121 protein-coding genes and 1 riboswitch (1 of these 122 cut by a window edge) are annotated in these 112,025 nt (G+C 41.7%); of the genes, 82 read left to right on the plus strand and 39 right to left on the minus strand.

Features of this window, described 5'->3' with window-relative positions:
- The 7 genes from J2Z37_RS07970 to J2Z37_RS08000 all read left to right on the plus strand — a co-directional run.
- Window positions 1-158: the final stretch of a Cof-type HAD-IIB family hydrolase gene (locus J2Z37_RS07970; protein WP_209809721.1), read on the plus strand. 616 nt of this gene lie to the left of the window's left edge; only the last 158 of its 774 coding nucleotides appear in the window; the start codon falls outside the window, past its left edge; its stop codon occupies window positions 156-158.
- Window positions 159-319: 161 nt separating this feature from the next.
- Entirely contained in the window at window positions 320-1,195 is an 876-nt protein-coding gene (locus tag J2Z37_RS07975) for an ATP-binding protein (RefSeq protein ID WP_209809832.1), read from the plus strand.
- Window positions 1,196-1,214: 19 nt separating this feature from the next.
- Window positions 1,215-3,128: a vWA domain-containing protein gene (locus tag J2Z37_RS07980; protein ID WP_209809722.1), complete on the plus strand. Its 1,914-nt coding sequence runs from the start codon at window positions 1,215-1,217 to the stop codon at window positions 3,126-3,128.
- 176 nt (window positions 3,129-3,304) lie between these two features.
- Window positions 3,305-4,039 carry a stalk domain-containing protein gene (locus tag J2Z37_RS07985; protein WP_209809723.1) on the plus strand — a complete coding sequence of 245 codons (735 nt, stop codon included), beginning with the start codon at window positions 3,305-3,307 and terminating at the stop codon, window positions 4,037-4,039.
- Window positions 4,040-4,099: 60 nt separating this feature from the next.
- A complete protein-coding gene (locus tag J2Z37_RS07990; protein WP_209809724.1) occupies window positions 4,100-4,849 on the plus strand; it encodes a glucose 1-dehydrogenase in 750 nt (249 codons plus the stop codon).
- A gap of 178 nt (window positions 4,850-5,027) precedes the next feature.
- On the plus strand, window positions 5,028-5,951 hold the full coding sequence (locus J2Z37_RS07995) for an MBL fold metallo-hydrolase (RefSeq protein ID WP_209809725.1): 924 nt from the start codon (window positions 5,028-5,030) through the stop codon (window positions 5,949-5,951).
- Between the two features lie 14 nt (window positions 5,952-5,965).
- Complete coding sequence (locus tag J2Z37_RS08000; protein WP_209809726.1) at window positions 5,966-7,402, plus strand: nicotinate phosphoribosyltransferase; 1,437 nt, start codon at window positions 5,966-5,968, stop codon at window positions 7,400-7,402.
- Between the two features lie 2 nt (window positions 7,403-7,404).
- Here the strand turns inward: J2Z37_RS08000 and ybaK are convergent, their stop codons facing one another.
- From ybaK to J2Z37_RS08025, 5 genes are all read right to left on the minus strand, one after another.
- Window positions 7,405-7,878, minus strand: a complete 474-nt coding sequence (gene ybaK / locus J2Z37_RS08005; RefSeq protein ID WP_209809727.1) for a Cys-tRNA(Pro) deacylase — start codon at window positions 7,876-7,878, stop codon at window positions 7,405-7,407.
- A 30-nt stretch (window positions 7,879-7,908) separates the two neighbouring features.
- Window positions 7,909-8,223, minus strand: a complete 315-nt coding sequence (locus J2Z37_RS08010) for a DUF3846 domain-containing protein (RefSeq protein ID WP_209809728.1) — start codon at window positions 8,221-8,223, stop codon at window positions 7,909-7,911.
- 146 nt (window positions 8,224-8,369) lie between these two features.
- Window positions 8,370-9,263, minus strand: coding sequence for an oxygen-dependent tRNA uridine(34) hydroxylase TrhO (gene trhO / locus J2Z37_RS08015; protein WP_209809729.1), 894 nt, complete (start codon window positions 9,261-9,263; stop codon window positions 8,370-8,372).
- A 49-nt stretch (window positions 9,264-9,312) separates the two neighbouring features.
- Window positions 9,313-9,537 carry a hypothetical protein gene (locus tag J2Z37_RS08020; RefSeq protein WP_209809730.1) on the minus strand — a complete coding sequence of 75 codons (225 nt, stop codon included), beginning with the start codon at window positions 9,535-9,537 and terminating at the stop codon, window positions 9,313-9,315.
- A gap of 105 nt (window positions 9,538-9,642) precedes the next feature.
- Window positions 9,643-10,020, minus strand: a complete 378-nt coding sequence (locus tag J2Z37_RS08025) for a two pore domain potassium channel family protein (protein WP_209809731.1) — start codon at window positions 10,018-10,020, stop codon at window positions 9,643-9,645.
- A gap of 145 nt (window positions 10,021-10,165) precedes the next feature.
- On the opposite strand from J2Z37_RS08025, the gene J2Z37_RS08030 reads away from it, so the two are divergent.
- Both J2Z37_RS08030 and J2Z37_RS08035 read left to right on the plus strand, forming a co-directional pair.
- Window positions 10,166-10,921 carry a YwaF family protein gene (locus J2Z37_RS08030; RefSeq protein ID WP_209809732.1) on the plus strand — a complete coding sequence of 252 codons (756 nt, stop codon included), beginning with the start codon at window positions 10,166-10,168 and terminating at the stop codon, window positions 10,919-10,921.
- Window positions 10,922-11,061: 140 nt separating this feature from the next.
- Window positions 11,062-11,364, plus strand: a complete 303-nt coding sequence (locus J2Z37_RS08035; RefSeq protein WP_209809733.1) for a HesB/IscA family protein — start codon at window positions 11,062-11,064, stop codon at window positions 11,362-11,364.
- 583 nt (window positions 11,365-11,947) lie between these two features.
- On the opposite strand, the gene J2Z37_RS08040 is transcribed toward J2Z37_RS08035, so the two are convergent.
- Window positions 11,948-12,289, minus strand: coding sequence for a hypothetical protein (locus tag J2Z37_RS08040; RefSeq protein ID WP_209809734.1), 342 nt, complete (start codon window positions 12,287-12,289; stop codon window positions 11,948-11,950).
- 233 nt (window positions 12,290-12,522) lie between these two features.
- Here J2Z37_RS08040 and J2Z37_RS08045 point away from each other — a divergent pair, with 233 nt between their 5' ends.
- Together J2Z37_RS08045 and J2Z37_RS08050 are read left to right on the plus strand one after the other, a co-directional pair.
- Window positions 12,523-13,005 carry a hypothetical protein gene (locus J2Z37_RS08045; protein ID WP_209809735.1) on the plus strand — a complete coding sequence of 161 codons (483 nt, stop codon included), beginning with the start codon at window positions 12,523-12,525 and terminating at the stop codon, window positions 13,003-13,005.
- A 152-nt stretch (window positions 13,006-13,157) separates the two neighbouring features.
- Entirely contained in the window at window positions 13,158-13,973 is an 816-nt protein-coding gene (locus tag J2Z37_RS08050; RefSeq protein WP_209809736.1) for a M15 family metallopeptidase, read from the plus strand.
- Window positions 13,974-14,008: 35 nt separating this feature from the next.
- Here J2Z37_RS08050 and yppF read toward each other — a convergent pair whose 3' ends face one another.
- The 4 genes from yppF to J2Z37_RS08070 form a co-directional block, all read right to left on the minus strand.
- Window positions 14,009-14,212 carry a YppF family protein gene (yppF, locus tag J2Z37_RS08055; protein ID WP_209809737.1) on the minus strand — a complete coding sequence of 68 codons (204 nt, stop codon included), beginning with the start codon at window positions 14,210-14,212 and terminating at the stop codon, window positions 14,009-14,011.
- A 175-nt stretch (window positions 14,213-14,387) separates the two neighbouring features.
- On the minus strand, window positions 14,388-16,058 hold the full coding sequence (locus tag J2Z37_RS08060; RefSeq protein ID WP_209809738.1) for a b(o/a)3-type cytochrome-c oxidase subunit 1: 1,671 nt from the start codon (window positions 16,056-16,058) through the stop codon (window positions 14,388-14,390).
- Between the two features lies 1 nt (window position 16,059).
- Window positions 16,060-16,527, minus strand: a complete 468-nt coding sequence (locus J2Z37_RS08065) for a cytochrome c oxidase subunit II (RefSeq protein ID WP_209809739.1) — start codon at window positions 16,525-16,527, stop codon at window positions 16,060-16,062.
- Between the two features lie 17 nt (window positions 16,528-16,544).
- The gene (locus tag J2Z37_RS08070) at window positions 16,545-16,712 is read right to left on the minus strand and encodes a cytochrome c oxidase subunit 2A (protein ID WP_245203654.1); all 168 of its coding nucleotides are present in this window, start codon (window positions 16,710-16,712) and stop codon (window positions 16,545-16,547) included.
- A 205-nt stretch (window positions 16,713-16,917) separates the two neighbouring features.
- On the opposite strand from J2Z37_RS08070, the gene J2Z37_RS08075 reads away from it, so the two are divergent.
- The 17 genes from J2Z37_RS08075 to J2Z37_RS08155 all read left to right on the plus strand — a co-directional run bounded on the left by J2Z37_RS08075 (window position 16,918) and on the right by J2Z37_RS08155 (window position 31,801).
- A complete protein-coding gene (locus J2Z37_RS08075; protein ID WP_209809740.1) occupies window positions 16,918-17,493 on the plus strand; it encodes a hypothetical protein in 576 nt (191 codons plus the stop codon).
- Window positions 17,494-17,530: 37 nt separating this feature from the next.
- The gene (gene panD, locus J2Z37_RS08080; RefSeq protein WP_209809834.1) at window positions 17,531-17,923 is read left to right on the plus strand and encodes an aspartate 1-decarboxylase; all 393 of its coding nucleotides are present in this window, start codon (window positions 17,531-17,533) and stop codon (window positions 17,921-17,923) included.
- The gene (locus J2Z37_RS08085; RefSeq protein WP_209809741.1) at window positions 17,916-18,620 is read left to right on the plus strand and encodes a YheC/YheD family protein; all 705 of its coding nucleotides are present in this window, start codon (window positions 17,916-17,918) and stop codon (window positions 18,618-18,620) included. The genes panD and J2Z37_RS08085 overlap by 8 nt, the downstream gene beginning before the upstream one ends.
- A gap of 187 nt (window positions 18,621-18,807) precedes the next feature.
- Window positions 18,808-20,169: an FAD-binding oxidoreductase gene (locus tag J2Z37_RS08090; RefSeq protein WP_209809742.1), complete on the plus strand. Its 1,362-nt coding sequence runs from the start codon at window positions 18,808-18,810 to the stop codon at window positions 20,167-20,169.
- A gap of 16 nt (window positions 20,170-20,185) precedes the next feature.
- On the plus strand, window positions 20,186-21,355 hold the full coding sequence (locus J2Z37_RS08095; RefSeq protein WP_209809743.1) for an iron-containing alcohol dehydrogenase: 1,170 nt from the start codon (window positions 20,186-20,188) through the stop codon (window positions 21,353-21,355).
- A 24-nt stretch (window positions 21,356-21,379) separates the two neighbouring features.
- Window positions 21,380-21,751 (plus strand): VOC family protein, encoded by a 372-nt coding sequence (locus tag J2Z37_RS08100; protein ID WP_245203655.1) that lies wholly within the window; start codon window positions 21,380-21,382, stop codon window positions 21,749-21,751.
- Window positions 21,751-22,524: a class I SAM-dependent methyltransferase gene (locus J2Z37_RS08105; protein WP_209809744.1), complete on the plus strand. Its 774-nt coding sequence runs from the start codon at window positions 21,751-21,753 to the stop codon at window positions 22,522-22,524. Before J2Z37_RS08100 ends, J2Z37_RS08105 begins: the two co-directional genes overlap by 1 nt.
- Window positions 22,525-22,537: 13 nt before the next feature.
- Window positions 22,538-23,695: a mandelate racemase/muconate lactonizing enzyme family protein gene (locus J2Z37_RS08110; protein ID WP_209809745.1), complete on the plus strand. Its 1,158-nt coding sequence runs from the start codon at window positions 22,538-22,540 to the stop codon at window positions 23,693-23,695.
- 533 nt (window positions 23,696-24,228) lie between these two features.
- A complete protein-coding gene (locus J2Z37_RS25460) occupies window positions 24,229-24,405 on the plus strand; it encodes an SDR family oxidoreductase (protein ID WP_245203656.1) in 177 nt (58 codons plus the stop codon).
- 90 nt (window positions 24,406-24,495) lie between these two features.
- On the plus strand, window positions 24,496-25,578 hold the full coding sequence (locus tag J2Z37_RS08120) for a TRAP transporter substrate-binding protein (RefSeq protein WP_209809746.1): 1,083 nt from the start codon (window positions 24,496-24,498) through the stop codon (window positions 25,576-25,578).
- Window positions 25,579-25,648: 70 nt separating this feature from the next.
- Window positions 25,649-26,149, plus strand: a complete 501-nt coding sequence (locus J2Z37_RS08125; RefSeq protein WP_209809747.1) for a TRAP transporter small permease — start codon at window positions 25,649-25,651, stop codon at window positions 26,147-26,149.
- Complete coding sequence (locus J2Z37_RS08130) at window positions 26,146-27,420, plus strand: TRAP transporter large permease (protein ID WP_209809748.1); 1,275 nt, start codon at window positions 26,146-26,148, stop codon at window positions 27,418-27,420. The genes J2Z37_RS08125 and J2Z37_RS08130 overlap by 4 nt, the downstream gene beginning before the upstream one ends.
- A 78-nt stretch (window positions 27,421-27,498) precedes the next feature.
- On the plus strand, window positions 27,499-28,698 hold the full coding sequence (locus tag J2Z37_RS08135) for a pyridoxal phosphate-dependent aminotransferase (RefSeq protein WP_209809749.1): 1,200 nt from the start codon (window positions 27,499-27,501) through the stop codon (window positions 28,696-28,698).
- 29 nt (window positions 28,699-28,727) lie between these two features.
- Window positions 28,728-28,838: riboswitch (TPP riboswitch) on the plus strand.
- A gap of 77 nt (window positions 28,839-28,915) precedes the next feature.
- Window positions 28,916-29,203, plus strand: coding sequence for a thiamine-binding protein (locus tag J2Z37_RS08140; protein ID WP_209809750.1), 288 nt, complete (start codon window positions 28,916-28,918; stop codon window positions 29,201-29,203).
- Window positions 29,204-29,291: 88 nt separating this feature from the next.
- Window positions 29,292-29,987 carry an ABC transporter permease gene (locus tag J2Z37_RS08145; RefSeq protein ID WP_245203675.1) on the plus strand — a complete coding sequence of 232 codons (696 nt, stop codon included), beginning with the start codon at window positions 29,292-29,294 and terminating at the stop codon, window positions 29,985-29,987.
- A 32-nt stretch (window positions 29,988-30,019) separates the two neighbouring features.
- Window positions 30,020-31,027, plus strand: a complete 1,008-nt coding sequence (locus J2Z37_RS08150) for an ABC transporter substrate-binding protein (RefSeq protein ID WP_209809836.1) — start codon at window positions 30,020-30,022, stop codon at window positions 31,025-31,027.
- 3 nt (window positions 31,028-31,030) lie between these two features.
- Complete coding sequence (locus tag J2Z37_RS08155; protein WP_209809752.1) at window positions 31,031-31,801, plus strand: ABC transporter ATP-binding protein; 771 nt, start codon at window positions 31,031-31,033, stop codon at window positions 31,799-31,801.
- A gap of 150 nt (window positions 31,802-31,951) precedes the next feature.
- Here the strand turns inward: J2Z37_RS08155 and J2Z37_RS08160 are convergent, their stop codons facing one another.
- Both J2Z37_RS08160 and J2Z37_RS08165 read right to left on the minus strand, forming a co-directional pair.
- Complete coding sequence (locus tag J2Z37_RS08160; RefSeq protein ID WP_209809753.1) at window positions 31,952-32,401, minus strand: OsmC family protein; 450 nt, start codon at window positions 32,399-32,401, stop codon at window positions 31,952-31,954.
- Between the two features lie 114 nt (window positions 32,402-32,515).
- Complete coding sequence (locus J2Z37_RS08165; protein ID WP_245203657.1) at window positions 32,516-33,226, minus strand: Crp/Fnr family transcriptional regulator; 711 nt, start codon at window positions 33,224-33,226, stop codon at window positions 32,516-32,518.
- A gap of 264 nt (window positions 33,227-33,490) precedes the next feature.
- Between J2Z37_RS08165 and uptA the strand changes: the two genes are divergently transcribed.
- Window positions 33,491-34,087 (plus strand): undecaprenyl phosphate transporter UptA, encoded by a 597-nt coding sequence (gene uptA, locus J2Z37_RS08170; RefSeq protein WP_209809754.1) that lies wholly within the window; start codon window positions 33,491-33,493, stop codon window positions 34,085-34,087.
- 233 nt (window positions 34,088-34,320) lie between these two features.
- Complete coding sequence (gene ilvA / locus J2Z37_RS08175) at window positions 34,321-35,568, plus strand: threonine ammonia-lyase IlvA (RefSeq protein ID WP_209809755.1); 1,248 nt, start codon at window positions 34,321-34,323, stop codon at window positions 35,566-35,568.
- Between the two features lie 35 nt (window positions 35,569-35,603).
- Here ilvA and J2Z37_RS08180 read toward each other — a convergent pair whose 3' ends face one another.
- Window positions 35,604-37,952: an FdhF/YdeP family oxidoreductase gene (locus tag J2Z37_RS08180; RefSeq protein WP_209809756.1), complete on the minus strand. Its 2,349-nt coding sequence runs from the start codon at window positions 37,950-37,952 to the stop codon at window positions 35,604-35,606.
- A 149-nt stretch (window positions 37,953-38,101) separates the two neighbouring features.
- Here J2Z37_RS08180 and J2Z37_RS08185 point away from each other — a divergent pair, with 149 nt between their 5' ends.
- A complete protein-coding gene (locus J2Z37_RS08185; protein WP_209809757.1) occupies window positions 38,102-39,904 on the plus strand; it encodes a putative bifunctional diguanylate cyclase/phosphodiesterase in 1,803 nt (600 codons plus the stop codon).
- 75 nt (window positions 39,905-39,979) lie between these two features.
- On the opposite strand, the gene J2Z37_RS08190 is transcribed toward J2Z37_RS08185, so the two are convergent.
- The gene (locus J2Z37_RS08190) at window positions 39,980-40,318 is read right to left on the minus strand and encodes a histidine triad nucleotide-binding protein (protein WP_209809758.1); all 339 of its coding nucleotides are present in this window, start codon (window positions 40,316-40,318) and stop codon (window positions 39,980-39,982) included.
- 94 nt (window positions 40,319-40,412) lie between these two features.
- On the opposite strand from J2Z37_RS08190, the gene J2Z37_RS08195 reads away from it, so the two are divergent.
- Entirely contained in the window at window positions 40,413-41,411 is a 999-nt protein-coding gene (locus J2Z37_RS08195; RefSeq protein WP_209809759.1) for an aromatic acid exporter family protein, read from the plus strand.
- 63 nt (window positions 41,412-41,474) lie between these two features.
- Window positions 41,475-42,887, plus strand: a complete 1,413-nt coding sequence (locus J2Z37_RS08200) for an amidase (protein ID WP_342453797.1) — start codon at window positions 41,475-41,477, stop codon at window positions 42,885-42,887.
- Between the two features lie 390 nt (window positions 42,888-43,277).
- On the opposite strand, the gene J2Z37_RS08205 is transcribed toward J2Z37_RS08200, so the two are convergent.
- Entirely contained in the window at window positions 43,278-43,817 is a 540-nt protein-coding gene (locus J2Z37_RS08205) for an anti-sigma factor (RefSeq protein ID WP_342453801.1), read from the minus strand.
- Between J2Z37_RS08205 and J2Z37_RS25785 the strand changes: the two genes are divergently transcribed.
- Window positions 43,763-43,897 carry a hypothetical protein gene (locus J2Z37_RS25785; RefSeq protein ID WP_280922185.1) on the plus strand — a complete coding sequence of 45 codons (135 nt, stop codon included), beginning with the start codon at window positions 43,763-43,765 and terminating at the stop codon, window positions 43,895-43,897. The genes J2Z37_RS08205 and J2Z37_RS25785 overlap by 55 nt on opposite strands.
- A 92-nt stretch (window positions 43,898-43,989) precedes the next feature.
- Here J2Z37_RS25785 and J2Z37_RS08210 read toward each other — a convergent pair whose 3' ends face one another.
- Window positions 43,990-44,586 carry an RNA polymerase sigma factor gene (locus J2Z37_RS08210; RefSeq protein ID WP_209809761.1) on the minus strand — a complete coding sequence of 199 codons (597 nt, stop codon included), beginning with the start codon at window positions 44,584-44,586 and terminating at the stop codon, window positions 43,990-43,992.
- Between the two features lie 165 nt (window positions 44,587-44,751).
- Between J2Z37_RS08210 and J2Z37_RS08215 the strand changes: the two genes are divergently transcribed.
- The 16 genes from J2Z37_RS08215 (at window position 44,752) to J2Z37_RS08295 (ending at window position 63,633) form a co-directional block, all read left to right on the plus strand.
- Entirely contained in the window at window positions 44,752-45,903 is a 1,152-nt protein-coding gene (locus J2Z37_RS08215; protein ID WP_209809762.1) for a COG1470 family protein, read from the plus strand.
- 3 nt (window positions 45,904-45,906) lie between these two features.
- Entirely contained in the window at window positions 45,907-46,851 is a 945-nt protein-coding gene (locus J2Z37_RS08220) for an ABC transporter ATP-binding protein (protein WP_209809763.1), read from the plus strand.
- Window positions 46,852-46,880: 29 nt separating this feature from the next.
- Window positions 46,881-47,807, plus strand: a complete 927-nt coding sequence (locus J2Z37_RS08225) for an ABC transporter permease (protein WP_209809839.1) — start codon at window positions 46,881-46,883, stop codon at window positions 47,805-47,807.
- 333 nt (window positions 47,808-48,140) lie between these two features.
- Window positions 48,141-49,370, plus strand: coding sequence for an MFS transporter (locus J2Z37_RS08230; protein ID WP_209809764.1), 1,230 nt, complete (start codon window positions 48,141-48,143; stop codon window positions 49,368-49,370).
- Between the two features lie 56 nt (window positions 49,371-49,426).
- Window positions 49,427-51,265, plus strand: coding sequence for a glutamine--fructose-6-phosphate transaminase (isomerizing) (gene glmS / locus J2Z37_RS08235; RefSeq protein ID WP_209809765.1), 1,839 nt, complete (start codon window positions 49,427-49,429; stop codon window positions 51,263-51,265).
- Window positions 51,266-51,364: 99 nt separating this feature from the next.
- Window positions 51,365-52,015, plus strand: a complete 651-nt coding sequence (gene sleB / locus J2Z37_RS08240; RefSeq protein WP_209809766.1) for a spore cortex-lytic enzyme — start codon at window positions 51,365-51,367, stop codon at window positions 52,013-52,015.
- Between the two features lie 189 nt (window positions 52,016-52,204).
- Window positions 52,205-52,864: a futalosine hydrolase gene (locus J2Z37_RS08245; protein ID WP_209809767.1), complete on the plus strand. Its 660-nt coding sequence runs from the start codon at window positions 52,205-52,207 to the stop codon at window positions 52,862-52,864.
- A 5-nt stretch (window positions 52,865-52,869) separates the two neighbouring features.
- A complete protein-coding gene (locus J2Z37_RS08250) occupies window positions 52,870-53,697 on the plus strand; it encodes a 1,4-dihydroxy-6-naphtoate synthase (protein WP_209809840.1) in 828 nt (275 codons plus the stop codon).
- Window positions 53,698-54,208: 511 nt separating this feature from the next.
- The gene (acsA, locus tag J2Z37_RS08255; RefSeq protein WP_425340313.1) at window positions 54,209-55,927 is read left to right on the plus strand and encodes an acetate--CoA ligase; all 1,719 of its coding nucleotides are present in this window, start codon (window positions 54,209-54,211) and stop codon (window positions 55,925-55,927) included.
- Between the two features lie 143 nt (window positions 55,928-56,070).
- A complete protein-coding gene (locus tag J2Z37_RS08260) occupies window positions 56,071-56,994 on the plus strand; it encodes a cation diffusion facilitator family transporter (protein ID WP_209809769.1) in 924 nt (307 codons plus the stop codon).
- Window positions 56,995-57,113: 119 nt separating this feature from the next.
- The gene (locus tag J2Z37_RS25465) at window positions 57,114-57,578 is read left to right on the plus strand and encodes a PCYCGC motif-containing (lipo)protein (RefSeq protein WP_342453799.1); all 465 of its coding nucleotides are present in this window, start codon (window positions 57,114-57,116) and stop codon (window positions 57,576-57,578) included.
- A gap of 213 nt (window positions 57,579-57,791) precedes the next feature.
- On the plus strand, window positions 57,792-58,928 hold the full coding sequence (locus J2Z37_RS08275) for a cation:proton antiporter (protein ID WP_209809771.1): 1,137 nt from the start codon (window positions 57,792-57,794) through the stop codon (window positions 58,926-58,928).
- Window positions 58,929-59,154: 226 nt separating this feature from the next.
- Window positions 59,155-59,835 carry a TerC family protein gene (locus J2Z37_RS08280; protein WP_209809772.1) on the plus strand — a complete coding sequence of 227 codons (681 nt, stop codon included), beginning with the start codon at window positions 59,155-59,157 and terminating at the stop codon, window positions 59,833-59,835.
- 379 nt (window positions 59,836-60,214) lie between these two features.
- Window positions 60,215-60,847, plus strand: coding sequence for a TetR/AcrR family transcriptional regulator (locus J2Z37_RS08285; protein WP_209809773.1), 633 nt, complete (start codon window positions 60,215-60,217; stop codon window positions 60,845-60,847).
- Between the two features lie 47 nt (window positions 60,848-60,894).
- Complete coding sequence (locus J2Z37_RS08290; protein WP_209809774.1) at window positions 60,895-62,640, plus strand: putative bifunctional diguanylate cyclase/phosphodiesterase; 1,746 nt, start codon at window positions 60,895-60,897, stop codon at window positions 62,638-62,640.
- A 153-nt stretch (window positions 62,641-62,793) separates the two neighbouring features.
- Window positions 62,794-63,633, plus strand: a complete 840-nt coding sequence (locus tag J2Z37_RS08295; protein ID WP_209809775.1) for a protein-glutamine gamma-glutamyltransferase — start codon at window positions 62,794-62,796, stop codon at window positions 63,631-63,633.
- 256 nt (window positions 63,634-63,889) lie between these two features.
- Here the strand turns inward: J2Z37_RS08295 and spoIIP are convergent, their stop codons facing one another.
- A complete protein-coding gene (spoIIP, locus tag J2Z37_RS08300) occupies window positions 63,890-65,050 on the minus strand; it encodes a stage II sporulation protein P (protein ID WP_209809776.1) in 1,161 nt (386 codons plus the stop codon).
- A gap of 36 nt (window positions 65,051-65,086) precedes the next feature.
- Between spoIIP and J2Z37_RS08305 the strand changes: the two genes are divergently transcribed.
- From J2Z37_RS08305 to J2Z37_RS08315, 3 genes are all read left to right on the plus strand, one after another.
- Window positions 65,087-65,233 carry a hypothetical protein gene (locus J2Z37_RS08305; RefSeq protein ID WP_209809777.1) on the plus strand — a complete coding sequence of 49 codons (147 nt, stop codon included), beginning with the start codon at window positions 65,087-65,089 and terminating at the stop codon, window positions 65,231-65,233.
- Window positions 65,234-65,244: 11 nt separating this feature from the next.
- Entirely contained in the window at window positions 65,245-65,736 is a 492-nt protein-coding gene (locus J2Z37_RS08310) for an acyl-CoA thioesterase (protein ID WP_209809778.1), read from the plus strand.
- Window positions 65,737-65,882: 146 nt separating this feature from the next.
- On the plus strand, window positions 65,883-66,545 hold the full coding sequence (locus tag J2Z37_RS08315) for a Crp/Fnr family transcriptional regulator (protein ID WP_209809779.1): 663 nt from the start codon (window positions 65,883-65,885) through the stop codon (window positions 66,543-66,545).
- Window positions 66,546-66,603: 58 nt separating this feature from the next.
- Here J2Z37_RS08315 and J2Z37_RS08320 read toward each other — a convergent pair whose 3' ends face one another.
- Complete coding sequence (locus J2Z37_RS08320; RefSeq protein WP_209809780.1) at window positions 66,604-66,753, minus strand: hypothetical protein; 150 nt, start codon at window positions 66,751-66,753, stop codon at window positions 66,604-66,606.
- 204 nt (window positions 66,754-66,957) lie between these two features.
- On the opposite strand from J2Z37_RS08320, the gene J2Z37_RS08325 reads away from it, so the two are divergent.
- Window positions 66,958-68,013: a M20/M25/M40 family metallo-hydrolase gene (locus tag J2Z37_RS08325; protein WP_209809781.1), complete on the plus strand. Its 1,056-nt coding sequence runs from the start codon at window positions 66,958-66,960 to the stop codon at window positions 68,011-68,013.
- A 30-nt stretch (window positions 68,014-68,043) separates the two neighbouring features.
- On the opposite strand, the gene J2Z37_RS08330 is transcribed toward J2Z37_RS08325, so the two are convergent.
- Window positions 68,044-68,811: a sulfite exporter TauE/SafE family protein gene (locus J2Z37_RS08330; protein ID WP_209809782.1), complete on the minus strand. Its 768-nt coding sequence runs from the start codon at window positions 68,809-68,811 to the stop codon at window positions 68,044-68,046.
- Between the two features lie 284 nt (window positions 68,812-69,095).
- On the opposite strand from J2Z37_RS08330, the gene J2Z37_RS08335 reads away from it, so the two are divergent.
- On the plus strand, window positions 69,096-69,353 hold the full coding sequence (locus tag J2Z37_RS08335) for a hypothetical protein (protein ID WP_209809783.1): 258 nt from the start codon (window positions 69,096-69,098) through the stop codon (window positions 69,351-69,353).
- A 17-nt stretch (window positions 69,354-69,370) separates the two neighbouring features.
- Here the strand turns inward: J2Z37_RS08335 and J2Z37_RS08340 are convergent, their stop codons facing one another.
- The gene (locus J2Z37_RS08340) at window positions 69,371-70,021 is read right to left on the minus strand and encodes a YczE/YyaS/YitT family protein (RefSeq protein ID WP_209809784.1); all 651 of its coding nucleotides are present in this window, start codon (window positions 70,019-70,021) and stop codon (window positions 69,371-69,373) included.
- A gap of 104 nt (window positions 70,022-70,125) precedes the next feature.
- On the minus strand, window positions 70,126-70,383 hold the full coding sequence (locus J2Z37_RS08345) for a DUF3889 domain-containing protein (protein WP_209809785.1): 258 nt from the start codon (window positions 70,381-70,383) through the stop codon (window positions 70,126-70,128).
- Between the two features lie 228 nt (window positions 70,384-70,611).
- On the opposite strand from J2Z37_RS08345, the gene J2Z37_RS08350 reads away from it, so the two are divergent.
- On the plus strand, window positions 70,612-71,121 hold the full coding sequence (locus tag J2Z37_RS08350; protein ID WP_209809786.1) for a hypothetical protein: 510 nt from the start codon (window positions 70,612-70,614) through the stop codon (window positions 71,119-71,121).
- A 76-nt stretch (window positions 71,122-71,197) separates the two neighbouring features.
- Here J2Z37_RS08350 and J2Z37_RS08355 read toward each other — a convergent pair whose 3' ends face one another.
- Window positions 71,198-72,649 carry a hypothetical protein gene (locus J2Z37_RS08355; protein ID WP_209809787.1) on the minus strand — a complete coding sequence of 484 codons (1,452 nt, stop codon included), beginning with the start codon at window positions 72,647-72,649 and terminating at the stop codon, window positions 71,198-71,200.
- Between the two features lie 316 nt (window positions 72,650-72,965).
- Here J2Z37_RS08355 and J2Z37_RS08360 point away from each other — a divergent pair, with 316 nt between their 5' ends.
- From J2Z37_RS08360 to J2Z37_RS25790, 5 genes are all read left to right on the plus strand, one after another.
- Window positions 72,966-73,544 carry a 5' nucleotidase, NT5C type gene (locus tag J2Z37_RS08360; RefSeq protein ID WP_209809788.1) on the plus strand — a complete coding sequence of 193 codons (579 nt, stop codon included), beginning with the start codon at window positions 72,966-72,968 and terminating at the stop codon, window positions 73,542-73,544.
- 54 nt (window positions 73,545-73,598) lie between these two features.
- Complete coding sequence (locus J2Z37_RS08365) at window positions 73,599-73,919, plus strand: YbjQ family protein (RefSeq protein ID WP_209809789.1); 321 nt, start codon at window positions 73,599-73,601, stop codon at window positions 73,917-73,919.
- A 425-nt stretch (window positions 73,920-74,344) separates the two neighbouring features.
- Entirely contained in the window at window positions 74,345-75,049 is a 705-nt protein-coding gene (deoD, locus tag J2Z37_RS08370) for a purine-nucleoside phosphorylase (RefSeq protein ID WP_209809790.1), read from the plus strand.
- Window positions 75,050-75,150: 101 nt separating this feature from the next.
- Entirely contained in the window at window positions 75,151-75,762 is a 612-nt protein-coding gene (locus J2Z37_RS08375) for an S-layer homology domain-containing protein (protein WP_209809791.1), read from the plus strand.
- 464 nt (window positions 75,763-76,226) lie between these two features.
- Window positions 76,227-76,361: a hypothetical protein gene (locus J2Z37_RS25790; protein WP_280922180.1), complete on the plus strand. Its 135-nt coding sequence runs from the start codon at window positions 76,227-76,229 to the stop codon at window positions 76,359-76,361.
- A gap of 62 nt (window positions 76,362-76,423) precedes the next feature.
- Here the strand turns inward: J2Z37_RS25790 and J2Z37_RS26105 are convergent, their stop codons facing one another.
- Window positions 76,424-76,495 carry a YjcZ family sporulation protein gene (locus J2Z37_RS26105; RefSeq protein ID WP_209809842.1) on the minus strand — a complete coding sequence of 24 codons (72 nt, stop codon included), beginning with the start codon at window positions 76,493-76,495 and terminating at the stop codon, window positions 76,424-76,426.
- Window positions 76,496-76,607: 112 nt separating this feature from the next.
- Window positions 76,608-77,054, minus strand: a complete 447-nt coding sequence (locus J2Z37_RS08385; RefSeq protein WP_209809792.1) for a GNAT family N-acetyltransferase — start codon at window positions 77,052-77,054, stop codon at window positions 76,608-76,610.
- A gap of 216 nt (window positions 77,055-77,270) precedes the next feature.
- Here J2Z37_RS08385 and J2Z37_RS08390 point away from each other — a divergent pair, with 216 nt between their 5' ends.
- Both J2Z37_RS08390 and J2Z37_RS08395 read left to right on the plus strand, forming a co-directional pair.
- Window positions 77,271-77,702, plus strand: a complete 432-nt coding sequence (locus J2Z37_RS08390) for a cell wall hydrolase (protein ID WP_209809793.1) — start codon at window positions 77,271-77,273, stop codon at window positions 77,700-77,702.
- A 76-nt stretch (window positions 77,703-77,778) separates the two neighbouring features.
- Window positions 77,779-77,982, plus strand: a complete 204-nt coding sequence (locus J2Z37_RS08395; protein ID WP_209809794.1) for a hypothetical protein — start codon at window positions 77,779-77,781, stop codon at window positions 77,980-77,982.
- Window positions 77,983-78,022: 40 nt separating this feature from the next.
- Here J2Z37_RS08395 and J2Z37_RS08400 read toward each other — a convergent pair whose 3' ends face one another.
- The 7 genes from J2Z37_RS08400 to J2Z37_RS08430 form a co-directional block, all read right to left on the minus strand.
- Window positions 78,023-78,604 (minus strand): SCO family protein, encoded by a 582-nt coding sequence (locus J2Z37_RS08400; protein ID WP_245203659.1) that lies wholly within the window; start codon window positions 78,602-78,604, stop codon window positions 78,023-78,025.
- 217 nt (window positions 78,605-78,821) lie between these two features.
- A complete protein-coding gene (locus J2Z37_RS08405) occupies window positions 78,822-80,261 on the minus strand; it encodes a sodium:solute symporter family protein (protein ID WP_209809795.1) in 1,440 nt (479 codons plus the stop codon).
- 20 nt (window positions 80,262-80,281) lie between these two features.
- Window positions 80,282-81,445, minus strand: coding sequence for an NAD(P)/FAD-dependent oxidoreductase (locus tag J2Z37_RS08410; RefSeq protein WP_209809796.1), 1,164 nt, complete (start codon window positions 81,443-81,445; stop codon window positions 80,282-80,284).
- 52 nt (window positions 81,446-81,497) lie between these two features.
- Window positions 81,498-82,715 (minus strand): NAD(P)/FAD-dependent oxidoreductase, encoded by a 1,218-nt coding sequence (locus tag J2Z37_RS08415; protein WP_209809797.1) that lies wholly within the window; start codon window positions 82,713-82,715, stop codon window positions 81,498-81,500.
- Window positions 82,705-83,013 carry a (2Fe-2S)-binding protein gene (locus tag J2Z37_RS08420; protein ID WP_209809798.1) on the minus strand — a complete coding sequence of 103 codons (309 nt, stop codon included), beginning with the start codon at window positions 83,011-83,013 and terminating at the stop codon, window positions 82,705-82,707. The genes J2Z37_RS08415 and J2Z37_RS08420 overlap by 11 nt, the downstream gene beginning before the upstream one ends.
- 13 nt (window positions 83,014-83,026) lie before the next feature.
- Window positions 83,027-83,284, minus strand: a complete 258-nt coding sequence (locus J2Z37_RS08425) for a (2Fe-2S)-binding protein (RefSeq protein WP_209809799.1) — start codon at window positions 83,282-83,284, stop codon at window positions 83,027-83,029.
- A gap of 39 nt (window positions 83,285-83,323) precedes the next feature.
- The gene (locus J2Z37_RS08430) at window positions 83,324-84,244 is read right to left on the minus strand and encodes an AEC family transporter (RefSeq protein WP_209809800.1); all 921 of its coding nucleotides are present in this window, start codon (window positions 84,242-84,244) and stop codon (window positions 83,324-83,326) included.
- Between the two features lie 165 nt (window positions 84,245-84,409).
- Here J2Z37_RS08430 and J2Z37_RS08435 point away from each other — a divergent pair, with 165 nt between their 5' ends.
- The 3 genes from J2Z37_RS08435 (at window position 84,410) to J2Z37_RS08445 (ending at window position 87,003) form a co-directional block, all read left to right on the plus strand.
- Window positions 84,410-84,838: an ATP-binding protein gene (locus J2Z37_RS08435; RefSeq protein WP_245203660.1), complete on the plus strand. Its 429-nt coding sequence runs from the start codon at window positions 84,410-84,412 to the stop codon at window positions 84,836-84,838.
- A 123-nt stretch (window positions 84,839-84,961) separates the two neighbouring features.
- Window positions 84,962-85,327 carry a DUF1516 family protein gene (locus J2Z37_RS08440; protein ID WP_209809801.1) on the plus strand — a complete coding sequence of 122 codons (366 nt, stop codon included), beginning with the start codon at window positions 84,962-84,964 and terminating at the stop codon, window positions 85,325-85,327.
- Window positions 85,328-85,506: 179 nt separating this feature from the next.
- Window positions 85,507-87,003, plus strand: coding sequence for a tagaturonate reductase (locus J2Z37_RS08445; RefSeq protein WP_245203661.1), 1,497 nt, complete (start codon window positions 85,507-85,509; stop codon window positions 87,001-87,003).
- On the opposite strand, the gene trhA is transcribed toward J2Z37_RS08445, so the two are convergent.
- The 3 genes from trhA to bacA all read right to left on the minus strand — a co-directional run bounded on the left by trhA (window position 87,000) and on the right by bacA (window position 89,551).
- Window positions 87,000-87,647, minus strand: coding sequence for a PAQR family membrane homeostasis protein TrhA (trhA, locus tag J2Z37_RS08450; RefSeq protein WP_209809803.1), 648 nt, complete (start codon window positions 87,645-87,647; stop codon window positions 87,000-87,002). The genes J2Z37_RS08445 and trhA overlap by 4 nt on opposite strands.
- A 126-nt stretch (window positions 87,648-87,773) precedes the next feature.
- Entirely contained in the window at window positions 87,774-88,721 is a 948-nt protein-coding gene (locus J2Z37_RS25985; RefSeq protein ID WP_209809804.1) for a 3'-5' exoribonuclease YhaM family protein, read from the minus strand.
- A 32-nt stretch (window positions 88,722-88,753) separates the two neighbouring features.
- The gene (gene bacA, locus J2Z37_RS08460; protein ID WP_209809805.1) at window positions 88,754-89,551 is read right to left on the minus strand and encodes an undecaprenyl-diphosphate phosphatase; all 798 of its coding nucleotides are present in this window, start codon (window positions 89,549-89,551) and stop codon (window positions 88,754-88,756) included.
- A gap of 143 nt (window positions 89,552-89,694) precedes the next feature.
- Between bacA and J2Z37_RS08465 the strand changes: the two genes are divergently transcribed.
- Window positions 89,695-90,783 (plus strand): S-layer homology domain-containing protein, encoded by a 1,089-nt coding sequence (locus J2Z37_RS08465; protein WP_209809806.1) that lies wholly within the window; start codon window positions 89,695-89,697, stop codon window positions 90,781-90,783.
- A gap of 89 nt (window positions 90,784-90,872) precedes the next feature.
- Here J2Z37_RS08465 and J2Z37_RS08470 read toward each other — a convergent pair whose 3' ends face one another.
- Complete coding sequence (locus J2Z37_RS08470; RefSeq protein WP_209809807.1) at window positions 90,873-91,061, minus strand: hypothetical protein; 189 nt, start codon at window positions 91,059-91,061, stop codon at window positions 90,873-90,875.
- A gap of 110 nt (window positions 91,062-91,171) precedes the next feature.
- Entirely contained in the window at window positions 91,172-91,669 is a 498-nt protein-coding gene (locus J2Z37_RS08475) for a hypothetical protein (protein ID WP_209809808.1), read from the minus strand.
- A 225-nt stretch (window positions 91,670-91,894) separates the two neighbouring features.
- Between J2Z37_RS08475 and J2Z37_RS08480 the strand changes: the two genes are divergently transcribed.
- The 8 genes from J2Z37_RS08480 (at window position 91,895) to J2Z37_RS08515 (ending at window position 100,936) form a co-directional block, all read left to right on the plus strand.
- Window positions 91,895-92,719: a squalene/phytoene synthase family protein gene (locus J2Z37_RS08480; protein ID WP_209809809.1), complete on the plus strand. Its 825-nt coding sequence runs from the start codon at window positions 91,895-91,897 to the stop codon at window positions 92,717-92,719.
- A gap of 598 nt (window positions 92,720-93,317) precedes the next feature.
- On the plus strand, window positions 93,318-94,010 hold the full coding sequence (locus J2Z37_RS08485; protein WP_209809810.1) for a response regulator transcription factor: 693 nt from the start codon (window positions 93,318-93,320) through the stop codon (window positions 94,008-94,010).
- Complete coding sequence (locus J2Z37_RS08490; protein WP_209809811.1) at window positions 93,988-96,165, plus strand: sensor histidine kinase; 2,178 nt, start codon at window positions 93,988-93,990, stop codon at window positions 96,163-96,165. The genes J2Z37_RS08485 and J2Z37_RS08490 overlap by 23 nt, the downstream gene beginning before the upstream one ends.
- Window positions 96,166-96,307: 142 nt before the next feature.
- Window positions 96,308-96,880, plus strand: a complete 573-nt coding sequence (locus tag J2Z37_RS08495) for an RNA polymerase sigma factor (protein WP_209809812.1) — start codon at window positions 96,308-96,310, stop codon at window positions 96,878-96,880.
- 136 nt (window positions 96,881-97,016) lie between these two features.
- Complete coding sequence (locus J2Z37_RS08500) at window positions 97,017-97,166, plus strand: hypothetical protein (RefSeq protein ID WP_209809813.1); 150 nt, start codon at window positions 97,017-97,019, stop codon at window positions 97,164-97,166.
- A gap of 142 nt (window positions 97,167-97,308) precedes the next feature.
- Complete coding sequence (locus J2Z37_RS08505) at window positions 97,309-98,205, plus strand: NAD(P)-dependent oxidoreductase (protein WP_209809814.1); 897 nt, start codon at window positions 97,309-97,311, stop codon at window positions 98,203-98,205.
- Window positions 98,206-98,474: 269 nt separating this feature from the next.
- Window positions 98,475-100,274, plus strand: coding sequence for a monovalent cation:proton antiporter family protein (locus J2Z37_RS08510; RefSeq protein WP_209809815.1), 1,800 nt, complete (start codon window positions 98,475-98,477; stop codon window positions 100,272-100,274).
- A gap of 230 nt (window positions 100,275-100,504) precedes the next feature.
- Window positions 100,505-100,936 carry a DUF2935 domain-containing protein gene (locus J2Z37_RS08515; protein ID WP_209809816.1) on the plus strand — a complete coding sequence of 144 codons (432 nt, stop codon included), beginning with the start codon at window positions 100,505-100,507 and terminating at the stop codon, window positions 100,934-100,936.
- Window positions 100,937-101,009: 73 nt separating this feature from the next.
- On the opposite strand, the gene lepB is transcribed toward J2Z37_RS08515, so the two are convergent.
- A complete protein-coding gene (gene lepB / locus J2Z37_RS08520; protein WP_209809817.1) occupies window positions 101,010-101,576 on the minus strand; it encodes a signal peptidase I in 567 nt (188 codons plus the stop codon).
- Between the two features lie 104 nt (window positions 101,577-101,680).
- Window positions 101,681-102,667, minus strand: a complete 987-nt coding sequence (locus J2Z37_RS08525) for an LLM class flavin-dependent oxidoreductase (protein ID WP_209809818.1) — start codon at window positions 102,665-102,667, stop codon at window positions 101,681-101,683.
- Between the two features lie 209 nt (window positions 102,668-102,876).
- Here J2Z37_RS08525 and J2Z37_RS08530 point away from each other — a divergent pair, with 209 nt between their 5' ends.
- The 6 genes from J2Z37_RS08530 to J2Z37_RS08555 all read left to right on the plus strand — a co-directional run bounded on the left by J2Z37_RS08530 (window position 102,877) and on the right by J2Z37_RS08555 (window position 109,657).
- Window positions 102,877-104,118, plus strand: coding sequence for an LOG family protein (locus J2Z37_RS08530; RefSeq protein ID WP_209809819.1), 1,242 nt, complete (start codon window positions 102,877-102,879; stop codon window positions 104,116-104,118).
- Between the two features lie 65 nt (window positions 104,119-104,183).
- Window positions 104,184-104,714 (plus strand): hypothetical protein, encoded by a 531-nt coding sequence (locus J2Z37_RS08535; RefSeq protein ID WP_209809820.1) that lies wholly within the window; start codon window positions 104,184-104,186, stop codon window positions 104,712-104,714.
- A 51-nt stretch (window positions 104,715-104,765) separates the two neighbouring features.
- Complete coding sequence (gene helD, locus J2Z37_RS08540) at window positions 104,766-106,952, plus strand: RNA polymerase recycling motor HelD (RefSeq protein ID WP_209809821.1); 2,187 nt, start codon at window positions 104,766-104,768, stop codon at window positions 106,950-106,952.
- A 135-nt stretch (window positions 106,953-107,087) separates the two neighbouring features.
- Complete coding sequence (locus J2Z37_RS08545) at window positions 107,088-107,765, plus strand: GntR family transcriptional regulator (protein ID WP_209809822.1); 678 nt, start codon at window positions 107,088-107,090, stop codon at window positions 107,763-107,765.
- 94 nt (window positions 107,766-107,859) lie between these two features.
- A complete protein-coding gene (locus J2Z37_RS08550; RefSeq protein ID WP_245203662.1) occupies window positions 107,860-108,879 on the plus strand; it encodes a zinc-dependent alcohol dehydrogenase in 1,020 nt (339 codons plus the stop codon).
- A gap of 16 nt (window positions 108,880-108,895) precedes the next feature.
- Window positions 108,896-109,657 carry a glucose 1-dehydrogenase gene (locus J2Z37_RS08555; protein WP_245203663.1) on the plus strand — a complete coding sequence of 254 codons (762 nt, stop codon included), beginning with the start codon at window positions 108,896-108,898 and terminating at the stop codon, window positions 109,655-109,657.
- Window positions 109,658-109,743: 86 nt separating this feature from the next.
- Here J2Z37_RS08555 and J2Z37_RS08560 read toward each other — a convergent pair whose 3' ends face one another.
- Entirely contained in the window at window positions 109,744-110,310 is a 567-nt protein-coding gene (locus J2Z37_RS08560) for an NAD(P)/FAD-dependent oxidoreductase (RefSeq protein ID WP_209809823.1), read from the minus strand.
- 164 nt (window positions 110,311-110,474) lie between these two features.
- Between J2Z37_RS08560 and J2Z37_RS08565 the strand changes: the two genes are divergently transcribed.
- Window positions 110,475-111,848: an MATE family efflux transporter gene (locus tag J2Z37_RS08565; RefSeq protein WP_209809824.1), complete on the plus strand. Its 1,374-nt coding sequence runs from the start codon at window positions 110,475-110,477 to the stop codon at window positions 111,846-111,848.
- Window positions 111,849-112,025 lie beyond the last annotated feature (177 nt).

Consider the following 112,025-nt stretch of genomic DNA (forward strand, 5'->3'; position numbering starts at 1 on the left):
GTCTTGGTATTGCCATGGGAAACGCCTGTCTAGAGCTGAAACAGATTGCCAATTGGGTTACCGCAGATTTTCGAAGGCACGGTGTTGCAAAAGCGGTTGAATTTTTATTGAACAATAAGAATGATGCCCCTCACAAAGATAACACCATATTCGAATGATGTAGTGTAACCAAGGAACCCACCACAATGCAATCTTTGTTTACGCCTAAGACTTCTCTTCCATTTCGGAAGGGGGTCTATTTTTTTTTGTGTGAGCAGAGAGGGGAATGATAAAATACCTTATAATGTGGATTAGAAGGGTGGTCGTGAGGTTTACTATGATGAATATCGATACGTTAATATCTGAGCAAACAAGAGAATTACTGAAAAAGAGCCAAGGATCTTCTCATTCGGGTAACGAGTATTTAATTGGTAAGGGAGGCTATATTCCACCAGATCCTGATTTGTTGACCGATGCAATCACAGCTCTTGCCATGGGAAAAAATATTTTGTTAAAAGGGCCGACTGGGGCAGGAAAAACAAAATTTGCTGAAACTCTGTCCTTTTTGTTTAAACGCCCACTTCATATGATTAACTGCTCGGTTGATTTGGACGCCGAGAGTTTGGTTGGTGCCAGGTATCTGGATTACAAGGATAACAAGCAGGTCATTGAGTTTGCTCCAGGACCCGTTATAAAGGCGATGAAGAACGGCCATTTCCTGTATATTGACGAAATTAATATGGCTAAACCGGAGACGCTCCCTTTAATTAATGGTGTCTTGGATTATCGGAAAATGATTACGAATCCTTTCACAGGGGAGGTCGTGATGGCTGCAGACGGGTTTGGTGTGATTGCAGCGATTAATGAAGGATATATTGGAACCGTACCGTTGAATGAAGCCTTGAAAAACCGCTTTATTGTCATTGATGTTCCGTATTTGCAGGGGGAGCAGTTAAATCACTTAATTCAAGATTCCACAAGTCTAAAAGATTCCGTATTGATCGAGCGATTTGTTAAGCTGTCGGGAGATTTGGTTCTTGCTGCGAACCAAGGAAGACTCTCGGAAGAAGCTGCCTCGATTCGTGCACTTCTTGATGCCTGTGATCTTAGCACAGCCCTGCCACCTTTAAGGGCAATTAAACGAGCCATCATTGACAAGATGGACGAAGAAAAAGAGCGTGATTTCATCAGAAATTTAGCAGAAACGCTTTTTTAGGAAAGGCCAGGATCCAATGATGAAATTCATTGTTTTTAACAATCAAAAGGTGGATACTAGTTTATTTTTACAGCTTCAAGATCTGGCCTGTGTCTTAACGAGAATATCTAATTTGAAATTTGAATTTCACTACGGCCATTCTTTTGATCTCAGGCGAAAGGTAATAACGGCTAGTCATTTCTGGGATAATTTCTCTCCCGAAATTCGCGAAGCAGGGTATAAGACAGATGTTTTTCTTCGCGCAATCGGAACATTACAATATACAGAGGAAGCAGTTCTGATGGACTATATGCAAAGACTTGAGGATATCCCTCTCAAGAAGTTTGCCTCACAGCTCTTTACTTTACTTGAAGATCTGAGGTTAGAGGAGTTATGTAAGAGAGAACGACCAGGTACAGCTCGGATTTTTCAAATTCGCCAGAGAGAATATCAGAAATATTTTACCAGCCAATTAAAAGTCAATGCAGACCGCGGGTATGAACTAGATGAATTGTTCTGTTTATGCTTTTTAACTTTATTGACTAATACGCCGGATCCATTTTTTACTGACGCCAATGAAAAACAATTACAGTCGTTGGAAAAATTAAAGCCTGTTTTGTATACAGCCTTCGAAGCGCAGCAGACAAAAGATGTAGTACAGATAGTGGTGCAGATCATCGCGCTTTTAGAGAATGTTCATCAAGAGGATAGTTTGAATGAATATTTTATTTTACCCGTGTTTTATACTTCTTCTTTCGAGAATGGATTAACTCTTGACGACCTGAGAAGAAAAAGCAAACTGAAAAATGAGGATAAGGACTCTTCTGTACATGAAAATGAAGAGGCTAAAGAGAAAAAAATGCCAACCTGGCATGGTGTTTCCAAAAGCGAGGAACAAAAAGCATTTTTACGCTTTGAACTGGAAAGTGGCACGAAAACAAAATTATTAGGGGATACTTCAAGAGAAACGGAAGACGGTGATCAGGCTTTAGGTTCGGTTCAGGGGAAATCAAGGTCCAGTAAAAATAAGGATTACGGTAAAACTGAAGAACTGGAAAATAAAACGGAGAATGCGAAAGCTGGACGTGGTTTTTACGGTGAAGAAAACCGGGATGCAGTTTTGTTGAATAAGCAGGCAGAACCTCCAGGTACTGATGATTTGATGTTGTATCAATCTTACGTTGTAGATGTGGAAAGCCATATCCGTAAGCTATCTCGAACGATTGAAAAAACATTAGAACATAAAAAAATTATGCCAAGGGTTGATTTGCACGCTGGAAGATTGTCAAAAAGACTGATTCCGCTCGTTTTAGAACCTTTTCCGCGAATTTTTTATAAGAAAAATAACCGTTCCAAAGAAATTGATGCTGTCTTTACTTTGTTAGTCGACTGTTCGGCCTCGATGGTAGATAAAATGGAAGAAACTAAAAAGGGAATCATTTTATTTCATGAGGTTCTCAAAAGATTAGTCATTCCCCATTCGATTATTGGTTTTTGGGAAGATGCAAATGCAGTAAAGGATGGATACCAGCCAAATTATTTTCATCGTATCAAAGACTTTTCCCATTCAGTCTATAGTAAAAGTGGGGCAGAGATCCTTCAGTTGCAGCCACAGGAAGATAATCGGGATGGTTTTAGTATTCGGATGGCTACGCAAGAATTAATGAGGCGAAATGAAAAAAATCGATTCCTACTTATCTTTTCAGACGGAGAACCAGCCGCAGCAAACTATGATCAAAACGGCATAATCGATACCAAGGAGGCAGTGGTTGAAGCGCGAAAAAAGGGAATTGAAGTGGTTGGGATGTTCCTATCCAATGGGACAATCGCTGAGGAAGACCAAAAGACCATGCAAAATATTTATGATAAAGAACATGTTCTAATTCCATCGATAACCGAGCTGCCAGAACAGTTTACCCCTTTGCTAAAGAAACTTCTTTTGAAGAGCTTGTGATATTTATTAACCTTAACCCAGTCTCAAGGACAATTCCCCTACTCTTTCGAGGTGAAATGTCCTTGAGACTCCCTCTAAAGGACATGCCCCCTATCCATAAACATAATTCCTTCCAAACGAGAATAGATTAAATAATAGTGAAAATTAATTCTGTGGAATTAGGAGGGGGCTTTCTTATGAGAATGAAATGGGTGCTACTCTTATCCCTTTTTTCTATTGTTTTTTCGAGCCAGACCAGTGCACTTGAATCCCCTGAACCCCATACAGCTTACTTAGATATAAACAGCAACCGAACATTTGTGCCACTGAGGTTTGTGAGTGAATCATTGGGCGCGGAAGTGATTTGGCAGGCGGAAACAAGACAAGCTATCGTGAAATCGAAAGATTTAACGATCCAAATACCCATTGGGTCGAGAACTGCCTGGGTTAATGAAAATCCGTTCACATTAGATGCTAATGCCTTTATTCAAGATCAACGCACTTACATTCCATTGAGATTCGTAAGCGAGGGAATAGGTGCAACTGTTAGCTGGAATGTGAGTGAAAAACGTGTAACTGTCTCGAGAGACCAAATACATGTGGACCTGGAAACTGTAATTAGAAATGAAGCCGAGGTGTTTGAAAATGAACGTTTCCGATTGGTTAAAGTGGAAAAGAATGCAGACACCTACACAGTATCGGGTGAAGCTCAGATCTTTGAAGCGGTATTTGGTTATGTCGTTGAAGATGGACATAACGAGCTTGTCAAAGGCCATGCTTCAACAGAGAAGGGTGCTCCGGAGTGGGGAGCATTTTCCTTTAAGTTTAATGTAAAGAAACAGGACGAAAATACATCCCTAACTTTAATTCTTTTTGAAGAAAGTTTAAAAGATGGGGGACGGGAATATGAACTGTTTATTCCACTTGACTGAATTTTTTTCCAAGGCAAGCTATAATATAATGACTAATAAACTTGTCTGGAGAGTGAAAAAATGAAGTTTACTGGGAAAACAGTGATAGTAACAGGCGCTGCTTCGGGGATTGGTAAGACTATTGCAGCTGAATATGCCAAAGTGGGGGCCAATGTTGTCCTTGCTGATATCCAGGAATTCCAATTAGAGGAAACCGTTGCAGAAATAAAGAAATATAGTCCACAAACCATTGGGCAGGTAACAGATGTTAGGAACCCGAATGACATTATTAGTATGATGAAAAGGGCGAACGAGGCTTTTGGCCGGATAGACATATTAATTAATAATGCCGGGGTTTCACGAAGAAAATCACCCTATGACTTAACTGTCGAGGAGTGGGATGATGTGATTCAGATTAACCTTCGTGGTTCCTTTTTATGTGCGCGGGAGGTTGCCAAAATCATGAAGCAGCAAAAAGAAGGTGGTGCGATTGTCAACATTGCCTCTACCCGCGCCTTCATGTCTGAGCCGAATACCGAAGCGTATGCAGCTTCGAAAGGGGGAATTATTGCCCTAACCCATGCATTGGCTATTTCCCTTGGGGAGGACAGGATTCGCGTCAATTCCATCAGCCCAGGCTGGATTGAGACAAGGGATTATGAGAGTCTACGGAATGTTGACCATGAGCAGCATCCTGTTGGTCGGGTAGGGTATCCTCGGGATATTGCAAAGGCCTGTTTTTTTCTGACCGCGGAAGAAAACGATTTTATTACGGGTGAAAATTTGACCGTGGATGGCGGAATGACGAAAAAAATGATCTACGAACCGTGATTGTTTGAAAATCTTTTTCTTATTGTTTGAAAGCCCATAAAAAGTGGATCATCTGCCTACACTATATATATTTAAATGGATAATGGACAGCTAACTCATATTTGGGTTAGCTTTCGCTCATTGTTGTAGTAAAATATGTTATAAATTGGTTTATTCCGAGATGGAGGTAACAGCAGTCATGCGTCGAAAACGGTATACCAATTTAGATGACGTGCAGAATATGAAGTCATGGGATCACTTTGTCCGTTGGCAAAAGGCTCGACGCACCCGAGGTAAGGATTACTCCTTTGTTATCCCGAAGGAAACCAATGTTGATTTAGAATTCCTCAAAACAAATAGTACACAGACTTCTGTTACATGGATCGGGCATGCCACCTTTTTAATCCAAATGGGGGGACTGAATATTGTAACAGACCCAGTTTGGGCGAACCGGATGGGGCTTCATCCGCGTTTAGCGCCGCCGGGATTAACCATTTCCCAGTTGCCGAGAATTGATGTAGTACTAATCTCCCACAGCCATTATGATCATCTACATTTTTATTCGATTCGCCGATTAAAAGGAAACCCCTTGTTTTTAGTTCCTGTAGGACTAGGAAATAAGTTTTTAACAAGGGGGTTCAGTAAGGTAGAGGAATTTCACTGGTGGGGTGAAAAAAAGCTAAAAGATGTGTTGTTTTCATTTGTACCCGCACAGCATTGGTCGAAAAGAACGCCATGGGATACCAATCGCTCCCATTGGGGAGGTTGGATAATTTCCTCATTAAGGGAAGATCAGAAAATTCACTTCGTAGGAGACAGTGGCTACTTTTCTGGATTTCAAGAAATAGGGAATAGCTTTGAGATTGATTATGTATTGATGCCGATCGGTGCATATGACCCAGAATGGTTCATGGGTCCACAGCATGTATCACCGGAAGAAGCTGTTCAAGCATTTTTAGATCTACGGGCAAAGAAGTTTATCCCAATGCATTATAGTACCTTTCGGTTGGCGGATGATACACCTCTAGAAGCTCTTTATAGATTACAAAATGAATGGAAACGCCGAAATCTAGAAAAAGAGCGGCTGCAAATTTTAATGTTCGGCGAAACCCTAAAAATTTAAAAGGAGCCATTGATATGATCAATCAAATTTTGCATACCGATAAATACCAGTTAACAATGATGTATGCCCATTGGAAACAGGGAACGAAAGATCGTGTTCGTGTTTTTGATGCCTACTTCAGGGAGCTTCCTTTTGGAAATGGGTTTGCCGTTTTTGCGGGTCTGCAGAGGATCGTAGATTATTTAAATCATTTGCAGTTTACCGATGAGGATATTGCTTATCTACGGGAACAGCCAGAAGGTTTTGATGAATTATTTTTAGAGGAGTTAAAGAATTTCAAATTTACCGGAAACCTTCACGCGGTGCCGGAAGGAACATTGGTTTTTCCTAATGAACCCATCTTGCGTGTAGAGGCACCGATTTTTCAGGCGCATCTGATTGAGACGGCCATCCTAAACTTTATGAATTACCAGACACTCATTGCAACAAAAGCAGCCCGGATTAAGCGGGTCGCCCCGGATGATGTTCTGTTTGAGTTTGGTTCGCGAAGAGCACAGGAAGCCGATGCAGCCATATGGGGTTCTAGAGCTGCCTATATAGCTGGGTTCAATGGGACATCCAATATGCTGGCGGGGAAATGGTTTGGGATTCCCACAATTGGCACACATGCACATGCTTGGGTCCAGGATAGCGCATCAGAGCTTGAGGCTTTTCGTTCCTTCACTGATGTATTCCCAAATCATTCCGTGCTGCTGGTTGATACCTATGATACGCTAAAAAGCGGTGTCCCTCACGCAATACAGGTAGCAAAAGAAATGGAACAACGGGGTCATCGTCTGAAAGGAATTCGTTTGGACAGTGGGGATCTTGCCTATCTTTCGATCGAAGCCAGAAAAATGTTGGATCAAGCGGGGTTGTCCTATGTACAGATTATTGCCTCAAACGATTTGGATGAGCACTTAATTTCTGATCTAAAGGCACAAGGGGCTAAAATTGACGGGTGGGGGATAGGCACACAATTAATTACAGCTGCAGATCAGCCGGCGTTAGGTGGTGTCTATAAGCTTGTGGCAAAGAAGGAACATAACGAATATGTGCCTACCATCAAAATCTCTTCTAATCCGGAAAAGATTACGACCCCTGGTTTCAAGACTGTATACCGAATCGTGAATAAGGAAAGTGGAAAGGCCGAAGGGGATTATGTTTCTTTTGTTGGTGAAGATGTAGAATCCCAAAAACAGTTAAAGTTATTCGACCCGATCCATACCTTTAAGCAAAAAGTTGTCAGCAACTTCACGGCAATAGAGCTTTTAAAACCTATTTTTCTAGAAGGGAAGCAAGTATATGATTTGCTTGGCCTTCCTACGATCCGGGACTACCACCAGCAACAGCTTTCCTTATTTTGGGAGAGTCACCTCCGGAAGCTAAATCCACAGCGTTATTATGTGAATTTAAGTGAACAAGTGTGGAATGTTCGAATGGAATTAATCAGCCAGCATAAAAAGTTTTAAAATCAACGGGAGAAGGAACCGCACCGTGCCTGTGTGATCTGCAATAAATCATCCGGATGCAACAAGATTTGGCAACCACGAACACCGGCACTGATGGAAATCTTCTCCCATTGCTTAACATTTTCATCAATAAAAACCGGATAGTTTTTCTTTGTTCCAATAGGTGAGACACCCCCACGAATATAGCCTGTAAGGGCTTGTACCTCCTTTAAGGGAACAACCTCCACCTTTTTGTTTTCACTCAAAGCGGCTAGGGATTTCAAATCCAACTCCAAATTTCCGGGAATACAGACTAATAAAACACCCGTTTTGTCCCCTCTGACAACTAGTGTCTTATAAACTTGCGCAATTGGCATACCAATCTTGTCAGCAACGGTTGGGGCAGATAAATCTGCTACGTCCACAGAGTATTCCTTTAATTCGTAGGGGATTCTCTTTTGATCGAGAATTCGTGCGACGTTTGTCTTCTGTGCCATAAAAAACTCCTTTGCAAAGCGGTTTCTAATCTATCCTTTTCTTGAAGTAAAGTAGTCCATCACCAATTGGATTTCATCCTTATTTAATGAACCGATACTGTCTTCCTGTAATTTGGCAATGACACATGGACCATAAACCCAATCATAAAAACCCTCTGTCTTCATCGTAAAATTGTTTGCTTTAATCCCTCTCGCAGCCTCACTAATAAAAAAAACAATTCCTTCCAGGTGATCATCATACGCAGCCTCAAATTCATCTTCAATTAAGGCTTCGATCGCCTCCAAGTTCTCAATTTGCAGGATTTTTGGGACTTGGTCTGGAATTTTGTGAATAATTGTAAACATGATGACATTCACCTCTTTCCTTTACTTTCCTTCATCATACCTTAAAACAAGGCCAGACCCCAGTCTAAATTTGTCGAATTCAAAAAGAAGTTACCATCCCTCTTCAGGTTAATCCGATAAATTTTGACTGGGGTCTGACCCCAAAACTATTTACTCGTATGCTCTTCCTTGCATAAAGCAGAACAATAACCTCTATGTAACTCCATGCATTCTGGGCAGACGATGTGCCGACGATCGCAAGTCTCGTTTAGACAATTTATATAATGGTCCGCTGGGTTTCCGCAGTGGTAGCATTTCCCTATGACAATATCTTCACTTGTTCGATTAATGGGCACAGCAATTCGTTCATCAAATACATAACATTTTCCATCCCATAATCTTCCTTTGACTTCCTCATCTTGACCATAGGTGACGATGCCTCCATGGAGCTGGGCGACATCTTGGAATCCTTCCTCCAGCATCCATGCGGTCAATTTTTCACAGCGAATTCCTCCGGTACAATAAGTCAATATTTTCTTGTCCTTATGTTCGCTTAAATTTTCCCGGATCCAATCCGGAAATTCACGAAAAGACTGAACTTCTGGGCGAATAGCTCCACGAAAATGACCAATATCATATTCATAGTCATTTCGACCATCAATAATGATGGCATCTTCCTGTTGCATAGTCTCAAAAAATTCCTTTGGGGTTAAATATTTTCCTGTTTTGCGGTTTGGATCAAGATCCTCATCAACACGAAAAGTAACCAGTTCTTCCCGCGGACGCACATGCATCTTCTTGAAGGCATGTCCTTCTGACTCATCAATCTTAAACCATAGGTCTTTAAATAGAGGATTCTGGTGCATGACATCCATATAGGCTTGAGTCTGTTCCACTGTTCCGGAAACAGTGCCGTTGATCCCTTCGTGGGAAACAAGAATGCGCCCCTTTAAATCTAATTGTTGGCATAATTTCAGATGTTCCTTTGCAAAAGTCTCCGGATCTTCAATTGGAACAAATTTATAATAGAGTAGTATTCGATACAATTTTTGTCTATCCATATAGAAAAGCTTCTCCCTGCTTGATTTTTAAGGGGGTCTGACCACCCTATTAAGAAATATCGCACAACCACCCTTTTTCTTCAAGTTTTTCACTTAATGCCTTTTTTGACAACTTAGGCAGCGGTACACTCCAGGCCCGTACAGAACGAATATACTTCGGTTCATTATTGGTTAGTTCTCGTAAAAAGCCTAAAACATCTTTATAAGGTCCATCTTCGAAATAATAAAGTAAATGATCGCTCTTGGATAGTCTAATTTCACCGACGTAGCGCATACACAGGTTCACCTCAAGATTATTATAACCAATTTCCAATTTTTGCTCGTGGAATTGAGGAAAGAATGCAATGTTTTTCCTATATGTCTTTATCAGGAAGTGAATCTAATAAGGTTCGGAAGATCTTTTATTTGTTTGCATTTTCTTGAAAGCCGGAGCAGGGAACAGGATATATTTAATCATTAACACAACAGGGAGGATGTAACCAATCATTGCTTCTAGAATGGCAACAGCTTTGGAAATACCAAAAGGAGTCACGTCCCCATATCCTACGGATAACATCGTAATTGCACTGAAATAGAAAGAACGGGAAAAACGGTCTAACCATTGATCCTGATGAAAATGAGTGGAATAGTGGTCGATAATGGGCCCCCATCCGTAATAATCAAGAAACATAAAGATCCAAGAGAAGGTAAGAACGATGTTAAAATATAATAGAAACAAGGCAATTAAATTTGAGATTATTATTTTTTTGGAAATCATGTCCGTCCCCCCTTATTTCAATCTATGAGGGAGAAGAGTCATCAATTCTAATTTTAGAAAATGTTTAAATATGGGAATTTCTCCTTCGGCTCTGTATAATAGAATAGAAGTGTTTAGCTAAATTCTCTTCTGTTATGGAGGTAGGATGGAACAATATTTTCGTTTTGATTATTCCGGTGGAGCATTTTACTTCTTCTCTATAGCCCATTGCTTGTCCATCTTGGGGATTTTCCTCTTTGTTATGACAATTTTTCTATTCCGCGAAAATCTGAGACTTAAAAAATGGAATGTGTATTTTCGCTGGGGGCTAAGTGGATTACTGCTAGTTTCAGAGTCAGCTTTGACTGTTTGGTACGTTGCGGTTGACCATTGGACATTATCCAATTCCTTACCATTGCATTTATGCAGTCTTACCCTCTTTCTTTCTATCGTGATGCTTCTTAGGAAAAATTATCTTACGTTTGAATTTGTTTATTTGGCAGGACTTGCTGGAGCACTACAAGCAATCTTTACCCCTGATATTGGGATTTATGGATATCCTCATTTTGTAGCTGTGCAATTTTTTATTGCACATGGTGGAATTGTGGTCGCTGTCTTTTTTATGGTCTTTGTCGAGTCCTATAAACCGCAATTAAGATCGATAAGAAATACAATGATCTGGCTAAACCTTTATGCTGTTTTTATTGGATTTATTAATCAATGGACAGGCGGAAACTATCTATTTATTTCCCATAAGCCAGCGAATCCTTCTTTGATGGATTATCTTGGTCCTTGGCCATGGTATATCTTGTCACTCGAAGGGGTAGCATTGATTATGTTCTTTCTCTTATATTTGCCTTTTGGGATAAGGATGTTATATCAAAAAAAACGCATAAAGCCTTCTCGAACCTTTGGTGGATAAACCTGTAAAATTTGTGCGAATTAGAATCAAAATATTTTTGTTTTCGCTTTTACATCTTGTTTTTTGACCGCTTTAGAAAGTTAAGTTAAAATGTTAACTAAACTTTCCTAAAGGCATTTGTAGATATAAGGAGGATTACAATGAATTGTAAAATAACACGAAATGCAGCCAAAAAAATTAAACAAATTCTTGCTGAAGACGATGCACAAGGTAAAATGCTGCGGGTTATGGTAACCCATGCACATGGCGATCATGCCCATTACGGATTGGACCTTGATACAGCGAAAGAAAACGATGAAATTGTACATACAGATAAAGAAATAGATGTTTTATTACAGAAAGATCAAGAGTTATTGGATGGAATAAAAATTGATTATCTTTATATACCAAATGAAGGGTTTGTCGTGACAAATCCTAGCAAAGGGAACCACGGGGACCACTAAACAGCGGTATATTTACCGCTGTTTAAAACACTTTTTTGGTGTATAATAGAGGAATGAAGCAGATTCGAATTCTTTCATTCATTCATATACTTTTTATCATTCTTACTTGCATCTTGTCGATGCATCCCGAAACACCAACCTTTCAGGAAGCGCTCCCTTTGCACAAAGGATGGGGAGGTTATGAATCAAAGCAAATAGGTTCACAGATTATAACGGGTTTCAGGAGATGGCGCTCACGTATAAAAACAGGTTTCATTCGATATAGAGTTCGTCTCGTGCAAATTATTCTAATTAATAGAAAGGCTGAAACGGAAATTTACCAAATCTATGCCCCGAGGGGTTTGTTATTTTCAAATTTGGTGAAACAAACGGGATCGGTTTATGCAAACTCTTTCCTTCTCTTTAAATAAAAAAAGAGAGGAGAGGGAGATAAATGGGGAAGATTACTTTTTCTGAATGGGTATTGATGTCTTTTACTGTGGTCCTAGGCATTGTTGCCGGTGGATTAGTAGGATTTGTATTGAGTTAACGTGAAAGAAAAAGGGTACCGTCATTGGTGCCCTTTTTCTTTACTTCATCAACGTTATTTAAATAGACTCCCGATATAGTTGATATTATTAATCAGTTCAGAGACCCTACCCAGGTTTTGGCTTGCTGTGGACAAGGAGATTCTAGGAAGGCGGAATGTCCTTTTCTTTTTTTCGGGTGTTGGAACGTCAGATTTCCGTTGTTCTATTCTTTCAATTCGCTTCATTAATTTCCCCTTTTTTCCCGTCATATGTTGGTTTAGCGAGAGAAGAATGTCCGGGTCATTCACCATTCTTCTAAATGCGGAAGGGTTCGATTTAAACCATTCCTCATTTGCCTTTAACCATTTTTTATAATCCCGATGTTGCCGTGACTTGCCTTTAAGAGATTTAGCCAATGAGATCACACTCCTGTTTTTACATGGGTAAGATACCTCGATTTCCTATAATAGAGTATGAAATCCTGCTCCAAGGGGTTTTGGGTAACAATCACGGATCATCTGGAAAGAATAATAATTAGGCTGTTTACTCACATCCTTTATAGTCTTCTGTCTATACGAAACCAACCGGTGCTTCATACCCTATAATGCAGGCGAAAAACGATCGTATGCTAGCCTAGGAGGTGCGGGGATTGTCGACGAAAAGGACGATGCGTAATGTTCAGTCCACACACGAAAGATTAGCGCGTATTGAGTCCAGTCTGAGGGATATCGAAGCCTATATGAATCAAGCCAAAAAACAAATGGAATACTTAGATCAAGTGAGGATGGACTTGGATGAAATTAAGAAGAACACAAAAAAGAAGAAAATATCTTTATTTACTAAAAAGAAAAAGCAGCCACAAGAGCAAAAAATCAACCAAATAACCGATTTGCTTGAAAATCCGCTAGTTAAATCGATGCTAGGAAAAAACATGTTAACCGATGGAAAAGGAATGGATCTGGGACAAATTACAGGGCTTTTACAAAACCCGTTAATTCAATCGATGTTAATTCCAAAAGGGGGGAAAGGTGGTCAAAAAGCCAAGAAGGCAATAGGATCTTCTTCCCCGGGCTTTAGTGAGTTGATGGGGATCTTTAACAGCCCAGCAATCCAATCCTTATTGAAAAAATAGCAAGAAGGATATAGATAGACCGCTTCATCTCTCCCTTGCGGTCTATTTGTAATTTTTAGGTCAGATGGATAAATGTGCTACAGACAAAATAAAAATCACTGCAGGATTTGTCGAATTTGCAACGAATTAAAGAGTGATGGAGGTTCGTCGCAATGAATATAGCTTGGAAAATAATTGGAGCTACGTTGGTTTTAGGATTCACGCCGCAAATCTTACCGTTATCGGAAGTTCTAAGCCACCAATCACCCGAATATGCCGATCATTATAAAGAGAATGGAAGGGTAGAGGAGCCGCCAGCTCCCAATCCGACCCCCCCACATCAAAAGGTCACACCACCAAAAAGTCAAACACAGGATAATCCAAAGGGTGGGGTCATTGATGTAGCAAACTTAAACTATGATATGGTCTTGGTTAATAAGAAGTGGAAACTTCCAGATAATTATGTTCCGCAGGACTTGGTTGAACCGCAAATTCCTTTTTCATTCTCCGGGGATAGTGAAAAAAGACTTCTCCGTAAAGAAGCTGCAGAGGCATTAGAAAGGCTGTTTGCCAAGGCGCAAGAGGATCAAATAGAATTTGCGGGTGTCTCGGGATACCGATCTTATCAAACCCAAAACTCCATTTATCATTATAATTTAAAGACACAGGGAGAAGAAGAAGCGAATCAATATAGCGCTGTTCCCGGGCACAGTGAACATCAGACGGGACTAGCCATAGATGTTTCCAGTGCAGTAGTTAATTATACCCTTGAGGAGCCCTTCGGGGAAACCAAGGAAGGGAAATGGCTTGCCGCACATGCTGCAGATTTTGGTTTTATTATTCGCTATCCCAAAGGGATGGAGAAAATTACGGGATATGCTTATGAACCATGGCATATTCGTTATGTTGGTCCAAAGGTTGCGGTCCAGATACAACACCTTGGCATCACACTAGAGGAATATGTAAACAAAAAACAGACCAAGTGGTAAACTACCATTTGGTCTGTTTTGAGGATAAATGGGTCTTACCCATATAAGATTTCTTCCTGGCTATAAAAGGGTTTTACAGCTCCTTGTGAATCTAGCTCCCGAAACAGTTTGCGATAAAGTTGAATAGGAAGATTACCATTGACGTAGTCTTTTTGTAAGAAATCCAGTAATTCGTTCACATCTGAGGGTTTATCGTTTTTGGCAAGGACAAATTTTTCAACCAAATCTTCCAAAGTCATTTTAAAAATCCCCCCTAAAATAGTGAAAGCGCTTAATAAAATATTATCATGAAAAATCCCGGATTATGTTGTTTCTGAAAATTAAAACTAACGACAAATTTTTACAAAGGTGAACAAAATGAAAAGGGGCTATCCTACGATGGATAGCCCCTATAATTAAATTACAGTTCATCAATTACCATGTCCGTATTGGTGGAGAGCCTGCTGGTGCATGTGTGATCATATCTGTAACCGGGATCGTATAGGCAATCAGAATTAACACGACAACAATCCCGATCCATACTTTCCAATTTTCTAGAATCCGCGGAGTAGTGTATGCATGTTCTGCTACTTCTCCGATTGGGAATTCAGTTGCTTCAATATCATTCTCAGCTTTAGGTGCGAAAAATGCAAGGTGGAAGAACAAGTAAACCATCATCATCGCTGCAATGAAAAGAATCGTTCCACCCAAGGCAACGGTGGTGTAGTGAGCGAAAAATCCGTGGAACCACTCTAACGCAGTTGGATTATCTTGATAAGTGCTGTAAGCGGTTCTTCTAGGCGCTCCAAACAATCCCAAGATATGCATGGCTGTTGACATAAAGAACATTCCGACGGACCAAAGAATGGTCTGAATCATACCTGCTCTGTTTAAAGCAGGGGTTAATTTTCTACCAGTTAGATATGGTACAAGCCAATAGGTAACACCGAAGAAAGTAAGAACGACAGGTGTTCCAACGGTTATATGGAAGTGTCCAACTACCCATAGTGTATTGTGAATCACGGTGTTCATTTGGTGACTTGCGTTTACGATCCCACCAGCACCTCCGGGGATGAAGAAAAGCATACCCATGAAAGGAGCAAAGAAACGTACATCGTTATAAGGCAACTTCTTCAGCCAACCAAACAAGCCTCTTGCACCTTTCTCACGACCAGTTGTTTCGAATGTTGCAAATAGAGAGAAGGCGGTCATAAGAGATGGAGTAATAACCATAAAGGTTAATACGACCTGGAGAAACTTCCAACCTTCTGGAATCCCTGACTCCGTCAACTGATGGTGAAATCCAACCGGAATGGAGAACAATATAAATAAGACAAAAGATAAACGTGCTAGCGAATCACTGAAAACTTTCCCGCCGATGATCTTTGGAATACATACGTACCAAATAATGTAGGCTGGAAGTAACCAGAAATAGACGAGAGGGTGACCAAAATACCAGAATAGAGTTCGACTCAATAAGACATTAATACGATCAGCCCATCCGAAAGACCATGGAATGAACTGGAATAGAACGGAGATTGCGACACCAATGGTACATACAATCCATAAAATAATCGTTGCGGTCGTCATATAGCCAAATAGCGGGCTCAATTTTCCGGAATTTTTCTTTCTCCAACCAGAATAATGCATAAGCATAGCTGCTCCGCCAATCCATGATCCAACAACGACTAAAGCTAAGCCAATATAATATAATGGATGGGCCTTTAATGGTGCGTAGAAAGTGTATAATACACTTGCTTCACCTAAAATAATCATGATTGTTGAACATATGGTTCCGATCGTCATGACCCAAAAACCAATCCATCCGATGGAACGTGCTTTATCACTTAATGCCCCCATTGTTTTTGAAACGCCGGCAAACAAAAGTCCGTAAATAAAATAAGTGGTAAATACAAGTGCAAGTAAAACACCGTGTGCTGTTAGGAGTTGATAATAGTTGATAAAGGATGGGAGTTCAATGACTCCACCCCGAACTAAGCCTTGTAATAATCCGCAGATCGCCCCGATAAACACAGCGATGAAACCAACGGTTAGGTAAGACATACTTAGTTTAGAGTCTTTAGGGCTTTTTACTACTGAATTCATCTTATTTCACCTCGATTGTCATTTGCATCATGTGGTGACCAGAGCCACAATATTCATTACATAGAACGAGATAAGAACCTGGCTTGTCAAAGGAAAATTCTGATGTGTTGACATGCCCGGGTGTAATCATCATATTGACGTTTGTGCCGGGAATCGTAAAGCTATGAACTACATCTTTACTTGTTACATTAAATATAACCTTTGCACCAACTGGCACCTCAATTTTGGAAGGATTGTAACCGAAAGCCATCGCAATAAGATTAGCCTCGTAAGTGTTATCGTCGACCTTCTTCAGTCCAGGCTGATCAAACGGAGGCGTTTGGTCTACCTTCGTCGGGTCAAGCGTCATCATTCCAGTTGGAGGCTGATGTCCCCCGGAGAATGCGTTGACTCCAACAATCGTTAGGAAGACAACAAGTGTACATAAACCAAATATTAACCAATATTTCTCGTACCGATGAAAATGCATTTTTTCTGACCCCTTTCCTACACTCTTGATAAAAATAGGGAGTAAACACTCACCCACATTGCAATGATGATGAAACCAACGGTAAATACGGCAACCAATGTACCTTTTAGGTTTTGGTTCTCCTCTGGATTTATTTTTTTGTTAGCTACAGGGCGGCGATTTGGTTGATGAGGCAGTTGTGCCATGGTTGTCACTTCCTTTTTGTTTTTATTTGATAACCAAATTATAGGGTTGCGGTATTTGGTGAGGGTGTGATTTAAATCACTAATACCGATGAACAAATTATGAACAATTATTAAGCTAAGTATAGTAATAACGTTTCTGCATAACCCATCGGACAAGCTCATATCTTGATAATGATAAGAGAAATACGATTCGGGAGATGAGGGAGTGGGGAAGATTCTGATAAGACTATTGTTCATCTGCTTGATTATAGGAATGGCTGCAGGCTGTAATCCACAAAGCGAGCAAAAGCTGCAAATCAATGAATCTGTCCTGTATGGCAATGCTTTTGATATAGCTGTTGATCAGGGGGAGTTCACGTCTATTGATTCAAAATACCTAGAAAGTTTTAGAGAATTGATCACTAGCACATTAAAAGTTCTTTCTGAACTTGAAGTGCATCTTGCAGAAGCACAGGAACATGACGAATCGACAGAAGCAGAATCGATTATGGAACAAACTAATGAAAAAATTCTTTTTATATGGAACCAGCTGCACAATGGAATTGTTCCAGAACATCCGGTATTGACCCAGAGCAAGGGGCAATATGAAAACTTGCTGATGGATCTGCGTAAAGGAATCCAGACAGAAATTGAAGGATTTCAGACCGGGGATCCGGCTGTGATGAAAGAAGGATATGCCTTAACGGAGACAGCAAAAGATCAACTGCGCGAGTTTGCCCATGATCTATTTAAAATGATGGGATGGCCTACACGCATCGAACAGGACTCTCACATACATTAGAATGTCGATGACTGTACAATGTAATGGAGGTCCTGCCATGCAGCGGATGATGTGTAAAGGGAAAATTCACCGGGCAACAGTTACCGAGGCGAATTTGGATTATGTAGGAAGCATCACAATTGATTCAAAGTTAATGAAAGCCGCCAATATTTTACCTTATGAAATGGTGCAAGTAACCAGTTTGCGAAATGCAGTCAGGTGGAAAACGTATGCCCTGCCTGGGACAAACAATTCTGGTGAGATTTGTTTGAACGGCCCGCCCGCCCATTTATTCCAACCTGGGGATGTCGTTATTATTTTAAGTCTTGGATTATTTACTTCAGAGGAAATTAACGAATTGATGCCAAAAATAGTTTTTGTCGACGGGAATAATCAAATTACCGAGGTCAAAGAGATTGATCTCAAGCTAGGAAAGATGACCGGTGAATAAGGGAAAATGGCAAAAATATTTAATTTTACGGAAAGATTCCAGGTTGAAAAGGGCTTTGCCTAAAACACGCTCATATAATGACAAAAAATTTTGGGAATTGTTAAAAGAACACCGAGATGTCATTGTCAAACCGACAAATGGATCAGGCGGGGCAGGAGTCATTCGTGTGATTGCGTCTGGAAGGAAGAAGTTTAGCGTTCATCGCGAGGTGAAAAAACGTAAATTTCATAGTAAAAGGAAGTTGATAAGATACCTAAGGAAGAAAATAGGTAAGAACAGTTACATCGTCCAGCAAAGAATCCATCTTGCTAAATATAATCATCGCCCATTTGATATTCGCATTATGGTCCAACGTAGAAAGCGGAAGCCCTGGAAGGTTACCGGACGACTTGTTAAGGTTGCAGGGCCAGGATATATTATCACCAATACGGCAAGAAGCAAAGGAAAAGTTATTCCTCTAAAACGAGCAGTAAAATCATCTGCGGTAAGAAAAAAGTTAAACAAAATAGCTTTACGTGCAACGAAATGTTTAAGCCGTCATTACCGGGGACTGCGGGTTATTGGTTTGGATATGGCTGTAGATAAGAAAAAGAAGGTATGGATTATTGAAACAAATTTTGCGCCAGCAACTTCTTTATTCTTAAGATTAAAGGATAAATCCATGTATAAGCGGATTATAAAATACCAAAAAAGGTAAAGAAGCATTCCTTTCAAGGGATGCTTTTTCATCTTCAATTAATCAACCATTGTACCTATAAATAATAGAGTGGTAATATAAAAGTAGATTTAAATCCAGGTTCAGGAAAGTGAATCTGAATATATCTAATAATTTAGAAGATACCTAGATATCTAATGAATCCATGTTAGGAAGTGAGGGAAACAGATTGGACTTTGTGCAGGAATTAAGGGGATTGATCGGTGAAGAGAGTGTAAGTACTAATCCTACCGTATTGGAACATCACAGCCATGATGAGTCATACCATACACCTCATTTACCAGATGTTGTTGTTTTTCCGAAAAATACAGAGGAAGTAAGTAAAGTTTTGCATTTTGCCAATGAACACCGAATCCCTATAGTTCCTTACGGGTTGGGAACCAGTTTAGAGGGCCATGTGATCCCTTACCAAGGTGGGATCTCTATCGATTTCCAGCTGATGAATCAAATTCTTGAAGTTCGCCCGCAGGACTTTTTGGTCAAGGTACAGCCGGGTGTAACAAGAGGACAACTGAATAAAGAATTGAAAAAGTACGGGTTGTTTTTCACTGTTGATCCTGGTGCAGATGCTACCTTAGGGGGGATGGCGGCCACCAATGCAAGTGGGACAACCTCTGTACGTTACGGAATTATGCGTGATCAGGTAAGGGATCTGGAGGTTGTTCTTGCAGATGGACGTGTAATCCATACGGGAAGCATGACTGCAAAATCTTCGTCAGGCTATCATACGACGGGTCTGTTTGTAGGGTCTGAAGGAACGTTAGGCGCCTTTACTGAATTGACGCTTAAGGTTTACGGGATTCCTGAGGTCATTCTAGCGGCCCGTGCTGTTTTTCCGACTGTTGAGGAAGCGGTTTCAACTGTCGTAGATATTCTATCTGCAGGGATCGGCGTAGCTCGTATTGAACTAGTCGATGCTCGTTCCATCCAGCAGGTGAATCTATATAGTCAAACGAACTACCCTGAAAAACCAACGCTTTTTATTGAGTTTCACGGAAATGAACAGGGTCTAAATTATGAGGTCGATTTTGCTAAAAAATTAGCCGATGAAAACCATTGTGAACAGTTTATTTTTGAAACGAATTCCAAGGAACGGGCACAGTTATGGGAGGCGCGCCACAATTTAGCCTATGCCTTCATTCATCGCTCCCCTGGGAAGAAAATGATGGTGACAGATGTCGTTTTGCCGATTTCCGAACTTGCCGGGTCGATTAAAGATGCTAGAAAAGCGATGGATGACGCAGGAATTGACGGTGCTATCTTAGGTCATGTCGGGGATGGAAACTATCACATTATCTTGATGATAGACTTGGATAATCCAGAAGAAATGTTAAAAGCTGAGAGTCTGAACAAGCATATCGTTGATTATGCTATAACCCGTGGGGGATCTTGTACAGGGGAACACGGGGTAGGAATTGGGAAAGCAAAGTACCAGCGTCGTGAACATGGTGATGCGCTTGATGTAATGAAAGCTTTCAAAGCAGCTGTTGACCCCAATGGAATTATGAACCCAGGAAAAATATTTATATAAAAAGGAGTAATGTAGAATGTCTTTTCGTTATTTAATGCCAACAAGAGTAGAGTGCGGAAATGGAATGATTCAAAAAGCAGGACAGTTTATTAAGGAATTGGGACTTTCCAAAGTTTTGATCGTCACCGATAAAGGGGTAAAAGATGCAGGTTTATTATCCGGCCTGGTGGAATCCATCCATGCAGCGCAATTGGATTATGCTGTCTTTGATGAGGTTGAGCCCAATCCATCCGCAGAGACGGTACACAAAGGCCTTGATTTGCTAAAGCTTGGAAACGCCGATGCGGTCCTTGCGATCGGTGGAGGGAGCAGTATTGACACAGCGAAAGGGATTGCAGCAATGGCTACAAACCCCGGAAATATTTTAGATTACGAAGGTGTAGGAAAGCTTAAAGCTGATCCACTGCCGATTATTGCTGTTCCTACTACTGCTGGAACTGGTAGTGAGGCAACAGCTTCGACAGTTATAACAAATAGGGAAACCCACTTTAAAGCAGCTGTTATTAGCCCTAGCCTTTATCCAGTATTGGCCATTTTGGATCCAGAGTTAACCGTAGGTCTTCCACAAGGAATTACTGCAGCAACAGGTATGGATGCTTTGACACATGCTATTGAGTCATATACCTCAAAGGCAGCTAACCCAGTCAGTCAAGCTTTTGCCCTTCACGCCGTAAAGATGATCGGAGAAAATCTGCTAAACTCCTATTTTGTGGGAACGGACTTAAAAGCTAGAGAAAATATGCTTGTTGCCTCTTTAATTGCTGGTGCTGCTTTCGCCCAGTCACGATTAGGAAACGTTCATGCGATCTCCCATACTTTCGGCGGGGTGTTTAATATTCCTCATGGAATCGCCAACGCAGCCCTTTTACCATTTGTCATGAAGTTTAATCTTCCTGCATGTGCAGCACAATATCGTGATATTGCCATAGCACTTGGGAAAAACGTAGATGGTTTGTCAGTTCTTGAGGCAGGGGAAAAAGCGATCGAGGCAGTGATTGAGATGAATCAAGCGATGAAGATTCCTTTGAATATTCGCGACTTGGGAGTAGATTTAGAGCAACTTCCAAAACTGGTTGAGGATTCGATGCGCAGCGGAAATGTTTTAATTAATCCAAGGTTGACAAGGGCTGCAGATATTCAGGCGATTATTGAACGAGCTTACCACGGAAATCTTGAACAATTTTAATCCAGAAAAAAGGTGGCGAGGTTTTTGAAAAGATTGGAACACGTTGGCATTATGGTTAAGGATCTGGATCTATCGATTCAATTCTATCAAAAGGCTTTTGGTCTTGTGCTAAGAAGAAGACAATTTTTGAATGAAACCGTAGAATTAGCCTTTCTACATTTTCCAGAGCAAGCGGATATGGAGATCGAACTGGTTGCCGGCCGAAATATGGATGAAGTGGAGGGGTTGGTCAATCACCTAGCTTTCCGTGTGGATAATATTTCAGAAGAAATTGAACGCCTTACTAAAATGGGTGTAGAGATGGTGGATACCGAATCGCGACTTATTTTGGGGGATGTTAAAATTGCCTTCTTTAAAGGTCCTAACGGGGAAAAATTAGAACTGGTGGAACGGTAATGAGCGGATCAAACATGAAACAGAACTGGGATGCCAATCTATATGATGGAAAATTGGGGTTTGTGGCTGAATTTGGAAAGGGTCTCCTTTCCCTTTTGGAACCACAGACTGGTGAAAAGATTTTGGATCTCGGTTGCGGCACGGGGGACTTAACTGCGGAAATAGCAGCTTGTGGAGCTGTGCCTGTTGGTCTTGATATGTCCACCGAGATGATCTTTAAGGCACAGCAAAAATACCCTAATCTCCGATTTCTTCAAGGGGATGGAGAGAGTTTTCAGCTGGAACAGAATTTTGATGCGGTGTTCTCAAATGCAGCCTTGCATTGGATGAAAAAGCCGGAAAAAGTCATTGAATCTGTAAGGGGTGCTTTGCGCCAAGGAGGGCGTTTTACAGCTGAATTTGGTGGTAAAGGAAACGTTCAGACCATTGTCAAAGCAATTTCTACTGTATTAGAGAAGCAGGGCGTTGATCCAGGGGAAAGGAATCCATGGTATTTTCCTAGTATTGGAGAATATGCGCAGATTCTTGAAAACCAAGGATTTCGGTTGACTTATGCTGCTCATTTTGATCGGCCAACCCCGCTTAAAGACGGTGAAAACGGCCTCGATCATTGGCTGAACATGTTTGGTGACAGCTTTTTTAAAGGGTTTTCCGAAGGGCAAAAGGATCTGATTTTCACCCAGGTGAAGGATCTGGTGCGCCCACAGCTATTTCATGGAAATCAATGGATCGCAGATTACAAACGAATTCGTATACTAGCTATCAAGGAATAGGGGAGAATTAACCTTGAAAATCATCGATGTTATTCCACATGTCTTAACTACGGAGCTGTCAGAGCCGTTTGCTTTTTCACAGGGATGGGTAGAAAAAAGGAGCACAATGATTGTGGAAATCGTGACAGATGAAGGGATCACCGGATGGGGTGAATCCTTGTGTCACGGATTGCAGCCACCGGAGATCGCAGCGTCCTTTGTACAGTTTTGTTTTAAACCACTGCTGATCGGGCGCGACCCTTTTGATGTAGAAGTTTTATGGGAAGAGATGTATAACAGGAGTAGACCGTTTGGTCAGGGTGGTGCGGCAGTGAATGCCATCAGCGGAGTCGACATTGCCCTGTGGGATGCGATCGGAAGGAAGCTTGGTAAGCCAGTTCATAAGCTGCTTGGCGGAGCTTTTCGAACAGAGGTAACTCCTTATGCAACAGGGTTTTATCGTGTGCGCGGAAAATCCTATCCGGAGGAGGCAGTCCTTGAGGCAAAACGCCATTTGTCAAAAGGATTTAAAGCGTTTAAATTAAAAACCGGCTTTGGGGTTGAGGAAGATATCAAATATGTATATAGTGTCCGGGAAGCTGTTGGACCGGATATCCGGATTATGATGGATGCCAATTGCGCTTATCATACTGCAGCTGCGCGGCGAATTCTGCTGGAGTGTGAGAAAGCAAAGCTTCATTTCTTTGAAGAGCCATTGGCTCCAGAAAACATGGAGGGGTATCGGGAGCTAAAAGGACTAACCAGCACATATATCGCCTCAGGGGAGAACGTATTTGGGAAAATTGGCTATCGAGGGTGGATTGCTGGTGGGGCTCTAGATATTTTGCAGCCGGATTTGGCTTCTTCAGGAGGATTTACGGAATGTAAAAAAATTGCTGCCATGGCTCAAGCATGGGGGACAATGCTAGTTCCACATGTATGGGGTTCAGGAATCGGGTTAGCAGCTTCGTTGCAGTTTATCGCAAGTTTACCCCCGACACCCTTAGCTCTTAATCCCGATGAACCGATGTTGGAATATGATCAATCCGCTCATCCATTCCGCGAAGACCTTATTTATCATGCCATCGGAATGGAAAATGGAAAGGTCAAAATTCCTACCCAGCCTGGAATTGGTGTGGATGTAAATAAAGACGTCATTGTAGAGTACAGTAAACCCGTTTTTAGGGTGTAGCAAATTTTTGTAATTATGATTGGGTAAAAAGGCATAAAAGGAGGCTTTTCTCCTATTATGCCTTTTTCTTTTTGTTAATTTGTTTTTAGATAAACATTCTTTAGCGATGAATATTCTTATCCACGTCATGGAGGGAGTGCATAGACACAGGAAATCACATCTATATGGACACAAATAAACTGAAAACAAAATTTCTTAATTAATTTTCCAAAGATTCTATTGACCGGGTAATTTGTGAAATATATAATTTAGACAGAAAGTAGTAAATAAATCGACAATATGGTGTGAGGATTCAGATTTTGGTAGAATCCGGTCGATTCGTATCAAATGGTCGATATTCAGTGTAGGTTATCTGAAAGAATAACTAAATGTAAACGGTTACGTAAATACCACACAACATCGCTTCATTGCTTCTAAAAGAGCACGACCAGGGCTTAATGCCTACTGTGCTTCAAAAGGTGCAATATTACTCCTTAAACTGGTAAAGAAGGAATTCGCGTTGTTGCTATTAATCCAGGCTCAGCCGAAACACTATGCTGCCGACATTTATCGCCCATATGGACGAGCAGGAAGGACGTAAGGTTTTCGAAGATTCCGTGCCTTTAGGCAGAATGTGCAGGCCTGAAGACATTGCCAATATGGCCGCTTATTTAGCTTCAGAGGAAGCACCTTTGATTACGGGATCGGTAGATGGCGGCCAAGGAATTTAATGTCCCTCTGTGAGGGGTTTAAGGGGGTGAGAAAACACTTTTTGAATGGAAGAAACACCTTTAAATTAAAAAATAAGTGGGGGGTAAAACATGAAAAAGGGAATATCTTTAGTTCTAGTAGGAATGTTGGCAGCAGGTAGTTTAGTAGGTTGCGGAAGCAAACCTGCAGAGCAATCCAACTCAGGTGGGTCTAGCCAACCTGCACCGTCAAACAGCTCATCTGGCGGAGAAAAGTCAGGTGGCGCAGGAAATATTGAAGAAACAACCATTGCTGTTGGGCATGCAACATCAGACTCTGAAACTTCTCATTACCAAGCTTATGCAGCGAAATTTAAAGAATTGGTAGAGAAGAATACAGATGGAAAAGTAAAAGTAGAAATTCATCCGAACGGTGAGCTTGGTGGAGAACGCGAAATGATCGAAGCTGTGCAATTAGGTACTCTAGATGCTACGATTACTTCCAGCGGTCCGGTTGGAAACTTTGCACCGCTTTCCAACGCCTTTGATTTTCCTTTCCTATTTAGAGATAAGCCACATGCATACAAGGTGCTTGACGGTGAGTTGGGTGATGAAGTAAACAAACAATTAGAGAGTGTAGGCATTAAAAACCTTGCTTGGGCGGAAAACGGTTTCCGTAATATGACTAACAGCAAGCACCCAATCATAAAGCCTGAAGACTTAAAAGGGATTAAAATTCGTACCATGGAAAACAAGATCCATTTGGATTCCTTCAAGGAATATGGTGCTGCTCCGACACCAATGGCCTTTACTGAGCTATTTACTTCTATGCAACAAGGGGTTGTTGATGGGCAGGAGAACCCATTGTCTGTTATCGTACCAAACAAATTTTATGAAGTACAAAAATATATGACATTATCCGGTCACTTCTATAGTCCGGCACCATTCTTGTTTAGCAAGTCTAAATTTGATGGATTCTCACCAGAACTGCAAAAAATTGTTGAGGATGCAGCAAAGGCTGCACGTGATTACGAGCGTGAATTTATTGCAAATTTAGAGGAGAAATATATCCAGACTGCAAAGGATAACGGAATGGAAGTTCTTACCGCGTCTGAATATGATCAAGAGGCATTCCGCAAGGCATCTGAGCCGGTGTATAAGAAATATGAAGCAGAGTATGGCGAATTTGTAAAGAAAATTTTGGACACGAAGTAATAGAAGTACCCTAAGAGGGTAGAGGATCCATTCTACCCTCTTAACATTCAATAAGGAAAGGGGAGAGAAAATGGCCGGACTATTACGTGTAATTGATTCTTTTAATAAATGGTTAACGATACTCCTAGGTGTTGTTTTAGGAGTTATGTCTGTCGTAATTATCTTTCAAGTACTATCCCGTTATATTTTAGGAATTCCTCTTCCCTGGTCGGAAGAACTTGCACGCTATTTAATGGCATATAGCATATTTGTTGGGGCAGCCTTGGCCCTTCGTAAACAACAGTTAATCGCGGTTGAATTTATTTCTGAGCGTCTCTCTTTCAACCCTAGAAGGGTGTTGAAAATAGTAATAAACCTTACTGGCATTATCCTTTTTGCTATCCTCTTTATAAAGGGGATCGAAATGATGGAAAAGGTTAGCACGCAGCTCTCTGCCGCAATGCAAATCCCCATGTCCATTCCATACGCAAGTATACCCATTGGCGCTGTGCTATTAACAATCAATGCGATTGCCGTCATCATCGAATTGTTACTCTCCAAAGAAGCAGTGAAAGAAGGTGAAGCTGCGTGAGTACCATATTATTTCTTTCCTTGGGCGGCTTCCTTATCCTCGGTGTACCGATTGCCATAGCTATGGGATTGGCTTCGGCCCTTGCTGTTTGGTGGGGCGGAGGAATTCCTCTCATTATTATGGCCCAGCGTGAATTTACTTCCATTGATTCCTTTCCTTTGATGGCAATTCCGTTTTTCATCCTGGCGGGAACCCTGATGGAAACGGGGGGTATTTCTAGACGATTAGTCAACTTTGCCAACGCGCTTACTGGTCACATTACCGGGGGACTTGGTCTTGTTGCGGTTGTTACTTCGATGTTTTTCGCCGCGATCTCCGGATCTAGTGCCGCTACGGTTGCTGCCTTAGGTTCCATTCTTATTCCTGCCATGGTAAAAAGAGGATATCATCGTAATTTCGGGGGAGCTATTCAGGCTGTATCTGGTGAATTAGGAGTTATTATTCCGCCAAGTATTCCGATGATCCTCTATGGGGTCACCACAGAAACCTCCATTGGCGACATGTTTATGGCTGGGGTTATACCGGGGTTGTTAATCGGACTCTCCTTAATGATTACGGTTTATTTCATTGCTAAAAAACGCGGCTACCAAAGTGAAGAGCGAGTAAGCTGGGCAGGTCGTTGGCAAGCCTTTAAAGATGCGCTTTTTGCCTTATTCATGCCAGTAATTATCCTTGGTGGAATTTACGGCGGGATCTTTACTCCAACGGAAGCTGCGGGAGTTGCGGTTGCCTATGCTTTTATCATCGGTGTGTTCGTATATAAGGAGATCAAGTGGAAGGATGTTCTCTCCTTACTAGGTCAATCCGCGGTTACTTCATCAATTATTATGTTTATCATTGCCAATGCTGGATTGTTTGGCTGGATTTTGAGCCGTGAAGGGGTCCCGCAAAAAATAGCAGCCTTTTTCACGGACATCTCAAGTAATGCCTTTGTATTCCTGCTAGTGATTAACGTATTATTGCTTTTCGTAGGTATGTTCTTTGAGACGGGTGCATCAATTATTATTCTGGCACCATTGCTCACACCAGTAGCTGCACAATTTGGCATCGATCCGGTTCATTTCGGGATGATCATGATCGTGAACTTGGCCATGGGAATGTGTACGCCACCAGTCGGGGTCAACCTCTTTATATCCTGTCAGATCGCTGAGATTACACTGGAGGATATAACCAAGGCGATCTTGCCATTCATCCTTGTTCTGATTGTTGACTTAATGATTATTAGTTACATTCCTCAGGTAACCATGTGGCTGCCACATTTATTTAAATAACTATTTGATAAATTTTTCTACCCCTCAACAATAGTTGGGGGGTATAATAATATAAAATTATGAAAGGGAGAAATACATATGAAATTTGCAGACCGAATGTCACTATTAGGAACTGAGAATGCTTTTGAAGTGTTAGCACAAGTAAAAAAATTGGAGGCCGAGGGCAGACAGATTGTCAGCTTTGCCATTGGCGAACCAGATTTTGATACCCCTGAAAATATCAAAGTCAAGGGACAAAGCGCAATCGATCAAAACTATACTCATTATGCGCCATCAGCTGGAATTATGGAATTGCGCGAAGCCGTGGCAAATCATGTTTCCAAGATGAACGGGATTACTGTAGGCCCAGAAAATGTCGTAATCACTCCGGGAGCAAAACCGATCATTTTCCACACGATTCTATCATTGGTTAATCCGGGAGATGAAGTGATTTATCCCAATCCAGGCTTTCCAATCTATGAATCTGTTGTCCGCTTTGTCGGGGGAAAAGCAGTCCCTGTCGCTCTTCGCGAGCAACGCGGGTTTTCTTTAGACCCAGAAGAACTAGAGTCGAAAATTACGGAGAAGACAAAACTATTAATTATCAACTCCCCGCAAAATCCAACAGGGGGGATCATCGCAGAACAGGATCTGCAAAAAATTGCAGAGCTTGCTGTAAAGCATGATTTATGGGTGTTATCCGATGAAATCTACTCGGAATTGATTTATGAAGGGGAATTCAAAAGCATTTCATCCTTCCCAGGTATGAAAGAGCGGACAATCATCCTAAATGGCTTCTCCAAGACCTATGCAATGACCGGGTGGCGCATAGGATATGGTGTGATGTGTCAGCCCTTGGCTGAATTAATGGCTCGATTGGTCACCAATAGTGATTCCTGTGTGGCGACTTTTACCCAAATGGCTGCAGTGGAAGCCTTAACAGGACCGCAAACAGCGGTTCAGGAAATGGTACAGGAGTTAAAGCAGAGAAGGGATGTTATTGTGAATAGAATCAATCAAATTCCTGGATTTTCCTGCCTGACTCCAAAGGGGGCATTTTATGTTTATGCCAATGTTACCAAGGCATGTCAAATGCTGGGGCTTCCTTCGTCTAGGGAGCTTCAACAGAAGCTGTTATTGGAAGGAAATGTAGCCGTACTTCCACATACCTCTTTTGGCAGCCGTAATGAAGGAGATTCCGAGGAATATGTTCGCTTCTCCTTTGCGACATCACTGGAAAATATACATGAAGGTTTGGACCGAATCGGGCGTGTTATGGAAACCGTCAAATCATCTTAAAAGTTGATAAAATAAAATTGGCTTGATATAATTCACACGTGGGGAGCTGGGTAAACCTGGCTGAGAGGGTACTATTTGTTGTACCGACCCTTCCACCTGATCTGGGTAATTCCAGCGTAGGGACGAGTGAATATGAATGGATATTCCTTTCGACCTTTCGTGACAATAGGGCTGCCCGTTTGGGCAGCTCTTTAATTTTTTTGAGGAGGTAGGTTAAATGGCAAGTGTAAATGTTGCGTTTCAAGTTTTGCCTAAGGTAGCTGATGGCAATACATATCAAGTCGTCGACAAAGCCATTGAGGTCGTGATGAACTCAGGTGTACGGTATGAAGTAGGAGCGATGGAAACGGTAATGGAAGGGGAATTAGATCAGCTTTTGGAAATTGTAAAAAAAGCTCAAGAGGCTTGTCTTCAGGCTGGGGCAAGTGAAGTGATGACACATATGAAAATTCATTACAGGCCAGAAGGAGTTACTATGGATGAAAAACTGGCCAAATATAGATAAATCCAGGCTATCAGGAAAAGGCGCAAAAGGTTGGCTTTCCCTTGCTTTACCTGGATCTTTACTGATTGCATTACTGATCATCTGGGAGATGGCAGTCCACCTTTCAGGGATCGAAAAGTGGCTTCTTCCCAGCCCGTCATTGATTCTGAAATCATTGTGGGAAACGAAAGACCTCATTTTGCATCATAGTTTGCAGACGCTGTATGAAGCTTTACTGGGACTAGTAATCGCGGTTTTGGTTGGTGTATTAATAGCCATTATGATTGATTTATCAACGCGCATCCGTCAGGCGGTTTATCCGTTGCTTGTGGTTTCTCAAACGATTCCGATTATCGCCGTTGCACCCCTTTTAATGATTTGGTTTGGCTATGGAATGACCACAAAAATTCTGGTTGTTGCCCTCGTTTGCTTTTTTCCAATTGCTGTTAATTTGGCAGACGGTTTTCGACTGGTTGATCAAGAAATGATTCGTTTGCTAGCTTCAATGGGTGCTTCAAAAGGGCAGATGTTTCGAATGGTTAAGCTCCCGGCTGCGTTACCCTTCTTTTTTTCTGGAATGAGAATTGCAGGAACATATAGTGTCATGGGTGCTGTAATCGGTGAATGGCTTGGGGCTAGCCGCGGATTGGGAATATTTATGACTCGTTCCTCGCAATCCTTTTTAACAGATCGTGTTTTTGCATCAATACTTGTCATTGTATTTTTAAGTTTAATTATATTTGGGTTGATTGAAGGAATGGCAAGGTGGCTTATGCCGTGGCATCGTCGTTCAGATTTCAAGTAAAGGAGTCTTTTTATATGCTAAAAACAAAATTTATGTTTTTCTGGACTGGCTTTCTTTCAGTTGCATTGGTTTTAACTGCGTGTTCCTCTGGGCAAGAAGGAAAGGAACAAGGATCTTCTGCAGAGGCAAAAGATCTACAGAAGGTAACCGTAATGTTGGATTGGATGCCAAATACTAATCATACGGGGCTTTATGTTGCAAAGGATAAGGGATATTACGAGGAGCAAGGACTTGCCGTGGAAATCATTCAACCTGGTGAGGGGAGTACAGCAGACCAACTAGTAGCAGCAGGGAAGGCCGATTTTGGTGTAAGCTATCAGGAGGCTGTTACCCAGGCCAGAGCTACGGAGATTCCATTGGTGTCCATTGCAGCTGTTATTCAACATAATACATCTGCTTTTGCCTCCAAGTCTGAGGCAAACATTCAATCTCCTAAAGATTATGAAGGGAAACGATACGGTGGTTGGGGATCACCTGTCGAGGAAGCTGTTTTAAAAGCGGTAATGGATAAGGCTGGTGCGGACTTTTCCAAGGTAGAAAATATTACGTTGGGTGCCACAGATTTCTTTGCATCAATCGGCCGTGACGCTGATTTTGAATGGATTTATTACGGCTGGGACGGTGTCGAGGCAAAACGCCGGGGAATGGACTTGAATTTACAAATGTTAAAGGATCTAGATCCTGCACTCGATTATTATACACCTGTATTAGTGACAAATGAAAAACATCTAACAGACCAAAAAGAGCTTGTTGAAAAATTTATGTCCGCTACGGCTAAAGGCTATGAATTTGCTATCCAAAATCATCAGGAAGCCGCAGATATCCTATTGCATAATGCACCGGAATTGAATCCGGAGCTTGTCAAGGCAAGCCAGGAATGGGTTAGTCAAAAATACCAAGAAGATGCGGCGCAATGGGGTTTGCAGAAAAAAGAGGTTTGGGAACGTTACGCGAAGTGGATGCATGATCGAGAGCTGATCCCCCAAATGATCGAATCCGAAAAAGCGTTTACTAATGAATTTCTGCCTAAGAAGGGGTAACATATGCCTGTGAAGCTGCAAATCAGTCAATTGCGAAAATCCTTTGGGGAGGGGAACCAAAACCAGGTATTGGCTCTAGACCGGGTATCGATGAGCGTTGGTAAAAATGAGTTTGTTGGGTTGATTGGTCCGAGTGGATCCGGGAAAAGTAGCCTTTTAGACATCCTTGCTGGATTATCTTTACCTGATACAGGAGAGATTTTGATGGACGGCAAATCCCTGCTTGGAAGGAAGGGTGAGGTCAGTTACATGCCGCAAAGCGATGTTTTGTTCCCATGGCGCACGATCTTGGATAATGTGACGATTCCTATGGAAGTAGCAGGAATTCCCCGTAAGGAAGCACGTAAGGAGGCAATGGGTTTATTGCCTACATTTGGTTTAGAAAGCTTTGCAGAAAGTTATCCAAAAATGTTATCTGGAGGAATGCGCCAAAGGGCATCTTTCCTCCGGACTTTTCTGTGTAAAAAGGATATGATGTTGTTGGATGAACCATTTGGCAAGCTCGATGCGCTAACCCGAATGCAGATGCAAGAGTGGCTACTTGATATGTGGCAGAAGTTCCAACATGCAGTGTTGTTTGTAACACATGACGTTGAGGAAGCGATTTTATTATGCGATCGAATATATGTTTTATCAGCTCGCCCTGGGCGGGTTTTGGGTGAAGTTGAAGTGAACTTGCCTCGGCCACGGACTAGTGTGATGTCAACAAATTCGGATTTTATTCGATTAAAGAGAAACTTACTGGAAATGTTGAAAGAGGGAACAGGCCATTGACAGGGAAGAATTTTATACAAAGCCTTCGAATTGGACCTTATTGTGCTGATTTCCCCTGTTTCAGTCCGAATAAGCCCAGGATTCGGACTGAAATCAGTTGGTTCCTCCCCACGGGGGAGGTTGAAGGGGAAACCACTTTATCCTGCTAGCCTAAACCTCTTCCACAGTGACAGATGCTTCTACGCTAACCTCGACGTTTCCTCGTAGAGCTTTGGAAATCATGCAGGCATGTTCAGCACGTTCAGCGGCTTTTTGTGCTGTATCTATTTCTTGATCGGTTGCCCCTTTTTGTAGAACAATGGTCGGGCGATGAGTGATTCTTTCAAAGTGAAGGCCACCCTCTTCAGATACAATTCCTTCGGATGTGAGGCTCAAACTGAAAATGTTTAGTTTTCGGTTGGCTAGGACCGATGCCAACGTAATTAGGTAACAGGTTGAAGCTGCGCCAATCAGCATATCTTCGGGGTTTGTTCCGACCCCTGGGCCGCCTAATTCGGTTGGTACTGAAATCGTTGAATTTAGGTTACCAATCTCAATCGAACCATTTCCAAGACGTCCTCCAGTCCAATTGGCTTTTAGATGAAAACTATGTTGTGCCAATGAAAACACCCGCTTTCTTTTTAGAATATATAAGCTTATTTCTCTATTTCCAAATGAAAACCCTTTTTGGAACAAAAAAAACCAAGGTTATGTCTTTCTACCTTGGTTTTGTAATTAAATCCTGCAAATGTCATCTGAGCAGTCATCGCAATCTATGGCTTTCTTCAAATAATCAAGATCATGAATGGTAATATAGCCGTTGTCTACACTAATCACATCGATTTTACGAAGTTCACTTAGCATTCGATTGACACTTTCCCGTGGTGTGCCAATAAACTTGGCAAGCTCTTGATTTGTTAAGAATAAATCGATTAGAATTCCGTTAGGCACTTCTTTTCCATAACTGTTTGTCATCCGAATTAAGGTAGAGTATAATGCACCATGTTTCCCATGAAGGATTAAATCACGAAATTTAGATTGGTTTCGACGATAAGCGGCTCCAATCCATTTCATGAATTCCAAGGCAAGTTTGCCATTTACTTTTAACAGATCTTCAAGAGCTGTCCGTGAAATCACACCAACCGTTCCTTCTTCAATCATCTCGCCAGTGGTTGTATAGGTGGTTTCTGGTTGAAAAAGGGCCAATTCGCCAATCAATTCATTGGCTTGACAGATATATAGTGTCAACTCCTTTCCTTCAGCGGTTGTCTTGCTGATCTTTACCTTGCCAGAGTGTATGAAGTATAGATTTTTGGCTGGTTCTCCATCCATATAGAGAATCGTGTCTTTGGGATAATGTTGAGATGTTGAGATTGAATGTAATTGTTCTTTTATTTCATCTGGTATAAGCTGTGTAAATGCCTTTTCAGTAAAATGTGTTTCCAAGGATAAAAACCTCCCTAATTAGGTTTGGAAACTTTATAAATGAATCCTGATCTTTAATTATATATCATATCCAGGAAGTCTAATCAATGAATAATTGGTGTTATTTTTCCCTTTCATTGGTGGGAATCAACCAATAAAAAGTTGCCAAATGTGACTAAAACGATACAATAAAGGGAGTACTTGATAGTAAAAGCTTATCATATTATTACAATAAGAAAAATACATAATTTAGAAGTTGACTAAAAATACGAGTAGGAGTTCATGATGACAGAAATTATCCATAGTATTCTTCTTTGGTTGACGGATTTGGGCTATTTTGGGATTGCTCTTGGATTGATGATCGAGGTGATTCCCAGTGAAATTGTACTAGCTTATGGAGGTTACATGATTTCCCAAGGAAAGATTACCTTCATAGGGGCCGTGATTGCTGGGACAGTTGGAGGAACGATTGCTCAATTGTTTCTTTATTGGTTAGGGTATTACGGTGGAAGACCATTTTTAGAGAAGTACGGGAGATTCCTCTTGATTAAGAAAAAGCAAATCGATTTATCTGAACTGTGGTTTAATAAATATGGACCAGGCGTTATTTTTACAGCCCGTTTTGTTCCAATTGTTAGACATGCCATTTCAATTCCAGCCGGAATTGCCAGAATGTCCTTCCTGAAATTTACTGTTTATACAACACTTGCTGTACTTCCTTGGTCCATTTTCTTTATCTATATCGGTCATCAACTAGGGAACAATTGGGAAAAGTTCAATGATATCGCCAAACCGTATATTCAGCCCATTATTGCAATTGCTGTTATCATCCTGGTGATATATTTGGGATACAGTTTGTTGAAGAAAAGAAAGGCGACGTAGGGAATAGGTTCGAACCATTCATTGATTAATGGAGGATTAAATTCTATAATAGAAATGTTATGTTTTTACCGCATAGGAATGCGTAGCTTCCTCGATTCAACAACCCTATCGGCATGAAAAGCTTCTTCTAAAGAAGGATGCCTCTTCTTCGAATGGACTTCGATATAAGCTTTTCTTAAGGGAATGGAAGCAAAGTAGATAAATAGACAGAAAGAAAGAAGGAATACTAGGTAATGGGGAGAATCCAGATCGAAGATATTATTCGTGCCAATTTAGTGCTTAAGGATGTAGTGACGAAAACCCCTTTGCAGAAAAATGAGGTTTTGTCCAAACGATATGATTGCAACGTCTATCTTAAACGTGAAGACCTTCAAATTGTTCGGTCGTTTAAGATTAGAGGGGCATATAATACGATTCATAGTCTTACGGTAGAAGAGCAACAAAGGGGTGTGGTTTGTGCCAGTGCAGGTAACCATGCCCAGGGTGTTGCTTATTCTTGTAATGCTTTAGGTATTCAAGGGAAGATATTCATGCCTTCCACTACACCTAGACAAAAAATTTCTCAGGTTCGTTTTTTTGGCGGTCCTTTTGTCGAGGTTATGTTGACGGGCGACACCTTTGATGATTCCTTCCATGCAGCTATGGCCTATTGTATGGAACAGGATATGGTATTTATTCATCCCTTTGACGACCCTAGGACAATTGCCGGGCAAGGGACTGTTGGCTTAGAAATTATGAATGAAACAGAAGTTAGTCCAGATTTTGTTTTTGCAACTATTGGCGGTGGCGGTCTGGCAGCTGGTGTTGGAACTTATATCAAGAGTATTAGCCCAACAACCCGGATGGTAGGGGTGGAACCTGAAGGTGCTGCTGGAATGAAGAAATCAATGGAAATGAACGATGTATTCACGCTACAAGAAATTGACAAGTTCGTCGATGGTGCTGCCGTTCAACAAGTTGGGGCACTTACCCTAGAAATTTGTAAAGAGATATTGGATGATATCATGGTTGTTCCCGAAGGAAAGGTTTGTACAACTATTCTTGAGCTTTACAATGAAAGTGCTATTGTTGTAGAACCAGCAGGTGCATTATCAATTGCTGCCCTCGATTTTTACAGAGAAGAAATTAGAGGGAAAAATGTCGTATGTGTGGTAAGTGGCGGAAATAATGATATTGGCAGGATGCAGGAGATTAAAGAGCGTTCTTTGATTTATGAAGGGCTTAAGCATTACTTCATTATTAACTTCCCCCAACGTGCGGGTGCCTTACGTGAATTCCTTGATGGGGTTCTAGGTCCCACCGATGATATTACTCGCTTTGAATATACGAAGAAAAACAACAAGGATGATGGACCAGCCTTAGTAGGAATTGAATTAAAAAATCCGGAGGATTACGAGCCTCTAATTGAACGGATGAAAAAAAAGGGCTTTCCTCATACGGAAATTAATAAGGATAAAAATTTGTTTAATTTATTGATTTAATGTAGAAAGGGGTACCCGAGGGTGCCCCTTTTTCCTTATTCCACAGCTGTTTCCAGCTCTTCTACCCGTTTTTCTACATATTTCGTATCTTTATGTGCAAAGTAGGTTTCGGCTTTTTCTACGACCACTGCTGTATTGTACTCAGGAATCCCTGCATATTTCTCATACACCCCTTTAGGAATAACCACATTTCCTTCAGGCCAGTACAATTCAACATTTCCGGGGCGGATATTTTCCCACTTAGCCCGGCCGTGGAAGGTGCCATACTGGTTATAGACGACGATTGCATCACCGTTTTTGATTTCTAAGGCAGCAGCATCTTCAGGATGAATCAGTACATCATTGCGATCTGCATTATTAAATGGGTCCTTGCTGTCGTAAATCATCGAATTGAACTGTTTGCCGCGGCGTGTCGTAACGTAAAAATGGCCTTCCGGTTTCCGAAGCTCGGGAATTTCAACCGGAATTAAATTCGCCTTCCCGTCTGCTGTAGGGCAGCTTCCATCCTCACAAAGCCAGGCATTTCCCCATTGGAAAACATCCCCTCTATTTTTTAAATGCTGTATTCCGTCATAATTGGGAGCGGCCTGTGCAATTTCCTGACGGATTTCCGCTGCATCGGCAAATTGGATGAGGCGCTTCTTCTCAGGATAAACTTTGGAAGCCAGGTCTGTCAGGATCTCCCATTCGGCACGTGCTTCCTCAATCCGTGGGCCTTTAATTTCCGGGCTGAAGTAAACCATCCGTTCCGTACTCGTGGAAGTTCCGCCGCCTGGTTGTTCATAACGCGTCATTGCCGGGAGGATGATGACCTCTTCCTTCGCGTCGAGAAGTGTTGAGGTATTGAAGATGATATCCTGGTGAACACGTAGTTCCACATTTTCCAGGCAGGTTTGCACAAAAGCAGGGTCTGGCATCGTCTCTACGAAGTTTCCACCGGAAGTGTAGAGCACCTTTGTTTTACGTTCATGGCCCTCGGGAAGTAACGAATTTTCCAAGGTTACCCCAATAATATCGCCCTGCCACTTGGGAAGCTCGAAATTCCACACCTTCTCAATTCGGTTGATATGGTCAGGAGTAATGTCCCCGCCAGGTAAACTGAATGGATCTGCACCCATTTCACCAGAACCTTGCACCCCTGAATGACCGCGAATCGGCATCACACCACAATGCGCACGGCCGATAAAACCGCGCAGGATGGCTAGGTTGGCAACTTGTGACACGTTATCTGTTCCAAATCGATGTTGAGTAAGCCCCATGCTCCAAACAAAAACCCCAGCCTTTGCGGCCGCTAGCATTTCTGCAAATTCACAGATTCTTTCCCGTTTGACTCCGGAAGAGCTCTCTAGCAAATTCCACTGTTGTTTCTCAATGTGTGCCTTAAGCTTAGCCAACCCATTAGCGTGTTCTTTGACAAACTTCCAATCAATCGCTGATCCTGGAGCCGTTTCTTCCATCGCAAGCCAGTGCTTGATGACTCCGTTTATGAAGGCGATATCTCCACCGATATTCACCTGGTAGACGTCGTCGACTAATTTGGTGCCAAACAAGGCGCTATCAGGAATGGAAGGGACCCAGTAATTTTCCATCGCTGGTTCTCGGTAAGGGTTAATCATAATAATTTTTGTTCCTGCCTTTTTAGCAGCATATAAGTACTTTGTTGAAACCGGTTGATTATTCGCGACAACAGACCCCCAGAAGACAAGTACATCTGTGCCGATCCAATCTTTATAATTACAGCTGGAGGCGCCAATCCCTAACGATCGTTTTAATGCCGTTTTACTTGGAGAATGGCAAATTCGAGAAGCATTGTCAATGTTATTAGTTCCAAGAAAACGCGCAACCTTTGCAGCTGTATAATAAACCTCGTTGGTTATTCCGCGTGCTGTTAAATAAAAGGACAACTGTTTAGGATCAATCTTACGGATTTTACCCGCAATCCGCTCCAATGCCTCTTCCCAACTAAGTCGCGTGAATTTCTTTTCTCCTGGTTTTCGGGATAGTGGATAAGGAATTCTCCCAAGTTTTCTTAGCTGGGAAGAATCTAGTTTACGCAGTTCGTCTATATCCTCCAGCCAAATGGGATCGATCGCGGGCATCGTATTAAGCCGTAATACGTTCAGTCGTGTGGTGCAAAGATGAGGTCCTTTAAGAGTTTGATCGGTCAAGCCGGAAACTCCTAGAGCACATCCGTCACACACCCCTTGGCTTAAAATTCGCCAGGCATAAGGTAAATTGTCTCGATTTTCATAGATTACTTTCATAGTATCGCGGATATGATGCGGCTTTACTTTTCCTAAACCCATCGGCATTGTACTAACCCATAGAGAAGGATCGGGCATCATATTCAATGGAATTGGTCCGGTGTGTTTTGTCTTCCCCATTCGCTCACCCCAAATTTGTCATGAATAATAGATAAATATGGTTGAATTTCAACCTGATATTATGAATAATGATATCATTGATAGTATTATTTTTCTTCTGTTTCGTTTCACTCTATTTTTTAAAACCTATGACAAAGAAGGCATAACACATGCGTATAATCCATAAAAGAAATAAATTTCGTCGCAAAACATACAAGTTGAAACCTGAATTTGGTCATATAGATCCGAAACAGATTCATGCCTTAATTTCTGAACGGAAACGGGCTGAAGAAGAGCTTTGGCAGAGCAACCAGACTCTTACTGCCTTAATCCAGGCATCACCCTTGGCGATTGTATCATTTGACCATGATGGCATTGTGAAGACTTGGAATAAAGCAGCAGAACGGATTTTTGGCTGGGATGAGAGTGAAGCAATTGGGTATCCGATCCCTATCTTCATGGAAGAAAAAGATGACGAGTTTTATAATATCCTAGGATTAATGCTGCAAGGGAGGGCGTTGACTGATGTCGAACTTCGTCGGCGAAGGAAAGACGGATCGTTCATCGATATCAGCCTGTCGATCACATTGCTCTACGACTCTAAAGGGGATATTAATGGGGGGATGGGGATCTTTACAGATATCACCGAACGAAAACAGGCCGAAGAAATGATTAAATATATGGCATATCATGATTCCTTAACACAACTTCCAAACCGAAATCTATTTAATGAACGCCTGAAGCAAGCATTGGCCAATGCGGAGCGAAATGAAGCGAATGTCGCTGTATTATTTATAGATCTAGACCGTTTTAAGGTGATTAATGATTCCCTCGGACATGCCTTTGGTGATTTGCTGCTGAAGAGTGTGAGTCATCGTCTGCAAGGATGTCTTAGGGAATATGATACGATTGCTAGACAAGGAGGGGACGAGTTCACCGTGATCCTCTATGATTGCTCCCAAGAATCAGCAAAAATTGTTGCCGAACGGATGATCAGTGAACTGGCCTATCCGTTTGTCCTTAACAATCATGAGGTTACGATTTCTCCAAGCATTGGGATTAGTCTTTATCCTATTGATGGAACCAATCCGGATACATTGATTCGCAATGCGGATAGAGCTATGTACCAAGCAAAAGACCAAGGAAAAAACAATTATCAGTTTTATGAAAAGGATATGGAAGCACAGTATACCAAGCGGCTTAAGTTGGAAAATGATTTACGGAAAGCTCTTGCCCGTAAAGAATTTGTGCTTTATTATCAGCCGCAAGTCGATATTCGTAATCACGAAGTTATTGGTGTGGAAGCCTTGATTCGTTGGAATCATCCAGAGACTGGCTTTATTTCTCCCGCGGAATTTATACCTCTGGCGGAAGAAACGGGATTAATTGTTCCTATTGGAGAGTGGGTCCTTTACACAGCTTGTCTGCAGAATAAAGCTTGGCAAGACGCAGGTTTTAACCCGATGCGGATGTCTGTCAACCTTTCTGCAAGACAATTCAGGCAAGCCGATATTGACGTATTAGTTGCGAGGGTCTTAAAGGAGACTGGATTGGATCCCCAATATTTGGATTTGGAAATAACCGAGAACATGAGTATGTTTGATGTGGATATGACTACAGAGATCTTGCAAAAATTGAAGCGGTTAGGGGTCAGCATATCTATCGATGATTTTGGTACAGGGTATTCATCTTTAAATTATTTAAAAAGATTTCCGATAGATTCGTTGAAAATTGATCAATCTTTTGTCCATGATATCCATAGCGACACAGATGATGCAGCGATTGTCAAGGCGATTCTTGCGATGGCACACAGCCTCGATCTGAAGGTTGTTGCTGAAGGAGTGGAAACGGAAAGACAGTTAAGCTTTTTAAAAGAGCAAAGATGTGACCAAGCTCAAGGCTATTATTTTAATCGCCCTCTTTCAGCAGAACATCTTGAGTCTATGCTGATGAAACAGGGGGCAGAAGTTTAAAAACCGGGCATAGCCCGGTTTACCGCTTAGGGAAGTTTAAGTTTATTGAAGATGTTAAAGGAAACGAAGCTTTTCTTACATTTTCCAATCCAGTTGGCGCCCCCCAACCAGGTGATAATGCAGATGGAAAACAGTTTGTTGTCCTTCTTTGCCAGTGTTGGTGATGACGCGAAAACCGGACTCATCGACACCCATTTGCTTGGCAATCTTTTGCAGGGCCAGGTGCAAGTGTCCGATCAATTCCTTGTCCTCTTCCTGAATGTCGAGTAAAGAGGTGATGTGCTTTTTGGGGATTGTTAGCACGTGTACAGGTGCCACTGGATTAATATCATGAAAAGCATAGACATGGTCATCTTCATACACTTTTTTGGAGGGTATCTCTCCTTTTATGATTTTACAAAATAGACAATCCACTTTTCCACTTCCCTTACTTGGTATATTGTTTTAACCTATTATAAACCCTATATTACCAGAATGTGGGGAAATCACAAATGGAAGGGGAATTTATTTGAAAATCGGTTATCGAATATTCAAAACTGCTTTAGGTGCCCCGGCCGCGATTTTTATTGCCCAGACGTTAAATCTTGAATATTTTGTATCGGCAGGGATATTGACGATCCTAAGTATTCAGGCAACACGAAAAAAATCCATTAAAAGCGCTTTAGACCGCCTTTTTTCTTGCTTTATCGGTTTGCTTATCGGCTATTGCTTATTTGAATGGATTGGATATGCTGCATATTCGATGGCCGTATTGCTGCTCATTTATATTCCTATCCTTGTCCGTCTGAAGATCCAGGATGGATTTGTCACAGGGGTTGTCATCATTCTCCACTTATATCTTGTTAAAGCCATCTCCCTTCCCTTTATTATTAATGAGCTGCAATTGATGGGGGTCGGGCTTGGCGTTGGTTTGATAATGAATTTGTACATGCCGAATATCGATAAAAAGTTGAAAGAGCAGCACCAAAAGATTGAACAGAACTTTTCAAAAATATTAAAGGAGTTTGCGATATACCTTCGCAACGGGGAAAGCACCTGGGATGGAAAAGAATGGATTGAAACGGAGGATTTGCTAAAGCAGGCCAAAAATATGGCGATGCAAAAAGGGGAGAATTTGCTGCTGCGGTCTAATGACGATGACTATATCTATTTTGAAATGAGAGAAAAGCAGTTTTATTTACTAGAAAGTATGCTTCCGAAAATATCTTCTATGAACCAGGATACCCCGCACGCGAAGCAGATGGCCGATTTTGTTGAAAACCTGAGTAATCATATCCATTCGGGGAATACGGCCCATATCTTTTTGGAGGAATTGGAGCACCTGCGCGGAGAATTAAGAAAGGTCGAGCTTCCAGAAACGTATGAAAAATTTGAGGCAAGGGCGGCTTTGTTCTATGTAATCAATGAATTCGAGAGATATCTTTATATAAAACAAGAGTTTTTTTCAACGAGTCGGGATAAGGAAAATCCTTCACCCCAACAACAGGTTCAGCGTACAGGGACATAAAGAAGGAACTTTCTGACAGGTTATAGAAGTAGGTATGAAACAGGGGGAAAGGGGAGTTTACTCGTGGCACAAAAGGATCTCTTAGGAATGGATATCATGTCCCTTGCAAGGGCTTATCGGCAAAAGCAAGTAACACCTGTTGAGGTAACGCAGGCACTTCTGACAAGAATTCATGAAATGAATCCGAAACTCAACGCTTTTGTAACCTTGATGGAAGATGAGGCTATGGAAAAGGCGAAGCTCGCAGGGGAGGAGATCCGTAAGGGAAATTGGCAGGGTCCGCTGCATGGGGTTCCAATCGGATTAAAGGATTTAATTTATACAGCTGGCGTTCGCACAACGATGGGTTCAGAAATTTACAAGGATTTTATCCCTGATTATAATGCAACGGTGGTGGAGAAACTCGAGCAGAATGGGGCTATTATCATTGGAAAACTAAATACTCATGAATTTGCCTATGGACCAACTGGAGATATCTCCTGTTTCGGACCTGTTCATAATCCATATGATCTAGAACGGATGACTGGTGGGTCAAGTAGCGGATCGGGCGCGGCGGTTGCTGCTGGACTCTGTTTTGGGGCCCTTGGAACAGATACAGGGGGTTCCGTTCGGATTCCTTCTTCGGCATGTGGTATCGTTGGAATGAAAACGACTTTTGGTCGGGTAAGCAAGTATGGGGTTTTTCCTTTAGCTTATAGCTTGGACACTGTCGGTCCAATGACTCGTACAGTCCGCGATAATGCAATGATGCTTACAGCATTGGCAGGATATGATTCGTCTGATCCCTATTCGGCGGAACGGGGTGGAGAGGATTTCACTCGTAAATTAGGGAAGGGGGTTCAAGGAAAGGTTTTAGGAGTCCCAACAACGCTCTTCTATGATAGTCTAGATGACGAGGTCAGACAGCAGGTGGATAAGGCAATTCAAAAGTTTAAGGAAATGGGAGCGGAAATTCGTGAAGTGGATATTGACTTATCCCAGTTAGCCTGGGGACAGTTGATGACAATTCGCAGTGAAGCATATGCCGTCCATGCTGAGCACATGAGGGGAAAAGCGGATCAACTTCACCCTGATGTACGAATGAGATTGGAAGCTAGCAAGGAAACGATGGGATGGGAATATATAAAAGCACAAGAGGTGCGCCGGCAGATTATTCAGTCCATAAACAAGGTATTTGAAAAGGTAGAGGCCTTGATTGCACCAACCATAGCCGTGCTTCCTCCGAAAATCGGGCAAAGAGAAGTGGAGTTGAACGGACTTAAGGAACACGTCTATTCTGCTTTATTAAGGTTAAATGGTCCTGCAAACTTTTCCGGACTGCCCAGTATTTCTATTCCTTGTGGATTCTCGAAGTCAGGATTGCCTATTGGGATGCAATTGATTGGAAAGCATTTCAGCGAGGCTAATCTGTATCGGATTGCGGAGGCCATTGAAGAAGCCAGCTCGCTCCCCACCCTGAAATGGGATGTTGAATAAGGGGAAGGGAAATAACGGAAAGGTTTTCCGTTATTTTTGAAAATCCAATAAAATTAGGCTTAATAGAGGAAAATATTTCCGTTATTAAGCCTGTATACCCCATTTTAGACGCTACAACCGCTGAATAACGGAAGAGTTTTCCGTTATTCTTTTATTTTCAGATTAAAAATGAGGGTTAGCGGAAAATACTCCCGCTATTTTTATTTGAAAAGCCCTCTCATCTTTTCCGATTTCGGTTATGTTCCTTGATCGTTTTCAACATCGCTAATAGAAGAATGGCAAAAATAATGCCCACCCAGGCGAGGGTCTCTAAAATAAATTGCATCGAATCAATCCCTTATTATGCATAGGCAAACTTAAGACAATATATTCATACATTTGGGCAATATGTCAATAGATCCGATTCACCGGTTCTTCCTTTAGATCGACGAGCATCGCGTCAGGTGCAGTAGGCAGGTTGCTTCCCCCTTTTGGCTCGACAGTGACGGCAATGTTTTCGATTTGGGTGACATTAGGTGGTTGCACATAAAGCAAGCCCATTCCGTTTCTCCATTGGATCAGCCCCCCATTGGACCTCTCCCGATTGTAGATAATCCACACTTGATAATCCTTTTCAGAAATGGGCTGAATTCCATTAACTAAAAGCAACAGCTCATTTGATTCCGGATTGACCCATACATAACCCTTTACATTCCGGTGTTCTTTGGGCTTTACCTGGTATTGAACCGTTTTGGGATCCATCACAAAAGCCATTTCCTTCTTCATTTCCTCCTTGGGGGACATAAACAGGCCTTTCAGCACTAATCCGGATATCAGTAAAAGACATAGGGCTGCTGCCGTGAACGCTAGTTTTTTAGAGCGGAAGGAGAAGAGCCTTGATCGTAGCAGGAATTTCATTTTCAGTTTTCTTTTTAGCGCAAGTGGAGGCATGGCGTGAAACGATTCATTCGATCTTGATGGTAAAGTTTGCTTCCACTCCGAGATTCTATCTTGACAAGATAAGCAAGTAGAAAAGTGTTGATGCAGTGTTTCCCTATCCTGCCCCTCGATATAACCTAGTAAATAATCTATGATTTTTTGTTCCCCTATAGGGCAGGGCGTATTATTCATGCTTTTGCACCCCCTTGGATTCAATCCATCCCAAATGATTTAACTGTTTTCGTAGATTATTCAAACCATATCGAATGAGCGATTTTACTGTTCCGAGCGGGCGATTCATCGTTTCCGAAAGTTCTTTCTGCGTCTGTGCTTCATAGTAAGCTCCGATTAGTGCAGATTGTTGATCCTCAGGGATTTGCTTCATCGCCTTCCTCAGTACTTCACTTTCGATATTGGCAAGGACCTTTTCCTCCGTGGAAGGAGTGGAACGATATGTTTCCTGTGAAAGCCCAGTTACATCCACCGTGTCCCATGCATTCCTAGAACTTTTTCGGATCCGATCCAAACAGCGACTCCTTGTACGAACTGCTAACCAAGATTCTATGCTTCCACGCCCCGAATCAAATTGGTCGATTTTTTTTAAGGCCTCTAGGACCACATCGTGACTGATATCTTCTGCCTCCAACCGATCTCCCATCATTTTCAAAGCAATATGATAAATGAGCGGGACGTATCTTTCGTAGAATTGATCAAAAGCAGTAGCAGATCCTTGCTTGAGTCCTTGAAGAATCTCCTCCACCTCATTAGGTAGCCTTGGCATGTTACTCACCTCCAAAAGGGTGAAATCTTATATATACTTTTATCAAATTTTAAATCAGTTGAAAACCCTTTTCTAAAAACCGAAAAAATTTTAAAAAGGCGTAAATCCAAATGAAGATCTCTTTCGTACCTGAAGTAAGCCATTAAAAAAGAAAGGGGTTTATTCATGTCAATCATTCGATCTAAGTCCATTCATTTTCTTATTACTTTTCTTCTTCTGGGACTTTTTATCATGCCAACAACGAAGGCGGCGGAGGGGGTTATACTGTTTTCGCCATATACCGATATTTCGGTGACACCTGGTGAATCTATTCATTACTCGATTGATGTAATCAATAACAGCGGTTCTGTTCAGGACCTTGAGTTGGCAGTTGAGGGCCTTTCTAATCAATGGAAGCATGAATTGACGGCAGGCGGTTGGAAGATCCAACGAATCGCCGTGAAGCCAGATGATTCACAGACGGTTTCTTTGGATGTGGATGTGCCCTTGGAGGTGGAAAAAGGAACCTATAATTTTCATCTGATTGCACCAGGGAAAACATCTTTACCGTTTACGGTACACATCACAGAAGAGGGAACATTTAAAACAGAGTTTACAAGTGAACAGCCCAATATGGAGGGGCCATCCACCGGGGCGTTTAATTTTGAAACTACCCTACGTAATCGGACAGTGGAGAATCAGCTTTATTCGTTAACAGCGGATGCCCCGAAGGGTTGGGACATCCAGTTCAAAGTAGACAGTAAGCGTGTCACCTCTGTGAATGTGGAAGCAAATTCCACCAAGGATGTGGATGTTGAAATCGTTCCACCTGAAAACGTAAAGGCAGGATCTTATAAAATTCCCTTGAAAGCAGCTACCAATTCCACCTCAGCCCAGACGGAACTAGAAGTTGTTATCACTGGCACATATGATCTGAAGTTAAGTACACCAAGCGGTTTACTAAGCACCGATGTGACGGCCGGGGATGAAAGAAAACTGCAAGTGGAAGTAACCAATACGGGCTCCGCAAATTTGCGTGATATTGAATTGAAATCAGAGGCACCAGTTAATTGGGAGGTCACTTTTGAACCGAAAAAAATTGATGCTATAGAAGCGGGAAAATCAGCAGAAGTGACAGCGACGATTAAAGCTGATCAAAAGGCGATTGCAGGTGACTACGTCGTGAATATGACTGCTGAAACGGCTGAAGCTAGTTCAGATGCAGGGTTTCGGGTCGCTGTGAAAACATCTTTACTTTGGGGATGGGTCGGGATCCTGATTATATTGGGTGTGATCGGCGGCATGTACTATTTATTTAAAAAGTACGGAAGGAGATAAAACATGCTGGATCCAATCATCGAGCTTCAGGATTTAACCAAAAAATATGATCAGTTTATTGCTGTTAACAGGCTTTCTCTATCGATCCAAAAGGGCGAAGTATTCGGCTTGCTTGGACCGAACGGAGCTGGGAAGTCCACAACGATCCTGATGATGCTTGGGCTAAGTGAACCGACGTCGGGAAGTGTTCGGGTTTGTGGCATTAATTCAACAAGAGAACCCATTTTAGTAAAACAAAAGGTAGGATATCTACCAGATGATGTGGGGTTCTATGAGGATCTTACCGGATATGAAAATTTAATTTATACGGCAGAATTGAATCGGCTCTCTAAGGAAGAGGCAATCCGCCGGGCCAAAGAACTTCTGGCAAGGGTTGGATTGTCAGATGCAGCGGATAAAAAAGCGGGGGCCTATTCTCGGGGTATGAGGCAAAGGCTTGGGCTAGCTGATGTGTTAATTAAGCAACCTGAAGTGATCATTCTGGATGAACCAACACTAGGGATCGATCCTGCGGGAGTTAAGGAATTGCTGCAGCTCATCCAGCGATTAAGCAGGGACGAGGGGATAACCGTGTTATTATCTTCCCACCATTTGCATCAGGTTCAGCAGATTTGTGATCGTGTAGGGATTTTTGTCCAGGGAAGATTGCTTGCCGTAGGTGATGTTTCGGCCCTTTCTAGACAGCTTTTTGCAGAGGACCTCTTTATTCTTGAAGTAGGTGTGAAACAGCTGTCGCCTGATTTAATTGAACAGCTTATGCAAATAGATGATGTTACAAGTGTAAAGCAGAATAACGAATTGCTGTTTATTAGCTGCTCCCGGGATCTAACTGGAGAAATTGCGGAAACGATTGTAAGAAGTGGTGCCCGCTTAACTTATTTAAATCAAAAACAATATGGCCTGGATGAAATTTATCATCGTTATTTTGAAAGGGGGGAGGTTAAGTGAAAGCGAAATTAATAAGCCCATTCTGGGTTATGGTGCGCAAGGAGATGGCAGACCACATGCGCAGTTGGCGTTATAATCTCATGCTTTTGTTAATTGGGCTCACTTGTCTCGGGTCCCTTTACACAGCGATGATGAGCATCCGCGAGGCGGTACCGAAGGACCAGACACTAAACGCTTTTCTTTTTCTAAAGCTGTTTACCGTTTCAGATGGTACCCTTCCACCGTTTATCACTTTTATTGGCTTTTTAGGACCGCTACTAGGGATTTCATTAGGGTTTGATGCCGTTAATTCCGAGAGGAATAAGGGGACCTTAAGCCGCGTAATGGCACAGCCTATTCACCGCGATTTTTTAATTGGAGCTAAATTTGTGGGGGCCTTGATTCTCATTAGTATGATGTTTTTATCCCTGGGATTTTTGGTCATGGGGCTAGGGCTCCTGGCTATAGGGATTCCGCCAAGTGCTGAGGAATTTTTGAGGATGCTGCTGTTTTTGCTGCTCAGTATTATATATGTAGGGTTCTGGTTAAGTTTGGCGATCTTATTCTCAATTAAATTTCGTCAGTCGGCGACGTCAGCTCTTTCTAGTCTATCCATTTGGCTTTTTTTCAGTGTGTTCTTTACGATGCTTATTCAACTCATAGCCAATGCTACAGCACCTGTCAATGCCACAAATCCAAATGATATTTTGCAGCACCAACAGTTCATACAGGTCATCATGAGTCTTTCCCCCAGTCAACTGTTTAGCGAGGCGACGACAACATTATTGACTCCAACTGTGAGAAGCCTTGGGCCCCTTACGTTGGAGCAGGTATATGGGGCGATTCCAAGTCCATTGCCGCTTGGTCAGAGTATGTTATTGATCTGGCCGCAGGTAACCGGAATGATTGCTGCGACATTAGTCTGTTTTGGCATCTCTTATGCTTATTTTATGAGGCAGGAAATACGTTCGAGGTAAGAAAAGCTTTTGTTGAAGCCTTTCGAAGAAGATGTATCCATCACTAGTGGAAGCTTTTCATGCCGATAGGGGAGTAAATTCGAGGAGGTTTCACATTCCTATGCGGAAAAAAAAAAAGACCCTACTGGGTCTAAACTCTCAACGCTAAACGATTGAATTCCTTTAGCTAATTAGTATTATAGACGATTCATCAGGAAATAGCACCAGAAATAATTTCCCAAAAGGCAGTTTACTATTAAACTGCCCTTCCTTTTTTCTCTTCATTTGCCATCTGTATGATATAATGATTTTACAGAAATAAACATTTTTCATACAGGTGTGGAGGGGAAGTTCATGCAGGTGGCTGTTGCTTCAAAACCGGTTACCAGGCCTACGGTTTACCGGATCTTATTTGCGATTAGTTTTGTACATTTATTAAATGATGCGATGCAATCTGTGATTCCGGCTATTTTTCCCATATTGGAAAAATCGATGAACTTGTCTTTTGTAGAGCTTGGATGGATTTATTTTACTTTAAATATGACTTCGTCTGTTATGCAGCCGGTAGTTGGATGGTATACCGATAAACGGAGTTCGCCGTACATGCTTCCACTAGGCATGACCTTGTCACTGGTAGGGATGCTAGGCTTGGCCTTCGCGAATAATCTTGCTTATGTCATTTTGTGTGTCGTTTTTATTGGGCTAGGTTCTGCAGCGTTCCACCCCGAGGGGTCCCGTGTATCTTATATGGCGGCAGGAAACCGTAGAGGCTTGGCCCAATCGATTTATCAGGTTGGCGGCAACACTGGGCAATCACTAGCCCCAATCATGACAGCATTGATTTTTGTTCCTTTAGGACAATTTGGCGTCATTTGGTTTACTGCAGTGGCGGGTTTGGCCGTGATCGTGTTACTGTTTGTTTCTTCTTGGTATAGCCAAAGACTCGTTTATTTTCCACGAAAAACTAAAAATGTTAAGGAAAGAAAAATAGATCCAGCAAGAAAGAAACAGGTTACCACAGCCATTGTCCTTCTCGTCCTTATTGTATTTGGCCGCTCTTGGTTTGCTACAGGTATTTCTAATTACTATCAATTTTATCTAATTGAACATTATGGGTTGTCGATTGAAGGCGCACAGTACTATATCTTTGCCTTTTTATTGGCGGGGGTTGCTGGAACATTCTTTGGTGGTCCATTGGCAGATCGCTTTGGCAGAAGAAATTTGATCTTGTTTTCCATGCTTGGCTCGGCACCATTGGCGCTCTTGCTTCCACACGTAGATTTGATCTGGGTATATCCAATTTTTCTAGTTATGGGATTTATTCTTTTATCTAGCTTTTCCGTTAGTGTCGTTTATGCACAGGAGTTAATGCCAGGGAATATAGGTATGGTTTCAGGACTAATCGTTGGGCTTGGCTTCGGCCTGGGTGCCATTGGATCTGTTTTTTTAGGAAAGATGGCAGATGATCTTGGTTTATATTTTACGATGGTTTTCTGTAGTTTACTGCCATTATTAGGATTCGTTACATTATTTTTACCTTCTGATCAAAAACTAAAACAGTGGCAAGCTGAGGGCCAAAATTAGCCGTACCCGTAAGATTTGGCTATAATAGGCTTGTATATGTGAGAAGAGGTGGTACGATGAGTGGAATACTAGGCTATATGGGAAAAAGAAATGCTATCCCTATTTTATTAGAAGGCTTAGAGCAGTTGAGCTATCGAGGATATGACTCGGCGGGAATTGCTGTTTTTTCTGAGGAGAAGGAACTGCAAATTCGAAAAGCTGTGGGAAGGATTAACCAGCTTCGCAATTTTCTGTTGCACGAGCCTGTGAAACCGGGGAACTCGGGCATTGGTCATACCAGGTGGGCGACACACGGAGTGCCATCAATCACCAACTGTCATCCTTTGACTGGATGTGGGGAACAGTTTATCGTAGCCCATAACGGAATTATTGAAAATTTTCCTCAGTTAAGAAGAACCCTCTTGCAAGAGGGTCATATTTTTTCAACGGATACTGACACCGAAGTGATCCCACATTTACTTGAGAAGTATGATACCGGGGATTTGGAACAAACCATCCGTGAGATTCTTCCGCTGTTAAGGGGATCTTTTGCCTTGGCGATTATGTCCAAAGCCCAGCCCCAGGTGATTGTTGGGGTATCACAGGACAATCCATTGGTTGTTGGCTTTGGAAAAAGTGAATCCTTTTTAACCTCTGATATAACCGCTTTGTTACCTTATACAAGGGAAACATACCCAATAAAAAATGGTGAAATAGCGATACTAGAACCAGAAAAGGTAACCATTAAATCCACTGCTGGTGAGGTGCGGGAACCAAAGCGAACAATCGTTGAATGGAATGTGCAGGATGTCAGCCTTCAAGAATTTGAACATTACATGCTAAAAGAAATTACCGAACAGACAAAATCTGTGGAAGATACTTTAGCGGGACGAATCTCGGAAAAGGGAATTGTTCTCCCTGAATTGGACCCACTTTTGCTGGCTGGCAGTCTAAGTAAGATTACACGGGTTCATATCATTGCCAGCGGGACGTCTTATCATTCTGGAAGTATCGGGAAAAAAGTGATGGATCAGCTGTTAAACATCCCAGTCGAAACGTCCTATTCTTCCGAATTTCAATACGACCATCCGCCGTTAGATGAGCAGACCTTGATTATTGTTCTTAGTCAGTCGGGAGAAACGGCAGATACCTTGTCCGCATTACGAGAAGCTAAGCGTTTCCAAAGTCCGATTATTGCCATAACCAATACGCCTGGGAGTACGGTTTCCCGAAAAGCAGACAGTACGGTCTATACAAAAGCTGGTCCAGAATTGGCGGTGGCAACGACTAAGTCTTATACATGCCAAATTACCGTATTAATTATGCTAGCAATTTGGTTGGCAGAGAAGCTTGGAAGCAGGGATCTTCACCCCTTGCCAGAATTAATGACAGAATTAAAACGGCTCCCTGAATATGTAGATTCAACGCTTATTATGACACAAGACGCTATCGATCAGTTTGCCCAAGTTACTTATGATCAGGAGCATTTATTTTTAATCGGCCGCGGTTTAGATTATGTTTTGGCACTTGAGGGAGCATTGAAACTGCAGGAAGTGGCCTATATTCACGCTGATGCTTATGCAGCGGGGGAATTAAAGCATGGGACAATGGCCTTGATTACCCCAGGCGTTCCTGTTATTGCACTAGCCACGCAAAACCAGGTAATGGATAAATTAATTAGTAACATTAAGGAAGTAAAGGCAAGGGATGCTTTTGTGGTTGGGATTACAACCATCGGAGACGAACTGCTTTCAGAAGTCGTTGATCAGGTTTTATATATACCTAATTCCCATCCGTTCTTGATGCCGATTTTGGCTGCCATTCCTTTACAACTGTTGGCCTACTATTCCGGAACAGTACGGGGACATGACGTGGATCGACCCCGTAATTTGGCAAAGAGTCTAACTGTAGAATAAGGGCTTAAGTGTTACAAACTGCCTATTGTTCCAAATTGTTTGGATTGAGACCTTTCGGAGTGCCCTATATAATGGCATACAGAAAGGGGAATGACAAAGATGAAAAAACTTTACTTTTTCATATTAGCCATGACCGTTTTCGGTGCCATGATGGTCACTACAGGAAACCACACCTATGCAGCATCATCAACCATCCAGATGGGGAACAATAATGGCGATGTTTGGGATTTGCAATATCGTTTGAAAGTTCTTGGATATTATGATAGTACCGTTGATGGAGTTTACGGATGGCAGACCTGGCAAGCAGTTCGAAACTTCCAATCAGATTATGGAATAAAGATTGATGGCACTGTTGGTGCGCAAACGATGAATGTATTAAAAAAAGTATCTGTTAACCAAAATGAACTAGATATGTTAGCCCGGATGATACACGCGGAAGCGCGTGGAGAATTATACACCGGACAAGTGGCAGTAGGTGCTGTTATTATGAATCGTTTGAAATCACCACTGTTCCCGAATACCATGCAAGACGTTCTTTTCCAACGATTTGCCTTCAGTGCGATTGATGATGGGCAATATTGGAATAATGCTCCAAATGCAACTGCCTATCGGGCGGCTATGGATGCAGTAAGAGGATGGGACCCTACGAATGGGGCATTGTATTATTTTAACCCGAAGACAGCAACTTCCAGTTGGATATGGACCAGGCCACAACTAGTTTCCATTGGAAACCACACTTTTATGAAATAGAACAGCAAGGAGGGTGTCCCAATAGTGGTCGCCCTCTTTTTTACGTTTTGGAAAGTTGAGCTCGTTTAAATACCATCTGTTGAAGTAGACTAGGAGATGTGTTGTAAGAAGGAGAAGGAATTAAATCAACTTTTATAGTATAATTGGCCTGGATTCTGCTTATTGCTGAGAAAGGGGTAAATTATAGAAATGGATTCTGGACGTAGGCGCATTCTCATTATGACTGCCGTTTCAGAGGAAAGAGAGGCAGTTCTTCGAGGCATAAATGGGAAGCAGAATATTGATGTCATCCTTACGGGGGTCGGCCCCGTCAAAGCAGCAGCAAGTACGGCAAGGATCTTAGCGAAAAAAGATTACGATCTGGTGGTTTCCGCCGGAATTGCTGGAGGATTTAAGGAGATGGCTGAGATTGGTTCCCTGGTCGTCGCCAACAAGATCGTTTCTGCAGACTTGGGTGCCGAGGGTCCGGAAGGGTTCTTAAGTTTAGACCAGCTAGGATTTGGGGCTTCTACTACTGTTCCATGTGAAATGGAGCAGGTTGATCAATTGAGTCAAGTGTTAACAGCAGCTGGTCTTTCTGTTCATATCGGCCCTATCGTAACAGTTTCTACTGTTACAGGGTCAGATCTGACGGCAAAAGAAATGGTAGAACGTGTTCCAGGGGCTGTTGCTGAAGCAATGGAAGGATACGGCGTAGCGGTCGCTGCGAAGGAATATGGATTACCAGTGATGGAAGTGCGGGCGATCAGTAATTTGGTGGGTCCACGAGACCGATCTGCTTGGCGGATCAAAGAAGCGTTGACCGCGCTTGAAGTTGCAAGCCAAGTATTAGCGGAGGTGTTTTCATGAGTAAGATGAGTATTGCCTTTTCACCCTGTCCTAATGATACGTTTGTTTTTCACGCTTGGGCGCATGGACTGATTCCAGATGCTCCGGCACTTGATGTAACCTATGCCGATATAGATATTACCAATTACCTTGCAACCCAATCAGACAGTATGGATATTCTTAAAATATCTTATGCTGCGCTGCCATGGGTGCTGTCCGAATATGCCCTGCTTCCGTGCGGGGGAGCTCTCGGAAGAGGATGTGGTCCGCTACTTCTGACAAAGGGTGAGACAGACCCCCGGGAATTGTCTAAACTACGGGTAGCCATTCCAAGTGAGCGGTCAACTGCTTATCTTCTATTCAGACTTTGGGCGGCCCAGAAGGTTCCTGGAGGTGTAGGGGAAATTGTTATATTGCCTTTTGATCACATTATGCCAGCGGTTCGGGATGGACAAGTTGATGCTGGACTAGTGATTCATGAAGCGCGATTTACATATCCCTCTTATGGATTATCCCTTCTGGCAGACATGGGGGAATGGTGGGAAGAGGATACGAACTTACCCATCCCGCTCGGGGCGATTATTGCTCGCCGTTCCTTGGATTTGGACGCGATCGCCAGCTGGATCCGTTCCTCAGTGGAGTACGCCTGGGCAACCCCGGAAGTATCAAGAGAATACGTTATGAGTCATGCCCAGGAATTGTCACCGGAAGTAGCACAGGCACATATCAACCTTTATGTAAATGAGTTTACTGCAGATCTTGGCGAAAAAGGGTATGCCGCGATTAAGGCATTACTTGGTCGTTCGGCGGAGGAAGGTCTTGTGCCAAAGTTCGATTTGTCCTTGCTGCGTTAACGGAAATATTTTCTGTTAACGTATTAAAGCTGATATTCGATGATCTAGGGCTAATAGCGGAAGTTTTTTCCGCTATTTTTTTTTATGGTTAAATTTCCTATTGTAATGTGAAAAAATTTACAATAAGTCCACTCAGGGAAAGCCCTAAAAAATCCTCGGAAATAAAGGGTTTTGCTAATTAGATGGTAAAAAAAATCATTGACACAAAGCCGCCACATTCATTATTATTAAATTGTAACCGTTTACAGATCAATTAAATTCGACCGTTTGTATGAATGTTTCATACAATATATGTTGTTATCTTATCGTTTATCGTTTTTATTCTGATTATTAAATTTAATTTATCCATTATGTATTTTATTCTATAAAAAAGTTTGTGTAACAAGTGTAGAAGATAGCCGGGGACTTTTTGTACCAGCCACTGTTCTCTGTATTGACTAAAAAAACTCGGGGTGGAATCTATAAGGTCCCCCCAAGTCCAACTACAAAGGAGGCTATTACCATGAACCAAATGCTAAGCAATGTTCGAATTCCTGCTACAACAGGCCAATTTAACCTCAGAAATTATGAAGAGACCTATCAAAGTTTTGCTTGGAAAGATGTGGAGAAGGAATTTACCTGGCATCGCACGGGAAAAGTGAATGCTGCTTACGAAGCAATTGATCGTCATTGTGAGTTGGGAAGAGCGGAAAAAATAGCTTTACATTATTATGATAGCAGGCGGGAAGAATCCTATTCATTTCTGGATTTAAAGCGATTGTCCAATCGATTTGCGAACATACTAACTGATCTTGGGATTGTGAAAGGGGATCGTGTATTTATTTTCATGCCAAGATCACCAGAGTTATATGCCAGCTTCTTGGGAATTGTCAAGGTTGGAGCGATTATTGGTCCGTTGTTTGAAGCCTTTATGGAAGGGGCAGTAAGGGATCGTCTAGCGGACAGCGAGGCGGTAGCCATTGTTACAACCCCTGATTTGGCTAAGCGTATTCCGACAAAGGAATTGTCACATCTAAAGCATGTAATTGTATTTGGGGATGAATCTCAATTGGAAGACAATCAGTTACATTTTCAATCTCTTATGGATCATGCATCTGAGGAATTTGAACCAGTATGGGTGGACCGTGAAGACGGCATGTTGCTTCACTATACTTCTGGATCTACAGGAAAACCAAAGGGTGTTCTACATGTCCACAACGCAATGATCCAGCATTATCAAACGGCAAAATGGGTATTGGACTTGCAGGAAAATGATGTCTACTGGTGCACAGCTGATCCGGGGTGGGTGACTGGTACTTCTTATGGAATCTTTGGTCCTTGGCTCCATGGGGTAACGAATGTGATACGCGGTGGACGTTTTACACCAGATGATTGGTATTCTACACTTGAAAAATATAACGTTACTGTCTGGTACAGTGCTCCAACAGCTTTCCGCATGTTAATGGGGGCCGGGGATGAAATCGTAAAAAAATATAATTTGAGTTCCTTACGTCATGTTCTTAGTGTAGGAGAGCCGTTAAATCCGGAAGTGGTTCTTTGGGGGATGAAGGTATTCGAACACAGAATTCATGATACTTGGTGGATGACCGAAACGGGTGCACAGTTAATCTGTAATTACCCTTCGATGGATATCAAACCAGGCTCAATGGGAAAACCAATTCCTGGCGTTGTTGCAGCAATTATAGATGACGAAGGAAATATTCTTCCACCGAACCGGATGGGGAATTTAGCGATTAAGGTAGACTGGCCTTCGATGATGAGGAAAATTTGGAAGAACCCTGCAAAATACGATGAATATTTCAGATTGGATGGATGGTATACATCAGGAGATTCCGCATTCATGGACGAAGAAGGGTACTTTTGGTTCCAAGGGCGTGTTGATGATGTCATCAATACATCTGGAGAAAGAGTGGGCCCCTTTGAAGTAGAAAGTAAGCTAGTTGAACATCCTGCTGTCGCTGAAGCGGGGGTTATTGGCAAACCCGATCCGCTGCGTGGGGAAATTATTAAGGCATTTATTTCGTTAAGAGAAGGGTACCAGGTATCAGACGAATTGTTGAATGATATCAAGCAATTTGTAAAAAAAGGATTGTCAGCCCATGCAGCACCTCGTGAAATTGAAGTAAAAGATAAGTTGCCGAAAACGAGAAGCGGGAAAATTATGAGACGAGTGTTGAAAGCATGGGAATTAGGATTGCCAACAGGGGATCTATCCACAATGGAAGACTAAGATGCAAAGGGGAGAGCGAATTGCTTATCCCCTTTTTTTGGTATTTAAGTTTCCATTCTCCAACTTAATTGACTGTTGATTAAAAGGTTTAGTCTATGAAAAAACGTTTCTCTAGACCCACATGACCCTTGATTGATACAATAATGTTCATTGTAGGGGAAGGGGTGATTCTTTTGAAAAATGTCGAGAATGTGGAATTTGGCGCCTGGCTGAGTATAGCTGCCTATATTTCCTTATCGATTTTCAAATTAATCATCGGATATCTTACCGAATCAAAAGCATTAACAGCTGATGGATTGAATAATTCTACGGATATTTTCCTTTCTGTCGCGATCTTGATCGGAATCCGAATATCTAGGAAACCGCCGGATGCAAACCATACGTATGGGCATACCAAAGCTGAATCGATAGCATCTTTGGTTGCCTCTTTTATCATGGTGAGTGTCGGGTTTAATATTATGCTGAAATCTTTTCGACAGATTTTTTTAGGTTCAGAGATTACTATCCCGGATACGTTTGCTGCTTGGACAGCTGTTATTTGCGCAATCGTCATGTATTTCGTTTACCGCTATAATTATCGATTAGCTTTGCAAACCAAAAGCTCTGCTTTACTTTCTGCTGCAAAAGATAATCTTTCAGATGCATGGGTCAGTATTGGAGTGATGATTGGGATTATTGGTGCTCAGTTCGGTTTAATCTGGTTAGATCCGTTAGCAGCCTTAGTTGTCGGGATTTTAATTTGTAAAACAGCATGGACCATTTTTTGGGATTCAACCCATGTATTAACAGATGGGTTTGATGAGGAGGAATTGTTGCAATACACAAAGACCGTCATGCAAATAAAAGGGGTTAGGGTAGTAGAAAGTATGAGAGCCCGTAACCAAGGGTCTGAAATATTTGTTGATGTAGTCATTCATATTGATCCCGATATTAGTATTATTCAAGGGCATCTTATTTGCGATAAAATTGAAAAGATAATGAGAGAAAAACACGCGGTGTCCAATGTGCATATTCATATTGAACCTTATATAGAACAGTTGGAAATGAAAAGAGAATCCATTAAATAAAGGCGTGAAGTGTGATCAGGTATAATTGTTTGTCGTTTTTGTTAAAAGTGAAGATAGAAGTTGAAATTATGGTAGAATAGATTTTATGAATTTTACGCCAAAGAAGGGAGGCATCCCAAATGAAGAAATTTTTTCTGCTATCGTTTGCGGCCTTATTGCTTGCTACGGGATGCAGCGGGTCTAGTGAACCTGAGCAATTAGTATCCATGCCTGTGTTAAAATATGAAGTAGGAAGCAGCGACTGGACGGCTTTGAACGCATTTTCACCGGGCGAAAATGTTTTGGAGGCTTATCAATTTGCCGTTGATCACCCAGAAGTTTTGGATTATATGCCTTGCTATTGCGGTTGTTATGAATCAGACGGACACACGAGCAATACGCATTGCTTCGTTGACAAGGTAGAGGATAATGTTGCGGTTTTAGATAATATGGGACTTGGCTGAGGAATTTGTGTAGACATCGCCCGTGAGGCGAAACAGGAATTTGAAAAGGGGTCAGACCTTAAAACTATACGTGAGAATATTGATAAAAAATATGGAGGGAACGGTATAAAATCTACCCCAACACCGTTACCAAACACTTAAAATATTTCTTTACTCAAGGTTTTGAGTAGTGTATTATTAGCAATTGTCATTTCATATTGATTTACTTGGAGGAGTCTGTCACCTGGAGACTTCTCTGTCTTTTTTTAGGAGTCCTGAGGTTTAGGGCTCCTTTTTATTTTTTTTTTGGAAGGCCACAAGCTTTACTTATAAGAGAAACAAGGAGTGACACAATATAGAAGAGGAGTTGGAGCTATGTTGATTTTTGAATTAGCTATTATTTTGTTAGCTTCCAAATTGGCAGGGGAGCTAAGCGTTAAGTTAGGACAACCTTCTGTTTTAGGCAAACTGTTGATTGGAATTGTACTAGGACCTTCTGTATTAGGATTGGTTAATGATACAGAAATTCTAAGTGAGATCAGTCAGGTTGGGGTTATTTTACTCATGTTTATTGCTGGACTGGAAACAGATGTAGAGGAATTTAAACGGACCGGGAAAGCTTCGACATATGTAGGTGTGGCAGGAATTATCGTCCCCTTGATAGTTGGTTATTTAGCCGGGGAAATGATGAGCTTGTCTCACTTGGAGTCCTTATTTTTAGGGTTGTTACTTTCCGCGACTAGTGTTAGCATCTCTGTTCAAGCACTTAAAGAATTAGGGAAGTTAAAATCAAGGGAAGGAACGACGATCCTTGGTGCTGCTGTAATTGACGATATCTTGGTGATTATCGCCCTTGCTTTTGTGATGAGCCTTGCAGGTGGGGATGTGAACCTAGGAACTATTGTGCTAAAAAAAGTGATCTTTTTTGCAGTGGCACTCTTACTTGGATGGAAGGCAGTCCCTTGGTTATTAAAATTATTTGCGCCATTGCGTGTAACAGAGTCAATCGTTTCTGCCGGATTGATCCTTTGCTTTTTCTTCGCATATCTTGCAGAATATGCAGGCGTGGCAGCTATCATAGGCTCTTATATTGCAGGGGTATCCATCAGTTTGACTAATTATAAAGAGCAAGTATTTGAAAGGGTGGAAACTATAAGTTATTCTTTATTTGTACCCGTATTCTTTACATCCATTGGCGTTGCAGCAGAATTTACAGGGGTTTTTGAGCATTTGGGGTTAATTGGTTTTCTTAGTCTTTTAGCGATTTTGACGAAGCTTTTGGGTTCTGCAATTGGAGCGAAATTGGCGGGTTTTCAGTGGAAAAGCTCATTAGGGATTGGATCAGCCATGGTTTCACGTGGTGAGGTTGCTCTTATAATTGCTGCGATTGGCTTAGAAAGCAGTTTACTCACTCAAGAACTTTTTGCTGTTGTTGTTGTCGTTATTTTGGTGACGACCATTGTGACACCTCCTATGATGAAATTATTTTTATCAGAGAAAGAAAAGGCTTGACGGTAAGTGCGAAAGTGTTTATGATTAAATTAAGTTAAATAAGAGTTCCTTTAAAGGGGAGTAGCTAGGACAGCAAAGTCGTCATTTCGGGATCATGATCCTCGGCTTTGTTGGCAACCTTGATGTTGTTTGCGAGACCTTTACCATATGGGTAAAGGTCTTTATTATTTTTATGGCCTTTACCAAACAGGTAAAGGCCATTTTTATTTTTAAAGGGGGATAATAAATGGAATTTTTGTCAACAGATTTTTTATCAGCGTTATTAGCAATCGTCGTTATTGATTTAGTATTGGCGGGAGATAATGCCATTGTCATTGGTCTTGCAGCCCGAGCTTTGCCGAAGGCACAGCAAAAGAAGGTCATTGTATGGGGAACAGTTGGGGCCATTATCGTTCGTTCATTATTAACCTTAGCTGTCGTCTGGCTTTTGCAGATTCCAGGACTGTTGCTCGCAGGAGGCTTGTTGCTTGTTTGGATTGCTTATAAACTGTTAGTAGAAGAAAAGGGACATGAAGATATGAAGGCTGGTGCGACCATGGCTAGCGCAATTAAAACAATAATTGTCGCTGATACAGTGATGGGATTGGATAACGTCCTTGCTGTTGCCGGGGCTGCACATGGCAGTTTCCTGCTGGTCGTATTAGGACTTTTGATTAGTGTTCCGATTGTGGTCTGGGGAAGTACGATCATCTTAAAATGGGTGGATCGCTTTCCAGCTATTATCTATATTGGGGCTGGTGTATTAGTTTGGACTGCGTCCAAGATGATCGTTGAAGAACCGATTGTCGCTGGTGTCTTCGCAGGAAATCCCATTCTTAAATGGACTTTTAGTATTGTATTAATAGCAGGTGTTCTTATCCTGGGGAAGAAAAAAAATCAAACAAAGGTTGTAGAGCAAGCTTCTTAAAACTTGTATCCATAAAGGGTATTGCTCTCTCCTCTCCTTTAAAGGAATAAAAGCAACCATCAAAAGGCCTCCAATCTTGGGAGGTCTTTTGTATTCGACAAAAAACTTTCTTTTTAGTTTGTTATGACAAACTTAACTGGAGTAAGTGACGGCGCTGGAAACTTATGCTAGACTTTACCTATAATGAAAACTTCCATCAAGAGAGTGTGATTCCAATATCCACATTGATGGTTAGTTGCACATACCTTGGCTTTTGTGGGCAGTTTATCCCCAGCTAACTTACTTTATTTCGTAAAGTTTTAAAGGGGGGATTCTGCCTGTTCATACCTAAATAAAGTACTGCTGACGGATTCGGATTCATTTTTAGGAGGTGGGGGACATGGCGTTTGCCCATTTCAGGCGGCTTTCAGATGAGAAACAACGTGATATTTTGAACGCCTCACTGGAAGAGTTTGTGCAGTATGGTTATGATATGGCCTCAACAAATCGGATTGTTGAGAGGGCTGGTATTGCTAAGGGAACCTTATTTAAATACTTTTCCAATAAAGAAACCTTGTTTTTATATCTTTGTGAGCAATGTGCAGAGGAAATTGCCTATAGTTACGAAGAACAGCTCGATGATTTGCCGAATGATTTTATCCAGGCGATCAAGAGAATTGCCTTCTGTGAAATCACCTTATCGACGGAAAGACCAGAACTTTTTTATCTTTTCCAGCACATGGCTAAGCATCCTGGGCACCCGGTATACAGAAAGGTGATTGATCGGGACCGCGAAAAGACAAGTTTAGTAATGCAACGATTAATTCAATTGCTAGCTAAAAAACGTTTAAAAGAAGGCGTTTCTCTTGAAAGAATTTTGTTATTGATGACATGGGTGATAGAAGGTTTGAAACAAAAGATTTTTCTTGATACTGAGGGGATGAAGCAGATGACGAAGGAAGAATGGGACTGCTATGTGCAAGAAGAGTTAAATCAAACCTTTGATCTATTGAAGTGTGGTATATTCTCATAGCTCACATCCCGAATGCGGGATTTCCATCAGCATGAAAAGGGGGCAAGATGACTATTTCTTCCACGGTTGCGGCGAAAAAGAAAAGGAAAGCGAAGAGAGTAATCTTCAATAAAGTCACACCATCTTCTCAAAGGTATTTACAAAATATTTTCGACAGCTTCCCCCTTGTTGTGTGGTCGATTAGTATTACCTCTAAGGATGGGCCACAGTTTTCCCTCACCTGTGAACAGGTTTTGGGGTATACAGCTGATGATTTCAGAAGGGATCAAGGCTTATTTAAGCGGAGAGTGCATCCTGAAGATCTGAAAGAGGTTCAGCGTGGTTTTGAACAGCTGTTGCATGGATTCCCTGTAGAATGTCACTACCGTTTTCTACATCCAAATGGATCAACGATATGGATCTATGATCGGACTATCCCTGTTTTTGATGAGCATGGGGGGATAATTCGTTTAGATGGGGTATTGATGGATGTCAGTAGGCAAAGGCACGAAGAATTAAGAATAGCCGACCTTTCACGCATTGACCAAGCTACAGGACTTCCAAACAGCCGCGTGTTTCGTGAAGATTTAAGACGAATGCTGTCTACCCATGGGAATTCGAAACTAGCGGTCTTACTGATGAAATTGCTTCGTTATAATCAAGTGAACGATGCGCTCGGTCGCAAGGATGGGGATTGTTTACTGCAGATAGTCACCCAGCTGTTGCAAAAAGATACATCTTCACACCCCCTCTACAGACTTCAAGAGGACGAATTTGGAACAATTGTAACGGATGCAAATGTTAGTGAATTAGAACAATGGATGGTCCGTCTTCAGGACCAGTTTGAACAACCTTTTAAACTAAAAGATTATCTTGTTTATTTTCCTATACATATAGGGATGGCAATTTCTCCTGATGATGCAGCGGAATCAGAATCCCTCTTACAACTGGCAGAAATCACTTTGCATGAAACAGAGCGGGCAAACGAAAAAATTCGGCGCTATCGTCCGGGGATGAAGAAAATTTTGCAGCAGAGATTAAAGCTTGAGGGTGAACTTAGCAAAGCAGTCAGCGAAAACTCCTTTATTTTAAATTATCAACCCCAAATTAATTCGCTGACAGGGGAGTGGGTAGGGATCGAGGCGCTTGTCCGCTGGAAGCATCCAGAAAGGGGAATTGTTCCGCCCAAGGATTTCATTCCCATGGCAGAAGAAACAGGGCTTATCGTTCCCATTGGAAAATGGGTGTTGGAGACAGCTTGCAAGCAAAATAAAGCTTGGCAAGAGGCTGGTTTGCCAGCTATTCCTATATCCGTGAATCTCTCGATGAAACAGTTCATCCAGGAGAATTTAGTGCAAACTGTAGCTCAGGTTCTAAAGGATAGCGGTCTTGAGCCGAAGTATTTAAATCTCGAGATCACGGAAAGTATGACTGTAAATGTGGAATTTGCCCTAGAGAAGATAAAGAAGCTCAAGGAATTAAATATATGTATTAATTTGGATGATTTTGGAATTGGGTATAGTTCTTTTAGTTATTTGCAGCGTTTCCCTTTGGATAAAATCAAAATTGATCAGTTTTTTGTTCGGAATATTAAGCAACAGGCTAATGGGGAGGCTATCCTTCAAACCATTATCATGATGGCACACAAGATGAATCTAACAGTTTTGGCAGAGGGTGTAGAGACTGTAGAACAGCTGGAATTTTTAAAGGAGAATCAGTGCTTTGAAATCCAGGGTTATTTGATTAGTCCGCCTGTTCCCGCGGAAGAACTAACAGCACAGCTTATAGCAACAGGGAACGTACATATGAAATAGCCTATTCAGTAGTAGTACAAAACCTGGAACACATATAGTAAGAAGGAGGGACGATAGAGCCAAGATCAAGCAAATGGCCCTAAAGGACAACGATGAAGGGTTGATTATGAAACGGAGTTCACAAACCGAAAGATGAAGGAGGCTTGTGTCTACATGATTCAAATTGCGGAATCAACCATAGACATTCATTCACTTCTAAATCAATGGCCATTAAATCGGTTTCAGAACCAAATCGTTCGGAAAATGGCAGCAAGTCATATCACTTATCGGTATGCGTCCATTCAACATTTAATGTTTGAATTGCGTGTGAGAGGGTACATAGTTGAAGCTGCTCAAGCGCTAGAAAAAAGTGATGCGGGATTTGCAAATTTTAAGAATGCCCGCTGCAATCCATCGTTTTGGCGATTGACAGAAGAGGGGGGATTTCGAATTAGAAATGAAGTCGCTCCATCTTTAGGTATTCTAGATATCTTTCAAGATGGTGAACGATATGCTTTCGAATGCACAACTGCAATTGTGATTGTCTTGTATAAAGCAGTGCTAGATGCACTGGGGAGCGATATATTTGATTCGCTATTTGCTGGCCTCTACCTTTGGAATGGAAATTATGATAAAGATCTAGGGCTAAATAAATCCTATGAATTCGATGAGCTGCCGGGAGATGTTCGATACATCAAGAATCCCCAGGTAGATCCTGACGAAATGGAATGGCAGGGAGAAAACCTTGTTGTTTTAGGTGAGGGGAGTTATTACGGACACGGCATAGGGATTGGGGCTGTACAGAACATGATCGCAGAATTAAACCGCCATCGTGTCCCTAATGCCGTGGAATCCGCTTATTTGGTAGGGGAGGTTCTCAGGCCAGACTTTCAATACTTATCCTCCTATGGAAATAGGCAACAAGTCCATTTTGTCCTCGGACCGAATCATCAAGTTGTATGGGATCATTTACTTGTGGCACAGATTGGCTCCCAAGTATTCATTTATATCTAAAACGACAAACTTCGTCCAAACCACTCTTACATTTTAAGCATAAAATAGATTACCCAAAGGTCCTGCGAGCCATTTTTCTGGCTCTTTTTTTGATGGATATTTTATTTTTGTTCTCGGATTAAAAGCATGAAAGAAACCACCAATCCACTGATAAAGCAGGAAATAGTAATTTTCCAATCAAAGGCTGAAAACGACAGTAATGTAGAGAAAAAGGTGAAAAGAAGCCAAATGAGTGACTCTTTATTTTTCTTCATCGTTACATTTGTTTCTGAGTGGGAGTAGCAGGCGCATCTACCTTTTTGGCATCCTCAAAATAGAGATCGGCGATAATATCAGCCAAGGCTGAAGTTGTTCGCATGGATTCTTCTAATGTATTTTCAATTCCGCCAATCTCAATCAGGAGGCTGTTGGGTGAGATGGATTGGTTATACTCCCCATTCCCTTCTGCACTGCTTTTTGCATGTATGCCCCTTGAAATGTCAGGATACTTTTCATTTAATCGTTTATCAAAGGTTTCCGCAAGCTGTTGGTTTTTCTTCCAGTGAGCGTTCCCCTTTCCGATAACAAAGGCAATGCGGGCATAGGTTTTTCCGTCTATTGTCACGGTAGTGGATTTTCGAGTTGCGGAATCCCGGTGAATATCAATAATATAACCAATGTCTTTATTCTGTTTAACCGCAGCTTTTACCGTTTTTAGTGATTCTGCATAGGACAAGGTGTAGGACAATCCTGCTTTCTCAAGTCGTTTTTGGTGGTCTGTAGCATCAAAACTTGCTTTTATTCCACGTTTTTTTAGTTCTTCTTCCAACTGTTTGCTGACCATCATTACATTCACTTTGTCATCTGTTATAAAGGGTGGGTTATTTGCGGCAAATGTCCAAGATTCCGTATTATGCGTGTTATAGATAAACACCATCCGTTCTTTTTCCGGGGCCGCAACCATTTTAGGATCATCCTTTTCCGTCTTTTCTTTTGTTTCGCTTTCCTTTATTCCAGCTTCTTGTTCGTTTAAAGCGATCGTGGGTGCTGGTGATTCAACAATATAGTTTTGTTCGTATGCCAGGGTGGATGACTGAATTTGTTTACCATTGTATGTCGATAGCCCCGGAATCTGACTGGAAAAGAACGTGGTTAAATCCATCGGGTTAAGGCTTGTCAATGTTTCGAAAAGATAAAGCGATAAAGGCATGGGTGGATCTTCTGAATTAAAGGTTTTAAAACGCAAATAGGGAATTTCTGTTTCCAGTGCTTCAACGATTACCTTTTGGGAGATCTGCGATACGGCTTGTCTCATAGTGGGTGAAGTGTTTGCAAAGGAATGCCCTACGAGCCATACGATAGGTAGAATAAACAGTGTACAGATAAGGGAAGTCACGATTAAGAGATGTGAGAAGTTTAGTTCGTAGAATCTATTCATTTTGGTCACCTTCAAGTGTTTGTTTTCTATCATTTTATGAAGAAAGTCTGGAAAAATGCTCCTAAATATATCTTTTCATTAAAAGGGTTTGAAGGGAGTATTCTGCGGGAAAAATATCCTAAAAAGAGAGATTTCTCATTCGAGTCATGTTATGATGAAATTAATCGCAAAAAAAGAAAATAGGATGATAGATCATGAAAGGTATACCTACACATCAATCAAGAACGACTAGAACTTCTCTTGTTATGCCCCTTGACACCAACAATCATGGGACGATTTTTGGCGGAAAGGTGCTTTCTTATATCGATGAAGTTGCAGCTATATCGGCCATGCGTCACTGTCAACAATCTGTCGTGACAGCATCAATTGATTCAGTTGACTTTTTAAATCCTGTTAAGGAAGGGTATGCGATTCATATTGAAGCATTTGTTACATGGACAGGTCGAACATCAATGGAAATATTCGTGAGAGCAGAATCAGAAAATCTACTTACAGGTGACAGACAACTCACAACTACATCCTTTTTGACCTTTGTCGCAGTGGATAAGGATGGAAAGCCAGTTCCAGTCCCCCCCGTGATCCCAGAAACCGAGTGGGAACAGGAGTTAAATCAGTCGGCTGAAAACAGACAACTGAACCGACGGAATCGAAAGAAAATCTATCAATTAAGTGGTATGAAAAAATAAAAAATGCTTCAATCGAAGCCAGATCCTTTTGTCGGGCTCTTGGTTTCGTACATAGTATAACGTGTTAGGCACTGCTAAATATCGGACGTTTTAACGGGGGAGTTATTCGCTTAAGGAAATAAATCATTAGGAGGGGGTAGATTACAATGGACAACAAAAGTATTTCCACCTGGCTAGGTCAATTTCCAATGTTTAAAAGTTGCACCCAGGATGAACTCGAGCAGCTGGCTAACTTATTGTTATTCAAGAAAGTGGAGCGAAAAGATGCGCTTTTTTATGAAGGGGAACCTTGTGATATTATCTACTTTGTGAAAAAGGGACAGGTCAAGGTTTATAAAACAACTGAGGACGGGCGTGAGCAGATTGTTAATATTTTAACGGCCGGGGACATGCTGCCACATGTAGGATTGTTTGGGGATAGTGCATATCCGGCGACTGCGGAGGCTTTGGATGATACGGAAGTGTACTTTCTATACGTAAAGCCATTTACGACTTTTATCTCACATAACCCAAGCATCTCCATCAAATTATTACAAGAGATGGATGGGAAAATTCGGGAAATCCAGGCCAGATTATCCAATGTTCTAAATAAAGATATGCGCGAAAAAATTCTCAGTGTTCTTCTGTCCTTGGCAAGAAGCAAAGGGACGCAAACGGATAGTGGATACCAGGTGGATCTCGAATTGACGCATCAGGATATCGCGGATATGGTAGGAACGACAAGGGAAACGGCAAGTCGAATTTTGGGGCAATTGAAGAGGGAAGGCCTGATTCGCATGGAAAACCATGTGATTTCGATTAAAGAATAGCCCCCCTTGTTATCTCCCAATACAATTAGGTGAAAAGGGCGTCGTGAAGCGCCTTTTTTTATTCTTTGTCGTTTTGATAAATACGGTTGAAATATTCTTCTACAAGCTTACTCGCAAAGTTCCCCAAACCATTTTCTGACTGCATTCTGGTTATAAATTCTTCCAAATTAATGGGTAAGCGAGAATCCTCATCACTTTTGTAAGTCATGATGTACGCACCTTCCTTTATTCAGCGGAGTGACTACAAATTTATTATAACGGAAAATAATGGATTTGTGAGGTTTTCGACAAAACTAGTACTTGTTCGATTAGTTTGGTGAAAAACAAATTGCTAGGGATATATGATTTGAAGAGGATGAACTGGGAATGGTATATAATGGATTAATTCTTACTTAAGCAAAGGAGAATGATTATGGAGAAGGAATCAAAAGCTTTTCTTATGGAGTTGCTTAGGACCCCATCGCCATCAGGCATGGAGATGAAAATTCAAAAAAAATGGATGAACTACGTGAAAGAATTTGCTGATGAAGTACGCACAGATTCAGCAGGAAACGTGATCGGCATTATAAATCCGCATGCCCCTTTCAGGATCATGCTTGCTGGTCACTGTGATGAAATTGGAATGATTGTCAGCCATATAAATGATCAGGGGTTTGTATATGTCGATAAGGTAGGTGGGATTAGTCATAAGCCAGCTATTGGCATGAAAGTCGAGGTATTGGGTGCAAATGGGACTATTACCGGTGTGATTGGGGCTAATGCAGAACACCATGGCGGGGTGAAGGACGGGTTTGAATTCTCTGATCTATTCATTGACTGTGGAGCAAGAAACAGGGAGGAAATCTCCAAGCTTGTACAGGTGGGGGATTTTGCTGTATATAAGCGAGAGGCTGAAATTTTGCAGAATGAGAGACTAAGCGGCAGGGGGCTGGATAATCGGACGGGTGCATTCATTGTCGCCGAGGTGCTCAAAAGACTGTCTCATACGAAACCGCGTGTAGGTGTTTATGCTGTCAGTACAGTAAATGAGGAAACCAATATGGGTGGTGCTTATTTTGCGGGAGCGGGGATTAAGCCCAATATGGCCATTGCCTGTGATGTAACATTTGCCACGGATTACCCGGGAGTTGACCGTAAGCATGGGGATGTAAAGCTTGATCATGGGCCTGTATTAGCCAAAGGGGCACCAATTAACTGGAAAATCAATCGTTGGTTGGAAGAAAGCGCCAAGCGTTTGCAGATGGATATTCAGTACGAGCTCACCCCCCGAAGAACAGGAACAGATGCTGATCAAATTCGCTTGACGGGACTAGGAGTCCCCATTGCCCTTGTCTCTTTGCCTCTTCGTTATATGCATTCTCCAGTGGAAACGGCAAGCTTTAAGGATATAGATCAGGAGATCGACTTGCTTACAGATATGATCCTTCAGTTAACTGGGAAGGAAAACCTTCACCCCGTAGAAGATTAAAGAGATAGGAATGATTCCTATCTCTTTTCTTCAGATTAATTTGATTCCGCTTAATAAAATTAAAGTAAGTATGGTATAACGCAATACCGTGGTTGGCAACCGAGTAGATAGAATGCTTCCCGTAAGTACACCTGGAATGGACCCGATCAAAAGTTGGAATACGATAGCATAATGGACATTGCCGTAGCCCATATGGGTTAATCCCGCGGCACTAACAAGAAAAAGCGCATGGGCTATATCCGTCCCAACAATTTCCTTCCCGCTAAGCTGAAAGAAATACATAAGGGCAAGTGCAAACAAGGAACCACTTCCGATCGATGTGAGCCCAACGATAAAACCAAGGACGATTCCAATTAGAACGGTAAGTTTTCTTTTAGAACTGTTCTCCATCTGCTGCCACCTATTTGGCTGTTTTCTTTTTCGATCCTTAACGTTTTTTATAATGGTAGCGATAGGAATGAGAATAAGCGCAAAACCCAAGGCTTCTTTAATTACTTGATCCGCGTTTCCAAATGTTTGTTCTATCCAATGCAGTAGATGTACAGCAATAATTGCACTTGGGACGCTTCCTAAGGCAAAATAAAATACGATGGACCACTGAATTGATTTTTGTCGCCAATGCTGTAAGGTCCCAAATACCTTTGTAATGGAGTTATAGACAAGATCAGTTCCTACCGCAATAATGGGTTGGATCCCAAACATAATTAATATAGGTGTGAGCAGGGCAGCTCCTCCAACCCCCGTCAGGCCCACCAGTAATCCGACGAAAGCACCAATCAACACCAGACCTAAATCCATAATCGTCCCTCTCTATCTGTAGTTCATAATTAGATCATATGGACTAATGCTGATAGGGGTTCACAGTTGGAGGAAATTGGGCTTACTCCGTTTATCTGCCTATTGCAAAACATATAATAAAGTTGCCGGAAGTTTTAAAGGATAATTAAATGGTTTGCGAAGGTGTGAGGGTTCGACGAAGTTTGCAAACCAGCATTGGAAGCCCTAAAGGACAACTATATGGTTTGCGAAGGTGGTGAATACTCGACGAAGTTCGCAAACCAGCATTGGAAGGAGGAGGGGGAGTGTTAAGTCATTACTTAAATCAAAAGGTGTCGATCTATTATTCGGATGGAACAAAATTATGTTCACATAAAGGTACGATGAGCCACTATGATGCTAAGCACAATTTGGTGAAGATGTTGTTGGAAGATAGGGAAGTGATCTTTCCATTAACCGCAATTACTAAAATTGAAGTCAAGCGAGAAGAAGAATTTGTGAAGGGCTTGGAATTGGATGAATTAACAGAATGTTATGAGCACCGCGGCCATGATTTTTGGTAAAGGTAAAAAGAACCGACCTACACATGCGAGATCGGTTCTTTTTGCTGGGGCGCGGTTCTTACCTTTGTGACTCGGTCCAAAAATTTTCGATGGAAGATTAGGGAGCGCTGGAAGATCGGGCTTAGAATAAATGTATAAATAAACGTAACAATAAAAATGGGTCCACCAAGCAACAGTCCAACGACCAGAATGATACTTTCCACAATAATTCTCGCTCGACTTACTGACATCCCGGTTTTATCGGAAATAGACAGCATAAAGCCATCTCGGGGTCCTGCTCCCAAACCCGCTGCTACATACATGCCTCCTCCGATTCCGACAACAATAATGCCAAGAAGGAGATAGGGGTAATCTATCCACGTATGTGTTGCTCCCGGAAGAATACTAAGCCAAAGAAAGAAGTCCATAATTGGCCCGACTAATAATCCATTGAAAAAGGTTCCAAGGCTAATGTATTGGCGATCCAAGATCAAGGTTATACAGATTAGTGACAATCCTGTGATAACATTCCAAGTTCCAATTGATAACCCGAAGTGGTCGTATAAGGCCACATTTAGCACATCCCATGGATGCAATCCAAGGTGTTTGACCTGAACAGCAATTGCGAGTCCTAATCCAAATAAAATAAGTCCAAAAAAGAACATAAAATATCGAAGTAATAAATTCATTGTTTTCCCCGTTCCTCCAACTAATTTCCAGTTATACCTTTTTCTGTGTATTATAATCCTTATTTATATTTTCGGGTAGAGGGCAACTGTATTTTGGAGAATATCTATGAAGTTTCCTGGAAGTGAATGGTTCTGAATTTGCCAGATTGGGATTCAAATTGTATTGTAACAAGAACCCCCCATTCCCGGTGACCTTCCCTTAACCAAAGTTTAAACACTTCCTGCGAAACACTCCCCGTTACTGGCGTCCTCCCGACATGCTGATAATCGATAATCTCTGCCCGTGGATGCTTTTTTTTCGTTTCCACCATCGCCAGCCGCCCCCATTTTGCGTAAGAGGGTTCTTCAGCAGTTACCTCCATTGGGATAAGCAAGGGGAAATGGAGGGGAGTAATACTCAGAAGCAAGGAAAATAACAAATGGATTCTCATACTTATCTATTTCCTTCCCAAATAATTATGCTTTATTATCCCTTCTAACTTTAAAGATGATTCAGTATTCCATCTTTTACCGTAAGACATTGGTCATTACTCCTAAAAAGAAGGAAATCCTAGTTAAAGAGAATATCATTCATTTTGAGGAGGTTCTGTATGACTGGGAAATGGTTAAAAGCAACTCTCATGGCGCTCGTTGCAGCCGCGGTTATGACTGCGTGTGGATACGGAGAACCCAATCCACGTTCTTATATTTCCTATAGTGATCCAAATGAACATGATCAAGATGCAGAAAGAGAGGCAAGGGTAGGGAAATTCGGAACAAGCAATTTGTTTGGGGTGAAAAATTCCAGCAGCATCTCTTCGAGGATTGAAAGTACAATAAATGCTGGAAATCTTCACGGAATAGAAGTTTTGGTCTTGGGTGACACCGTTGTTCTAGGTCAGCATAAAGGAACTGCAAATGGCCCTACGGATCTAGTGAAGGCTAAACAGCATGTTAATCAATTGTTGGGTAGCGGGGTTAGGACAATGGTCGTGAAAGACCAAACGACGATCCACTTAATGGAAAAGGTAAAAATTGATCTACATTCTGGTTCCGGGCACCCTAAAAGCACAGCTTCAAATATCACTCGGATTCTAGAGAAGGCAGAATGGATGAGATGAGAAAGTGCCTCGGTGTTCCAACCTATCACAAAAAAAAGTCCGGTGTGCTTTTCACACCGGACTTTTTCACTACTACTTAGTGGCTATACCCACCTTCACGAGCAATATCCTGACGAACCTGCTGTGCGTTGGTTCCTGCGAAACCAGGGCTCATCATGGAGCCGGAACCGCCCATCATGCCAGCATTCATACCCATTCCTTGAGCAAGATATCCGGCTTCACGAGCTATATCCTGACGAACTTGCTGTGGATTAGTTCCAGCGAAACCAGGACTCATCATGGAGCCGGAACCGCCCATCGTGCCAGCATTCATACCCATTCCCTGAGCAAGATATCCACTTTCGCGGGCGATGTCTTGTTGAACTTGCTGTGGATTAGTTCCAGCGAAACCGGGGCCCATCATAGAACCGGAACCGCCCATCATGCCAGATTGCATGCCTAAACCTTGTCCGATGTATCCACCTTCACGAGCAATGTCTTGGCGAACTTGCTGTGCATTAGTCCCAGCGAAACCGGGGCCCATCATAGAACCGAAACCGCCCATCATGCCAGGATTCATACCCATTCCCTGAGCAAGATACCCACCTTCACGAGCAATGTCTTGGCGAACTTGCTGTGCATTGGTCCCAGCGAAACCGGGGCTCATCATGGAACCAGAACCGCCCATCATGCCAGGATTCATACCCATTCCTTGAGCAAGATATCCACCTTCGCGAGCGATGTCTTGCTGAACTTGCTGTGCATTGGTCCCAGCGAAACCGGGTCCCATCATAGAACCAGAACCGCCCATCATGCCAGGATTCATACCCATTCCTTGAGCAAGATATCCACTTTCGCGGGCGATGTCTTGTTGAACTTGCTGTGCATTAGTCCCAGCGAAACCGGGGCTCATCATGGAACCAGCGCCACCCATCATGCCAGATTGCATGCCAAAACCTTGTCCGATATATCCGCCTTCGCGAGCGATGTCTTGCTGAACCTGCTGTGCATTGGTCCCAGCGAAACCGGGGCTCATCATGGAACCAGAACCGCCCATCATGCCAGGATTCATACCCATTCCTTGAGCAAGATATCCACTTTCGCGGGCGATGTCTTGTTGAACTTGCTGTGCATTAGTCCCAGCGAAACCGGGGCTCATCATGGAACCAGCGCCACCCATCATGCCAGATTGCATGCCAAAACCTTGTCCGATATATCCACTTTCGCGGGCTATGTCTTGTTGAACTTGCTGTGCATTAGTCCGAGCGAAACCGGGGCTCATCATGGAACCAGCGCCACCCATCATGTCAGATTGCATGCCAAAACCTTGTCCGACATATCCACCTTCGCGGGCTATGTCTTGGCGAACCTGCTGCGCGTTAGTCCCAGCGAACCCAGGGTTCATCATGGACTGTGGAGAAGCTTGGTAACCTGAAAAGCTTTGCATGCCAAACCCTGGTGTCCCACCTTGAGCGCGGAATCCGCCATCTTGTGCAATATCTTGCCTTACTTGCTGTGCATTTGTACCTGCGAAACCTTGTTGAAACATCCTAACCCCTCCTTAGAAAGATAATGATACTAATGGAACCTGTTGGTATTATTTAGCAAAGTTAAAAAAACTATGCATAACGCAAAAAAGGTTTTTAAATCTATGGACACTAAAAAAAGCATCTAAAATTCTGAGGTCACATTACTGGGTTTTCCAGTTTGCACGTAAATGTTCCCCAAGTTTCGATGTGAATTTAAGAATTTCGATCATTAACAACATTTAATTCATCTTTTTGCAATTACATCATATCTTTAACATACAGAGTTAAAGAAATGAAAAAGGTTCACTGTCAAGGGACTTCAGGAAGGAGATCGGCATGACCAGTTTTCAATCAAAAAAGGTATTATTATTGGATATGGATGATGTCATTGTGGACCAAACATTTACGTGGATTAAACGTTTATATGAAAAGACGGGTGTTCTTTATCATCGGGAAAGTTTAACGAAATGGGACCTTACCACTGTATTGCCAAGGGAAGTAGCACAAATGATCTTTGAAGAAATCAATCGGGAACCAGGCTTTTTTCGACAGCTTCCGGCAAAAGATGGAGCTATTGAAGGTATTCAGCAATTATCGCTTTATTATGATATCGTCTTTGTCAGTGCTGGTGAGCATTACGCTTATCGTGATAAATATTTATGGCTAGAGGAAAACCTCCCTTCTTTAGGAAAACCTAATCTAGTGTTGACACACCGAAAGGACCTTGTCCTGGGGGATGTCTTGGTGGATGATGGACCACATAATATTATAAAATCCCCGGCAAAACTTAAGATCATCTTTGACCATCCTTGGAATCGGCATTTGCAGGATTTTATTCGTGTTTTAGACTGGAAAGAGTTGACAAAGATTCTTTTGGCGAAGGATAATAAGATCTTAAGGAGATCCACAGGATAAAAAAATAATTTCAATAATTAAATGACCCAAACCATGTGAAAGATGGAGGATCTTATGATAACGGTAACAACTGAAAAAATTCCAGGATACAAAGTAACGGAAGTAAAAGGACCGGTTTTTGGATTAATAGTACGCAGCAGGGGAATCGGCGGAGATATTAAAGCTGCTTTACGCGGCTTGGTTGGCGGGGAAATTCATGAATATACAGCAATGTTGGAGGATTCTCGTAAACAGGCTATTGATCGAATGGTAAAGAATGCTCAAGCCATGGGAGCAAATGCGATCATTATGATGAGATTTGATTCCGGTGAAATTGGTCAAAACATGAGTGAAATACTTGCCTACGGCACAGCCGTTATCGTAGAAAAGGAATAGCGAATGGGCTGGGTAGTTGGGTACGTTGGTCTGCAAATTCTTTTATTTATCATATTACTATTAGGCTCTTGGCTAATTTGGGATAAACGATTTTCGAAGCGTCATGGAGAAAGTATTCCCCCAGGTTTCCAAAAAACGGAGGAAGTGAATATTGACCCAGTTACCGGGAAAACTCATAGAGTTTACTATAACCCCAAGACGGGAGAACGTTTTTACCGCTTAGAAAAGTTTTAGTTCAATAAATTAAAGTGAACAAACTTTACTATCGGCATGGAAAGCTTCCTCTAAAGAGGGATACCTCTTCTTCGAATGGGCTTCAATAAAAGCTTTTCTTACAAAGAAGAATAAGCAAATAAGCTGCCTGTAAGCAAGATTAGGGCGGCTTATTTTGAGGTGTAGTTAAAATGTGAAGGGAGAAAGATCTAGTGAGCGTACATATTGGTGCAAAAGAAACAGAAATTGCTGAAAGCATATTATTGCCTGGTGATCCTCTTCGTGCAAAGTATATTGCAGAAAATTTCTTAGAAGGTGCCATGCTATATAATGAAGTACGTGGTATGTATGGATACACTGGCACATATAAAGGAAAGCGGGTATCGGTGCAAGGGACAGGGATGGGGATTCCATCGATATCCATCTACACCCATGAATTAATTCACCAATATGGAGTAAAGCAATTGATCCGTGTGGGGTCATGTGGCGGCGTGCAACAGAATATTAAGATCCGGGATGTGATATTGGCTATGACTGCTTCGACCGATTCTTCAGTTAATCGGCTGGGATTCAAGGGAATGGATTATGCGCCGGCTGGGAGCTTTGAACTTTTACAAAAAGCCTATAGCGAGGCAGCCAAAAAGGGCATGGATGTACATGTTGGCGGTGTATTTACTAGTGATACATTTTATAATGATGACCCTGACCGGATTAAGCTGCTGAATGATTACCGAATTTTAGCAATTGAGATGGAGACCTCTGCTTTATATACCATTGCTGCAAAAGCAAAGGTTCAGGCCTTGTCTATTCTTACTGTCAGCGATCACATTGTAACTGGAGAAGAAACATCAGCAGCGGAAAGACAAAATACATTTAACGAGATGATAGAAATCGCCTTAGAAACCGTTGTTCATTAACTTCCACAGTTTCCCATCTGATATCTTGCTACTCTCTTTGAAACTTTTCGGGGAATATGTTAGTTTAAAAGAGTTAAGGAAAACCAAAGGGGATAAGAGAGATGGGATCTTGGAAGAAAAAATTCTTATTATCAGTTTTACTTACAAGTTTTTTAAGCACAGGACCGGCATTCGCGGCTCAAAATTTTAAGGATGTATCTTCGACCTATTGGGCGGCTGACACAATCCAATGGGCAGCAGAGATGAATATGATTAATGGATACCCAGATGGTACCTTTCAACCAAATAAACAGGTAAGTGAAGCAGAATTCCTAGCTATGCTGATCAAATTTTATGCCAAAGATATTGAACCAACTAAAATAAAGACCCATTGGGCTGATGATTATTATTTTTTTGCTGCCGAATATAACTATATTACTAGTCTGAGTAATCGTGACACTCCAATTTTGCGGCAAACGGTAGCTGAAATTCTCTGTGGTGCAAACGGAAAAAATTATACAGGTGAACAAGCTGTTCAATATTTGCTAGCCAAAGAATGGATCTCAGGAAAGGTTGCGGGCGCTGCAACCGTTCCATCATTCGCAGGAGAAGACCCTTTGACAAGAGCAGAGGCTGTTGCTTTTATTAAAAAAGCTTATGACGGGGGGCTTATCGAATTAAAGAAAAGACCAATCGAAAGTTCGAACCCTAATGAAATTCCGTTTATGGACTAAGACGCCTAGTTTAATAGACATCAGCCTTTTTTACTAGAAACCGTGATATTCGCACTTCCCCAAACCGCATTAGCACATATTGTAAAAGGGAAATGAAAAACCTTTTTAAAGGGGGAGCCGAATATGGGATGGAAAAAACGTAAGAAGTGCTGTAAAAAACCTCATTGTGGATGCAAGAGTTCTCACAAAATGGGATGCTCTACACACACTCACTATAAGCATTACAAACACCACCATTACTACACCCTGCACCATAACCACTGTAAGCCAAAGTGTAAGGACAGCTGTGATTACGGCCACATGATGAATGCTTATCCTAATGCTAACGCCTGGCATTTTGACTCCCAAAATTAAAAATTCTTGCCAAAGTTTTCAGGTAGTAAGAAGAGTTTTGTTCACTTTAACACTTTAGTGAACGTGAACTTTCTTAAGCGAAAAACCCCATTTTGGGGTTTTTGCCCATCATGGGAAGGAAATCTCTGCAACTGGACTTAAACGGAGGGATGGTCGTGGGGTTTAATGGATTTGGTGAACGAAATGAATGGTTATGGTGGATTATTGCTTTGTTCGTACTATTTGCTTTATTCATTGATGACTAAAAAATAGTTTAATCGTCCTTCAAGGGGCGAGTTTTTTTTTGAAAATAAAAAGACAGACCGGACTAATTACCCGCTCTGCCTACAATAACAAGCAAAATATAAAGAACTAGAATGGTAGTGAATTGTCTCCTCATAACTCACCTCTCCCAGCCAACCATCAGAAATCGTAGAGGTTTTTTCTTTGTCTTTGTATCTTATTCGGAAAATGGTTGGATTGATCTAGGTGTGTTCCCTTTTTGCTACCAATTAGTGTGTTTCTGCAAAGATTCTTTTTCCATCTTTCCACTTTTCCTTCAGCATCGTTTGATTACAACCAAAACCCATGATGTCGAATCCGTATTGATGGTCGATATGCCGAAATCCGCATTTGTTCCAGAAGTTCAAGCTGTCACCGCAGCTATCTAGAAAAACAGTATAACCGTGTTGATCAGCCCAATCCTTAATCTGATCAACAATTTGTGTTCCTACACTTTGACCGCGGTGTTGTTTAGGTAGGCGAAGCAAACCAATAAACAAAATATGGTGCTCTTCATCCACATAGATGTCCAGAATTTTGTTGTCTGCACCGAATCCTGGATCAAACATTACTTCATCAGAATTTATCGTTATATGTTCAACATCCTGCATGCCAATATGAACAATCTGATTTTGTTCCAAAATCTCTCCGACAATGGGGATAAATGAATACATCATGATCACCAGCTTTTATTATTTAATACACCCCTATTGTGGCTAAATCCATTCAATAAAGCAATGATTGAAAACGGTTTAGTTTGTGTCAATTTCCGTACATTTAAAAATAGGCTTGCCTACGTCGGTTGGAATCCCAGGGACTAGTAGATGACCGTCACCCGCAGGGGTGTAGTGAAATATCCTATGGGTAGAATCCTAAATAAATGAGGTGGAATTATGGCTGTAGTCAAGTCAACAGCAGATGATGTAGCCATGTTGGCAAGGTTGCTTCGTGCAGAGGCAGAAGGTGAAGGGGAGCAAGGAATGTTAATGGTTGGCAATGTTGGTGTCAACCGAGTACGAGTAGATTGTTCAGATTTCAAAAATGTTCGAACAATCAGACAGATGATTTTTCAAAGTCCGGGAGGATTTGAGGCCGTTCAAAAACCTTATTTTTATCAGAGGGCGCGTGAGAAGGAAAAACGTTTGGCAAAACGAGTGATTAATGGAGAAAGAATACACCCTGCAACCTATAGTCTATGGTATTTTAGACCGGAGGGTAACTGTCCTAATGAATGGTGGGGGCAGCCGTTTGTTGCTCGTTTTAAAGCCCACTGTTTTTATCAGCCGTCAGGAGCTACCTGTAGTGATGTGTATAATACCTATTAGAAATTTCCCTTGATTAAAGCAAAATCCACCCTTATAGTAGGTCATAGATATGGTTAAGATTAGAGGGGATAGGATAATGAAACTAAAAGATTGGGAAATCTATCAGAAAACAATCCGGCAGGCTGTGCCAAACGAACAAGGGATAAATCTGCAACAACACACGCCACCAATTTCTTCAAAAAAAATGGATGAACTTCGTAAAACAGTAGATGAATTTGAAAACCTGCCGGAGGAGTATGTGGTTTTGGCAACCAACATCCTTAAGCAATTTCTGAAATAAGCGAAAAGGAATGTCCATGTAATCGGGACATTCCTTTTTTCTAATCAGCTAAAATTTCAATATCCTGCAATAGCTTTTGCTCTGTGTCTTGATCTAAGGATCCATAAAGTTTGACAATGGTACCACTTTGATCAACCAGAAAAAAGGAAGTCCCATGTCCGAATTCACCTGTAGCTGGGTCTTCAGTAACCGCTGATTTAAAAGTATCAACAGAGTATTTTTTAATTTCCTCTGGCGTGTACCCGGTTAGAAAATTCCATGTGGATAGATCAGCGTCAAACCTTTGCGCAAATTCTTTTAAAACTTCTGGTGTGTCTCGAGTAGGATCCACACTAAAAGATACAATCGAAACATCAAAACCTTTTTCTTTTAACATATCCTGAATTGAAGCTAGGCGGGCTGTCATAGGTGTGCATACTGTTGTACAGTTAGTGAAGATGAAATCAGCAAGCCAAATTTTCCCCTTCAGGTCTTGGGTGCTAAAAGGCTGTCCATCCTGATTTGTTGCGGTAAAATCCTGAACAGGCCAGTTCACTGGGTTCTCTATTTGTTTGCTTCCGCAAGCTGTTAGCAGCATAGCAATTAGCACTGCGAGGAGACCCATTTTCTTGCGTATAGACATGATAAGCCCCTTTCTATTAAATTTATTTAACTATTACTTTAACGAGCCTTATGTGGAAATGCAATATTTAACAAAGAAATGTCACGGAATAGTTGTATCTTTTGAGTGGGGTATGGGTAAACCTTCCCATGGCTATTAAATATAAAGAAAAAATGGGGGGAACGGAATAAAGTTTCTTTATTCTAAAGAAAGAACCCGGCAACCACCGGGTTCACTTCTAAACTGTATGATCCATTTTATTATCTTCTGTTTTTTGATGGGAGAGAGGCGTCAATAGGGAAACGATAATTGTTAATAAAAAGGAAATCGTAATCCCGTATAAAATCCCCAACCACAAGGAGAAGATTGAACCTGTGATAAGACCTACACGTGCGCCCCACGGAGAGAGTTTACTGTTCTGCATTCCCATGGTAAACGGTGTCGCACGAAGGCGCTTCCACAATAAACCTACTAACAGAACGGGAACTACACCACCACCAGCCATTGTATATGCCAGAGAAAAGAGTCCGATTATGGAATCCGCCCATATAGCTGTTACGACAGCAAAGATCCCTACAATTAAGACACACCATCGGGTTAGTTTAACAAGGTCTTGATCCGTCTTGTTCGGAGCAAAGGGGCGAATTAAGTCGTTTACTACGATAACCGCCGCAGAATGCAGTAATGAGTCTGCACTAGACATTGCTGCCACCAAGATTAAGGTGAAAATAAGTACCGTTGCAAACAAAGGCATCTGTTCCATTATCATCCAGGCCATTGCATGATTGGCTTCCAAATTGGGATTAAGAGCTTTCGCTACCATCCCAACTAAGGTGGTGAGAATTGTGAAAACAATAACGATGATTCCACTATATAACATCCCTCTAGTTGCTGTTTTTCCGTCGCGTGCGGCGAAGCAGCGCTGCCAGTACATTTGTGCGGCAAGAATACCGAAGCACCCGGTAATAAACTTCGTGATTACTTCGCCAAAGGATAGATTCATTGAAGCTAGTTCGCCAGCTCCAACGGAAGTAAGCTGCAATTTCAATTCAGTAAGACTCCAGTTGACGGGAGCAAAGGCCATATAGTAAAATGCTACCCCTAAAATAACCACGAGAACACCCTGGATAAGGTCTGTCCATACGACGGAATAAATTCCTCCTAAGCAGGTATAGATAATAAATATAGCTGAGAAGAACAGAATGATGGGTAGCGGATCCGCTCCGGTAAAGGCAGCGAAAATTTCACCAAGACCTTTTCCTTGGCCCGCGATCCAGGAAATCATAATTGATGCGGTCAATATACCAATGATCGCGCGGGAGACCTTGTCGCGAAATAAAAGGTCATCCATTAGTTCAGCGATTGTTATATAAGTAAAGCGGCCTGCAAAACCAGCGAAAAGCAGAGCAAAGATAATCTTGGATCCCTGTTCTCCGACGACAAAGGGAATATTGGCATAGCCGATTTCATATCCTTTCGCCCCATGGCCGATAAAATTTCCGACGCCCATAATCGACGAAATATCCGTAAATAGGATCATAAAAAAGGGAAGTGTACCACCGGCAATGGCATAATGTAAAAAGCTAGTGCTAGCTGAATCCTTTGTTCTAATAGATATAATAAGAAAAACCAAGCATAAAATAATGGTAACTATCCACGTTAATTGGGTTAAAGTCAAACGGAAAACCTCCTAATTTTTTATAGCAAGGCTGCAAATCGGTTTAATGTTAAATGCTGTGTAAAATGAGCAAACTGATTGTCTTTACTCACCAGGCTTGCGACAATTTGCCCTGTTATTGGGGCGAGGGCAATCCCATCCCCTTCATGCCCTGCCGCAATATAAAATCCCTCTACATCTGGTGATTCCTGCAGAATTGGCAGTCCATCGCCTGTCGAAGGGCGGAACCCAACCATTGTCCTTATCATTCGAATCCCTCGAAGTGAGGGAATAATCCGACATGCATGTTCAGCAATGGATGCATAGATTTCTGGTGGAACGTCTTTTTGAAAGCCAACAAATTCTCTGCTACCCCCAAGCAAGAGATTGCCAGACTTGGTTTGACCTAGAGATAAACCAATTCCATAAGGGTTATAATTCTCCGATAAATGAGCGAGATGCTTGGAAACAATATATTGTGCGCAAAGCAGGTTTCCTCTTAATATAGGAGGAACTTTTTCCGAGATAAAGATGACACCACGCCGTGGAACAATTGGGATCGATAAACCAACCAGTTTGCCGATGGCGGGAGCAAATGGACCCGCTGCATTAATCACGGTCTCCGTTGCAATTTCTCCTAGATTGGTTTTGATTTTGGCTACCCTCCCTTGAATGCATTCGATTCCTTGTACTTCTGTATGGGTGAGTATTTCTGTGCCATTCCGCCTGGCTGCCTTTGCAAAAGCTTGCGATAGCAATAATGGATTAACTTCTGCATCAAGCTCGCTCCAGGTGGCACCGCGCATATGATCAGCAAGTACCGGTTGAATTTGTCTTGCTTCATAGACATCCAGTAGTCGGATTGGAATTCCGGCTTGCTGTTGTTTCTGGACGAATTCCTTCATTGTACTGAGTTGTTCCTCAGACTCAATAGCGATCATTCCGCCACATTGTTCAAATTCGATTGATTCTCCCAATTCATGTTCCAGTTGCTTATATACTGCTAAGCTTGCTTTGGCTAATTCCAAATGGACACCCGGTTTCTTTGATTGTAAGAAAATGGCCTTGTCACAGGAACCAGATGTTGCGCCACCGATTGCTCCTTTCTCTATGAGGATTGTTTTAAGACCTTTTCTTGCTAGTCGAAATGCGATAGATGTGCCGATGACTCCGCCACCGATGACGACTGCGTCTGCCGTTTTCATAGGTTCCTCCTTTAGTTACACCAGATGTTCCTTTTGTACCGGAAGTTAGGGACTATTGAGCTGATTGGCTTGTCAAAGTTTCCTCCCAAAGAGCTTGCATTTTCCTTCTTCCGAGCACGATCTCGGGATGAAAGGAGATGCTGGCTTCTTCTCGAACCCGCTTGACCTTTTGCATGGCCTCTTCGATTAGTGGTGCCATTTTCTCAAGATTATTTTGCAGTCTTCCAATAATTGATAACGCCGCTAGTTCACCTTGGGCCATAGCCACTTTTGCACCTTCAATTCCGGTGATATTCCCTGCAACATAAAGTCCAGGAAGAAGAGTTTCAAGTTGCGCACTGTGAAGTGGAATTTGTCCACCCAGTTCTGGCAAATTTACAAAAGGACAGCCCGCTAATGCAGCGAGTTCGGCTAGCGGATAAAGCCCCCCGGATATACAGACACAATCCACTTCAATAGATTGTGTCTGGTGATTTAAGATTTCCCCTTCGACTGTAACATCAGCCAAGATGACACGTTCTACTTCATCTCTACCTTGAATTTCAATCGCTGCTTTACGCAACATGAGCGGGATATCCCAAATTTTCACGCCTTTTCTAGGGTAGAAGCGCGCCGCTTGATTTACAGGAACGGCTTTGGCTAAATTTCCCGCCATCCGGAGAATTGGACTAGGGGCCAAATGAGACATATTACTCAAAGCAGCAAGGTGAAATCTCGGATCCGCTTTCTGTCCGCTAAATGGACTTGGCGGAGGCAGGACCATGCCAACGACGTCGACACCTGCCCATTGCAGTTCTCTAGCAATAGTCAACGAAAGGATATCAACGCCAACAATCAGGACGCGTTTACCTGGTCGAACACGCTGCAGGTTGCACAAGACTTGAGCTGCTCCAACAGCCATGACACCTGGGATTGTCCATCCTGGGATCGGTATCGGGCGTTCTGCGGCACCAGTAGCTAACAGGACATTCGGTGCGCGAAGATCCTGATGATTGTTTAATGAAACCTTCCAAGTAGGAAAGATCGACCATACCTCTCGTTCGAAAAGGAAGGTAACCCCTAGATCGACAGCTTGGCTGTACAGCTTTTTGGCTATTTCTCCTCCGATCCACATACCCTTTTTTGGTTCTTCATATAGCTGACCAAGAAGTTTTCCTCCCGGATAGGGTGTTTCATCTACTACTGTTACCTTGGCCCCATAGGAAGCGGCTTGAATTGCGGCACTTAAGCCCGCGGGTCCTGCCCCAATGATGATTAAATCATTCTGCATCCCAGTTCTCCCCCCCAGAAGTGATGACCATATGATGTTCAACGGGGGTAATGCATGCCCGTTGGCTTCGCACACCATTAACTGTTACTCTACATTCAAAGCAGTGTCCAATCCCACAGTAAAGCCCACGGGGGTGTTGTTCCTGTTCTGTCCATCTTAATGTTCTGACTCCATTTGCAAGCAGAGCAGCGGCAATCGATTCACCTTCCATTGCTTGATAGGTTTGTCCATTGAAGGTGATCGAAACCGTTTGACGCTCTGCCATAGGTCCTAAGATGGGATGACTTAAAATACGCATTCCGTCAGCTCCTTTATTCTTTAAAAAAATCTTGCAGTAGTAGGGGACGCACAGGCAGGCGATAACCTGAAATCTGATAGACCGCGGCTTGTTCTTTTTCCGACGGAAGCAGTTTCTCTACTAATGGTCTACATGTTCGCCCTTGGCAAATCCCCATCCCCGCACGTGTCTGAAGTTTAACCTCACGAATCGTACAGGCCCCTTCTTGAACTGTTTTGCGGATGGTTTTAAGCGGAATTTCCTCACAGCGGCAAATGATCATCTCATCCATCTTGTTCACCTCCTTTCATTAAAACGGCATACTGTCTAATTAAAATAAAAGCTTGGATAAATAAATGACTAAAGTCATCGTCACCGCACTTAAGAGAGTTGATAGTAAGACGGCCTGTGCTGCGAATTCTGGTTCATTATCAAACTCCAAAGCGAGGGATGCACTGTTGCGGGAAGTAGGCATCGCACTGGCGATTAGCAGGGCTTGTGCGGTGATCCCTTCCAAACCGAAAAGCAAGATTAAAAAAAAGGCGATTACGGGTGCAATCAACAGGCGAATGAAGGTGCTTACGAATACGGCTAAGGAATTTTTATTGAAAACTGTGACTGCAACCTGAGCCCCAATGGTGATCAAAGCAATCGAAATCATTCCGTTTGCTGTTGTGCGGATTGGAACCATGATGGAATCTGGAATCTTTATTTCTCCAAAGTTTAGACAGAAGGCAAGAAATAGCGTATACAAGATCGGCATTTTTACTAATGTTAGCAAGGAATTCTTCAATCCTTCTTTTGCCGCACCAGCATTAAAAAGCCCAAGCGTGAAAGTAACTAATATTTCGAAAACAACAACGACAATTTGGATGGACATAGCATACGGATCGTGGCGAAAAACCAGGTCATTGAGCGGCAATCCAATATTTCCGTTGTTGCTTAGAATAATGCTGTTTTGGAAGCTAGCCTTCATAGATTTTCCAAAATGCATCAGTCGAGAGACACCCATTCCAATCAAAGAAACAATAATTAATTGCAAAATGAGAAAACCCATAATACTAGCCAATAGGACTAAGGAAATTTTCGTCTCATATATTTTAATAAACGCAATTGCAGGAATAAAAATATACATGAGAAGTTTGGAAAGGGTCTTCATATCTAACTGGAAAAAACGGTTAACAATCATTCCTATTCCAATTAGGATTAAAATTGGCAAAATAATTTGTTCCAGGATGGTAAGAAATAACAATTCCGGTACCTCCTTCTATGACATTTAGTTTACACTTATCATAAGAAGTTGTGGAGTATTTTTCCAATATATTGAATCGATACGAATGATAGTTTTTTCCTATAATTAATCAGGTGCTATCTCATTCTCATTTTTACCTACAAAATGATATACTTGTGTTTGGTTATGTCACTTTTGGATGAAGGAGAAAGTATGTTAGTCGAGAATATCTTTTCAGAGAATGATATCTATGTAGCCTTGAGCCGGACTCGTTATCTGATTAAAGATCTTCCGTTCTCTGATTCTGATAAGCAGGCTATTTTTGTCACAATTATGGAGCTTACCAGAAATATCTTAATCCATGCGGGGAGTAAAGGGGTTTTCACCTGCGATATTGTTGATAATGGGGTGCGCATTACCGTACGTGATTTCGGGTCAGGCATTCGGGATTTGGATGAAATTTTGAATGGCTCTTATAAATCGAAAACAGGTCTTGGACTCGGACTAGCAGGTTCTAAGCGATTGATGGATGAGTTTAAGATTAAAACATCTTCTAAGGGAACAGAAATTGTTGCTTTTAAAAGAATCAAACCAAGAAGAATGCGATCATTTTAGTAAAAATTCACAAATCAGTCACAAAAACTAAGTATCTCTCTCCCATTTTCCACAGAAGTTTATTTATAATCATTATGGAAAACACTATGAAGATGAGGTTAATGAAAGAAATTAGGAGGTCACATGTCTGAGAAACTAATAAATATTTTTTATCAGTCACACGCCGGATCTTGGTTCTTTTTGATTCTCTTTTTTGTAATCAGCTATATCCTTTTAAGTAAAGGAAAAGTGGGAGCAGGACGTATTACGCAAATGCTTTTCCGCTTGTTTATGCTGATCATGTTAATCAGTGGAATAGGCATGCTAATTGGCTTTTCCTTCCCGCTAATTTATGTCATTAAAGGAGTTTTAGCTGTAGCCTTAATAGGGATCATGGAGATGCTACTTGGCCGGGTAAAGCGTGGAGAAGAGGGGAAGACCTTCTGGATTTTGTTTGTTGTATTACTCCTGCTTGTTTTACTTATTGGATTCAATGTTATTTCGTTCTAACCTGTATTATTTGAAAAAGGACTCATCACGCCTGATCAAGGTGATAATGGTCCTTTTTTTCTTTACTAACTTTTTGAAACGAGCCGTGTCCTTTTCTAGAGATGACAAAATCCAACCCAAATGATATGATAATTGGGAATTATATATATAATTTAAGTGCAAAGCGGGGATGATGAATGATGAACCGATTAAGCAAAGAACTTTTTCCGGATATTATTGAGGAGGCACTACCAGATCGGATCATTCAATTCGGTGAGGGGAATTTCTTGCGTGGTTTTATTGATTGGATGGTGCACCAACTCAATAAACAGGGACTGTTTAATGGAAGAATTGTTGCTGTCCAGCCCACCCCACACGGAAAAGTCGTCCCAAAGCTTAATGCACAGGACGGACTATATACATTAATTCTTAGAGGGTTGGAGAATGGCCGAATTGTAGAAAAGGTTGAGATTATCTCTTCGGTGAGCCGGGGTATTGATCCTTATAAGGATTGGCCGAAAGTCCTAGAAGTCGCCTGCAATCCAGAAATCGATTTTGTTTTTTCCAATACGACAGAAGCCGGACTTGTCTATTTGAAGGAAACCTTTGAACCGCAAAAATGCCCCATTTCTTTTCCAGGAAAGCTTACGGCTTTCTTATATCATCGTTTTCAAACGTTTGAGGGCAGCCCGGATGCGGGATTAACCATCCTTCCATGCGAATTGGTAGAAGGGAATGGCCATCTTCTTCGCAAACTTGTTTTACGGCATTCTGAAGAGTGGGGGTTAGAGCTTCGTTTTCTGGAATGGGTGGAAAAGCATGTACAATTCTGCAATACATTAGTGGACCGTATTATAACTGGATATCCTGCAGAAGAGATGGACTACCTTCGCATAAAATTGGGTTATGACGATGAACTGCTCACAGTCGGTGAACCTTATCACCTATTTGCCATAGAAGCTCCTCCGGAAACTGCTGATGCATTGCCCTTCTTACAAATTGGCTTGAATGTTCACTGGGGAGATATTCGTCCTTTTCATCATTTGAAAGTGCGTATTCTAAACGGGGCCCATACGATGTTCTTTTCTGCCGCTTTATTAGCAGGGAAAAATACAGTAGTCGAAGCGATGCAAGATGATATACTGAGGTCCTATTTATTACAGGGAATTTACCGTGAGGTCCTGCCTTGTTTGGAAGTCGGGATGGATCAAAAGAAAGCTTTTGCAGATTCTGTGATGGAGAGACTCTCAAATCCATTTAATCAGCACCGTCTTTTAGATATTGCTCTCCATTCTGTATCGAAGTTTAAAGTTCGCCTTTTGCCTACGCTACTCGAAACAGTCAGTGTGCAACATAAACTTCCTGCAGCAGTGGCTTTTTCATTGGCATCTCTAATAGCTTATTATCAAAATGTCCATTTAGATGAAAACGGTTCGATTGTGTTTGAACGTGAAAGGGAGAGTTATGTCCTGCGTGACGACCTAATAACGGTGAACTTCTTGAAGCAAGCTTGGCTGTGCTATGATGGGTCTGATAGATCACTGCAGGACCTGATAAGTTATATATTTGCCCAACATACTTTTTGGGGCCTAGATTTGAATACCATTCCCGATTTATCGCAAATTGTATTTAAGTATCTGAAAGGGATTCTTAGAGACGGAGTAATAAAGGCTTTACAAAGGGAACTCCTGTCTTAAAGCAAGGGAAGCACATAGAGAAATATCGTGAAAAAATGAAAGGCTGTCCCTGCTAAAACGAATAGATGCCATACTGCATGGTGGAAGGGAAAGCCCCGCCATAAATAAAAAACAGTGCCAAAAGTATAGAAGATTCCACCAGCTACCAATAGTCGTATTCCATCTTTTGAAAGGCTTGTAATTAGTGGATCCCAAGCAATAATCATCAGCCATCCCATTACAATGTAAATAAAGGTGGAGAAGTAGACAAATCTTTTGGTGAAAATGATTTTAAAGATTGCCCCCGCGACAGCAATACTCCAGATTGTATAGAACAGCTTGGACCCGATACTTCCTTTGATGACAATAAATAAAAAAGGGGTGTAGGTTCCTGCGATGAACAAATAAATCGCCGCATGATCAAGTGCTTCGAATAAATCCTTCAGTTTTCCTTCAGGAAAACTGTGAACCAATGTCGAAGCAGAAAACAAACAAAACATGGTTATTGCATATGTTGTTAAGCAGATAATCTGGATCGCGGACCCTTTTTCGTACGCATGGATGATAAGGAAAAAGGAGGCGATCATACTAAGTAATGCCCCGATCCCATGTGTAAGTGCATTAAGGAATTCTTCCCTTTTCGTGTAGCAGAATGTCTTGGTCATAATCTCCCTCCTATTTCACATCGTGCAAACATCATATGAACAGGGATTAAGATTGTGCCTAGTATGCCCGAATTTCCATGAAAAGGTAGCAATTATGAAAAAAAAATCGGCATTGGGCCGATTTTTTTATTCTAAGTTTAACTTGTACATCCTTCCGCCATCGATTGCTCGAATCGATGTTACACAGGTTTCATTGCTTGCAGAAATCATATCTTCAACTGCCTGCATGCGTGAATCCAGCATATCAATTTGCGATAAGGCCAATGCTTCAGGTAATTGGGGCAAGACTGGACTTCCATATTCCAGTTTGCCGTGGTGTGTTAAAACGAGATGCTGTAAAGCGGTAACGACGTCGTCTTGTGGTTGAATGTGGAATCGAAGGGCTGCTTCATGGATCCAATTGCTGATGATTGAAATATGTCCGAGAAGGTTTCCGCGCATTGTATACTCTGTAACAATCCCCTGTTCACCGCCTTCAAATTCCTCTACCTTGCAGAGATCGTGCAAGAGAATTCCTGATTTTAACAAATCTTGATTTAAAAAAGGACGTTGTTTGCATACGAAATCTGCAAGCTCCAACATTCTTACCATATGGTAGGCAAGGCCACCGTAGTATGCATGGTGAACACTTTTTCCAGCAGGATATGACAAGAGCTGCTCCTTTACCCTTGAAACGCAAAACTCAACAATCTGTTTCATTTTTGCATGGCCAATGCTTGCTATGGTATTATCGATGATCGCTAATAAATCGACAGGTGGAACCGGTGCAGTTTTCACAAGGTCAGAAACTTGAACCCCATCTTCATCAGTTGCTAAGCGAATCTTTGAAACTTTAGCCTGAAGTTTTTCACGATAGAGGGAAACAGTTCCTTTAATCTTCACCACTAATCCAGCAAAGTACGTTTCTTTATCCATGTCAGAAATATCCCAGAACTTAAGCGGGATTTCCCCTGTTGTATCGGAGATCACCATATCTAGGTAATTTTTATTATCTGCTGTCTGTTTTACTGTAGCGTTCTTAATTAAATAAAATCCAAGAAATTCACAGCGATCTGCCATATCTTTTATGAGCACTGTGATTCAACCTCCCCCATGAATCTTTTTATCTAACGAAGAAAAACCAAATAGAAAATAATAGCTAAGATAAACCGATAGTAAGCAAAAGGCGTTAATTTGACTTTCTCCAAGATTTTCAAGAAGATCTTAATGGCAAACATAGCCACAATTAAAGCCGCGATAAAACCGGTTAAAAAGAGGGAAAGATCATCGATGGTAAGAAAATCCCTGCTTTTATATAAGTCAAGCGCACTAGCAGCAGCCATAATAGGAATAGCCATGATAAAAGTGAATTCGGCAGCCGCTTTATGGCTTGTCCCTAGTAAAAGTCCGCCAGCGATGGTAGCACCAGAACGCGAAAATCCAGGCCACAAAGCAAGACATTGAAATAGTCCGATACCGAAGGCTTGTTTATAGCTAATGTCATCTATGGTCGGTGATACCGTTTGGGAATGGAATTTCTCTGCGAAAATCATGAAAATACCGCCAACGATCAACGATAGCACAACCGTGTATGGACCAAATAAGTAGGCTTTAATCAGGTCACGTGTGGCTAATCCAACAACCACAGCAGGGATCATGCCCAAAATAATATGTAGCAAATTCATCTGTGGTCTCCCCGTGCTATCTTTTCGCCAGTTAAGCATCGATAGGATTCGTCTCCAGAACAGAATGGCTACGGCACTAATGGAACCTAATTGAATGACAACCTCGAACGTTTTTGCCCGTTCATCAGTAAATCCGAGTAAATGTCCCGTGAGAATCATGTGTCCTGTAGACGAAACAGGCAGAAACTCCGTCAGCCCCTCAACAATCCCCATAATAATTGCAATCCAAAATTGTTCCATACATATCCTCCATCAAGTGAAATAAACCATGTATTAGCTTAACATAAATTGTTACATGAGAAAATCGTTTCACCCGCCATATATTTCAATTCTTCAACGAATCCTTTTTATGTGGAAAAAAATACCAAATAGGAGGCAGAAAATTGAAGCTAACCAAACTTCCCCTCTTTTATTGGCTGTTGGTTATTTTTTTGGTGGGATCCTTTGTTGTGATTCCTACCCCGGATGCGTGGGCAGAGAAGGGATCAGCATATGCTGTTCAGTGTATTGCGGATCAAGAAGCTGTGGGTGAGGAAGGGGTTATCAATTACCACATTCTTTATCATCGTGTAGAAAATAAAAACAATACTCATTCTTGGATCAAGGTAAAAGTTCCAAAAGGGCTGGAAGTAATGAAGGAAGATATACAAGGTGGAAACTGGGATGAAAAAAATCGAGTAATCAAGTGGCAATTAGTGAATAACGAAAATAAGAACAATAATGTTATTCATTTTAATCTTAAGGTTAAACAGGGAGTGCAGAAAGGATCTGTTCATGAACTAGGTTGTTTATTGGAAAGCAATGGGGTTGTAGTGGGAGAAATCCCAGCAGTAAGGGTTAAGATCGCTACGCAAATAGATCAACCGTTTTTCACAGGATTTCCAGACGGCCATTTCTATCCTGAGGCATACCTTACAAGAGCGGAAGCTGCTGCAATCATCGCCCGAGTGAAAAACTTAAACCATGGGAAAGCCACTGTACACTACACAGATGTTCCAAAGGACCATTGGGGTTTTGATTACATTCATCAGGTGACACGAGCTGGTTTTATGAAAGGTTTTAGTGATGGCAGCTTCCATCCAAGTGAACGTATATCGAAAGCTGAGGTTGTGACCATTTTGCTTCGGTTAAGAGGAGTTAAAGAACTTCCTTATGGGAAGGGACATTGGGCGAAAGAAAATTTGAATACAGCTAAGGCATTAAAGTGGATTAAGGAAATAGGAGGAATGGATGATTTGGACCGCCCAATCGTGCGTGCAGATGCTGCTAAGTTATTTGATACTGCTTTTTTTAGAGGTCCTCTCGAAGACGGAGAGATGATAGTGAAGCAGCATTTTCCTGATGTTCCACGAGACTATTGGGCTTTTCACTGGATTGAAGAAGCATCAAAAGAAGCCCATGAGGCCGTCTATAAAAATAAGGGAGTAGAAGAATTAATTCGTTATCTACCACATTTGACTAAGTCCTTCTAATGAAAGGAAAGGCCGACCTTATTGAAAATAAGGTCGGCCTGCCATGTATAACAGGGGAGAATTTGGTGCATACTTGGTAGACACTGATGCTACCCAATTGTATCTTGCATTGCATCGGTATTCTGTAAGGCATGCTCCCAACTTGGAAAGTAGAAAAGGGCGTTTCTCATCAGTTGGGGGTATGCAGATTTAATTTTCTTTTTACTCAAGGACTCACCGTTTTCCTGAATTTTTCTAATCTCCGTTAACACCTGATCTACACTCATGTCCGCTTCCATTCTACCACTCCTTTAATGTCATTTTATAACTTTTACATTACCTACTATTCCCCTCGTGTTAGAAAATTAAAACAAATATTTGCAAGTTATGTCGAAAAATGAGTTTTTCCTTAATAGATCGGAAAAAACAAATGGACACAAAAAGCCACACCAAAGGTTAATGCCATGGTAAGGTGAAACTTTCTGCGGAAACCGGATGCTCTTCTTCTCCGCAGATAACCTGCAAACAAGGTAAAACAAAGGAAGCCGATACCAATCATTCCACTAATCATTTTTGGGTGTGTAAGGTCCAAAGAAATATTTTGCAGCATGATTCCAGCATGTAAAAGTATGACGGCAGTACCAGTTACAGCAATTGGTATATGCAGCTTCATCAATTTTCTCGACCATTTAGCCAACATAATTTTTATGTTTCGCTGGGGGGAGTGACGAATCACTAAAAAAATAAAATACATATTAATATTAATAATAAACAAGAGGATCCCAAGCTGGGCAAAAAGTTGCCCAGTAACAATGAGGGTGGAGTCATGTTCGGCAAAAAGCCAAATATAGAGGGCTGAAGCGAAAACAAACAGTGAATTTAAGCTGATCCAAATATAATAAGGCATAACATTTATTTCCTTTCAAAGACGTTTTTTCATTCACATTATACAAATAATACCATTTATCCCCAAGTGATGGGGATTACATTTATTGTCAGATTATGCGCTTTCCCCGGGAATAAAAATAACACAACTTTCGTACAAAATTCTTATTCTTTGGTGTATGCCATTTTTATGCTATAATTCAAGAAAATCAAGTGAAGTTGTCGAAGAGAAGGGGGGTATTCCTAGATGAGTGAACAAATTGATTTACAGAAAAAGGCGATGGACATGTTGCTTGCGACAAGCCGAACATTCTTTATTCCAATTAGTATTCTCACACCAGGGCTTAAGGAAGCTGTTGCATCCGCCTATTTATGCATGAGAGCAATCGATGAAATAGAGGATCACCCCCAATTGCAATCTGAAGCAAAAATACATCTTTTGCGTTCTATGAGTCAAAATCTACAAAAACCGTTTGATGAAACGGAATGGAGAAAAATAGCCGAACCATACCAAGAGAAGCTTCCAGAGGTAAGCCTCCAGATTGGGGATTGGATTAAACTCGCTCCATCGGCTGTTACCCCAACGATTATGAACGCGACTGCAGCCATGTCCCAGGGGATGGCGAATTGGGTGGAAAAAGATTGGAGAATTCAAACCGAGGCTGATCTTGACGATTATACATACTACGTAGCAGGACTAGTGGGGGTACTACTTTCTAACTTGTGGGTATGGTATGACGGTACGGAGACCGATCGGGAGTTGGCTGTTGGCTTTGGAAGAGGTCTACAGGCGGTTAATATTATTCGGAATCGTGAAGAAGATTTGGCACGAGGAGGAGTAGACTATTTCCCAGATGGGTGGGAAATGAATGACATGTTTTTATATGCAAGGCGTAACTTGGCCTTAGCAGATGCCTATTGTGAACAAATTCAACCAGGTCCGATCCTCAATTTCTGCAAGATTCCATTGGCTTTGGCCCATGGAACCCTAAAAGCTTTAGAATCGGGAGCAAGCAAGTTAAGCAGAGGAGAAGTCATGGAAATCGTTGGTCGAGTGGCTGAATCAAACTAATGGGAAGCGTACAAGTGGAATGGGTGATTCCGCGAGTACGTTTTTTTATTTTGTCTTTTATCACCCCTTTTCCCTATTCCCACACTACAGATGTAACTTTTTGAACATTATGTGAACTTATATGTATGACTGAAACTTTATTGTTCTGATTGGCGTACACCATAAGGAGGGAAGAAATAGAGTCCTTTCGAAGAGCTGTTATAGTATAGGAAAGGGGAATGCATATGTTTTTTGAATTAACCGAACGGAAGTGCAGAAGCTGTGGTGTCAAGTTAACCGAATTTGAAATAGAAGAAAAAGAAGAACATTGTATGGATTGTTTTACGGAAAAGCGAGAAAATAATCTGCAATGATTGATTTAGAAGTGGACTTTGAGTCCATCTAAAATGGATGCTTAGAGACAGCCAATGGATTGGCTGTTTTTTCGTTTTGTACACAGAATCTTTTTGAAGTTGAAAGGGGGAATTTTTAAGAATAAATGCTACTAAACTTAAGAAATTCTTAAGGATTATCCTTGTGGGATCTTAAGAAATGAACTCTATAATAATCCCAAGGATAAAGAAACCACATGCTATACTAGGGAAAGGGGGTTGAGAAGATGAATCCATACTGTGTTTTAGTTGTTGATGATGATAAGGAAATAAGAGATGCGATAGAAATCTACTTAAAAAATGAAGGGCTTTCTATCGTTCAAGCGAAGGACGGAATTGAAGCCATTGAAAAACTACATGAACATGATATCCATTTAATTATTCTAGATATTATGATGCCGCGCTTGGATGGAATCTCCACAACGTTCAAGATTCGTGAAAATAAAAACATACCTATCTTGATCCTTAGTGCCAAGAGCGAAGACACAGATAAGATTTTAGGATTGCAGGTTGGGGCGGACGATTATATTACCAAGCCTTTTAATCCTTTGGAATTAATTGCCCGTGTAAAATCACTGTTAAGAAGGTATGTCTCTTTAGGAACGTATGACGGAGTAGAGAGGGTCATTCAATTGAATGGCCTTACGTTGAATGAATCAGCTAAAGAAGTTACTGTACATGGCGAGGCAGTTAAACTGACTCCGATTGAATATAAAATTGTGGAATTATTGATGAAGAATGCCGGACGTGTATTTTCCATACACGAGATCTATGAGCGAGTTTGGAAAGAACCGGGTTATAATGCAGAAAATACGGTTGCCGTACATATCCGGAAAATTCGCGAAAAGATAGAAATAGATCCGAAAAATCCTAGATATTTAAAGGTGGTTTGGGGAATTGGCTACAAAATGGAAAAATAAATTAATCATCCTAGCGTGGCTTCTGTTGTTCACATACGGACTAAGTAGCATAATGACGGGAGTATTACACGGAAGCGAATATATAAATAAAAATTATTTTCAAACAAACCAGTTTACTTCTCAACTGGATCAATTTATTGACCAATTAAGCCGCTTTGAATTGGATCGTGTCAGTTTGGAAGAGGCTAAAAAGTTGATCACCGTCAGCCAAGAAGAAATTGAGGAACATCGTTACCGTTATGGGGATTTGCCCGAACAAATTGCTAATATCAATGGGCAATATGAGTTGAAGATCCATGAAGCAGAGCAAAAGGAAGTAAGGGATGCGATTATTTCTGAACGCGATCGCAAAATAGAAGATATCACGCAAAACTTCAAAAGTGATGAACACGTACGGAAGAAGATCATCAAAGAGAAAGAACAAAAACTAGAGGAATACTATCATCAAATAGAGCAAGACCGGGCAGAATTTGTCAAATCAAAAAGTGTTTTTCAATATCGCTTAACAAACACAGAAACGGGACAGACATTTACAAATGTCACTAAAGATACGGAAAAAATTGACCTGAAAGATATGCTGTTTATCCGCCAATATCCTTCACCATCAAGCGATTACCTAAGGACGGATGGGATGAGTGATGAATTAAATCAGCTACTTTCTACGAGAAATGGAGGTATTTATGAAGGGCAAGTTGCCATTTCAAAGGATTCTGTTTTAGTAAAATCTGTTTTGCCAGATTATTATCAGTTTGAAAAGAGGCAACGAACCTTTTACATCCTTGTTATAAGTGGACTCATTGCCTTTTTGCTCAGCTTATACGCTTTGAAAAAGATGCCGGTTCTTTCACCCTTGGCACCTGAAAGCTGGCAATTGAAATATAATCGAGTCCCTATTGACCTGGCAGCCGCGATCTTCGCCTTCTGTGGACTTATTACTCTTTTCCTGCTCATGAAAAATTATCCGCTTTACCTGTTGGAATATTCTTATGAGCTCACTTTGAGGGTAGTAAAAAATACAATAATTACATCCTTGTTCGTTGCGCTCTTATTTAGTCAAGGACAATTCCTGATAAAAAGAATGTCGAATAAAGAATCCCTAAAGGTTGAATGGGTAAATAGCCTTGTTTATAGAGCCAATGAAATGCTAAAGGAAGCGTTTCTTCATCGGCACATTGGTACACAGGTCGTGCTCCTTCTAGGGATTGCCTTTGCACTTGGCGCTGGGATGATCATCACGTTGATACAACCTGTATTTATTTTGCTTTATGGCCCTATTACTCTTTTCATTGGCATCCCTGTTTTGGTCATCATGATAAAACGGGCAGGATACTTTAATCGTATTGTAATGAACACGGGGGAGTTAGTACAGGGAAAAAACGTAATTGATCTACCCGTTGTGGGAAAATCCTTGTTTGCAACACTTGCTGGACACATTAATGCTTTAAAACAAGGAGTAAAATCCTCCCAACGTGAACAGGCAAAAAGCGAACGATTGAAAACAGAACTGATTACGAATGTCAGTCATGATTTGCGTACACCATTGACTTCCATCATTTCCTACACTGAACTGTTGAAAAAGCAGGATCTTACCGAGGAAGAACGAAATAGCTATGTCCAAATCATTGACCGCAAGTCCAAACGTTTAAAGGTATTGATCGAGGATTTATTTGAGGCGTCCAAAATGGCGAGTGGAAATATTGACCTTGCCCCGGAAAAAGTTGACCTTGTTCAGCTTTTACAACAGGCACTTGCCGAATACAATGAACAAATCCAACAATCGAGCCTGCAATTTCGTGTCGCGACCCCAGATTTCCCCGTATACGCAGTTGTCGATGGTCAGAAGATGTGGCGTGTTTTTGAAAACCTAATTGGTAACATTCTTAAATATGCACTAGAGAATACAAGAGTCTATATTTCTCTCATTGAGGATATGGATAGGATTGTAATCACTTTTAAAAATGTGACTAAATATGAACTTGGTGATAACATTGACGAAATGTTTGAACGATTTAAGCGCGGTGACACGTCGCGGCATACAGAAGGATCCGGACTCGGTTTGGCGATTGCCAAATCAATCATTGATTTACATGGAGGAATTCTAGATTTAGAGGTCGACGGGGATTTATTTAAAGCAACTGTACAAATAAAACGGTAAAAAATGTTCTTTAATTTGCTTAAGAAAAATGATATAATTAAATAAATTAAAATTTAATATCTTTTAATGAAATTTGGAGGAGCCTGTCACACAAGGCTCCTTTTTGCGTTTTTTTAGGAACCGGGTACAGGAGGACGTGCTCTTGAAACTTTTAGATACATTTTGGAAAGGGGATCGGAAACGGAATACGTTACTTGACGATATAAATGATTTTTACCAGAAAAATAATCGAATGGTTTATGCTTATTTTTTGAAAGTGACGGGTTCTCAGGAAGAGAGCGAAGAATTGACACAAGAAACCTTCTATCAGGCAGTAAAATCTGTTCATCAATTTAAACAACAATCTTCCCTAAAAACATGGCTATTACAAATTGCAAGGAATGTGTACCGCAATAATGTACGTTCATGGGCGAGAGATCAAAAACTATTTTCGGTCTCTGAAGACATCGAAATGCATGGTGACGATACGCATAATCCCCTTCGTATTTCCTTGCACAATCAATCAAAAAACGAAATCCGCAGCATTTTTCAAAAACTTCCGGATGATTACCGCGATGTCCTTATTTTTAAAGAGATAGAAGGTCTGACACATGAGGAGATTTCGCGTATTTTAGGAAAAACCCCCCAATCCACAAAAGTTCTTTTATACCGAGCGAAACAAAAGTTTAAACAATTATATGAAAAAGAGGTTGTACGTTATGAGGATACGATATGATACCATTTGGTAAGAGGGGTCTGACCCCAATCGGAATTTGTTGAATTCTAGTTTGAAGAGACTTTTATAGTTGAAATCAGACAAATTTCGGCTGGGGTCCGATCCCTTTGAAATAATATTTAACGGAGGAACATTCATGCTAGCAAAGTTGCTGCTATACGGACTGGCCATTACCATCAATCTCTATTTTGCTAATAAAAAAGTCGGAAGAATGAAACTCTCCTTACAAATTGCTGCGGCAATGTGGGCTATTGTTGGCGTTATCGATATCGCTACTTCTTCATAGCGGGAGACGGGATTGTAGAAAAGGCAATCTTGAACGGTCTGAAAGCGATCAGTTCAAGATTGTCTTTTTTATCTAATACATTAGGAGGAAAACAAAGGAAGATTGTAGAACGTTACTATTAACAGATGAAGGGAGCATGGAAATGAAGATAGGGTATATTGGTCTTGGAGTCATGGGTTCACGGATGGCAATGCGTTTACTAGATGCTGGTTACACAGTTACCGTATATAATCGGTCACCAGAGAAATTACGGGGGATCCTTGAAAAAGGGGCGAACCCTGCCAAGGATCTTTCTAGCCTCGTCAACCAGTCTGATGTGGTTTGCAGCTGCTTATCCATGCCTTCTGACGTGGAGCAAGTATATCTTGGGCAAGAAGGTTTATTTGAACGAGCTGAAAAACCAACCCTTTTTATTGATTTAACCACTGTTGGAAGGGAAACAAGCGTTAAACTTGCCGAGGCAGCCAAAATAAAAGGCCATGAATATCTGGATGCACCAGTAAGCGGTGGACCGGAAGGTGTTGAGCAGGGCACACTAACGATTATGGTTGGTGGGGATAAGGGAAGTTTTGTAAAGGTACTGCCAATTCTTAATAAATTAGGTGGAAATGTACAATACCTTGGGGAATCGGGGAATGGGAGTGTAGCCAAGCTGTTGAATCAAATTTTGGTTGGTGTCCATTCTCTCGCAGCATCTGAGGTCATGGTTTGTGGTGCATCCTATGGGCTGAACCCGGAACAACTTTATGATATTTTAAAGACAAGTTATGGGGAAAGCCGGATGCTGCGCCGACATATGGAAAATTTCGTCCTAGACCGTAATTTTGCACCGGGCGGTGCATTAAAATATCTTCTCAAAGACATTCGATTAGGAAACAAGATTATGCAGGGGACTGGTCTGGAAGATACATTGGGTGAGCGGGCTGAACAAGTTTTGGCATATGCGCAGGAACAGGGGCTCGGTGACCTGGATATGTCATCAATTATCATCCCATTGGAGAAAAAAGTAGATACGGTTGTAAAACGGGAAGTAAAATAAATTTCAATAGGATATCGATATGGGAATAGATCCCCCACTTAAACTACTTTCGTTTCGAAAAGTTTTGAGTGGGGGTTTTACTGTCCGTACATGCCGGTTAAAATAGAATAAAAATGGGGTCAGACCACAGTCGAAATTTGTCAGATTCATTCAAAGGGAGAACTTCCTATAAGTTTACCTTTTGAATAGGACCAAAGGTGGTAAATTTTTTATATCTGATAAGTTTCGATCCGAGTCTGACTTCTTATGTTTTATTTGGGAGGAAAACGATGCTTTCTTTAATGATTGTTGTAGGATTGATTTTTATCATTCCCATAGTATTAGAAAGGTTGAGGTGGAATTTCCTGCCTGTTGTTGTCGTTGAAATTATGGCAGGAATCATTCTTGGGAAAAGTGGGTTAGGATTCATTCAACCAAATGAATGGCTAACGATCCTTTCTTCTTTAGGGTTTATATTTTTAATGTTTTTAAGCGGACTAGAAATTGATTTCGAATCATTCCAGACAAAGAAAAAAACAGCGGCAAAAATAAATCCAATTTGGATTGCATCCCTTACCTTTCTGCTAATTCTGGTTATTTCTGCGGCTTTTGGGTATGGTTTTCAGAGCTTCGGTTTTGTAGGTGATGCGATCTTTATGACTTTGATTATCTCCACCATTTCTTTAAGCGTTGTTGTCCCAGTTTTAAAGGACAAAGGGATTACAAACACCCCTTACGGACAAAGTATACTTGTCACAGCGGTAATTTCAGATTTTGCCACGATGATTCTTCTTTCTGTCTATGTTGCCTTCCAATCGTCAAATGCGATGAAACCATTGCTGTTGCTCATCTTATTTGTGGTAATGTTTTTCTTTTATCGTATGGGGATTCGTTTTAAAAAGGGTAAAATTATGGAACGAATATCACGCGAATCTGTCCAGATAGGGACACGTGGCGTCTTTGCTCTTATCTTGTTTTTTGTTGTGCTGTCGGAACAGGTTGGTGCGGAAAGTATTTTGGGGGCGTTTTTGGCTGGGGTGATTATTTCTCTCCTATCTCCTAAGAAGGAATTCGTACACCAGCTGACTTCCTTCGGCTTCGGATTTTTAATCCCAATCTTCTTTTTTATGGTTGGGGCCAATTTGGAGCTTCGCGAACTGATACATGACATGCCTGCATTAGCGATGATTCCCTTTATTCTAATCAGCTTCTTCGCTTCTAAATTTTTGCCCGTTTTATTATGGAGAAAATGGTTTAGCTGGAGCCAAACCCTTGGGGCAGGCGTCCTCTTGCCGTCGACTTTAAGTTTAGTGATTGCAGGAACAGAGATTGGTCTTGAGCTAAAAATTATTACCCCTACGTTACAGGCTGCTTTAATACTAAGCGCGGTGATCTCATCCATTTTCTCGCCCATTCTTTTTCAAAGGATTGCCCCTGAAGATCAAAAAGACCTTGTTAGAAAGAAGGTTTCCCTTGTTGGTGCAAACACAGTTAATCTAGCTTTGGCTAAGCAACTCTATCAGGATGGTTACGATGTCATAATGTATACGTCGGACCAAACTCTGTTCACACAGGGGCGCTCCTACGATTTTGAGACGATCAGTTTGCAGCAGATGAACCCGGAAGAGTTGGCGAAATATCATGCAACAGATAGTGATTATCTCGTGGCCTTCACAACGGATGATGAATTAAATGTTCAGTTGGCCAATTGGGCAAAGCAGGAAGGGGTGGAGAATGTCATCTGCCGTTTGGATACGGAGGAAAGGGCCAAGGACTTAGAGGAAGGTGTTCAAACCTTTTCACCTTTCCTCTCAAGTCGAATCTTGTTGCAGGCTTTAATTGAATATCCCGCTCTCTTTAAATTCTTGCATATGGAACAGAATATGCAAGAGGTACAAATCGAAAATGAAAACCTTCATAATCGTTTAATAAAAGAGCTTTCCTTCTTAGGAGATGCTCTTGTTATCCGGATTTTCCGTGAAAATAATATGATAATTCCCCATGGAGATACACAAATTAAATGGGGGGACATCCTGTTAATCAGTGCTGATGCCGAACAGATTTCGATGATTCGACAGGAATGTTCCTAAACCAAGTATTGAGGTGGGAAAATGGTAGAAGCATTAAGCTGTATTGCCCTTCTCGCAGTCACCGGAGTATTTGCTAACATTAGAAAGTATTAAGATTGAAAGAAGGAAGGAAGGTCGTCCTGGTGGAAGTCTAGGGTGGCCTCTTTTCTTTTCCAATCTATAGAATAGGCACTTCTCCTATTTTTTTGCATAAAATGCAAAGGAAGTACCTAGGAGGGGAATGGGGAAAAATGCAATTTTATTATGATGAGAAGATGCCTTTACGGATTTTGGATGAAGGTGAATTCTGGAAGCATCAGGAGTCTGAACATACAGTCGTAATTAGACAATTGGTAAAAAACCTCGAACCTGCATTTGTAACAAGCCTGGAAAAATGGGAGTTGGCGTTAAAAAAGACCCAGGGTTTGTTTGTCCGTTATATTGAAGCAGTAGCCAGGTCAGGAAAACATGTTAGTCCCTCACTTCTAAGGGAGATTAAATCATTGGTGGAGTTTGCCTTGCATCAAAGCGAACAATTTGTAAAACTGCTGAACCAACTCGAGGCAGAAAGCAATGCAATAAAAACTAATCCAACAGCAAAAACCGTGGTAGATCATATCCGGAGAGAATCTGAATACTTCATGGGGATTACGGAAGCGCTTTTGTCGAAAGGGATGCTCTAAGGGGACTTGAGGGATGGGCGGACCAAGGAGGTCCGCTAATAGGAAAAACCGGTGAAATCACCGGTTTTTTTCTTTAAAAAAGTTTAACCCCTAACACATGGTCGATGGGAATACTGCCAATCATTCGACTATCTCTGCTGTTATTACGATTGTCTCCCATGACGAAAAGGTGGTCTTCAGGAACCTCTATTGGCTCACTGGGGATATTGATCATCATTTTTTCTTTGATATAAGGCTCATCAATTTTTGTGCCGTTTCGATAAAGGATGCCGTCCATAAATTCCAATTTGTCACCGGGTTTCCCGATTATGCGTTTGACCCACAGGTCATGCCCACCTTGACGATCAAAAAACTTGGACTCCACCCATAACAGAATAGGGTTTTCTTCTATCTCATTCCAAAAACCTCGGGGCTCGTTGACCCGGCTGTCAATAATGACAATATCACCATAGTTGTAGGAATCATAGTTTCTTAGGGTGTGATTGATTTTTGAAACAAAGATGCGTTGTTCGTCCTGTAGGCTTGGGTCCATAGAATGCCCGGAAACTCTAAATGGCTGAAGAAGAAAAGCAGTAATAAGGACAGACAGGATGATGGCAATCACGATGGATTTCGTCCAATCCCACAGATGCTTGACCATAAATTTTTTATCCCCCTTTTTAAAACAGAATGCTATTACATTATACGTTATTTTTACATGTTACGCATTAAGGGGGGATCTCCCATATTTACAGAGGAGATAGCTTAATCATTTTCTTGAGGAAAAAGTTCGGACACGATCTCATAGGATCTTATACGGGCTTGATGATCAAAGATCTGAGCATTGACCATCATTTCATCTGCCTTTGTTACCTTTTGGAATGCTTCTAATTTACTCTTAACCTCGTTTGGACTGCCCACGATGGAAGCTTGAAGCTTCGGTTCTATGGCTCTTCTTTCGTATTCACTCCATAGTTCATCCATATTTTTCACCGGTGGTTGCAGGAGGCCGGGGCGTCCGCGGACAAGGCTTAAAAATTGTTGCTGCATGGAGGTTGAATGGAAACGAGCTTCATCCCCATCATCTGCCGCAACCACATTCACGCCAACCATGGTATATGGTTCTTCAAGCCATTCAGAAGGCTCAAAACTGCTGCGATACAAAGCAAGGGCCGGAAGTGTAAAATCTGGAGAAAAATGGCTGGCAAAAGCAAAAGGAAGACCCAATTGTCCTGCCAAGCGTGCACTAAAGTCACTTGAGCCAAGAAGCCAGATCGGAATGGTAAGGCCTTCCCCTGGAAATGCACGAACTGCCTTTCTTTCAACTGGATTTAGAAAAGAGCGCAATTCTTCGAGAAGCTCTGGGAACTCAAGCCCTCCCCGCAAATCACGGCGTAAAGCCCTTGCAGTTTGTTGGTCAGACCCCGGGGCCCGTCCTAAACCAAGATCGATTCGCCCTGGAAACATCGATTCAAGTGTTCCAAATTGTTCTGCGATGACCAAGGGGGCATGATTGGGCAGCATAATCCCGCCAGATCCCACCCGGATCTTGGATGTTCCTGCAGCTACATAACCAATGACAACAGAGGTTGCGGAACTGGCGATCCCTGGCATATTGTGATGTTCGGCTAACCAGTAGCGATTGTACCCCCATCTTTCTGCATGCTGTGCAAGATCAAGGGTATTGCGGAAAGAGTCAGCAGGCGTTCCACCTTCTATAACAGGGCAAAGGTCGAGTACAGATAATTTCATATCTTTTTCCTCCGAATTTTCATTTGTCTATAGTTCTATTCTAGTTTTTCCAAAACATCCAGGTCAACCTCTGGGGTGTAGGAGAGAGTATTTAGAGGTTGGAAGGATGGGGAACCCGAGGAGATAGCTGGTTCAAATGTATAAAAAAGATGTTCCAAATCACACTAGACAGTAAGTCAAATTTCATCATAAGAGAGGTTGGGAAATAAATGAATGAAATTGAACTACATGGAACTCTTTTTTACGAGCCTTCTACCAATGAGTGGACAGGATCTGGGACCGGATGGTATATAGAAAAAACGGATGGAAATCTGGCCAGGATTACCTTTGAGGAACCCATTACGTTTGACAAACGTCAACCATTTAAAAACGATAGTTACAGTCTATCGATAAGCAATATTAATGAAAACGGCGATGTAGACACCTATAACGTGGATGAGGATGGATTTGTCATTACCTGGAAGGATTATTCCGAGGAGACCTGTATTGCCTCTTTTCAAGTGTTTGGGACGAAGGTCTGTTTTGTTCCGAATGATCGGGCTTTAGGTGTTGATGAAAGTGTGGCAGATATTCATGCAGCAGAGCTGCTATTTAGCTATGAAGCGAAATACGGTGTGATTACCTTGATGGGATCTGGGAGTATTTCCTGTAAGGAAATAGCTGAAGAAAAGTATAAATCCCTGCAAATTGAGGCAGGGCACTTAAAGGAAAGAATGGAAAAGGAGAAAGATTCCTTTTGCAAACAGCTTTTGCAAGATAGAATTGATCGAATAGAGCGAAGGAAGGCGCGACAAAAAAGAATCATTGAAAAAAGCTCGAAATATTGGGACTCGGCCTATAGGTTTGGGGAGTTGTGGGGGAGGTATGCCGCACATGAACAAGAAAAAGCCCTTGAAGGCTGCTATGTTCCAATTTGTACCGGTGGCGGACCGGGGATTATGCGCGCGGCTGCGCAAGGGGCAAGAGACCAGAACGCGCACATTATCGGGATTGATTGTCAGTTTGGGGTGGATAACTTTTTTAATTTAAAAGACAGTTATTCAGTATACTCGAACCAAAGATTGCGAATGAATAATTTCTCCATCAGGGAAGGGGTTTTAATTAATTATTCGCATGTTATTTTGTTTTGGCCAGGTGGCTATGGAACGGCTTGGGAAGTGTATGAGACTCTATCCAAAATTCAAACCAACCATTTGCGCAGACATCGAACAAAGGCTATTTTTGTTCATCCCGAATATTGGGAGCCATTTTTTAAATGTATTGATCATATGCGTGAATATGGGGCGATTAACAGCTATGGTGATCGAGTCAAAATTCCTGGGGTGGACGATCAGGATCCAGATGAAGCATATATTGCAGAAGTAGCAAATACGCCGGAAGAAGCATTTGAAATGACCAAAGCTTACGTAGAGGAATTATTTAAAAAGAATCAGTTAACACTTAAGGCTTAGGGAATGGTAAAAACTGTATTAAAGTGGATTCGAAGAAGAAGAATACTTCGCTATGAGATAAAATAGTGCAGGAGGTGGTTATCATTTACTGCAGATATCGTGAAATTTCACCTGTCTGTGTCGGGAAAAACAGGCCTTTACGAAGTGAGGAAATCACGAAGGAACATTTAATACCGAAAACTCTCCTTCGTAATCCTAAATTTAAGGCCAAATGGATGATAACCTTTAATCCTTCTGATGCGCCGAACATCGATATTTCTTGTCATAAATGTAACCATTTAAAAAACCATTTGGCCGATGTGCCTTTTGCTCGGAAGCTCTTGTACCTAAAGAGATATGGTATTTCCTGCAAGAGTATCCGTGCAATGGGCCGAAGCTTAGTTTTTTCATCTGCTCTTACCCTGGATTCCAAACAAAAGGACAGGGTATACCAGTGTATTATTAGAGGAGACATTCAATGGGTTGGTCCAGAAGAATGTCTATTCTTTTTCCATCGCATGCAAGTCTATCTAAAGTCGGGTATTGTAGTGGAAATTCAGGATAAGCAGGAAAAAATTCCTAGAAAATTGAAAAAGAAAAGCAATCAGAAACGATAAGGTGCTCCCTTAAATAATGGGGTCACAAGTGGAAGCAGGGGGGAAATGGCGATGTCTATTTCACAAAGGGAACTGGACCAAGAAGTTGATCGATTAAAAGAAATCCAGATTCGAATCCAGACGGAAATGGGGCGGTTAGAAGAAATTGTCCACTATCGGGGTTCGGAAGTATTGGATATTCGTCGGAACTTTTGGGATGAAGTAACTGTAAATACATCAGATTACTACGATTTGGCGGAAACAGCGGCTAGTATCACGCAGCAGCAAGCGGTTTTGAGTCAGGAGGAGCGCAGCCACCGTCATGCGCTGAAAAATCTTCGTAAATTAAAAAGACTTCATCACAATCCTTATTTTGCCCGTATTGATTTTATTGAAAAAGGGGAAGAAGCAGAGAAAATTTATATCGGACTTAGTTCTTTAGTAGATGAGGATACCCATGAGCTATTGATATACGACTGGCGTGCCCCTATCTCCAGCTTGTTCTACGACTATACACCGGGGCCTGCTGGGTATCAAACCCCTGTCGGCTGGATTCAAGGTGAGATGACATTAAAACGGCAATACATAATTAAAAACGGAATACTTGAAAATATGTTCGATACGGGAATTAGCATTGGAGATACCATGCTGCAAGTTTTGTTAGCCAGAAACACAGAAGGTAAAATGAGCCACATTGTCACTACGATCCAACGCGAACAAAATCAGATTATCAGGGATGACCAACATGAAATCCTGATTGTACAGGGTGCTGCGGGAAGCGGGAAAACCTCAGTGGCATTGCAAAGGGTTGCCTATCTTTTGTATAAACATAGGAATTCGTTAACGGCTGAACAGATGGTTTTATTTTCACCAAACTCCTTGTTTAATGATTATGTCTCCAATGTGCTTCCCGAACTTGGGGAGGCCAACATGTTGCAGACCACATTTCAAGAACATCTGCAGCGAAGTATTGGGAAAAAATATAAGGTGGAGGATGCTTATGAGCAATTGGAATATCTTCTATCTGCCTCTGAGGAAGATCCGGCCTATCTAAAGCGGGTTCAAACGATCGAACGGAAAACTTCACTTCTTTTTATGGAACAAATGGATCGGTATATTGAGCAATTGAAAGAAACAGGGATACAATTTCACGATTTTCGGGTTCGTGCAAAAGTGTTAATCAGTAAGGAAACATTAACGGAATGGTTTTATCATCAAACACCAGCAGATGCACCACTTCCCGCGCGAATGGAGAAAATGAAGGAAAGAGCTCTTGAAGAGCTGGAAACCTTACAAGAACGATTGTTTAAAAATTTATTTAAAAAAATGCTGCGAAATCCAAAATATCTGGGAACGGATGAAGAAATGAAGGCAGAGAGCCGCAAAACTGCCCGAAAGGCTTTTGGTCCTTTGCGGCGTACCGCAAAACAGCTGGAGTTTCTCGATATCATTGGCATGTATCATAATTTCTTGAATGAAAGCAGCCCCATTCAAGAAGGAATCCCTTATGAAGATGCTACACCAATCTTATATTTAAAGGCAGTTCTGATCGGATGGCCGACCATCAATCAGATGAAACAAGTCATCGTAGACGAAGCGCAGGATTATTCTCCGTTTCAGCTTCGCTACATCCGCCGGCTCTTTCCACGGGCGCGTTTTACATTACTAGGTGATTTGAATCAGGGGATCCATCATGCGAACGTGCAGAGCTATACTCATTTGGAGGAGTTGTTTGGACAGACGCCAACCGCTCTTTTTCAAATGACTAAAAGCTATCGTTCAACGCATGAAATAATCGAATTTACCAAGGGGATACTACAAGATCCAGAACCCATTGAAACAGTGGGCCGAAGCGGGGATAAACCGAAAATGGTAGCCGTACCATCGGAAGATCTGTTGGCCACAGAGATTGGAAAGGGAGTCCATGAACTTTGGCAGAAGGGCTCGAAGTCCATAGCCATCATCTGTAAAACGGAATCGGAAACACGAGTGGCCTTTGAAACCCTAAAAAATAAAATGGATCAGGAGATTCATCTTATAACCAAGGAAACCTTTGTTTTTAAAGGGGGCCTCGTAGTCATCCCTGCGTATCTGGCAAAGGGGCTGGAGTTTGATAGTGTGATCATATATAACGTAGGAGAAAAGGTTTACCATCGATCAACTGAAAGAAAACTATTGTATACTGCGTGTACACGTGCTCTACACCATCTGTTCCTTTATTTTACAGGAGAACCGACACCGTTAATTCCTAGCGAGTAACAGTCTCTTGTCAAAAACGAAAAAAATTTGCTATTTCCATAGAAAAGGGGATTCGCTCCCCTATTTTTTTTTATGGTAAAATAAACGAAGGAGAGAAATCTTCTAATTGTGAAACCAACAACAAAGGAGAAATTTATGAATATTCCTGTCAGATGGATGCAGGGGGTGTCACTAGGGGAGAAGATTTGCTTTGAACTAAGATTTCAAATTATTAAAGGAATCATCCCAATCGGTACAGTCCTATCGGAAAATCAAATTGCAGCGGATTTTGGGACGAGCCGGTCACCCGTGCGTGAAGCTTTTCGCGTCTTGGCGAACGAAGGATTAATCCGATTGGAGAGAATGGGAGCGGCTGTTCTTGGGTTAACGACGAAAGATATTGAAGAACTGTACGATGTTCGTTATCTTCTGGAGGGATTTGCTATGCAGCGGATAGCCACCCATTTTGACAAGAGCCAAATCGTTCTACTCGAACAATTAATAGAGAAAATGGAACTGACCGCAAAACACGAGGATTACATGGAATTTTCCTATTATGATATCCAGTTCCACGATACGATTATTAAGGCTGCGGAGCATAGCAGAATTCTTCATTTATGGAAAAGTATCCGACAAATTTTATTAACGTTTTTGTTGGTGGCAACAGAGAAACGGTTTACTGAGAATAAAGAAGAGATTCAATCCTTATTAAATAACCACAGAATACTAGTCGAAGCTCTCCGTACTGGTGACCCTTACCGATTGCAAGAAACCTTGGATAATCATTCAAAGGATAATTGGAGAACGGTTACAGCAGCCTATTTTAAGTCTTAAAATTTTGTTTACAGACATAACATCATCAACTATACTTTAAGTTGTCGACAAGTTTAGAATATGTCTTTTTGCAAGAAAAAGGAGGAGAGATACGATGGAACAAATGAGAGCGGGATTGTTTCTAGGGGAAAAGCATGTAGATGTTCAGTTAATTGATCGCCCAGTTCCAAAGGAAGGCGAAGTATTGCTGCGCGTATCCCATGCAGGGATTTGCGGATCTGATATGATGATATACTATGGAAAACATCCACGTGCAAAAGCACCTTTGGCCATGGGACATGAATTTTGCGGTGTGATTGAAGAGGTGAATGGAGATATCCCGTTCCAAGTGGGGGAACGTGTTGTTGTCGAACCGACGCTTAGCTGTGGGACATGTGATGCTTGTACAGCGGGACAATATCATGTCTGCAGGACCTTACGTTTAATTGGAATCGATTGCAATGGTGGATTTGCAGAATTTGTAGCCGTACCTTACCATCGCTTGCATCGGATTTCAGAGGAGTTATCCAACGCCCATGCCGCGTTAACTGAGCCTTTGGCTGTAGCGGTTCATACCGTTCGCCGTTCTGGGGTGAAGGTTGGTGACCTGGTGGTCATCCTGGGTGGAGGTCCTATTGGCCTGCTTGTTGGGTTGATTGCCAGAGAAGCTGGAGCTTCTAAGATTGTCGTATCTGATATCAGTCCGTTTAGATTGCAAAAGGCAAAAGATCTTGGATTTACAGCGGTCGATGCAAAAGTAGATAATATCACCGATGTCGTTGCCAAAATGACGAATGGTGTGGGGGCAGATGTGGTATTTGAAGTGGCAGGAACACAAATTACTGCACAACAAATGGTAGAAGCTATTAAAACCCAAGGGCAAATTTGTGTCGTTAGTATGTATAAGCAATCACCAACGATTAACTTAGCTTCCATGCATTTCAGAGAGTTGTCTTTAACTACAACCCGTTGTTATAGCCGCAAGGATTTCCAAACGGCGATTGAATTTATGGCTAGCGGAAAAGTAGATGTATCACCATTGATTTCACATGAACTCGAGCTTGATCAGCTTGCTGACGGATTTAAGTACATGGAAAATCCAGAAGAAGCTTTAAAAATATTAATTAAGCCATAGAGAGGAGAATTATCTGATGATACTTGATGCATTTCGTTTAAATGGAAAGGTGGCAGCGGTTTCAGGGGCCACACGTGGAATTGGTCGTGCAATGGCATTGGGATTAGCAGAGGCTGGGGCAGACATTGCCCTTCTTCAGCGTTCACCGGAACAAACTGCTTTAAAAGAGGAAATTGAGAGCCTTGGTAGAAAGTGTATCATCGTCCCGTGTGATATGGAAGATTTGGACCAAGTGAGAGCAGCTATTCCAACTGTTATCGATCACTATGATAAGATTGATGTATTGGTAAACAATGCTGGAATCCAACGCCGTTCCCCTTCTGTGGATTTTTCAGAAGAAGATTGGGATGACGTGATTAAAGTGAATTTGAAAACGGTTTGGTTGCTTGCACAACAAGCAGGCCGTTATATGGTTCCACAAAAAAGCGGAAAGATTATTAATACGGCATCCCTGTTATCCTTCCAAGGGGGAATTACTGTGCCGGCTTATGCGGCTGCAAAAGGTGGCGTAGCTCAATTAACAAAGGCGCTTTCAAATGAGTGGGCGCAGCACAATGTGAATGTGAATGCCATTGCCCCAGGGTATATCGCAACGGATATGAATACTGCACTCATTGAGAATGAAACTCGGAATAGACAAATTTTGGAGAGGATCCCTGCAGGACGTTGGGGTACTCCTGAAGATTTCAAAGGAGCAGCCGTCTACCTCGCATCTGAAGCAGCAAATTATGTTCATGGATTTGTTCTTGCTGTAGATGGCGGTTGGTTAGGACGTTAAACTCTGGCTGTTCGGCAGCCTTTGTGGCCATATAAAAGGAAAAACTCCTTCACAAACAGGAGTTTTTCCTTTTTTTAGTAGTATGTTTAGGATTTCAGAACGTCATGATCTACATAACGTGTTCCATTCATCTCACTTATGATATTAATAGCAACCTTTGCACCGTCTCCAGCAGTAATGATCGTATGCATCGAAACACCGGCTACAGTTCCTGCGGCCCAAATCCCTTCGATATTGGTTTTGCCTTGGTTGTCAACTTGAAGAATATTTTTGATTCGAGGCTCTGTGCCAGGGATAACGGTTAATCCCACTTTTTCTGCTAGGGCAACAGACATTCCAGTAGCTACTACGATATGCTGCGCTTGCAAAGATTGGCCACCTTCCGTTACGACTGTTTTCTGCCCATTTTCCATTTGGATATCGACGACCGCATCCTCGAGCCATTCTGTACCGAACTTCTCGGCTTGTTCCCTACCGACAGCTATTAAATCTGGACCACTAATCCCGTTTACACCATAGTGGTTATCAAGCCAGGCTCTTTTGGTAACACTTTGATTATTATCAATGACTAGTGTTTTTTTACCTGCTTTGCTTGTAAATAATGCGACACTGCCACCAGCTGGTCCTCCGCCAATTACAATAACATCGTACATGAGCCATTCCTCCTTAATTATAACTATTATTACCTAGTTTATATTGTAAATTAAGTTAAGTAACAAGTAAAGTTTCGTGACCTTTTAAAACATGTAGTTTAATATTAGATAAGGATTTTGAATGAACCTAATGTAATGATGTAATTTAGGAAGGACAGCCAAAGATGAAACAGACGCATTCCGCAAAACAGAAAATAAAACAGCTTTTTTATATTCTTTTTCCTATATTGGTTACACAGGTTTCTCTTTTTGGTATGAATTTTTTTGACACGGTGATGTCGGGGCATGTTAGTGCCAGGGATTTGGCCGGTGTAGCCATTGGTGCAAGTATCTGGAGCCCGATCTTTACGGGATTGTGTGGGATCATTATGGCTTTAACCCCGATCATTTCCCAACTTGTTGGTGCCGACCAAAAAGAGAAGGTGTCCTACCAGGTCATCCAAGGCATTTACCTTGCTGTTGCGATCGCGATCAGCATTATTATCATTGGTGCCTGTTTGCTCGACCCGATCCTTGGTGGGATGGGGGTTGACCCCGAAGTAAAACGAATTGCCTATCATTATTTACTTTCACTTGCATGGGGGATTGTCCCTCTTTTCATTTATACCGCACTCCGATGTTTTATGGATGCACTTGGGCAAACCGTATCAACGATGGTCATCTCCTTACTTTCTTTACCAATCAATGTGGCTTTAAATTATGTCCTGATCTTCGGCAAATTAGGCTTTCCAACCTATGGCGGGGTAGGCGCTGGAATTGCTTCAGCCATTACTTACTGGTGCATTCTTTTGATTGCTGTATTTGTCGTATGGCGGAAAAAGCCATTTCGTAGTTATCATGTATTCCATCAAGCCTTTCCACTTTCCTTTCGGACCTGGAAAGAGCAACTGGTCATCGGAATTCCCATTGGTTTTTCAATCTTCTTTGAAACAAGCATTTTTGCAGCCGTTACTTTACTTATGAGCAACTATACAACAGAGACGGTTGCTGCGCATCAGGCAGCGATTAATTTTGCATCGCTCGTCTATATGATGCCGATGAGCATCTCCTTGGCTTTAACGATTGCAGTTGGGTTTGAGGTAGGGGCAGAGCGTTTACAGGACGCCAGGCAATACAGCCGAATTGGAATCAGTTTTTCAACCTTGATGTCTATCTTTTCCGCAATTGGTTTACTGGTGTTTCATGAACAGATTGCAGGAATGTATACGACTGATCCGACAGTTTTAGCGTTAACCAAGCATTTTTTAATGTATGCAATCTTTTTTCAATTATCTGACGGGATTGCTGCTCCTATTCAAGGGGCACTGCGGGGGTATAAAGATGTGAATGCTACCTTTGTCATGGCGTTTATATCTTATTGGGTGCTAGGGCTGCCAATCGGGCTATTCCTAGCGAAATTCACCTCTATTGCCGCCTACGGGTACTGGATTGGATTGATTTCGGGACTAGCATTTGGAGCTGTATTTCTTTCGATTCGATTATGGAAAATTCAGCATCCAGGTAAACAGCATTTCCCTTTGCGGAAAATAGTAGAATAAGAAGGATCTAAAAAAGAATGGCAAGTTAAAGAAACTAGGGGTAGTAAGTGATAGAAAATGTTAAAAGGGGTGACTCACTAAATAAAATGTACCCTATAGAGTAGACACATTAAAAAAAGTCTACCTATGGGGTACTTTTTTGTATAATAAGCAGATACAACACGGAGAAACTGGAGA

It is taken from the genome of Ammoniphilus resinae (assembly GCF_017873965.1).
Lineage (GTDB): Bacteria > Bacillota > Bacilli > Aneurinibacillales > RAOX-1 > Ammoniphilus_A > Ammoniphilus_A resinae.

What these genes read in the sequence shown, in the direction of transcription:
- panD (WP_209809834.1), top strand. Translation starts at nt 17,531, where the DNA reads ATGCAGCGGATGATGTGTAAAGGGAAAATTCACCGGGCAACAGTTACC.
- lepB (WP_209809817.1), bottom strand. Translation starts at nt 101,576, where the DNA reads ATGGTCAAGCATCTGTGGGATTGGACGAAATCCATCGTGATTGCCATC.
- J2Z37_RS08290 (WP_209809774.1), top strand. Translation starts at nt 60,895, where the DNA reads ATGACTATTTCTTCCACGGTTGCGGCGAAAAAGAAAAGGAAAGCGAAG.
- J2Z37_RS08510 (WP_209809815.1), top strand. Translation starts at nt 98,475, where the DNA reads ATGCTTTCTTTAATGATTGTTGTAGGATTGATTTTTATCATTCCCATA.
- J2Z37_RS07980 (WP_209809722.1), top strand. Translation starts at nt 1,215, where the DNA reads ATGAAATTCATTGTTTTTAACAATCAAAAGGTGGATACTAGTTTATTT.
- J2Z37_RS08480 (WP_209809809.1), top strand. Translation starts at nt 91,895, where the DNA reads ATGAGTGAACAAATTGATTTACAGAAAAAGGCGATGGACATGTTGCTT.
- bacA (WP_209809805.1), bottom strand. Translation starts at nt 89,551, where the DNA reads ATGGAACAATTTTGGATTGCAATTATTATGGGGATTGTTGAGGGGCTG.
- J2Z37_RS08390 (WP_209809793.1), top strand. Translation starts at nt 77,271, where the DNA reads ATGGCTGTAGTCAAGTCAACAGCAGATGATGTAGCCATGTTGGCAAGG.
- J2Z37_RS08345 (WP_209809785.1), bottom strand. Translation starts at nt 70,383, where the DNA reads ATGGAGGTAACTGCTGAAGAACCCTCTTACGCAAAATGGGGGCGGCTG.
- J2Z37_RS08185 (WP_209809757.1), top strand. Translation starts at nt 38,102, where the DNA reads ATGCGTATAATCCATAAAAGAAATAAATTTCGTCGCAAAACATACAAG.
- yppF (WP_209809737.1), bottom strand. Translation starts at nt 14,212, where the DNA reads ATGACTTTGGAAGATTTGGTTGAAAAATTTGTCCTTGCCAAAAACGAT.
- J2Z37_RS08360 (WP_209809788.1), top strand. Translation starts at nt 72,966, where the DNA reads ATGACCAGTTTTCAATCAAAAAAGGTATTATTATTGGATATGGATGAT.
- J2Z37_RS25460 (WP_245203656.1), top strand. Translation starts at nt 24,229, where the DNA reads ATGCTGCCGACATTTATCGCCCATATGGACGAGCAGGAAGGACGTAAG.
- J2Z37_RS08060 (WP_209809738.1), bottom strand. Translation starts at nt 16,058, where the DNA reads ATGAATTCAGTAGTAAAAAGCCCTAAAGACTCTAAACTAAGTATGTCT.
- uptA (WP_209809754.1), top strand. Translation starts at nt 33,491, where the DNA reads ATGACAGAAATTATCCATAGTATTCTTCTTTGGTTGACGGATTTGGGC.
- trhO (WP_209809729.1), bottom strand. Translation starts at nt 9,263, where the DNA reads ATGGATAGACAAAAATTGTATCGAATACTACTCTATTATAAATTTGTT.
- J2Z37_RS07995 (WP_209809725.1), top strand. Translation starts at nt 5,028, where the DNA reads ATGCGTCGAAAACGGTATACCAATTTAGATGACGTGCAGAATATGAAG.
- J2Z37_RS08205 (WP_342453801.1), bottom strand. Translation starts at nt 43,817, where the DNA reads ATGCCTCCACTTGCGCTAAAAAGAAAACTGAAAATGAAATTCCTGCTA.
- J2Z37_RS08420 (WP_209809798.1), bottom strand. Translation starts at nt 83,013, where the DNA reads ATGCGTATTTTAAGTCATCCCATCTTAGGACCTATGGCAGAGCGTCAA.
- J2Z37_RS08375 (WP_209809791.1), top strand. Translation starts at nt 75,151, where the DNA reads ATGGGATCTTGGAAGAAAAAATTCTTATTATCAGTTTTACTTACAAGT.
- J2Z37_RS08485 (WP_209809810.1), top strand. Translation starts at nt 93,318, where the DNA reads ATGAATCCATACTGTGTTTTAGTTGTTGATGATGATAAGGAAATAAGA.
- J2Z37_RS08365 (WP_209809789.1), top strand. Translation starts at nt 73,599, where the DNA reads ATGATAACGGTAACAACTGAAAAAATTCCAGGATACAAAGTAACGGAA.
- acsA (WP_425340313.1), top strand. Translation starts at nt 54,209, where the DNA reads ATGCTAAGCAATGTTCGAATTCCTGCTACAACAGGCCAATTTAACCTC.
- J2Z37_RS08070 (WP_245203654.1), bottom strand. Translation starts at nt 16,712, where the DNA reads ATGGCACAACTGCCTCATCAACCAAATCGCCGCCCTGTAGCTAACAAA.
- J2Z37_RS08230 (WP_209809764.1), top strand. Translation starts at nt 48,141, where the DNA reads ATGCAGGTGGCTGTTGCTTCAAAACCGGTTACCAGGCCTACGGTTTAC.
- J2Z37_RS08525 (WP_209809818.1), bottom strand. Translation starts at nt 102,667, where the DNA reads ATGAAATTATCTGTACTCGACCTTTGCCCTGTTATAGAAGGTGGAACG.
- J2Z37_RS08565 (WP_209809824.1), top strand. Translation starts at nt 110,475, where the DNA reads ATGAAACAGACGCATTCCGCAAAACAGAAAATAAAACAGCTTTTTTAT.
- J2Z37_RS08260 (WP_209809769.1), top strand. Translation starts at nt 56,071, where the DNA reads ATGTTCATTGTAGGGGAAGGGGTGATTCTTTTGAAAAATGTCGAGAAT.
- J2Z37_RS08560 (WP_209809823.1), bottom strand. Translation starts at nt 110,310, where the DNA reads ATGTACGATGTTATTGTAATTGGCGGAGGACCAGCTGGTGGCAGTGTC.
- J2Z37_RS08225 (WP_209809839.1), top strand. Translation starts at nt 46,881, where the DNA reads ATGGTGCGCAAGGAGATGGCAGACCACATGCGCAGTTGGCGTTATAAT.
- J2Z37_RS08425 (WP_209809799.1), bottom strand. Translation starts at nt 83,284, where the DNA reads ATGGATGAGATGATCATTTGCCGCTGTGAGGAAATTCCGCTTAAAACC.
- J2Z37_RS08250 (WP_209809840.1), top strand. Translation starts at nt 52,870, where the DNA reads ATGAGTATTGCCTTTTCACCCTGTCCTAATGATACGTTTGTTTTTCAC.
- J2Z37_RS08415 (WP_209809797.1), bottom strand. Translation starts at nt 82,715, where the DNA reads ATGCAGAATGATTTAATCATCATTGGGGCAGGACCCGCGGGCTTAAGT.
- J2Z37_RS08305 (WP_209809777.1), top strand. Translation starts at nt 65,087, where the DNA reads ATGAAGAAAGTCTGGAAAAATGCTCCTAAATATATCTTTTCATTAAAA.
- J2Z37_RS08550 (WP_245203662.1), top strand. Translation starts at nt 107,860, where the DNA reads ATGGAACAAATGAGAGCGGGATTGTTTCTAGGGGAAAAGCATGTAGAT.
- J2Z37_RS08355 (WP_209809787.1), bottom strand. Translation starts at nt 72,649, where the DNA reads ATGTTTCAACAAGGTTTCGCAGGTACAAATGCACAGCAAGTAAGGCAA.
- J2Z37_RS08410 (WP_209809796.1), bottom strand. Translation starts at nt 81,445, where the DNA reads ATGAAAACGGCAGACGCAGTCGTCATCGGTGGCGGAGTCATCGGCACA.
- trhA (WP_209809803.1), bottom strand. Translation starts at nt 87,647, where the DNA reads ATGACCAAGACATTCTGCTACACGAAAAGGGAAGAATTCCTTAATGCA.
- J2Z37_RS08555 (WP_245203663.1), top strand. Translation starts at nt 108,896, where the DNA reads ATGATACTTGATGCATTTCGTTTAAATGGAAAGGTGGCAGCGGTTTCA.
- J2Z37_RS08385 (WP_209809792.1), bottom strand. Translation starts at nt 77,054, where the DNA reads ATGATGTATTCATTTATCCCCATTGTCGGAGAGATTTTGGAACAAAAT.
- J2Z37_RS08020 (WP_209809730.1), bottom strand. Translation starts at nt 9,537, where the DNA reads ATGCGCTACGTCGGTGAAATTAGACTATCCAAGAGCGATCATTTACTT.
- helD (WP_209809821.1), top strand. Translation starts at nt 104,766, where the DNA reads ATGTCTATTTCACAAAGGGAACTGGACCAAGAAGTTGATCGATTAAAA.
- J2Z37_RS08275 (WP_209809771.1), top strand. Translation starts at nt 57,792, where the DNA reads ATGTTGATTTTTGAATTAGCTATTATTTTGTTAGCTTCCAAATTGGCA.
- J2Z37_RS08295 (WP_209809775.1), top strand. Translation starts at nt 62,794, where the DNA reads ATGATTCAAATTGCGGAATCAACCATAGACATTCATTCACTTCTAAAT.
- J2Z37_RS08215 (WP_209809762.1), top strand. Translation starts at nt 44,752, where the DNA reads ATGTCAATCATTCGATCTAAGTCCATTCATTTTCTTATTACTTTTCTT.
- J2Z37_RS08000 (WP_209809726.1), top strand. Translation starts at nt 5,966, where the DNA reads ATGATCAATCAAATTTTGCATACCGATAAATACCAGTTAACAATGATG.
- J2Z37_RS08505 (WP_209809814.1), top strand. Translation starts at nt 97,309, where the DNA reads ATGAAGATAGGGTATATTGGTCTTGGAGTCATGGGTTCACGGATGGCA.
- J2Z37_RS08530 (WP_209809819.1), top strand. Translation starts at nt 102,877, where the DNA reads ATGAATGAAATTGAACTACATGGAACTCTTTTTTACGAGCCTTCTACC.
- J2Z37_RS08180 (WP_209809756.1), bottom strand. Translation starts at nt 37,952, where the DNA reads ATGGGGAAGACAAAACACACCGGACCAATTCCATTGAATATGATGCCC.
- J2Z37_RS08320 (WP_209809780.1), bottom strand. Translation starts at nt 66,753, where the DNA reads ATGACTTACAAAAGTGATGAGGATTCTCGCTTACCCATTAATTTGGAA.
- J2Z37_RS08095 (WP_209809743.1), top strand. Translation starts at nt 20,186, where the DNA reads ATGTCTTTTCGTTATTTAATGCCAACAAGAGTAGAGTGCGGAAATGGA.
- J2Z37_RS08010 (WP_209809728.1), bottom strand. Translation starts at nt 8,223, where the DNA reads ATGTTTACAATTATTCACAAAATTCCAGACCAAGTCCCAAAAATCCTG.
- J2Z37_RS08050 (WP_209809736.1), top strand. Translation starts at nt 13,158, where the DNA reads ATGAATATAGCTTGGAAAATAATTGGAGCTACGTTGGTTTTAGGATTC.
- ilvA (WP_209809755.1), top strand. Translation starts at nt 34,321, where the DNA reads ATGGGGAGAATCCAGATCGAAGATATTATTCGTGCCAATTTAGTGCTT.
- J2Z37_RS08125 (WP_209809747.1), top strand. Translation starts at nt 25,649, where the DNA reads ATGGCCGGACTATTACGTGTAATTGATTCTTTTAATAAATGGTTAACG.
- J2Z37_RS08025 (WP_209809731.1), bottom strand. Translation starts at nt 10,020, where the DNA reads ATGATTTCCAAAAAAATAATAATCTCAAATTTAATTGCCTTGTTTCTA.
- J2Z37_RS08210 (WP_209809761.1), bottom strand. Translation starts at nt 44,586, where the DNA reads ATGCCAAGGCTACCTAATGAGGTGGAGGAGATTCTTCAAGGACTCAAG.
- J2Z37_RS08475 (WP_209809808.1), bottom strand. Translation starts at nt 91,669, where the DNA reads ATGCCTTATTATATTTGGATCAGCTTAAATTCACTGTTTGTTTTCGCT.
- J2Z37_RS08030 (WP_209809732.1), top strand. Translation starts at nt 10,166, where the DNA reads ATGGAACAATATTTTCGTTTTGATTATTCCGGTGGAGCATTTTACTTC.
- J2Z37_RS08325 (WP_209809781.1), top strand. Translation starts at nt 66,958, where the DNA reads ATGGAGAAGGAATCAAAAGCTTTTCTTATGGAGTTGCTTAGGACCCCA.
- J2Z37_RS08435 (WP_245203660.1), top strand. Translation starts at nt 84,410, where the DNA reads ATGTCACTTTTGGATGAAGGAGAAAGTATGTTAGTCGAGAATATCTTT.
- J2Z37_RS08135 (WP_209809749.1), top strand. Translation starts at nt 27,499, where the DNA reads ATGAAATTTGCAGACCGAATGTCACTATTAGGAACTGAGAATGCTTTT.
- J2Z37_RS08155 (WP_209809752.1), top strand. Translation starts at nt 31,031, where the DNA reads ATGCCTGTGAAGCTGCAAATCAGTCAATTGCGAAAATCCTTTGGGGAG.
- J2Z37_RS08120 (WP_209809746.1), top strand. Translation starts at nt 24,496, where the DNA reads ATGAAAAAGGGAATATCTTTAGTTCTAGTAGGAATGTTGGCAGCAGGT.
- J2Z37_RS07990 (WP_209809724.1), top strand. Translation starts at nt 4,100, where the DNA reads ATGAAGTTTACTGGGAAAACAGTGATAGTAACAGGCGCTGCTTCGGGG.
- J2Z37_RS25790 (WP_280922180.1), top strand. Translation starts at nt 76,227, where the DNA reads ATGGGAAGGAAATCTCTGCAACTGGACTTAAACGGAGGGATGGTCGTG.
- J2Z37_RS08500 (WP_209809813.1), top strand. Translation starts at nt 97,017, where the DNA reads ATGCTAGCAAAGTTGCTGCTATACGGACTGGCCATTACCATCAATCTC.
- J2Z37_RS08150 (WP_209809836.1), top strand. Translation starts at nt 30,020, where the DNA reads ATGTTTTTCTGGACTGGCTTTCTTTCAGTTGCATTGGTTTTAACTGCG.
- J2Z37_RS08440 (WP_209809801.1), top strand. Translation starts at nt 84,962, where the DNA reads ATGTCTGAGAAACTAATAAATATTTTTTATCAGTCACACGCCGGATCT.
- J2Z37_RS08350 (WP_209809786.1), top strand. Translation starts at nt 70,612, where the DNA reads ATGACTGGGAAATGGTTAAAAGCAACTCTCATGGCGCTCGTTGCAGCC.
- J2Z37_RS08340 (WP_209809784.1), bottom strand. Translation starts at nt 70,021, where the DNA reads ATGAATTTATTACTTCGATATTTTATGTTCTTTTTTGGACTTATTTTA.
- J2Z37_RS08285 (WP_209809773.1), top strand. Translation starts at nt 60,215, where the DNA reads ATGGCGTTTGCCCATTTCAGGCGGCTTTCAGATGAGAAACAACGTGAT.
- J2Z37_RS07985 (WP_209809723.1), top strand. Translation starts at nt 3,305, where the DNA reads ATGAGAATGAAATGGGTGCTACTCTTATCCCTTTTTTCTATTGTTTTT.
- J2Z37_RS08545 (WP_209809822.1), top strand. Translation starts at nt 107,088, where the DNA reads ATGAATATTCCTGTCAGATGGATGCAGGGGGTGTCACTAGGGGAGAAG.
- J2Z37_RS08315 (WP_209809779.1), top strand. Translation starts at nt 65,883, where the DNA reads ATGGACAACAAAAGTATTTCCACCTGGCTAGGTCAATTTCCAATGTTT.
- J2Z37_RS07975 (WP_209809832.1), top strand. Translation starts at nt 320, where the DNA reads ATGAATATCGATACGTTAATATCTGAGCAAACAAGAGAATTACTGAAA.
- J2Z37_RS08395 (WP_209809794.1), top strand. Translation starts at nt 77,779, where the DNA reads ATGAAACTAAAAGATTGGGAAATCTATCAGAAAACAATCCGGCAGGCT.
- spoIIP (WP_209809776.1), bottom strand. Translation starts at nt 65,050, where the DNA reads ATGAATAGATTCTACGAACTAAACTTCTCACATCTCTTAATCGTGACT.
- J2Z37_RS08035 (WP_209809733.1), top strand. Translation starts at nt 11,062, where the DNA reads ATGAATTGTAAAATAACACGAAATGCAGCCAAAAAAATTAAACAAATT.
- J2Z37_RS08310 (WP_209809778.1), top strand. Translation starts at nt 65,245, where the DNA reads ATGAAAGGTATACCTACACATCAATCAAGAACGACTAGAACTTCTCTT.
- glmS (WP_209809765.1), top strand. Translation starts at nt 49,427, where the DNA reads ATGAGTGGAATACTAGGCTATATGGGAAAAAGAAATGCTATCCCTATT.
- ybaK (WP_209809727.1), bottom strand. Translation starts at nt 7,878, where the DNA reads ATGGCACAGAAGACAAACGTCGCACGAATTCTCGATCAAAAGAGAATC.
- J2Z37_RS08105 (WP_209809744.1), top strand. Translation starts at nt 21,751, where the DNA reads ATGAGCGGATCAAACATGAAACAGAACTGGGATGCCAATCTATATGAT.
- J2Z37_RS08245 (WP_209809767.1), top strand. Translation starts at nt 52,205, where the DNA reads ATGGATTCTGGACGTAGGCGCATTCTCATTATGACTGCCGTTTCAGAG.
- J2Z37_RS08220 (WP_209809763.1), top strand. Translation starts at nt 45,907, where the DNA reads ATGCTGGATCCAATCATCGAGCTTCAGGATTTAACCAAAAAATATGAT.
- J2Z37_RS08280 (WP_209809772.1), top strand. Translation starts at nt 59,155, where the DNA reads ATGGAATTTTTGTCAACAGATTTTTTATCAGCGTTATTAGCAATCGTC.
- J2Z37_RS08470 (WP_209809807.1), bottom strand. Translation starts at nt 91,061, where the DNA reads ATGGAAGCGGACATGAGTGTAGATCAGGTGTTAACGGAGATTAGAAAA.
- J2Z37_RS08400 (WP_245203659.1), bottom strand. Translation starts at nt 78,604, where the DNA reads ATGTCTATACGCAAGAAAATGGGTCTCCTCGCAGTGCTAATTGCTATG.
- J2Z37_RS08515 (WP_209809816.1), top strand. Translation starts at nt 100,505, where the DNA reads ATGCAATTTTATTATGATGAGAAGATGCCTTTACGGATTTTGGATGAA.
- sleB (WP_209809766.1), top strand. Translation starts at nt 51,365, where the DNA reads ATGAAAAAACTTTACTTTTTCATATTAGCCATGACCGTTTTCGGTGCC.
- J2Z37_RS08140 (WP_209809750.1), top strand. Translation starts at nt 28,916, where the DNA reads ATGGCAAGTGTAAATGTTGCGTTTCAAGTTTTGCCTAAGGTAGCTGAT.
- J2Z37_RS08445 (WP_245203661.1), top strand. Translation starts at nt 85,507, where the DNA reads ATGAACCGATTAAGCAAAGAACTTTTTCCGGATATTATTGAGGAGGCA.
- J2Z37_RS08330 (WP_209809782.1), bottom strand. Translation starts at nt 68,811, where the DNA reads ATGGATTTAGGTCTGGTGTTGATTGGTGCTTTCGTCGGATTACTGGTG.
- J2Z37_RS08065 (WP_209809739.1), bottom strand. Translation starts at nt 16,527, where the DNA reads ATGCATTTTCATCGGTACGAGAAATATTGGTTAATATTTGGTTTATGT.
- J2Z37_RS08145 (WP_245203675.1), top strand. Translation starts at nt 29,292, where the DNA reads ATGGCAGTCCACCTTTCAGGGATCGAAAAGTGGCTTCTTCCCAGCCCG.